This window comes from Phyllobacterium sp. OV277, assembly GCF_900104355.1.
Classification (GTDB): domain Bacteria; phylum Pseudomonadota; class Alphaproteobacteria; order Rhizobiales; family Rhizobiaceae; genus Phyllobacterium.
The window spans coordinates 1-112,556 of sequence record NZ_FNIY01000003.1 but is presented as its reverse complement, the minus strand read 5'-3'; the positions used below and the strand labels follow the sequence as shown (position 1 = coordinate 112,556).

The following is a 112,556-nucleotide window of genomic DNA, read 5'->3' as shown; positions in this document are numbered from 1 at the left end:
GGGCAGTTCATGGCCCGCGTCACTGTTGAAGATTGCGTTGACAAGGTCGAAAACCGGTTTGAACTGGTTTTGCTCGCCAGTCACCGCGCGCGCCTGATTTCGCAGGGTGCAGCGATCACCATCGATCGCGACAATGATAAGAACCCGGTTGTTGCGCTGCGTGAAATCGCCGACGAAACCTTGTCACCGGGCGATCTGAAGGAAGACCTCATCCACTCGCTGCAGAAGCATGTGGAAGTGGACGAACCGGAAGCCGTTGCCGTTGTTGCGCAGGTCACATCAGGTGACAGCGAAGGCGGCGAGATTATCGAAGCGGATGCAGACGACAATGTTTCCTTCGACAGCATGTCGGAAGAAGAATTGCTGGCCGGTATCGAGGGCTTGGTAGCTCCGGAAAAAAGCGACGATTATTAATCAAATGTCGCGCTTGAAGCGCGACCGATTGCCAGTTCAGGCTATCTTGATGCGTCGCAGTCTTTCTGCGGCGCATTATTTTTGCGTCTTGGTAACGCAATTACCATATATCGCTTGATAATTTAGAGTTTTGAGTTTGGAGGCTACCGTCCATGATGCGTCAGTATGAGCTTGTCGAGCGTGTTCAGCGTTACAAGCCTGACGTCAATGAGGCGCTGCTCAACAAAGCCTATGTTTATGCCATGCAGAAGCATGGGCATCAGAAGCGCGCATCGGGCGATCCTTATTTTTCCCATCCGCTCGAAGTTGCCGCAATCCTCACCGACATGCATCTGGATGAGGCAACGATTGCCATCGCATTGCTGCATGACACAATCGAGGACACGTCAGCGACGCGGCAGGAAATCGATACGCTGTTCGGCCCTGATATCGGCAAGCTGGTCGAAGGGCTGACCAAGCTGAAAAAGCTTGATCTTGTCTCCAAGAAAGCGGTTCAGGCGGAAAACCTGCGCAAACTGCTGCTGGCGATTTCTGACGATGTACGCGTATTGCTCGTCAAGCTTGCTGACCGCCTGCACAATATGCGCACACTGCATCATGTGCCGCCGGACAAGCGCCTGCGCATCTCGGAAGAAACCATGGATATCTATGCACCGCTTGCGGGCCGCATGGGTATGCAGGACATGCGCGAAGAGCTGGAACAGCTGGCTTTCCGCTATATCAATCCGGAAGCTTTCAATGCGGTGACCAATCGGCTCGCCGAGTTGATGGAAAAGAATCGCAGCACGCTGGCGCAGATCGAGGCCGATCTTTCCAGCCTGTTCGAAAAGCACGGCATCAAGGCCAGTGTCAAAAGCCGCCAGAAGAAGGCATGGTCAGTCTTCCGCAAGATGGAAAGCAAGGGGCTGTCCTTCGAACAGCTCTCGGACATTTTCGGCTTCCGCGTCGTCGTTGATACGGTTGGCGATTGCTACAATGCGCTTGGCATCATCCATACGACGTGGTCCATGGTTCCGGGGCGCTTCAAGGATTACATCTCGACGCCCAAGCAGAACGATTATCGGTCAATCCACACAACCATTGTCGGACCATCGCGCCAGCGTGTCGAACTGCAGATCCGCACGCGCGAGATGAATGATATTGCCGAATATGGTGTGGCTGCCCATTCGATCTACAAGGATCGCGGCAGCGCGCAGAATCCGCATGTGATTTCGACTGAGACCAATGCCTATGCCTGGCTGCGGCAGACCATCGAGGCGCTGGCGGAAGGCGACAACCCGGAAGAATTTCTCGAACATACCAAGCTCGAACTGTTTCAGGATCAGGTTTTTTGTTTCACGCCGAAGGGACGTCTTATCGCTTTGCCGCGTGGTGCCACGCCAATTGATTTTGCCTATGCGGTGCACACCAACATCGGCGACAGCTGCGTTGGCGCCAAGGTCAATGGCCGCATCATGCCGCTGATGACCGAGCTGCATAATGGCGATGAAGTGGAAATTATCCGTTCCAAGGCGCAGACGCCGCCAGCCGCATGGGAATCCGTCGTCGTTACGGGCAAGGCGCGGGCTGCTATCAGGCGTGCAACGCGCATTGCCGTGCGCAAGCAATATTCCGGCCTTGGCACACAGATTCTTGAACGGGCGTTTGAACGGGCGGGCAAGGTCTATTCGCGCGATGAGTTGAAGAAGGGTCTGCCGCGTCTGGCACGCAAGGAAATCGATGATGTTCTGGCGGCTGTTGGTCGCGGTGAATTGCCATCCTCCGATGTCATGAAGGCGGTTTATCCTGAATATCAGGATTCAAAGCCCAAGCCGACACCAACCGAGCGCGAGGAAGGCTGGGTCAATTTCCGCAATACATCCGGCATGATTTTCAAGATACCGGAAGGCAGCGAAGGCACGACAGGCTGGGAGCCGGGCGGCCCGCACGCTCTGCCGATCCGTGGTGCCAGCCCTGATATGCCCGTGCATTTCTCGCCTGAGGGTGCGGTGCCCGGCGACCGCATTGTCGGTATTCTGCAGCCGGGCTCGGGCATGACGATCTACCCGATCCAGTCATCGGCCCTCATGGCCTATGATGATCAGCCGGAGCGCTGGATCGATGTGCGCTGGGATATTGACGAGAGCAGACGTGACCGGTTTCCGGCGCGGATCAATATTTCGGCGATCAATGCACCGGGATCACTGGCGGAGATCGCCGAGATCATTGCGGCGAACGAAACCAATATTCATAATCTCTCCATGGTCCGCACGGCGCCTGACTTTACGCAGATGATCGTCGATCTGGAGGTCTGGGATCTGAAACATCTCAACCGGATCCTGTCGAAACTCAAGGAAAGCAAATGCGTCAGCGATGCGCAACGCGTGAACGGATAGAGGGTACATATGAACACGGATGAAGTTCTTCAGGTATTTCGCGAAGCAGGGGCAGTGCTCGAAGGGCATTTTATCCTGACATCGGGCTTGCGCAGCCCGACATTCCTGCAAAAGGCCCGCGTGTTCATGCATGCTGACAAGACCGAGCGTGTCTGCCGGGCTCTTGCCGACAAGATCAGGGATGCTGGTCTTGGCCAGATCGATTATGTGGTTGGGCCGGCGATTGGCGGCATTATTCCGGCTTACGAGACATCACGCCACCTCGGCGTTCCTGCCATCTGGGTTGAACGGGAGAATGGTGTGTTCCGGCTGCGCCGCTTCGAGATCGCCAAGGGTGCCCGCGTTGTGATTGTCGAAGATATTGTCTCGACGGGCTTGTCGATCCGCGAGACCGTGACCACCTTGCAGGAACTGGGGGTCGATGTTCTTGCCGCTGCCTGCATCATCGATCGCTCTGCCGGAAAAACAAATGTCGGCGTGCCGCTGATCGCACTGGCGGAATATGAAGTACCGGCCTATCCTGCGGATCAATTACCACCCGAGCTTGCCGCAATTCCGCCCGTTAAGCCCGGTAGTCGTAATATCTGATTAACCATAAGAAGACAGCGCCTGAGACAGTTGCACACTCGCTGGCTCCGGCACCGAGGAACCTGAATACCAATGCTTTTCAAACGGCGTATCAAACCGGGCTTCCGTGAACGGATGCGTATTGCGCTGTGGCCACGCCGCTCCGTCGGCCGCTCCCTGCGCTATTTTGGCAAGCGCGTGCTGCGGCTGCGGGCGACGCCCCACGCCATTGCGGCAGGTCTTGCAGCGGGTATTTTTTCCTCGTTCATTCCCATTCTTGGCGTGCATATTGCTGTGGCGCTGGCCATTGCCTGGATCATTGGCGGCAATATAGCCGCCGCTATTCTCGGCACGACGCTCGGTAATCCACTTTTTCTGCCCGTCATCTGGGGCGCGACGCTGGAAGTTGGGCGTTTTATCCTGAGTGGCGGTCCGAGTGACGAACCTTTCCCGCATCATCTTGGCCATATGCTGCGGCATCTGGATTTCGTTGAGTTGTGGGGACCAATTGTCAAACCCATGCTGATTGGCGCAGTTCCCTTGGGATTGATTGCCGCACTCATTGTCTATTTCCCGACCCGCTGGATCGTTGCGAGCTTTCAGAATCGCCGAAAAGCCGGGTTTCGCATGGAAAAGGTCGCTGAACCGTCATGATCATCGGGATCGGCAGTGACCTGATCGATATACGGCGCATTGAAAAGACATTGGAACGGCATGGCGAGCGTTTCATCAACCGGGTGTACACATCCGTCGAGCAGGCCAAATCCGAGCGGCGCAAACAGCGTGCGGCATCCTATGCCAAGCGCTTTGCCGCCAAGGAAGCCTGCGCCAAGGCGCTTGGTACAGGTCTTTCCCACGGTGTTTTCTGGCGTGATATGGGTGTTGTGAACCTGCCGAGCGGCGCGCCGACCATGCGTCTCACCAATGGTGCGGCCAAGCGCCTTGATGCGATTCTCCCCCCTGGCCATACGGCAAAAATCCATGTGACCATCACCGATGATTTTCCACTTGCACAAGCATTCGTGATTATTGAAGCGTTGAAAATCGAACAATAGCCGTATTCAAACGTCATTGAGCTTGACCAAGCGGCATTGCCCCCTGCCAATTCAGCGGTTAAGAGGGGGCACGTTACAAATTTGGAGATATGACGAGCGTGAGCGACAAATCTGTTGTGAAAAAATCTGGTGGTCTCGGCGAGACGATCAGCGTTATCGTGCAGGCTCTGCTGCTCGCTCTGGTTATCCGGACTGTGCTGATTCAGCCGTTCAACATTCCGTCCGGCTCAATGCGCCCGACTTTGCTTGAGGGCGATTATCTCTTCGTCTCGAAATTCTCCTATGGCTTTTCGAAATATTCAATTCCGCTGTCGCCCAACCTGTTTTCGGGCCGCATCTGGGGCAGCGAACCGCTGCGCGGCGATGTGGCCGTTTTCCGCACGCCTGCTGATACGTCGATTGACTACATCAAGCGCGTGATCGGCTTGCCCGGCGATAAGGTGCAGGTGCGTGAGGGCGTTGTTTATATCAATGGCGTTGCGGTACCGCGTGTCAAAGTTGGCCAGATCAACAATCCTGATGTGACTGAAAAGCCTTTTCCGATTGATGTTTATCGCGAAACACTGCCAAACGGCGTCACCTATGATACGCTTGATCTGATCCCGAACGGTCTTGGCGACAATACCCGGGAGTTCACTGTTCCGGCGGGTCAGTTTTTCATGATGGGCGACAACCGGGACAATTCCGCCGATAGCCGTTTTGAACTGGGAACCGTGCCGCTGGAGAATTTCATCGGTCGTGCCAACATCATTTTCTTCTCCATTGCTGACAAGGCAAGCCCGCTGGAAATCTGGCGCTGGCCGACGGAAATGCGCTTCGACCGATTGCTGCGCAGCGTGAATGGAACCTCCTTCACCCCGAAGAGCCAATGAGCCGCCTATGAACCTGTCCGCAGACGCCGTTCGCAGGCTGGAGGAGCAGACGAGCCACACATTTCGCGATCTTAGCCGCCTTGAGCGGGCGCTGACCCATGCCAGCGCCCGCCAATCGGTTGGATCGGATTATGAGCGGCTCGAATTTCTGGGTGATCGCGTCCTTGGGCTGGTCATTGCAGAAATGCTGTTTCGCGCCTATCCGACGGCCAGCGAAGGTGAGCTTTCGCTTCGTTTGAACTCGCTCGTCAACGCCGATACATGCGCTGATGTGGCTGATGAAATCGGCCTGCATGAGTTTATCCGCACCGGCTCCGATGTGAAGGGACTGGCTGACAAAAGGCTGAAAAGCCTGCGTGCCGATGTGGTGGAATCGCTGATTGCAACGATTTATCTGGACGGCGGGCTGGAAGCGGCGCAACCTTTCATCCAGCGTTACTGGGATGCCCGCTCGCGCGAGATCAATTCGGCGCAGCGTGATCCCAAGACAGAACTACAGGAATGGGCGCATCAGCAGGATGGTGCCCAGCCTTTATACAGCGTGGTCGAGCGCACCGGGCCTGACCATGACCCACAATTTACGGTAAAGGTAGAGGTGAAGGGCTTTGCGCCTGCCACCGGCATGGGACGCTCCAAGCGTATTGCCGAGCAGGAAGCCGCTGTTGCCTTGCTTTACCGGGAAGGCGTCCGTCAGAAGACGCAGGAAGAGGGACAAAAATGACCGATCAGGAACTAACACCGGAGGCGACACAGCCAGAAGGCCCGACACGTTCGGGCTTTATTGCTTTGATTGGCGCCCCCAATGCCGGCAAGTCGACGCTGGTCAATCAGCTGGTCGGCAGCAAGGTTTCGATCGTCACCCACAAGGTGCAGACAACGCGGGCGCTGGTGCGCGGCATTGTCATTCACGACCGCACCCAGATGGTGCTGGTCGACACGCCCGGTATCTTCAAACCAAAACGCCGTCTCGACCGCGCCATGGTGACAACCGCCTGGGGCGGTGCCAAGGATGCGGATATTGTTCTGGTGCTGATCGATGTGGAACAGGGCATCGATGAAGAAGCGGAAGCTATTCTGAGCAGCCTGCATGAGAAGAAGCGCAAGGTCATCCTCGTTCTCAACAAGGTCGACCGTATCGAAGCACCGAAACTTCTCGAACTGGCTCAAAAGGCCAATGAGAAGATCAACTTCGACAAGACATTCATGATTTCGGCGCTCAAAGGCTATGGCTGCAAGGATTTGCTGAAATATCTGGCCGACAATCTGCCAGAAGGCCCATGGTATTACCCGGAAGACCAGATTTCCGACATGCCAATGCGCATGCTGGCGGCGGAAATCACCCGCGAGAAGCTTTTCCTGCGTCTGCATAACGAACTGCCCTATTCATCGACCATCGAGACTGAAAGCTGGGAAGAAAAGCCGGATGGCTCTGTCCGCATCCAGCAGGTGATCTATGTCGAGCGTGACAGCCAGAAGAAGATTGTGCTCGGCCATGAAGGTCAGGCGATCAAGTCCATCGGTCAGGCGGCCCGCAAGGAACTGATGGAAATCCTCGAACAGAAGGTTCACCTGTTCCTGTTCGTCAAGGTTCGTGACAATTGGGGCAATGACCCGGAACGTTACCGCGAAATGGGCCTTGAATTCCCACACAGTTAGCGCGAGTCTCGCCTGATGGAATGGCGAGACGAGGGAATCATACTCGGAACGAGGCGGCACGGGGAAACCAGTGCGATCCTCGAACTGATGACGCGCGAGCATGGCCGCCATATGGGGTTGGTGCGCGGCGGACGTTCGCGCCGTATGCAACCGCTGCTGCAGGCGGGAAACCGGGTGGATGTGATCTGGCGTGCGCGTATCGACGAACATCTCGGCATGATGCAGATCGAACCGGTCTCCTTTGCCGCCGCACGGTTGATCGAGCAGCCCGTTGGTCTTTATGCGCTGCAACTGGCCGCCGCTCATTTGAGACTGTTGCCGGAGCGCGATCCGCATCAGGGCCTTTTTGAAACACTCGCCATTATCCTTGAGCATTGCGACGATCCGCTGATCTCGGGCGAGCTTCTCCTGCGCTTTGAGGTGATGATGCTGGAGGAGCTGGGCTTTGGCCTTGATCTGAAACGCTGTGCGTCGACGGGAAGCGCCGAAAACCTCGCCTATGTATCGCCCAAATCGGGCCGCGCCGTTTCGCGCGATGCGGGCGCACCATGGGCCGACAAGCTTCTGGTGATGCCACCTTTCATGGTCAGTTCAAAGGTGCGGGTCGCATCGCTGACGGAGCTTGTCGATGCGTTTCGCCTGACGAGTTTCTTCTTTACCCGGCACGTCTGGGAGCCAAGGGCGCTGAAAGCGCCGGAGTCGCGTGACGGGTTTCTGACCGCTGTTTCAAGATCGATATCAAGGGCGGCAGGGCAGGGTCCGGCGGCCGAGGAAAGGTCCGTGCTTCCATGAGTTCAGAGACTATCGCATTTCCCGGCGGCATTGGTACGCTGCCACTTGCCGATCTGGCCAAACGCAGCGGCCTCGACATCCTGCAGGCCATGCTGCGAGGCGAATATCCCGCACCGCCCATCGCCCAAACGCTGACCTTTAATCTGCATGAGGTGGAGCTGAACCGGGTCGTTTTCAAAGGCATCCCGGCGCGCGAACATCTCAATCCAATGGGCGGCATTCACGGCGGCTGGATTGCAACCTTGATGGATTCGGCGCTCGCCTGCTGTGTCATGACCACGCTGAAGCCGGGCGAGGCCTATACGACCGTCGAATTCAAGGTGAACCTCGTGCGCCCTGTGTCTCCCGATACCGGCCCGGTATTCTGCGAGGGCAAGCTCGTGCATCGCGGGCGGACGCTGGCAACATCGGAAGCCTTCCTGCGTGACGCAAATGGCAAGCTGCTGGCCCACGGCACCGAAACCTGCGCAATCTTCCCGCTTGAAAGTTTTATGCGCGGCGGTTGAATCAGCCGACGAGATACAATTCAGATTGTTGATTGTCCCGGTACAGTGACTTATTTGAGGCACGTTGTATGGGCCTATGAGAGCGAGTTCGAGAATGACAATTTCCAATGACGACGATCTGATCAAGCTGCAGGAAATTGGAAGAATTGTTGCCGATATCTTGGCGGCTATGGGTGCGGCACTGGAACCGGGAATGACCACAGCCGAGCTTGATGGGCTTGGACGGGAGCTTCTTGATGCAGCCGGGGCGCGATCTGCGCCGGAACTCACCTATGGATTTCCGGGAGCCACATGTATCAGCGTTAACGAAGAAATTGCTCATGGCATTCCAGGCTCGCGCCGCATCGCTGCTGGCGATCTTGTGAACATTGACGTATCCGCTGAGAAGAATGGTTTTTTTGCCGACACCGGAGCGTCGTTTGCCGTGCCGCCTGTTTCGCGTGTTGTGGAACGCCTTTGCCGTGACGGCCGTCGTGCTATGTGGACCGGCTTGCGGCAGGTCGGTGCAAACAAGCCAATCGCAGGTATTGGCAATGCAATTGGTACATTTGCCCGCAAGAATGGCTATACACTCGTGCGCAATTTGGCTAGCCACGGTGTCGGCCATTCTCTGCACGAAGAGCCGACTGAAATTTCGACGTGGCCCGATCATTCCGAACGCCGGTTCATGAACGAGGGATTGGTATTTACCGTCGAACCCTTTCTGTCATTGGGTGCAGAATTTGCAGAAGGTGGCGACGACGCATGGACATTGTACAGTGAACCGCGCGCCTTGACTGTCCAGTATGAGCATACGGTGGTTGCAACCCGTAACGGACCTTTGGTTGTCACATTGCCGGCCGGGGCCCACTGACACCATTGCTGAAACGCCTTAACCGGTTAAAGTGCGGCAGGAACCTCTTCTGCGGACAGTCTTTTGTGCAAACCGGCCTTGACCTTTTCATAAGACCGCTGACGCAATACGTGGACGGCATCGCTATCCGGCGATGCGCGGGGGGATGAGATCAGTACATTCACAATAGCGACCGAATTCTGACGCGTAGCTAAAAGACGCTAAGTGCGAGAAGGGAAATCCCAACCTTAGGCGACAGCTACGATTACATGTGCCTGAATCTTGGCGGCAACCTCGCCGCTGCCATGTCTATCGGCAATCACGGACGCGACGTAGTCGGTTGCAGTTTCCAATTTCCCGGCGTCTCTGGCCTCGATTTCGTTGCGAAGAACAGTTCCCTGACAATAGGCAATGGCGGGAAGGCGCGGCGAGGATGCACGGCTTTGTTCGGCTCTCGTGTCGATCACCACGCGGGAGAAACCTGAGTCCTCCAGCTCGCTACGGATCAATGCCGTATCGTGGTAGCCGTGCGGCGTGCGTGCCAGAAAGCGTGGCGGATCGTTCGGAAACATCTTTGCGAGAGCATTCGTCACATCGTCCGCAAATACGTTCTCCTCGATACGATCCCATACGTTGAACAAAAAATGTCCTCCGGGCTTCAAGACCCGCTTTGCTTCCCGGTAACCAGATGAGCGGTCAGGAAAGAACATCGCGCCAAACTGGCAACAAACGAGATCGAAGGTTGCGTTTTCAAATGGTAGCGCCAGAGCATCCGCTTGGCGCCATATGATCCGGCTGTCGCGAGGTTGTCGCGATGCGGCGTAGTCGATCATCGGCTGGTTGAGGTCGGTTGCGACATAGCTTGCGCCCGATGATAGTCTTGGCGCTAATGCGCGTGTGACAACCCCGCTGCCCACAGCGATTTCCAAAACGGCACTTGGCGACAGGGACGCCGCTCTTTGTGCAATATCCGCCGCATACGGCTCGAAAATCAACGGCACCATGTAGCGGTCGTAACTTTCCGGAATTGAACCGGCGAACACCTTGTCAGTTTCCAACATCGCCTATTGCCGGGCTCCGTTCGATAGCTCGTAAGACTAGCACATAATTGGCTGCATGGGGATCATTCGCGAGCGATCCGATACAACAGACTCGCATCAATCCGCCTTTGGTCGCGCGTTTGCGGGTCCGCGCCCTAACCCGCCCATGAAACGGCAATTTGCTCAAAATTGCTGCGCACAAGTGTGAATTCCCGTCAAATAATGTGAAAACCCGCTGGTTTTTCCCGCATATCCTGTCAAACATTGGCGCGACGCAGACATAAGCGTTGGGGGAATGCGCGGTCCAATGTGGCTGCTGGGAGGTTGGAATGGATGGTTTTCTGGCGGGCCTGAAGGCTGCCGTCGATACAATGGGACCAACGGTCCTTTTGCCGATTGTGATTTTTATCATTGCTGTGGTACTCGGTGCCAAGGTGGGGCGCGCGTTCCGTGCGGCTGTTACCATCGGCGTGGCATTTATCGGTATCAATCTTGTGCTTGGGCTGATGCTCACATCGATTGGCGATGTGGCCAAGGCGATTGTGACCAATACCGGCATTCAGCGCGATATTGTTGATGTAGGCTGGCCATCGGCTGCCGCCATTGCCTTTGGATCATCGGTCGGTCTCTGGGTCATCCCGATTGGCATCGCCGTCAACATCGTCCTGCTTCTGACGCGCCTGACGCGTACGCTTAATGTCGATGTGTGGAATTTCTGGCACTTTGCCTTCATCGGTTCGCTCGCCGTCGCGGCCACGGACAGTCTCGTTTACGGCCTGATTGTTGCGGCGCTGATGGTGGCGCTGTGCCTGCTGTTTGCCGATTGGTCGGCCAAGGCGGTACAGCAATTCTACGGCATCCCCGGCATTTCCGTGCCGCATCTGGCGTCGGCGCAAATCCTGCCGATTGCCATTGTGCTGAACTGGATCATCGACCGCATTCCCGGCATCAACAAGATCGAAATCAACACCGAGACCTTTGAAAAGCGTTTCGGTGTGTTTGGCGAGCCGGTCATTCTTGGCTTGATCATCGGTCTCGTGCTGGGTGTCATCGCCTATTATAACGCCGGGGATTTCGGTGTGGTTCTGAGCAAGGTCCTGCAAACAGGCATGACACTGGCGGCGGTGATGCTGCTGCTGCCGCGCATGGTCAAGATTTTGATGGAGGGACTGCTGCCGGTTTCCGATGCGGCACAGGCGTTCGTCAAGAAGCGGACAGGCGACCGCGAGTTGCTGGTGGGTCTCGATTCGGCAATCCTGATTGGCCATCCCGCCGCGATTTCCTCATCGCTGATCCTCGTGCCCATCGCGATCATCCTGTCGATCATCCTGCCGGGTAATCGCATCATTCTTTTTGCCGATCTAGCGGTTATTCCTTTCATCGTTGCCATGACAGCGCCCTTGTTGAAGGGAAATGTCTTCCGCATGGTCATTGTCGGCACGTTTACGCTGGCTGTCGGCTTCTACGTTGCCAATGCGCTGGCGCCGCTGTTTACCAGCGCTGCCCAATCATCCGGCTTCAAGATGCCTGCCAATGCGGTGCAGATTACCAGTGTGGTTGATGGGTTCCTGTGGGTTTCCTACGCGGTGATTGCTGCAATCCGCAGCCTTGGCGCGGCAGGTCTCGGGCTTATCGCCATCATTATTGCCGGTGCATTCTGGGCTTATCATCGAAATACCGCCGCGTGGGAACGGGCGGCGGGTGCCGATGAAAACGCAGACAAGACAGCCTGAAATACGCATACTGGAGTGAATTGAATGGCGAAAGCCTTGATGAACTATCTCGATCCGGGGGCAATTATCCTTGGGGTCGAGGCCGGAAATGATCAGGAGATTATCCGGATACTTTCCGACCGTTTGCACAGTCTGGGCTATGTGAAACCAAGCTTTGCCGAGGCGGTGCTTGCCCGCGAGGCGGAGCTGCCGACAGGCTTGCCGCTGGGTTCAGACAACAATGTGGCCATTCCGCATACGGACCCCGAACATGTGCTGAAACCGGGCCTCGCCATGGCGACATTGTGCAAGCCGGTGGCTTTTTCCAACATGGAAGATCCGGATGAAAAGCTGCAGGTCAGTGTGGTTTTTCTCATGGCGCTCAGTGATAAGGACCAACAGATCGAAATGCTGCAGGAGATCGCCATGACCATACAGTCTGCCGATACGATCACCGCCTTGATGCAATCCAACACGGTAGAGGATGTAGCCCGGCTGCTGGCTTAGGCTATTCGGGATGAAGAGGGACCAATGACCAAACAAAAGACTGTACTTTTCGCCTGTGGAACCGGTATCGCCACATCAACCGTCGTCGCCCATGCGGTGGCAGATGCATTGAAGGAACGCGGCATCAGTTTCAACGCGCGGCAATGCAAGGTGGCCGAGGTGGCCGGGCAGATCGATGATGTTGATCTTGTTGTCTCTACGGCGCAATTGCCGAAGGACCTTGGCAAACCGGTTATCACGACGCTCGCGTTTTTGACCGGTATCGGCAAGGCCGAGGCGCTCGACAAGATCGAGGCTGTTTTACGCGGTTGATATTTCTATCGCCGGAACTGAAATTTCCGCCGCTTGCTTCGTCAGGCGGCGGTTTCTGTTGATAGCCATAGATCGGCGCCAGACAGGACCCATTCTCGCCGCAGTGCTCCAGCAATTGGTCTGAACATACTGATCCGAAAGAGTTCCCATGCGTATTGCGACGACCCTGTTTCTGTCTTTGACCATGACCTGCGCTGCCAATGCGGCCGATCTCATCAGTTTCTGGGATAAGCCGCAGCATGGCGGCAACAGTTTCAACCGGCTGCCACCTGATCAGGCCTATTTCGATGCGCTGAAAGATTATGGCGCAAGCTGGGTGCGGCTGTCCTACGACAAGTGGAAACCGGCCAAGCGCGATTTTCTGATTGGCGATGCCGATCATTATGAAGGCATTCCGGCCTCCGATCTCGCCACGCTCAAAGCCACGCTGGATCGGGCTGACAAGGCTGGTCTCAAAGTGGTCATCACGCCGCTGTCGCTTCCGGCCATGCGCTGGGCCCAGAACAACAATGGCAAGTTTGATGACCGGCTTTGGCAGGACAAGGCAAAGTGGCAGGAGGCCGCGCAGTTCTGGCACGACCTTGCCGCTGCCTTGAAGGATCACCCCGGTATTGCCGCCTATAATCTGATCAACGAACCCGCACCGGAAAAGATGGGCGGCGTTGCCGAACATGCCTCAGCCGCGGATATGCAAGCCTGGTATGACAAGCAAAAGGGCGGCTCCCGCGATCTGATTGCCTTCTACAACATGGTGATTGCCGAGATCAGGAAGATCGATCCGGTAACGCCCATCATGGCCGACGCCGGATGGTATGCGGCAGCCGATGCGTTCAGCTATTGGCCGAAACCGCTTGATGACCAGAAAGTCATCTACAGTTTTCACATGTATGAACCCTATGAAGCGACCAGTGCTCCCAATATCAAGCGCAAGAAGCCCTATGCCTATCCCGGCGAGGTGCCCTATGCCGGATCGAAGGTTATGTGGAACGCGCAGAAAGTCACCGAATATCTTGCCAAGCCTGTGGATTGGGCGAAAGCTCATGGCGTGCCGCTGAACCGTATGGTGGCGGGTGAATATGGCTGTATGCGCCAGCTTCCCGGCTGCAAGCCCTATCTGGATGACGTGCTGACTGCGCTCGACAGCAACAAGCTGCACTGGGCTTTTTACAGTTTTCGCGAGGATAGCTGGGACGGCATGGACTACGAGCTTGGTTCGGAAAAAGTCAATTGGAAATACTGGGACGCTATCGACGCCAATGAGCCTGATCCGGTGAAGCGCAAGGCAACGCCGGAATTCGAGCCCATCCGCAAGCGTCTCCAGCCCTGAAGACTATTCGGCCGGTTGCAGGGCAGGGCGATCCGCCTGCCGCTCTTCAATCGGCCAATGCACGATAGCGGCTAAAATGCCAAGCACAACGCTCAGCCACCAGACGGGGTTATAGCTGCCCAAATGGTCGTAGAGATAACCGCCAAGCCAGACGCCGAGGAATGAACCGACCTGATGTGAGAAGAATACGATGCCGCCAAGCATGGCGAGGTAGCGCGTGCCGAACATGATCGCAACAAGGGCATTTGTCGGCGGTACCGTTGAAAGCCACATCAGTCCCATGACAATTGCGAAAACGACCACCGACGCGCCAGTTTGTGGCAGCAGCAGGAATGCTGCAACCAGCACCGAACGGCCAATGTAGAGATAAGCAAGAAATTTTGGCTTGGAATAACGCTGGCTGATGACACCGGAGGCCAGCGATCCGATCACATTGAAAAAGCCGATAAGCGCCAGCGCCAGCACCGCATACTTGGCATCAATACCGATATCATTGAGATAAGCCGGGAAATGCGCGGTGATGAAGGCAAGCTGAAAGCCGCAAACGAAAAAGCCCGTTGTCAGCAACACATAGCTTCTGTGTCCCAGTGCCTCGCGCAAGGCTTCACCCATGGACTGTTTATATTGCGCTTCACTGATCCGGCCACTGGAGGAGTTGCCCCGGAGTGGAATGGCGAGAAGCGGCACGATTGCCATGGCTATACCGAGATAAACCAGTGCATCCGACCAGCCATAATGCTCGATCAATTCAAGGCTGACAGGCGAAAACACGAACATTCCGGCAGAACCCGCTGCTGTGCCGATGCCGAAAACGAAAGTGCGTTTTTCTGCCGAGACATTGCGCGCAAACGCGGACAGGATTGTTCCGAACGACCCGGAGGCAATACCAAGACCGACAAGCAGGCCGCCCCCGATATAGAGCATTCCGGGCGTGGTCGACCATGCCATCAGCACAAGACCAGATGCATAGAGAATCGCCGACATCAGCAAAACGCGCCATGTGCCGTATTTGTCAGCGATGGCGCCAAAGAATGGCTGGCCGATACCCCAGAAGAGGTTTTGCAAGGCAATAGCCATGCTGAAGGTGGTGCGGTCCCAGCCCTTGTCCTGCAGAAGCGGCAACTGGAAAAGGCCCATGGCTGAACGCGGGCCAAAGGTCATGACGGCAATGAGCGAACCGGCGATGATGATCAGCCAGGGAATACCAGATGGCTTCTCGGTGCTCGATTGAATCGCGGCCATGATCTCTCCCCCTTATATGCGCAAGAGGATTACCCTATTTAAGGTCGCAATCAATTGAATAGATGTGAACTGGCACTTCAGCGTATTTGATGAATAGTGCGCTTTCCGCAAGCCTGCCAATGCAGAAATGAAGGATTTACCTTATGCGATTTCTATTACCACTTCTGGCCCTGGGCACTGTCACCTTAGCCGGATGTGCCAATTCGGGCCGTGTCAGTCCTTTGGTTTTTTGCGACAGGCCGTCAGATTTTGATGCGAAAGTTTTTGACAATTGCTCTCCGCGTCTGGGCGGCGACAGCCCGGCCAAACGTGACAGGCAAGCCCGCGATTATTATCGCCACCGGGGCGGTTACAACGGCGCGTAACCGTGTGAAATCAATCAAGGAAATAGTCCTGAGCCAGAAAGTGTGATCAAGCTTCGAGCTTTATGTGACAGGAAAAATTGCGCGCCGGAATGTTTTCGGCCCGGCCACCGCCAAGGCAATCTTTAGCCGATTGTTGAAAATATGCCTCTTGAAGCCATCGGAATATTGGCCTATGTATTGCCCGACGGCCTTGCCGTTTTTCTTTTGATCTGAAATATGCTCATATTGAGTATAAATGATCGGCAGCAGGCAACCGGAGGAGGTTGCCTTAGGAGGAAATGACGATGACCAGCATTGCTCGCAACCCGAACGGCCGTATCTCAGGCCCATCCGCAGCGGAACGTTTTGGCGTTCTCAAAATGCCTGATCTGTCTTTCACCCCTGATGTGGCTGAAGAAACCGAACACCTCTATCAGCGTGTTGCCCATCATATTCCCCGGATCGAATGGCCTGTCTATGCGCCCTATGTGGCTGCGATCAACCGGGTGAAGAAGCAGCGCAATGCCGTCATACTTGCGCATAATTACCAGACGCCGGAGATATTTCACTGCGTGGCCGATATTGTTGGCGACTCGCTGCAATTGGCCCGCGAAGCAACGCGCGTCGACGCTGAGATTATCGTTCAGTGTGGTGTGCACTTCATGGCGGAAACGTCAAAGCTGCTCAATCCGCAGAAAACCGTGCTCATTCCAGATATGCGGGCAGGTTGCTCGCTGGCTGAATCCATTACGGGTGCTGATGTGCGCCTGCTGCGGGAAACCTATCCCGGTGTGCCGATTGTCACCTACGTCAACACGTCAGCGGAAGTGAAGGCGGAAAGCGATATATGCTGCACATCGGCCAATGCGGTTCAGGTGGTCGAGAGCTTTGGCGTCGACCGTGTCCTGTGCATTCCCGATGAGTTCCTGGCCCAGAACGTTGCGGCGCAGACCGACGTCAAAATCCTGACCTGGAAGGGCCATTGCGAAGTTCATGAGCGTTTCACCGCCGAGGAGCTTCTCGCCTATCGCGCGGCTGATCCCGATATCCAGATCATCGCGCATCCGGAATGCCCGCCAGAGGTCGTTGCCATTGCCGATTATACCGGCTCGACCAGCGGCATGATCAACTATGTGAAAGACCGGCGTCCGGCAAAAGTGCTTCTCGTCACCGAATGCTCGATGGCGTCGAACATCGAGTCTGAGGTGCCTGATGTGAAGTTCATCAAGCCGTGCAACCTGTGCCCGCACATGAAGCGCATCACGTTGCCGAACATCCTTGAGAGCCTGCTCTATATGCGCGAGGAGATTCACGTTGATCCGCTGGTTGGAGAACGCGCCCGCCTTGCCGTGGAGCGCATGGTGAACCTGAAGAATTAGAGCAAATTTTATCTGGCCTTCAACCCAACTGCCCGGCTGGGCAACAGGGGGTAATATCCGATGAGTGCACTATTTTCCGATGCTTCAACACAGGTTGAACCTGTCATCATCATTGGCGGCGGCTTGGCTGGCCTCTTCTGCGCGTTGAAACTGGCGCCGCGTCCCGTCACTATTCTGGCGGCAGCACCGATAGGTCGGGGGGCTTCATCCGCCTGGGCACAGGCAGGCATTGCCGCTGCTGTCTCCGAAGGTGATACGATCGAAAAACACGTTGCCGATACGGTTGCGGCGGGTGATGGCATTGTTGACGAGAACATTGCCCGGTTGATGGCAACGGAAGCCGCAGCCCGCGTGCATGATCTGCTCGGTTATGGCGTGCCGTTTGATCGTGATCTGCAGGGGAAGCTTCAGGTATCACGCGAAGCTGCCCATTCCGAAAGCCGAATTGTCCGCGTGCGCGGCGATATGGCCGGTCGTGCCATCATGCAGGCGCTGGTGCACACCGTCGAAAACACCCCGTCTATCCGCGTGATGGAAGGCTATGTGGTTGAAGACATCACCACGGAAAAGGGCGCTGTGACGGGTGTGATTGCCCGTGCCGATGCGGGACGGGGCGAGAAAGTGCAGCTTGCTTCCCACTCTGTGGTGATTGCTACCGGTGGTATCGGCCATCTCTATGCGGTCACCACCAATCCATCCGAGGCGCGCGGCGAGGGTATTGGCATGGCGGCCCGCGCTGGAGCCATGATGGCGGATATGGAATTCGTGCAGTTTCATCCGACGGCACTCGATGTACACAAGGACCCGGCACCACTGGCAACCGAAGCCCTGCGCGGCCATGGGGCAACGCTGATCAACCGCGACGGCGAGCGTTTCATGCTGAAAATTGATCCCGAAGGCGAGCTTGCCCCGCGCGATGTGGTGGCGCGCGGTATCTATGCCGAGGTAATGGCAGGGCGAGGCGCCTGGCTCGATTGCACCACGGCTGTCGGTGCGACTTTCCCCGATGAATTCCCGACTGTTTATCGCTATTGCCGCGATGCGGGCATTGACCCGGTCACGCAGCCTATTCCCGTCGTTCCCGCCGCACATTACTTCATGGGTGGTATTCTGACCGACGCAGAAGGGCGCACCTCGATTGATGGCCTGTGGGCCTGCGGTGAATGCACATCAACCGGTGCCCATGGTGCAAACCGGCTTGCATCCAATTCGCTGCTGGAAGCGGTGGTGTTCTCCGCCCGTATCGCCGCCAGAATCGGCAAGGATGGCGCGAAACCAGTCGATAATTGGGCTGCTGGTTCCGTCGACCGGGATGATCTGCAATCGGAAGGTGACACTCCGGCCATGGCGACGCTGCGCAAGACCATGAGTGCCAGTTTCGGCGTTATCCGCAATCGCGAGGACATGGTTGCCGGATTGAAAGCCATTCTGACATTGGAAAAGAACAATCGCGACCCGGCCTTCCGCAATGTGCTTGCCACCGCCAAGCTGGTGGCCGTCAGTGCGTTGCGGCGTGAGGAAAGTCGTGGCGGCCATTTCCGCACCGATTTCCCGAAAAAGCGTGGAGAATGGCAGCATCGCACGTTCCTGAACCTCGATGACGCGCGGGCCTATGTCGGCGACATGATGGAACTTAGCCCTACGGCGTAGCCGGAAAACGAAATAATGAGCGTTGTCGGAAGGAAGATGACATGAATGTTTCCCCGCAAACCACTGTCGCGCAGAAGGCTTTTCCGCCTTCATTGCCGGGCTTGCTCGTTGATGATGCCGTGCGTGGCGCTTTGCTTGAAGATTTTGGCCGGGCAGGGGATCTGACCACCAATGCCACGCTGCCGGAAGAGGCGACGGCAAGAGCGGTTCTGTCGAGCCGCGAGGCCGGTACGATCTGCGGAATGGAATTTGCCCGCAAGGCGTTCACATTGGTCAATTCCGAGGTGGTGTTTACCCCTCTGGTCAAGGATGGCGCTCGGGTCAAACCGGGAGACAGGATCGCCGTCATCGAAGGCAATGCCCGCGCCATCCTGTCCGCGGAACGGGTAGCGCTCAACTTCCTGATGCATTTGAGCGGTATTTCCACCTATACCGCGAAGTTTGCCGATCTGATCGCCCATACGAATGCCAGGGTCTGCGATACGCGCAAGACCATCCCCGGTATGCGCGGCTTCGCCAAATATGCGGTGAAGTGCGGCGGTGGTATCAACCACCGGTTCGGTCTCGATGATGCGATCCTGATCAAGGACAATCATATCGCTGTTGCGGGCGGCGTGACCAAGGCCATTCTGGCGGCGCGCACTTATGCGGGAATTCTCGTCAAGATCGAGGTTGAAGTGGATGGTCTTGACCAGTTCGATGAGGCACTGTCTGTCAATGCCGATGTGATTCTGCTTGATAATATGGGGCCGGAACTGCTTGAAAAGGCTGTAAAAATCAATGCCGGACGTGCGAAACTTGAAGCCTCTGGCAATATTGCACTTGATACGATCAAGGCCGTTGCTGAAACCGGCGTCGATTACATCTCTACCTCGAAAATCACCATGGCAGCGCCAACGCTGGATATCGGACTGGATATAGAACTGAAATGAAAGTCATCGCCACCATCGCCGAACTGCGAACTGCCCTGAAAGCTGAACGGCTGAAGGGCAAGAGTATCGGTCTTGTGCCGACCATGGGTTATCTGCACATCGGGCATATGACGCTGGTGCGCCATTCGCGCGCCGCTTGCGATATCACTGTTGTATCGATCTTCGTCAATCCGACGCAGTTCGGGCCCAATGAGGATCTGTCGAGCTATCCCAGAGACATGGCGGGAGACCTCGCCAAGCTGAAGGCTGAGGGTGTCGATTACGTCTTTACACCAGAGGTGGCAGAAGTTTACCGGGCTGGTGCCAATACGATTGTCGAAAACCCGGTTCTTTCACGCATTCTGATCGGCAAGATACGGCCCGGGCACTTTCGTGGTGTCAGTACGGTGGTGACAAAGCTGTTCAATATCGTGCAGCCTGATCATGCGTTCTTCGGCGAGAAGGACTATCAGCAATTGACGATCATCCGCCGTATGGTTGCTGATCTCGACATGCCGATTGTGATTACCGGGGTGGCAACCGTGCGCGAGGAAGACGGCGTCGCCTGCTCGTCGCGCAATGCCATGCTGACGAAGGAAGATCGCAGGGCAGCGGTGATCCTGCCGCGATCGCTGGAACTTGCCGATGAGATGGTTGTAAGGGGCCAGCGCTCCGTTGCAGCCATTCGCAATGCCGTTCGCTCGCTGCTGGAGAGCGAGAAGCAGGGCGAGGTCGAAGCTGTTGATATTCGCGATGCCCAGACACTTGATCCAGTATCAGGTAAATTCAGGCAGCCCGTGGTCATTCTGCTCACGGTACGCTTTGGCAAGGTGCGGCTGATCGATCAGCGCGTTATCGGATAGAAGTGCGGGGGACGCAATGAGCCAGGAAATCATCATTCGCCGGGTTACTGCCCCTGAGATACGCGCGCGCAAGGGCGCAGAACCCATCGTTGCACTGACATCCTACCATGCCAATACGGCGCGGATTGTTGATAATCACGCGGATATTCTGCTCGTCGGCGATAGTCTCGGCATGGTGCTCTATGCCATGGATTCCACCCTTGGCGTATCGCTCGACATGATGATCATCCATGGCCGGGCGGTGGTACGCGGGTCCAAACGCGGCATGGTCGTCGTGGACATGCCTTTCGGCAGCTATGAGGAAAGCCCGGCGGTGGCGTTTCGCAATGCATCAAGGGTGATGCAGGAAACCGGCTGCGGCGCGGTGAAGATCGAAGGCGGCGTGCGCATGGCCGAGACGATCCGGTTTCTTGCCGAACGCGGCATTCCCGTCATGGCGCATATCGGCCTGACCCCGCAATCCGTCAACACGCTCGGCGGTTTCAAGACGCAGGGGCGCGATACGGCGCTCTGGCCATTGATCAAGGCGGACGCGAAAGCTGTCAGCGATGCGGGGGCATTTTCCGTGGTGCTGGAAGGCATTGTTGAGCCGCTGGCTGCCGAAATCTCGCGGGAAATCCCCATTCCAACCATTGGCATTGGCGGATCACGCGAGTGCGACGGCCAGATCCTCGTTTTGGAGGATATGCTGGGCTACAATCCAAAACCGCCCAAATTCGTCAAAGTATATGGTGCAGTCGGCGCCGGTATCGACGCCGCAGTGAAAGCCTATGCCGATGATGTTCGCACACGGACATTCCCCGGCGATGAGCACGTTTACGTGCTGAAATAGGCTTTAGAGCCTTCCGGCTTAAATAGGAGCCGAGTGAATTCAGCTCAACTCCATCGGGCTTCGGCTTCGCCGATGGGTTAAGATCAGTCTTGCCAATCCCTCGACCTTGAACCAAATTCGCTTCCACAGAACGCCTCTATTTAAACCGGAAAGGTTCTAGGCCGCGCGGATCGTTGGGATTTTGCTGACATCCACTTCCCGCTCCACATGCCAAGCATCATAGGCCGCCTGCATGCGAAGCCACACAGCTGCCCCATCACCGAAAGCCTTGCCAAGCCGTGCAGCAATGGCGGGCGAAACGGGTTTACGCTCCCCGATAATGTCATAAAAGTGCTGTCGGGATATACCGAGAAGCTTGGCAATCTCCGCCTTGGTTTTCCCCGTCGCCGGAATAATGTCATCAAGAAGCGCACCCGGATGTGACGGACAACGAAGTTGAATTGTCGTAGCTTTAATCATGCTCGTCGACATCTCGGACATGCGCTTAAACACCTCTGTTGCTGACAAGTCTGCCAATAGCGAGAAGGCCAGTCAATTCGACATTGGTCGTATATGCCGGATCTATTTCTTCTTGTTCGTATCGGCGCCCTGCCAATAGTCCATTGTCGCTGATTTGTCGTAGCCTTCACCTGTCAGCCGTACGCTGACGCGGCCGGTTTCCGGATAGACGATCACATCATGCGGGTTCTTTTCGCCGATAATGAGGAAGCGGCAGAGTGCATCGCTGTGATTGTAGAAGGAATGCCCGGCCTTCTGGCCTGCCGGGAAGCAGACATAATCGCCGGTTTTTACGAGATAGGTTTTCTCACCAAGCTTGAGCGTCATTTCGCCCGCGAGGATCAGCGCCTGCTCTTCCTCAAGCATGTGGTAGTGGTTGAGGGTGGACTCCATGCCCGGCGCCAGCTCTTCCATGGCAACGCCCACATGGCTCGCACCACCAAACCCCGATAGATAGCGGGAGCGTGAGCCGTAGCGCGTGTTCTCCGACCAGTTTTCCCATGGCACGTTTTCTACGGAAAACGGCTCAAAAATGCCTTCAGCGTTCACGGATGTGGGTTTTGGCTTGTCAGTCATTCTATCTCCTATCCCCGTCCGCCGACGCGCAGGCCGGCGACACTACGCTCTTCCAGCACATTGTGCCTGAAACGGTAAAGCGCGGCGGGTCTGCCGCGTGCCTGTGTCTGTTCAGCGCCTGTTGGTTCAACCAGTTCGGTACCTTCCACCAGACGGCGGAAATTCTGCTTGTGCAGGTGACGGCCGGATATGGCTTCGACGGTTTCCTGCAAGGCGGTGAGTGTGAATGTTGGTGGCATCAGCTCGAAAACCACCGGGCGATATTTCAGCTTGGCGCGCAGCCGTGAAATCGCTGTCGCCAGGATGCGCCGGTGGTCGAAACTCATGGGCAGGCCGAGATTGCCCGATAGTGCAGGCGGGTCAGCGCGCCCGTCGCGCACGGCCTCCCCAACAAGACCTGCCTCGTAGAGCAACTCGTAACGCTCCAGCACCCGCTCTTCATCCCAGACAATGCCTTCATCGCCAAAGGCCAGCCTGATACGGCTCATGCGTGCGTGGGAATTGCCCTGTACGGCCCATCGGCAAAGCGCTGGACGAATCGTGTCATCAATCATGGTGGGCTTGCCGCCGCGCCAGTCTTCCCATGGCAGGAACGAATACCAGCTGCGCCAGCGCGCACCGGATTTGCGCAAGGCATCCCGGTTTTCGTCGGTGATCCGGGTCAGCGCCAGATAGCCGACAGAAACGATATGCAGGTCGCGATCCTCAGCGGTTTTGTGCCTGCCGCGGTCGCCGAATGTGTAGAGCTGTTCGACATAGCCAAGCCGCAAGGGTGTCTGCTCGGCAACCCATTCGCGCAAGCCGGTCTCGAATGTGCGGTGAGCCAGAGGGTTAAATGGACCAAACGGCAATTCATCCCGCTGGGCATCATCGCTGGCCGGTGTCGTCAGGATAAGCGGATCATTGTCGGCGACTGCAGCAATGGCAGCACTCAGATTGATCTCGACAGCATTGGGCGCAGCTGTTGTCATCGCGGCTGGATCACCACAACCGGTAAGCTAAATGGCGTGCCCTCAAAAGCTTCTTCGCCCCGGCCAATCGCCTTGATAGCATCGACCATACGCCCCTTGCGGCCAAGAATATCATCGGCAAGTGCAATCAACCGGCTGTTGGGCGTGGCTGACGGCGCATTCCTGCGCAGGGTTTGCGCCAACAGCGTTTCATCAAGCTCAGGGTTGAGCGCCAGTGCGGTAATATAGGCGCCAGCCGTGGAGCGCGATATGCCGGCATAGCAGTGGACGAGCAGTGGCGTCTGGCGATCCCATTTTTGGCCAAATGCAATGAGGCTATGCACATGATCAATGCCGGGCGGGGTCATACCATCTGCCGGTTCGACAATATCGTTGAACCCGAGAAACAGATGCCGCCCTTCGGCAATTTCAACCGGTCGCTCAACCGGCGTGCCCATATTGATCAGCGTCACCATATCGCGCGCACCGGAACGCGTCGCCGTTTCGGCGAGGCGGGAAAGGGGAGTGACGATGATATGCGGCATGGCCTTTACCTTCTGCTGGCGCGTTGTGATTCCAATACAGCAAAACGCTGCAAAAAGGCATTCTGCGCATTCTGGGTTGCCATGGCGGTCAAGTCGAGACCCTGCGGGTCGATTCCGCGTGGACGGCCAAAGAAAAGCACAGCTTCCGTCTCGGCAAAACCCGCAAGCCTGGTAGCCTCGAAATAGGCGGCTATGGCATCCGCCCGCTTGATCAGGCCGCGCAGGTTTTGCGTGACCGCAGGCGGCAGGGCAAAGCGCAGATGGATGGCCTGCTGCAAACGCAGCTCCACGCTCTTGTAGTCGCCGCCCACCACAGCCTTGAAGGGTGAAATCATGTCACCGATCACATATTCAGGCGCATCATGCAGAAGGGCTGCAAGGTGGTGCTCGACCGTAGCATCCGGGACGATCATCCCGAAAATCTGCTCAACCAGCAGAGAATGCTGCGCCACCGAATAGGCATGATCACCGACGGTCTGGCCATTCCAGCGGGCAACACGCGCAAGCCCTTGTGCAATGTCTTCGATTTCAATGTCGAGCGGCGAGGGATCAAGCAGGTCCAACCTTCGGCCTGACAACATCCGCTGCCATGCCCGCATGTCGTTTCTTGATGCTTTTGGTGTTGCCGCTTTGGGCATGGATTCCCCCGGTCTGATTTGTGCGTGGTAGGTGGCTGGTGGTGCATGGTTCTGTGGTTCGTGGTTCGATAAGCTCACCATGAGGGCCCTTCGACAGGCTCAGGATGAGGGGAGCTTTATTCTGCAATCTTTGCGATTATCGTTGCATCCCCACTCTCCCTCATGGTGAGCTTGTCGAACCACGAACCACGAACCACGCTCATGCAACCCACAGCAACGCACCATAGATTCTGAGCTTAAGCCTCCTGGGTCGTCACCGGAAATGTAAAACGGTGTTCGGGCGGAATGGCAAGCGTCAGCGTTGTGTCTCCTGACAGGATCGGCGTACCGGCATCCGCAGCATCTTTCACCCGGTCAATGCGCACGAGCGCCAGCCCGGCATTGCCAACCACGCTGCCAAGTGTGCCGATATCGCGCCCGTTGGCGGTGATCGCGGTGCCTGTTTCGGGCAGATTGGCATTTCCCGATGCGATCAGGATGCGCCGGCGTGCCGTGCCGCGATGCTGCATGCGCGACACCACTTCCTGCCCGATGAAACAGCCCTTCTTGAAGGAAACGCCCGATATCTGGTCCAGATTCACATCATGCGGGAAAGCATCGCCAAGGGCATAGTCGAAGGGTGCTTCCGCCACGCCGTGCGCGATGCGCAGCGCCATCCATTGTGTCTCATCGGCGGTGGGTGCGGCCTCGGTGCCATAGTGGCGGCGGACATTCAGGGCATCGGGAAAGCGGCGGTCATGCACGCTTGAATCATTTTCTGAAGCGCCTGACTCATTTCCCCATGAAACCCGGATAACCGATTCAGGCCGTACGGTAATTTGCACTTTGGCGCGCAATTTATAGAGGGTCAGCCGCTTGGTTAAATCGCTGACAGAGGTTTCCAGCGTGTCGAGTAATAAACCGTCCGCTGTGCGGGCGACAAGAAACTCAAACAGGATTTTCCCCTGAGGGCTAAGCAGCGCGCCGGGTTTCAGATCACCCTTGTCGAGGTCATCGAGATCGGTTGTAATCAGGTTCTGCAGAAACTTTTCTGCATCGTCCCCGGTAACATCAAGAACCACTCTTCCGCTTAAGTTTGCCGATGGCATCGCTTCACCCTTGCCTTTCCTGTCACCGTTACGTAAGCCGCAAGTGAAGGGTTCGCAAGGCAGGAATGGAAAGCAAATGGCTCAGACGTTCGATACGATTTTCAGAAGCGGAATGGTTGTCAATCAGGATGGTGTGGCCTTGCGCGATATCGGCATCACCAATGGCCGAATAGCTGCCATCGGCAATCTCGGCGGTGCTTCCGCCGGAGAGATCATTGATGCGACGGGCCTGCATATTCTGCCGGGTGTGGTCGACAGTCAGGTGCATTTCCGCGAGCCCGGTCTTGAGCATAAGGAAGATCTGGAAAGCGGCTCGCGCTCGGCGGTTCTTGGCGGCGTCACTGCTGTCTTTGAAATGCCCAATACCAAGCCACTGACCACATCGGCTGATACACTTGAGGATAAGGTGCGGCGCGGCCATCACCGCATGCATTGCGATTTTGCCTTCTGGGTTGGTGGCACGCGCGACAATGCCAAAGATGTGGCCGAACTTGAACGTCTGCCCGGCGCTGCCGGTATCAAGGTGTTCATGGGTTCATCCACCGGCGACCTTCTGGTTGAGGATGATAAAGGCGTTGCCTCGATCCTGCGCAACACGCGCCGCCGCGCTGCCTTCCATTCGGAAGACGAATTCCGCCTGCGCGAGCGCGAAAGTTTCCGCATTGCCAATGATCCATCATCGCATCCGGTCTGGCGCGATGAAATCGCCGCGCTTCAATGCACGCAGCGGCTTGTCCGCATCGCCCGGGAAACCGGCGCCCGCATCCACGTCCTGCATATTTCCACGGCAGAAGAAATTGATTTTCTGGCTGATCATAGGGATGTGGCAAGCTGTGAAGCCACGCCGCACCACTTGACCATGGATGCCAGCCAGTACGCGACGCTTGGAACGCTGTTGCAGATGAACCCGCCAGTGCGCGATGCCAGACATCGTGACGGCATCTGGAAGGGCATCGGGCAGGGGATCGTCGATGTGCTCGGCTCCGACCACGCGCCGCACACGCTGGAAGAAAAATCAAAGCCCTATCCGGCATCACCCTCAGGGATGACCGGCGTGCAGACGCTGGTGCCGATCATGCTTGACCACGTCAATGCCGGGCGCCTGTCCATCGAGCGCTTTGTCGATCTGAGCTCCCATGGCCCCAACCGCCTGTTCGGCATGGCGCGCAAGGGTCGCATCGCCGTTGGCTATGATGCAGACCTGACCATCGTCGACATGAAGCGGCGCGAGACCATCACCAATGCACAGGTCGGCTCAAAGGCGGGCTGGACGCCCTATGACGGCAAGACTGTCACGGGCTGGCCTGTTGGTACGATCGTTCGCGGCATCAAGGTAATGTGGGACGGCGAAATCGTTACGCCATCGCAAGGTGAGCCAATCCTGTTCGGCGAAGCATTGGGTCAGGGCAGATAAATCTGCGCTTTCATGAAGGTGACCGCCTGACCTGTGATCAGCACGCGGTCACCTTTCAATTCGCACAACAAATGTCCGCCGCGGCTGGAGCGCTGGAAGGCTGACAGCTTTGTCTTGCCGAGTTTCTCCGCCCAGTAAGGCACCAGTGTTGCGTGGGTGGAGCCGGTGACAGGATCTTCGGGAATCCCGGCGAAGGGCGCAAAGTAGCGCGAAACAAAATCATGTTCGTCGCCTTTGGCCGTCACAACAAGCCCTTGCCCTTGCAGTTTCACGATTTCCGCTAGGTCAGGGATAAAGTCGATGACGGCTTGCTCATTGGCCAACTCGACAAACATATTCTCGAAATTGCGAAACGCCTCAATTGGTCCACTACCAAAACTGGCTCTGAGCGGGGCAGGAATATCTGTCACTGTTTCAGGCGGAAAACTTGGAAAATCAAGCTGATAACCGGTATCTTTGGGGTCAACCCGCAGCGTTCCAACGCGCGTTTCGAATACAAGCTGGCCTTTCGTACCAAGTTCATGCACGAGAACATGCGATGTTGCCAGCGTAGCATGGCCGCAGAACTCCACCTCATGCACAGGTGTGAACCAGCGCAGGTCAAATCCTCCGCCATTGGGCCGCACAAACGCCGTTTCAGCCAGATTATTCTCGCTGGCAATGTTTCGCATGGTTGCTACAGGCAGCCAGTCCTCCAGCACCAGCACGGCGGCCGGATTGCCCCGGAAAAGCTCTGAGGTAAAGGCATCGACCTGATACATCGTCAGTTCTGGCATGGGGATTCCGTTCTGTGGAAGGTGTCATGATACGCGGGCAATGATGTCTTGGTATTTGAACAAAGTATCATAGACGTTCCCTATCGCCTGTGCTTTCCTGTGATGGTGACAAGTTTTTCCCTGATGATGAACACCATGGACATTATGGCCGATGGACAAGCGGTGGTTCTTGCTGCCATGGCTCATCATACGAGGAAAACTAGCAGCGCGTTGTCATTGCGCGCGGTAAATTTGTTCAATCGTGAGACAGGAAAATCATAAATGCTGAATCGCCGGGATGCTTTGCTTGGGGCTGTTGTGGCGCTAACCGGGAGTGGATTGGCCATATCCGCAATGGCCGCTGGCGAGGCAATACCTGAACCAGTAGGCAGCGTCGACGTTGCCACGCTCATGCAAACGGGCCCACTCGAAGATATGGTCATGGGCAAGGCCGAAGCTCCCGTGACCATCATCGAATATGCCTCGATGGGATGTTCACATTGTGCCGATTTTACAGCGCACACTCTGCCAGCGATCAAGGCGAAATACATAAATACCGGCAAGGCAAAGTTGATCTTCCGGGAACTGCCGCTGGAGTCACGCTCAACCGCCATCTTCATGCTGGCGCGCTGCGTGACCAAGGAGCGCTATTATCCCTTTATCGAGACGCTGTTTGGTCATCAGGAACAATGGCTTCAGATCGCCGACATAAAGAGCTATCTGCTGCAGACATCAAAACTGGCGGGTCTCACAGAGGAGCAATTCACCGCCTGTCTGGCCAATCAGGACCTTCTGAACAAGGTGAATGCCGGGCGGGAGCGTGGGCTCAAAGAATTTGGCATCACCGGCACGCCGACATTCTTCATCAATGGCAAAAAATATGTCGGCGCTCTCTCGCTTGCCCAGATGTCGGCAATTATTGAAAACGAATTGGCGTCACCCCGGTAATACATCGCCGTTACCGACTTGTATCCTTGGGGGCAATGAACAGGTGAGACGTCGGGGCCGGGGATGATCAGGCCCGGTAGGTCAAACCGTATAGGTATGATTACCAATTGGCGTCTTGCCGATGGGCAAATAAGTTGAGCGCATTACTCATGGGCATAGCGTCCATCAAATGCGTCAAGGTAGATCATTCATGGTAAAATCAATACCAATTCTGGCGCTGGCCATATCCGTGCTTTCCGCATCGGCTTTGGCAGCGGACAGCACTCCCGCAGTCAAGGAAGAAGTCATATCCGCCTTCGAAACGATTACGGTGCAAGCGGATGGTCGTTTCGTCAGTGAATGGGAAACAAAACGCCGCCTGCTTGATGCGAGCGGACGGGACAAGCTGGCGACAAAGACGTTTCGCTTTAATGATCAACTCTCAACTCTCGATGTGATAGAGGCTGAGACGATCAAGGCCGACGGGCGGCACGTACAGGTGCAGCCGGATCAAATTCGATTGCAGGAAGATCCGGCCGCCACGGGCATGCCATTCTTCAGCACAAGCAAGCAGAAATCCATTATTTTCCCCGACATCGAAGTTGGCGACACCATTCATTATCGTGTTCGCAAAACACAAACAGAATCGGATTTTCCTGGAAACTTTGCCTATTCCGATTCTTTCAATCCCGATGAACGCGTGCTGGCTTACAAACTCGTGCTCAAAGCACCGCAATCCCTGAATTTACGCAGTGACGTGAATGCGATGAAAGAGGTGCGCGAGACCGATGCGAATGGCGACAAGCTGTGGAGTTGGACTTTTGCACAGCCTGATGTTCGTGCGTTTGACGACGGTAAGACGGATGTTTTTATCAACAGTCCGCATGTGACAGTCACCACATTTGCAAATTGGGAGGCCATTGCCCACGCTTATCAGGCCCGGGCCAACGACAAGGTTGCGGTAACGCCGGATATTCAAACGCTGGCAGACAATTTGACGAGGGGAGTTTCAGACCAACGGGAGCAAACCCGCATACTCTATGATTGGGTGCGGGGTAACGTTCGTTACGTCGCATTGTATCTGGCTCAGGGCGGGTATGTTCCTCATGTGGCCGGCGATATTCTGCGAAACAGATATGGAGACTGCAAGGATCATGTTGTTCTGCTGGAGGCTCTTCTTAAGGCCAAGGGCATCGATAGTCATGGTGTTTTGATCGCGTCAGGAAAGTTGTACAAACTGACGCCGGAAGCGATCCCTGACTATTTCGACCATATTATCAATTATGTACCGGCGCTTGATCTTTATCTCGATTCAACGGCGCAATATCTGCCATTTGGTGGGCAGGCCTATTGGCTGGCCGGCAAATCTGTCCTGCACGTTGATGCGTCAACCGGAACCAGAACAACGCCAGCAATGACGGCGACGGATAATAAAATGTCGACGTCTTTGACTGTATCCATTGGGTTGGATGGATCAATCAACGGCAAGGTGAACGAAATATCGCATGGCAGTATTGCATTTGACCGTCGTTCCGCTGTCGCGAGTGTGGACCCCCTCCGGCGTTCCGACGCGATAAAGCAGTTGCTCGCGCGCAATGGTTTGAACGGAAAGGGTGAGTTTACGGCCGGTGACCCTTCCAGTGATGATATCGGCTATCCAATCGATATCGGTTTCTCTGCAGAACAGACAGGACTTGATCTTGCCAATCCCGAAGCTTTGCCGATCGAGATGCCTATGGCGCTCGGATATTCGATTGCCGACATGACGAGTTTTGCCAATGATCTTGCTGAGCCGCATTATGGCACTGCTTGTGCTGCAAGCGACCTCACGGAGACCTATGACATTACGCTTCCCAAAGAGGTCGCTATCCAGTTTCTTCCAAAAGACCTGTCCGTTGACGATGGCCCTATTCAATATCGCTCCACATACAAGAAAGACGGTCAGAATATCAGGGTCAACCGCCACTACATTATGTCTATCGATAAGGGCTATTGCACTCCTGACGAAGTCGAGCACATGAAAAAGGCGGCGATCATCATGCGTCAGGATCTGCAGCGAAAAGTGATGCTTGCTCCTTTAAGCAATTGAACTGTGGCACTTGCGCGAGATTTCGTGATTGGTCTTCCGATCATGGAGTCTCGCCGTTCACGTCGGTATCCGCGTGTGTCTCAATTGACAAAAGCTACGTGCCCAAGCTTTTCCGGATTGCGGACGATGTAGATTGCCTTGATCTTTCCATCCTCGATTTCAAGCGCCGTGGTTTGCAGCAGACCGTCGGCCTCACGCGTGACATAGCCGGGTAGGCCATCGATCAAACCGCGATGCACAATCGGCGGTTGATGATATTCCTCCCGGCGGGAAACACCGGCGAAGAAGCGTGAAACCTTGTCCAGCGTGTAAACGGGGTTGATCGCCGAGGGACGAATGCCGCCGCCATCGGTGTAGAGCGTCACGTCATCGGCAAGCAGCGCCTGCAGGGTTTGCGTGTCGCCGCTGCGTGAGGCGTTGAAAAAGGCTGAAGCAATGTCCTTACCGTGCTCGTCCGAGACTGGAAAGCGTGGCTTTGCCGTCTGCACATGGGTGCGGGCGCGGCTGGCAAGCTGGCGGCAGGTCGCAGGATCACGGCCAATGGCTTCCGAAACCTGATTGAAATCCTGACCGAAAACATCGTGCAGTAGAAAGGCGGCGCGTTCCAGCGGCGAGAGGCGTTCCAGTGCCATCATCAGGGTGAGGGTGACGTCGCTGTCAGCCTCTTCTTCGCTTGGATCGAAAATGGGTTCCGGCAGCCAGCTCCCCACATAGGTTTCCCTGCGGACACGCGCGGATTTCAGATGATCGAGACAAAGCCGCGATATGGTGCGCACAAGGAAAGCCTCCTCGCTGCGCACCTGCGACCGGTCGGCCTGGTACCAGCGAATGAAACCTTCCTGCACAATATCCTCCGCCTCCGCGACTGACCCGAGCATGCGATAGGCAATGCGGATCAGCCGAGGGCGCAGCCGATTAAACGTTTCCGTAGCGTCAGGCTGGGACACGGGATTTGTCTACCGGGTGGACAGAGCGGAACCCGACAGAGATCCGGTTCCATGCGTTGATGGTCACGATCAGCATGGTAAGCTTGACAATCTCCTCCTCGGTGAACTGCGGCTTGAGAGCCTCAAAGTCACTATCAGGTGCATTGGTCTGGGCGACAAGCGTCAAGGCTTCGGTCCAGCCGAGAGCAGCGCGCTCGCGGTCACTATAAAGCGGCGATTCCCGCCAGGCATCAAGCAGGAACAGGCGCTGGGTGGTCTCGCCGTTTTTGATTGCATCCTTGGAATGCATGTCGATGCAGAAGGCGCAATGGTTGATCTGGGAAGCCCGCATCTTGACGAGTTCAATCAGGCTGTGTTCCAGCCCGCTCTTCACAACTGTTTCTTCCATGGCAAGCATCGGCTTCATGACGGGGTAGTTATAAGGGTTCAATCGGGCTTTCATCATCAGTCTCCTTGTTTGGCATTCAGTTGCCTGCACACAAGACGAGATAGGAAAGCCCGATGTGACATCGTCCCTGAAAATTTTTGAATTCTTTTTCAGCCAAGCGGAAAGGCCTGCGGCACGAGGATGCGCCGCGCAATTTTTCGCGCCGTGTCATCGTCTTTGACAAAGGCAAAGGAAACGCCAAAAGCATTGCCGAATGCCTGTGCCGCCAGCTTGATCGGTTTGGATATAGGGCCGCCATTCTCGATGACGATGGCTCCTGCACACCAGCGTTTGAGCTGGTCGCGGAACCGCTTGAGAACCTGCGCGCGTTGCTTGCGCTGTTCATGCGGTTCTTCCTGATGATGTTCAGGCGAATGATCGGCAATCATGACGAAACGCTCGCCGCGGGCAAACAGCGCCTTGATCTGCGCTTCAGGACTTTCGGTGCTGTCCTGATCGGCACGCATATAGACGAGCGGAAATTCCTTGAGATCAATGAGCATGACGGTCTCCATGATGGAAAAACGGGCGGCAGTCCGCCCGTATGGATCAGAGATCCAGGTGTGGATCAGAGATGGGTGACGACGAGTTCGCTAAGCTGCGGGTTGCGAATGGACATGAATTCGAACACCCCCAGCGCCTGCAGAGCGGGCAGGGCTTCGATGATGTCTTTTTCCGCTATAGCGCGATCTTCCTGTGAAGCGTTGGGATTGAGCCAGAGTCTGGCATTGGCGAGAAATGCACCGACGGTGCCTTTGCGCACGGGTACATCATTGAAGTGAAGCAGATTGATATCATCGGGTAGAATGTCCTGGGCACGCATGCTGGTCTCCTTCTTGGGTGTGGTCAGATCAAACTATCCAAAGGCGATTGGCGCTGCTATCGTATCAGTGCCATTCAATACGGTGTTGAGGCCAAAATGAGTTATTTCATCACGCCCGATCGTGCCGGGTCATCCCAAGGGCCGATCATCATCGCAGGCAAGCAGGAGGAAGACCTTCCGCGTCTGGTTGGTTTTCATAGCCATGCACGCGGGCAATTGCTTGGTGCCAGCACCGGCTTGCTGACGGTTGGAACGGAGCGGGGACAATGGGTCGTGCCCGCCATTCATGCAGTGTGGATACCGCCGCATCATGAGCACTCGCTGCGTTCGCACGGGCCTTATTTTGGCTGGAGTGTCTATGTGGCGGAGCCTGAATGTGCCGCGCTGCCCGCATTTCCCTGCACATTACGCAGTTCCGGGCTTCTGCGTGAGGCAGTCAATCGGGCGGCAAGCTGGAAGGGCGAAGAACTCAATCCGGTAGAGGAGCGCATTGCCCGGGTCATACTCGACGAGATTGCCAGCCTGCCGCAGGAGAATCTCGGACTGCCATTGCCTCAGGATTTAAGGCTTCTGCGCATTGCGCAAGCCTTCGCAGATAATCTGCTTGATGAGCGAAAGGCGGAGGAATGGGCCGACTGGGCTGGTATCCCCGCCCGCACAATGACGCGAAAATTCGTTGTCGAGACGGGATTTACGTTTACGGAGTGGCGTCAGCGCGCGCGATTGATGCGGGCATTGGAACTGCTGGCGGCCGGAGAGGCGGTCACAACAATTGCACTGGATGTCGGGTACAACAATATAAGCGCGTTTATTGCTATGTTCCGCCGCGTGTTCGGCGTCACCCCCACGCGCTATTTTGAGAAGAGCATTCTCTAGTCGCCATTGACGAAGAAGCGCCAGCGTCCCTTCGGGGTAATGCCCAAGCGGTAGAACACATAGGTGCCGAACTGCTTCATCTCGTCATAATCGCCAGCGGTGACGATCTGGAAGAGTTCCACGCGCTGTTTGGCGTCGAGCTTGTCGAGTGGATAGGCGAAGAAATAAGGCCATACGTAAAGCTCATCGGGCGTGCCTGCGTCGAGATGCACATAGCCTGAATTCAGAATATCGACCGCAATGGCAAGGATTTCCTGACCATCCGTGTCGCCAGCAAGGCTTTTCAGATAGGCAATCGGATCGCCGTCCACATCAGCGAGTGAAAGCTGGGTAACGTCATCGCCCGAGCCGATCAGCGGGCGCAAAGCTTCCAGCGAGCCGGATTTGGCGGCCGTAAGGATCAACTCGCGCATCTTCTGCACGGGGAAGGGCAGCTTGGTGACGTCATATTCCACATGCGGAGGCGCGGAGCCCTCGGGCACATTTGGCAGCGCCAAATTGTCCCGGGTTCCCGCTGCATCGCCTTCCTTGGCGGCAGGTGCCTCCGGCGCTTTTTTGTCAGGCGTTGCGGCTGGGGCTGCGGGCTTTTCCGGTGTTGTTGCGGGCTTGGTCTCGGAAGCGGGCGGAGGTGGCGCAGGCGGCGTTGCTCCGGCAGGCGCTTTTTCATCAGGCTTTGCCGGTGCGGTTTCGGCTGCCTTGGGCAGCTCTTCCTTCTTGATCTCGCTCAGTGCCAGCAGGACAGGTTTGTCAAAACCGGCTGCATAGGCAGGAACAGCGCAAGCGCAGAGAGTTGCAGCTAGAAAACCTGTTCTGGCTATCACAGAGACGGAAGCGAGCTTGTCGAGCATACAGGATCACCCCGAGTTAGAGCATTCGTGACAGGAATGCTCTGAATTATTGCAGAATGCGATTCGATGAGAACTCGCCTGCAGAAATACGTTCACGCAGCACCTCAAGCAAGGCCAATGCGGACACTTCCCCGTTATCACGGATCAATTCGGTCAATGCAGTCGCAAAAGCAGCTTCGGCCATAATCTCGGGCTCGATACCTTCAAGCGTGCCATCTGCCCAGACTTCATTCTGATATTCGATCGCAACCAGCTTTTTTTCTTCTGCAACCAGCTTATCAAGGTCTGCCGATGTCATGTTCATGATTATACCATCCTTGGCCGAAGCCAATTCTTACACTGCCGCTAAACAATACCATAAGTTTTGCTTAAAATGCGGTCCATTGGCTTCAACAGTTAAAGCCTGGTTAATTTCCATAGCCCGATATGATCTCCGAAGAAAGCCTTTCTCCCTCGGTCTGGTAGCGGTCAATCGCCGCAATCGCCTGGCTCGTACACGTCGTATAGGTCTCGGTAAAAGTCCGGTAGCCGCGGTTGAAGCTGGCAATGAGCCGCGCCTTCCGGGTCGGGTCCGGATTCTCCGCCGCCAGCAGCGAATCCATCCGGTCGCGCCATTGGCTGCTCTTCTCCCCGCACAGGTTGCGCAGTGAGTGAATCGAGCCCAGCACCTCAGCCAGACGGATCAGTTTTGTTTCATACAAGGGGTCAACCGCATAGGCGGGCACTGCGGTGGCGATTGCCAACAGAAATGCTGATATCAATGCTCTGCAGCGCACGTATTAACCCTATGGTGGTGGATTCCCCGCTGATGGTTGTGACTGGAAAGCAAGGCGTCTTCAAGGCGCAATAGGCGGCAACCCTCAACTTTTAAAGTTTCGGGTTAACGTCTCAGCCATTTCAAGCACGCTTGGCGTAACGTCAAAAGTCGCCATTTCCTCGAATTTCAACCAGTGGACGGCGGCGGCATCATCGGCAGCAACCGCTTCACCCACCGGATCGTGTGCCAGAAAGACCGCAAGGTGATAGGCTTTGGGTGCAGGAAATTCGGGCGTTGAATAGTCAAAGACGACAGTATCGAGATAGGAAACCTTGGTCGCGATTATGCCGGTTTCTTCGAACAGTTCCCGAATAGCCGCTGCGTCAGGTGCTTCTCCCTCCTCACGCCGTCCGCCGGGAAAGGCCAGCCAGCCCTTTGACGGTTCACGCCCGCGCTCAACCAGAAGGAACGCTTCGTTGCGGACGCAAACCGCCGAAACACCATCAACAGTCGGGGAAAGTGGAATCTGTGCCATGGGTTAGGGGTATGCCGGGAGAGGGATTTTGACAAGGGTGGTGGATGGTGGGGTGTGGTGCGTGGTTCGACAAGCTCACCATGAGGGAGAGTGAGGATGCAAAGCTAATCGCAAAGGTTGCATTGCAAAGGTTGCAGAACTTGACTCTCCACCTCCACCTGTTCCCGTCATCACCCCCACCTCTTCCCGTCATCCTCGGGTCAAGCCCGAGGATGACGGGAAGAGGTGGGGGGTGGGAGTCAAGTTCTGTAACTTTGCGACTAGCGTTGCATCCACCCTCTCCCTCATGGTGAGCTTGTCGAACCACGAACCACGAACCACACATCACACAGATTAATTGTAACCACCTTGACCCGGCATCGAAAAACCGGAAGATCACCATTCCAATTCAAATAGGCTTTTCATTGCATGTGTGGACGTTTTGCCCTCCTCGGAACCCCGGAAGAGATTGAAGCCCTGATGGGCACGATGGATGTGGAGGCATTTCCCGCCCGCTATAATATCGCGCCGACACAGCCGGTGCTGATGATTGTCTCAGGCGAAACACCGCCGCCCGGCAGCAACCGCCCGGATCGCCGGGCACTGTTGGTGCGCTGGGGGTTCATTCCGGGCTGGGTCAAGGACACCGCCAATTATCCGCTGATGATCAATGCCCGTTCGGAAACGGCCACTGACAAGGCGTCGTTTCGCGCCGCCATGCGCCATCGCCGCGCGCTGATCCCAGCCTCGGGCTTCTTTGAATGGCGCCGCGATGGCAACAAGAAATCGCAGGCCTTCTGGATCAGACCCAAACATGGCGGTGTCATCGCCTTCGCCGGGCTTTACGAGCCATGGGCCAATGCGGAAGGTTCGGAAATGGACACGGGCGCAATCCTGACCACCAGCGCCAACGAAACACTGCGCCCCATCCATGACCGTATGCCTGTTGTCATTGAGCCCAAGGATTTCAGCCGCTGGCTCGATTGCAAGACGCAGGAACCGCGCCATGTCGCGGATCTTATGAAACCTGCGCAGGCCGATTTCTTTGAGGCCATCCCCGTTTCCGATAGAGTGAACAAGGTTGCCAATATGGGGCCGGATATTCTGGAGCGGGTCGCCGAGGGGATGGCGGAAGTCAAAAAACCGGCGCGGCAAAAGCCGCCAGAGTCTGATGATCAGATGAAGCTCTTCTGATCCCCCTGTTTTAAGCTTTCTTCAATTTCAGGATTTTCCCAATGTTTTCCGCCGCTCTGTCCGGTTTCCTTCTTGGTGCCTCATTGATTATCGCCATTGGCGCGCAGAATGCCTTCATTCTGCGTCAGGGGCTTTTGCAACAGCATGTTTTCATTCTTAGCCTGATCTGCGCGCTATCCGATGCGCTGCTGATCACCGCTGGCGTTGTTGGCCTTGGCACGCTGATTGCCCAGTCACCCAAGCTGATCTCGTTTGTCACGCTGGGCGGTGCCGCGTTTCTGTTCTGGTATGCATCCGTGGCGTTTCGCCGTGCGCTCAAGCCCGAGGCCATGCAGGCGGCAAAGGCGGGCGAGGGGTCTTTGAAAACCGCGATAGCCACGGTTCTGGCGCTGACATTCCTCAACCCGCATGTTTATCTCGATACGGTGGTGCTGCTTGGTGGCCTGTCGGCGCGTTTCGAGGGGGTCAATCGCGCGGCCTATGGTGGCGGTGCTGCGGTTGCTTCGTTCGTGTGGTTCTTTGGTCTCGGCTATGGTGCGAGACTGTTGCAGCCGGTTTTTGCAAAGCCGGCCGCATGGCGCGTGCTTGACGTCCTGATCGGCCTTGTGATGGCCGGGATCGCCCTCAGTCTGTTAGTCCGTTTCCTGCACGGTTGAGTTAAGGTTCAACAGTGGCCGCTGGCGTGGCTTGGTTAAAACGGCTGCCTGAACGGCTGCCGGGCCAATCGCACGATATTGTGCTGCCAGATGATCGGCGAATACGGTGTCGCGGGCTTTGGCCGCTACGGAAGTGTTGGTCATGGGTCCGGTCCTGTGTCGCGGGGACAATTCCCCGGTGATCTCAGACGCAGGAATCCCGGTCAATTGGGCCGGAAAAAAGGCACTTTCCGGGAGGATTTTGGGCTTTCCGGTTAATTTGGATTAACCAATTCAAAACTGATAAATTTGTCACAGGTGACTACTGACAGCTTGCGCTTGACGTCGCGCTTCCGCTCAACCATAAATGCAATCATGAAAACGTCGTCCGTAACGATTATTACCTGTCGGATTATTATCAGCTAGCGCTTCGCTGGCCCCGGCCGTTTTCGTCTCAAAATTTGATCCAAAGATGTGAAACGCACCGGTCGCCAGACCAGCGTGATGATATGCGTATTCACCATTGAAACCTTAAATTTGAGATCAGAGACATGCCGCACAGATTGAGCCTTTACAATACGCTCACCCGCACGAAGGAAGACTTCGTGCCGATCGATCCGAAAAACGTGCGCATGTATGTCTGCGGCCCGACCGTCTATGACTACGCCCATATTGGCAATGCCCGTCCGGTCATCGTGTTCGATGTGCTGTTCCGGTTTTTGCGCCATGTCTATGGCGAGGCGCAAGTTACCTATGTGCGCAATATCACTGACGTTGATGACAAGATCAACGCGCGTGCCGCACGGGACTATCCTGATTTGCCCCTGAACGAAGCAATCCGGGTCGTCACCGACAAGACCAATGCGCAATTTCAGGCGGATGTGAAGGCGCTGGGCAATCTGGAGCCATCCGACCAGCCACGGGCGACGGATTACATCAAAGAGATGGTCGCGATGATTGACCGTCTGGTGGAGCGGGACGTTGCCTATGTTGCTGACGGTCACGTGCTGTTTTCGCCATCGGCGATGAATGCGCGCAAGGGGCCACGTTATGGCCTGCTTGCCCGTCGTTCATCCGATGACATGCTGGCCGGGGCCCGCGTCGATGTCGCATCCTACAAGCGCGACGAGATGGATTTCGTGCTGTGGAAGCCGTCCAAGGTTGATGAGCCGGGCTGGCCTTCGCCTGCGGGCATTGAAGGGCTGGGACGTCCCGGCTGGCATATCGAGTGCTCCGCCATGGCCATGGCCAAGCTGCTGGAACCATTCGGCGGCGGACTTTATTGCGATGATCCGATGAAGAACATCTTTGACATCCATGCGGGTGGCATTGATCTCGTCTTTCCACACCATGAGAACGAGATCGCCCAGTCATGCTGCGCGCTGGGGACCGAGCGCATGGCCAATATCTGGATGCACAATGGTTTTCTGCAGGTCGAAGGCCAGAAAATGGCCAAGAGCGCCGGTAATTTCTTCACGATCAACGAGCTTTTGGAAACAAAAGTCTTTGGTGACCGCAAATGGCCGGGTGAGGTGCTGCGCCTTGCCATGCTGATGACCAATTACCGCGAGCCGATTGATTTTACCGTCAACCGGCTGGAGGAAGCCGAGAACATTCTGGTCAAGGCACGCGAATATGTGGGCGATGCTCCTGTCGGGACGATTCCGGATGATGCGATCACCATCCTGTCGGATGATCTGGCGACACCCAGCCTGATCAACTGGCTGGCGTCCATCCGCAAATCCGGTTCGGTGAGCCCGGAAGATTATCATGCTGCCTTCGCGCTGCTCGGTGTTGATGTGGCGGGGCAGACGGCTGCCAATCTATCCGATGCTTTCAAGGCTGAACTTGACGCGAAGATCAGGGAACGTCTGGCTCTGCTTGGCGCAAAGAGCTTTGCCGAGGCTGACCGTATTCGTGATGAGCTGCTGGAAAAGGGCATTCAGCTCAAGGACGGCAAGAATCCTGAGACCGGAGAGCGCGTGACAAGCTGGGAAGTGAAAAGGTGAGTTTGGTGCAACACCCCCCTCTGTCCTGTCGGACATCTCCCCCACAAGGGGGGAGATCAGCCTTCAATACCGTCTTTGCACAATCTGAAACCGTTCCTGTTGTGCAAAGGCGTTCATGCCAATGTGATCTCCCCCTTGTGGGGGGTCCGAAGGACGGGCGAGACCCGTGGCTCGCCCTGGTAGTCCGACAGGACAGAGGGGGGTGAGCACCATGCCATCCCACACCCCCGTCTCGCCCGAAATCCGCGGTAACGCCAAGTCCATGCGCAAAGCATTGACGGATGCTGAACTGAAACTTTGGAATGCGGTCCGTGCGCACCGGCTGATGGGATTGGCCTTTAAAAGGCAAATGCCCATTGCGGGCTATATAGTCGACTTTGCCTGCCCCACACGTCGGTTGATCGTGGAGTTGGATGGCTCGCAACATGGTAACGACATCGATCTGAAATACGATCAGAACAGAACCCGCTGTCTGGAAGCGGATGGCTGGACCCTGCTGCGTTTCTGGAATGACGATGTTTTGCGGGATATTGACGGTGTATGTCAGCACATTATCAGCGCTGCATTGAGCGGGAACGAAAACCATGAGTCTTGATAACAAGCCCGTTTACACCGGCGGCTGTCAGTGTGGCGCTATTCGGTTTCGCATCGAAGGTGCGCTGACGGATACATCCATCTGTCATTGCCGGATGTGCCAAAAGGCGTTCGGCAATTTCTATGCGCCGCTGGTTTCGATTGGAACAGCGCACCTGCAATGGACACGCGGCGAGCCAAAGCGCTTTCGTTCGTCCAATCATGTTCAACGTGGTTTCTGCGAAAGCTGCGGCACGCCTTTGACCTATGAGGCACCCGATGGCGCGGCGCTTGCCATCGGTGCCTTCGATCACCCGGAAGAACTGGCACCGATCGTGCAATGGGGCATTGAGGACAAGCTGCCCTATGTCGATGATTTGCATCATCTGCCCGGCCATCGGTCTGATGCAGATCTGGAGTCAGCCGGGTTCCTGAAAACAATGATATCCAACCAGCATCCCGATTATGATACGGATGAATGGCCGCTGGGGGAGGCGGGCAAGTGAAAAAAGAACGCGTTTATCTCTTCGACACGACATTGCGTGATGGCCAGCAGACGCCGGGCATTGATTTTTCGGTTGAGGACAAGAAAGTCATTGCCGATCTGCTCGATGAATTTGGTCTTGATTATGTCGAAGGCGGCTATCCCGGCGCCAATCCCACCGACACGGCATTTTTTGCGGAAAAGCGCACCAAACGAGCAAAGTTTGCTGCTTTCGGCATGACCAAACGCGCCGGTGTTTCCGTCTCCAATGATCCGGGCCTTGCGGCGCTGATTGGCTCCTCGGCGGATGTTGTCTGCTTTGTCGGCAAAAGCTGGGACTATCACGTCCGCGTCGCGCTCGGCTGTACCAATGAGGAAAATCTGGAATCCATCGACGCTTCCGTGAAAGCAGCCGTTGCGGCAGGCAAGGAAGCCATTGTCGATTGCGAGCATTTTTTTGACGGCTACAAAGCCAACCCTGATTATGCCATGGCCTGCGCCAGAACCGCCTATGAGGCCGGGGCGCGCTGGGTGGTGCTGTGCGACACCAATGGCGGCACGCAGCCCAACGAGATCAGCGAAATCGTTCGTGCTGTAACCAAAGTCATACCGGGCGACCATCTCGGCATTCACGCGCATAATGATACGGAGCAGGCGGTTGCCAACTCGCTGGCGGCTGTGGATGCTGGCGTGCGCCATATTCAAGGCACGCTGAACGGCATCGGCGAGCGTTGCGGCAATGCCAATCTGATCACGATCATCCCGACACTGGCGCTCAAGCCCGCATGGTCGAGCCGTTTTGAGACTGGCATCAGTCCGGACAAGCTGAAGGACCTCACACGCCTGTCGCGCAGTTTTGACGAATTGCTCAACCGCGCTCCCAATGCGCAGGGGGCTTTTGTCGGCACCTCGGCTTTTGCGACCAAGGCTGGCATCCATGCCTCGGCGCTGATCAAGGAGCCCGCGACTTACGAACATGTGCCACCGGAAACAGTCGGCAACCGGCGCAAGGTCATGGTGTCGGATCAGGGTGGCAAGTCCAACTTCATCAACGAGCTGGAGCGGCGCGGCATATCGGTCGCCAAGAACGATCCGCGTCTTGATACGCTCATTTCTCTGGTCAAGGAGCATGAGGCGGAGGGCTATGCCTATGAGGGCGCCGATGCGAGCTTCGAGCTTCTCGCCCGTCGTACGCTCGGCACGGTGCCGGAGTTCTTCAAGGTCGAGTCCTTCCGCTGCATGGTCGAACGGCGCTTTGATGCCAATGGCAATATCAAGACTGTCTCGGAGGCCGTGGTCCGTGTCGAGGTGGATGGCGAGCACCGCATGTCCGTGGCTGAAGGCCACGGCCCGGTGAATGCGCTCGATCTTGCCCTGCGCAAGGACATGGGGCGCTACCAGAACGAGATCAATGATCTGGTGCTGGCAGACTTCAAGGTGCGTATCCTCAATGGGGGCACGGAAGCCATCACCCGCGTGCTGATCGAATCGACCGACTCCAGCAATGTGCGCTGGTGGACAGTGGGTGTTTCCGACAACATTATCGATGCTTCGTTTCAGGCACTTATGGACTCAGTGGTCTATAAATTGATGAAAAATCGCGATCTTGCGGGCAAAATCGCTGCGGAGTAGGCTGATTTCCCCGATTTTTCATTGAATATGGCTCAAAACATCAAGAGCCTTGATGCATTGATCAGCCGAATTCAATAGACGTTTTAGGGCTATGGTCGTAGATCAGCGCCCATGAGCGAACAGATCAATCAAAGCAGCCTTGGCGCTGGTGCAATGGTAACCGAAGCACAACCGGGAATGTCCGATGGCAGGAAGGGCTTTATCTTTGCGCTGTCTGCCTATCTGCTTTGGGGCATCCTGCCTTTTTATCTGAAGGCCGTCGATTACATGCCGACCCTTGAGGTTGTCTCGCACCGCATTGTCTGGTCGGTGCCGATTGCTGGCGTCGTTCTTTGGTGGCTTGGCCGCTTCGATGATCTGAAAACCGCGTTCAAGACACCGCGCATGCTGGCCATGGCGACCTTGACGGCAACGCTCATTACCATCAATTGGGGCACGTATGTCTGGGCCATCGGCGCGGGGCACGCGGTTGATACGGCGCTCGGCTATTACATCAATCCGCTGGTGAATGTCGTGCTCGGCAGTGTTTTCCTGTCGGAAAAGCTGACACGCCCGCAGATGGTTGCCATTGCTCTGGCGGCTGGCGCTGTCCTGTTACTGACGATTTCATCCGGTGGCTTGCCGTGGATCTCGCTGGTTCTGGCTTTCAGCTTTGGTTTTTACGGCTTCTTCCGCAAGACGCTGCCTATCGGGCCGACGCAGGGTTTCATGCTTGAAGTGCTGATCCTGTCCGTTCCGTCACTCGGCTTCATTTTCTGGACGATAGCACAGGGAACAAGCCATTTCGTCAATGGCAGCAGCCATGACATCGGCCTTTTGCTGTTTGCCGGTCCCGCCACGGCCATTCCGCTTATTCTTTATGCTTTTGGTGCTAAGCTTCTGCGCTACACCACCATCGGCCTGATGCAATATCTTGCGCCGACCATCGTGTTCCTCTGCGCCATCTTTGTGTTTGGCGAGCCATTCTCGCATGAACAATTCATTGCCTTCGCGATGATCTGGGCAGCGCTGGTGATCTACACCTGGTCCATGCTGCGTGAATCGCGCAAGGTGAAGGCGCTCGCCGTTTAATCAGCATCACCATGGGTGAGTGTTGTAGTGCGCGGTTCGTGGTTCGACAAGCTCACCATGAGGGAGGGTGTGGATGCAAAGCTAATCGCAAAGATTGCAGAACTTGACTCTCTCCCACCTTTCTCCGTCATCCTCGGGCTTGACCCGAGGACCCATAATTAAAAAGCTCCGAGCAACCAAGTTCGTTTGATCTCCTTAGCTGTGGGTCCTCGGGTCAAGCCCGAGGATGACGGAGGTGAGTGTGGAGGGTGGGGAGCCAAGTTCTGCAACCTTTGTGATTATCATTGCAGCCCACACGCTCCCTCATCCTGAGCTTGTCGAAGGGCGGATATCTGGTGGTGCAGCCTGCAAAGGCCTACCCAGCTTATCGCCCCGAGCCACCAATCTTGCGCACAAGCAGATAAACCATCCCTGAGATAACCAGCGCAAGCAGCGCGACGACCCAGAAGCCATGCGGGTTGTTGGCAAAGGGCAAGCCAAGTGTGTTCATGCCGAACAGGCCAGTTATAACCGTGCTTGGCAAGAGAACCGCCGTCATCACGGACAAGACGTAGAGAAACCGGTTGGACTGGTCAGTCAACTTGGCAAGAAGCTCGTCCTGCAACAGTCGCGCGCGTTGTTGCAGCTGTTCGCCTTCCGCATGCAGTGTCGCGGCGCGGATTGACAGTCCCTCAATCAGATCATCAAGATCTTCAGGCAGTGCACGCCGGTCCGCATGGTCAATATGGCGGAACAGGCTGGTGGCGGCGGTGAGATAGCGATGGAAGACCACAATCTGGCGGCGCACCGGTACCAGCCGCTCGCGCTCGCCCTGCCAGTTCTCGCCAACAATATGATCTTCGATGGAATCGAGCGTTTCCGAAAGTTTTGTGATTTCTGCTTTGAGCAGATCAAGAAAGCGCCGGAAGATGGCACTGAACAGCGCTATCGGCGAGGCGGGCTTGGTCTTGCCGCGATTGATGGACTGGCGCACATCATCAACGGATTGCAGCGGATGGCGGCGGCCACTGATGAAAAGGCTCTTGTTGAAGGCAAAGCGGAAATAACCAAGTTCGCGCGGATCGCCGTAGTGCTCATGCTGCAGATCAGGCAATTCCCCGAAGAGCCAGCCATCCTCATAGCTGATCTGGCATTGGTCGCCGGAGGACAGGAACGCCTCGCGCACGCTTTCCGGCAGAGCTTTGTCCGTTTCGAGGCTGCGGCGCGCCCGCGCGTCGGCTAATGCATAACTCTTCCAGGCCCACGCCCTGTCAGCCGTAGCGACTGGTTCAGCGAGCAGTGAACCTGCCGTGTCAAAACTGAAGGCAATGACAAAATCATCGTTGTTGAGACGCTTTGCGTCAGGTTGGGGATCTAAGCTCAATGTTTGAACCATGAAATCCCCATTCCTTCCAGCTACAGCCGTTCGATGATTGCTTCGTCGCCGTCCCGGTCACCCTTTGCTGCCGCATCAAGGATAGCCGGAACAATGTCTTCCGGGCGTTCTACCACAAGCGGATTGACCAAATGTGACGTATGGACAAAACCTTCGGCCTTCATGTGATCGATGAGTGCCAGCATCGGATTCCAGAAACCGTTAATGTTGGCAAAAACCATCGGCTTGCGATGCCGTCCAAGCTGCGCCCAGGTCATGACCTCGACAATCTCTTCCACCGTGCCGATGCCGCCGGGCAGGGTGACGAAAGCATCAGAGCGCTCAAACATCCTGTGTTTGCGCTCATGCATATCCTCGGTGATGATCAGCTCTGACAATTGGCCAAGCGCATGTTCGGTGGCCTCCTTGTTCATCAGGAACTTCGGAATGATCCCGGTGACCTTGCCGCCTGCGGACATGACGCCATCTGCCACGGCACCCATAATGCCTTTAGTGCCGCCGCCATAGACCAGTTCAAGCCCGTTTTCAGCGATGGACTTGCCCAGTATCTTGCCGCTCTGTTTGTAAATCGGATCACGGCCCGGAGAGGAGCCGCAGTAAACACAAATGGATCGAATCTTGCTCATTTGGAAATTGGTGCCTCCTGCCTTGCGAAACGTCAAGCTTCTGAAGATGCGACAAAAGTTTCGAATTGCCATTTTAGTCTAATAATCACAGGGAATAAGGCTGAATTTAAAGGGTTTTCTTGTAGCAGGGTGGAAAAGGCGCTAGACCAAAAACATCAAGAGGGTCGGGGAATAATGATCAAGAACAAGTTTGCACTGCTGGGATTTGGAGTTGTTGTCGCTTTGGGTCTGGTTGCCGCCTATCTGGGGTTTGTTCCGGGTAAGCCCACTCCCGGTGCGCCCGTTGTAACAGCGGATGGCACTGCGCCTGCGCCGGCTGCTCCAAAGCCAGCGGAAACGGCACAAAAGCCAGCAGAACAGCCGCAAATTGCTGCGCCTGCCCCGGCGACATCTGCCGATGCGACAACGCCCGCCGCCGGAACGGCACCAGCACCCGCGAATGCATCTCCCGCAAAGCCCGGTGTGCCCGCTTTTGACGTTCTGCGTGTTGATCCCAAAGGGACGATCGTTATTGCCGGTAAGGCAGCAAATGACGGCAAAGTCGATCTTCTGGCACGTGGGCAAGTGATCGGCAGCACCAAAGCCTCACCGTCAGGTGAATTCGTTATCGTTCTCGATGATCCGTTGAAGCCCGGCGATTATCAGCTTGTGCTGCGCTCAACGGCCCCGGATGGCAGTGCAATGACCTCGCTGGAGACGGCGATTGTATCCATTCCGGAAACCAAATCCGGGCAGGTTCTGGCGCTGGTCGAACAATCGGGCCAACCGAGCCGTATGATCACCAAGCCTGAGGTGCCCGCTCAGGCAGCTTTGAATGCGCCAGCCACAACGGCGGCACCCACCGGCGATAAGCCGGTCAAGCAGCCAACTGCCAAGGCCCGCATTGTCGTCGAAGCTGTTGAAATTGAAGGCAGCAAGCTCTTCATCGCTGGCATTGCCGATGCGGGTTCAACGGTCAAGGTCTATGCCAATGACGATCTCATTGGCTCGACCAAGACAGGTGCTGACGGGCATTTCCTTGTACAGACCACGCGCGATTTGCCAGTGGGTGACTATATCATCCGCGCCGATATGGTTGAAAAGGATGGGGTAACAGTGATTGCGCGGGCAGCCGTGCCGTTCAAGCGCGAGGCTGGTGAACGTGTATCGGCCATTGCGCCTGCACCAGCCACCGAAGCTCCGGCGCCGGCGCCGCAGGCTTCAACCGAGACAGCGCCAGCAGCCGGAGCCGAACAGGCGCAGAGCAATAACACCGGTGCGGCGCTCAAGAATGTTGACGGTTCCGTCATCATCCGGCGCGGCGACAATCTCTGGACGATATCCCGCCGTACCTACGGTGAGGGGACCCGCTACACGACGATCTATCTTGCCAACAAGGAGCAGATCCAGAACCCGGATGTGATTTTCCCCGGTCAGGTTTTTGCCCTGCCTGAAAAGGACAAGACGGCGCCGCAATAGAATTATCTGCTCGAGGAAGGTCGTCTTTGCGCAAAGGCGGCCTTTCTTTTGTCCTTGCATTAGAAAGTTATATCGTTTATCGCCGATGAACGATGAAATGCAGCAATCGATTTCAACAGGCAATGTCGGATGTGGAGACGGCGCGCACACTCACTGCGCTTGCCCATCCGGCCCGCTTGCGCATTATCAGGCAGCTTGCCGGGATGAATACCTCCTGCTGCAAGGATATTGTCGCCACGCTTGATCTGGCGCAGTCGACCGTATCGCAACATCTGAAAATACTGGTTGATGCCGGGCTGGTGAATTACCGGCAATCAGGTCAGAGTTCCCATTACAGCATCAATCCGGACGCGTTTGCCGATGTCGCCGCCCTTGTCAGCGATATGGCCAATCTTTGCTGTCCACCCGATATCATTGTGCCGGCAGCGCGGGTAAACGCTGCGGCCATCAAGGAATAGCCGTGGCTGAAAAAACTGTCTCTTCCGAGTCTGGCAAAACACTCCAGACCATTCGCAACCTTTGGGACTATATGTGGCCCGATGAGCGCCCCGACCTGAAAATGCGGGTTGTCTGGGCCTCGTTCTACCTGCTGATTTCCAAGATCGTGCTCATTCTGGTGCCCTACTTCTTCAAATGGGCGACCAATGCTTTGAACGGCAAGTTCGTGGCATCGGATCTGGTGCCGCTCATTCTGGTTGGCCCGCTCATGCTGGTTGCTGCCTACAACGCGGCGCGGATCATTCAGGCTGGCTTGAACCAGTTGCGCGATGCATTGTTTGCCAGCGTCGGGCAATATGCGGTGCGAAAACTTGCCTATAAGACCTTCGTCCACATGCACAATCTGTCCCTGCGCTTCCATGTTGAGCGGCGCACGGGCGGCCTGTCGCGCATTATCGAACGTGGCACCAAGGGCATTGAAACCATCGTCCGTTTCACCATCCTCAACACGGCACCGACGATTATCGAGTTTTTGATGACCGCCGTGATTTTCGCCTTCGCCTATGGCCTGTCCTATCTGGCCGTGGTTGTGGCAACGGTCTGGCTCTATACGTGGTTTACGATCCGCGCCAGCGACTGGCGCATCAACATCCGCCGCGACATGAACGACTCCGATACGGATGCCAATACCAAGGCAATTGACTCGCTGCTGAACTTCGAGACGGTCAAATATTTCGGTAATGAGCAGATGGAGGCAAGCCGCTTCGATGCAGCCATGGCGCGCTATGAAATCTCGGCAACCCGCATCTGGACATCGCTTGGCTGGCTGAATTTTGGTCAGTCAGTTATTTTCGGTATCGGCATGGCTGTCATGATGATCATGTCAGGCAGGGAGGTTCTGGCTGGCACGCAGACTCTTGGCGATTTCGTTTTCATCAACGCCATGCTGATGCAGCTATCGATCCCGCTCAACTTCATCGGCTTCATCTACCGCGAAGTCCGGCAGGGCCTGACCGATATTGAGCAGATGTTCGACCTTCTCGATGTCGAACAGGAAGTCACTGACAAGCCTAATGCCAAGCCGCTGGTGATCGAGCGGGGTGCGGTGCGCTTTGACAATGTAATGTTCGCCTATGATCCAAAGCGTCCAATCCTCAAGGGAGTGAGCTTCGAGGTTCCGGCTGGTAAAACCGTTGCTATTGTCGGCCCATCCGGCGCTGGCAAATCGACATTGTCGCGTTTGCTTTACCGCTTCTACGATATTCAGGGCGGATCGATCAGCATTGACGGTCAGGATATCCGTGATGTGACGCAGGAAAGCCTGCGTGCGGTGATTGGCATGGTGCCGCAGGACACAGTCCTGTTCAACGACACAATCGCCTATAACGTCCGCTATGGCCGCATCACCGCGACCGAAGAGGAAGTGCGCAATGCGGCGGATCTTGCCCAGATCGGCAGTTTTATCAAAAGCCTGCCCGAGGGCTATGACGCCATGGTCGGCGAGCGCGGGCTGAAACTCTCGGGCGGCGAGAAGCAGCGGGTTGCCATTGCCCGCACCATTCTCAAAGCACCGCCCATCCTGATCCTCGATGAGGCGACCTCGGCGCTCGACAGTGCCACGGAACATGAAATTCAGGCGGCGCTTGATCTTGTCAGCCGTGACCGCACGACGCTTGTCATCGCCCATCGGCTCTCAACCATTATCGGCGCTGATGAAATCATTGTGCTCAAGGACGGCGTGATTGCCGAGCGGGGAAGGCATACGGCACTTCTGGCAGAGAATGGCCTCTACGCATCCATGTGGAACCGCCAGCGCGAGGCAAGCGAGGCCGAAGAGCGTCTGCGCAAAGTGCGCGAGGAGGACGATCTTGGCGTCGTCGTGCGCGGCAAGCCAGCTTTGGATGTCGCCGTCGAACCTTAAAACGTCGCGCCAAGCAAAACCCGGCCAATGAATAATTCTGCTGATGAATTGTCCCGGCCGGGTTGAAAGGTTTGCTCCCGCTGCCAATCTCCGATAAGTAACGCGCAATTCCGGTGGCGTATATATGCTGCCGGGCGAGTATTTGGCGCTGTCAGGAACAAACCAATGAGCCTTGTCGATTCCATCCGCAACACGCTGGTACCCATCCACCGGGAGGGTTATCCGTTCATCGCCGGTTTTGCCGGGGTGACCGTGGTTCTCGGCTATTTCTGGGAGCCCCTGTTCTGGATCGGCCTCATCCTCACGGCCTGGTGCATCTATTTCTATCGCGATCCGCAGCGCGTGACACCCACGGACGATAAACTGGTGATCAGCCCCGCTGATGGTCTCGTTTCTGCCGTTGGCCCCGCTGTTCCACCGCGTGAGCTTAATCTTGGCGACCGGGAAATGACCCGCATTTCCGTGTTCATGAATGTGTTTTCGTGCCATATCAACCGCGCGCCGGTGCGCGGCCGCATCACGACCATCGTCCACAAGCCGGGCAAATTCCTCAATGCCGAACTCGATAAGGCCTCTGCCGAAAACGAGCGCAACGGCCTTGTGATCGACAGCCCCAACGGTCAGGTCGCGGTTGTGCAGATTGCAGGTCTCGTTGCCCGCCGCATCGTCTGCTGGGCCGATGAAAACAATTCCATTTCGATTGGCGAACGCTTTGGCCTGATCCGTTTTGGCTCACGCGTTGATGTCTATCTGCCTGAAGGTTTTGCCCCGCGCGTTGCCGTCGGCCAGACGGCGGTTGGCGGCGAGAGCGTGCTTGCGGAATTCGGCGGCGAGCCCAGCGCTCCGCTGGTCCGCATCAGCTGAGGCGCGCGGCATGAGCGAACCTGATACCGATCCGCTGTTTGACGATAAGCCTGAGGTGAAGGAGCCGACAGGCTCGCGCATTCCCATGCGCTATCTCATTCCCAACGTGATCACGGTTCTCGCCATCTGTGCCGGTCTTACCGGTATCCGGCTGGCCTTTGAGAACCGGTTTGAGCTGGCAGTTTCGATGGTGCTGCTCGCCGCTTTCCTCGATGGCATTGACGGGCGCATTGCCCGCATGATGAAGGGCTCGACCAAGTTTGGCGCGCAGATGGATTCGCTTGCCGATATTGTCAATTTCGGTGTCGCACCGGCGCTGGTTCTCTATGCCTATATGCTGGATCAGGCCCGGTCCTTCGGCTGGATCGCGGCGCTGCTTTATTGTATTGCCTGCTGCCTGCGCCTTGCCCGTTTTAACGTGATGCTTGACGTGGTCGGCAAGCCGCTGTGGCAGAACAATTTTTTCACCGGCGTTCCGGCCCCCGCGGGCGCGATGCTGGTGATGCTGCCTGTCTATCTCGGCTTTTTGGGGCTCGCGCCTACGCGCCCGCTGGCCTTTGCCGGTGCAGCCTATACGGTGGGTGTGGCCATCCTGATGATCAGTCGCCTGCCTGTTTTCAGCGGCAAATCTGCCGGAACAAAGCTGCGCTCTGACTGGGTCATGCCGAGCTTTCTGGCCATCGTTGTCTATGTGGCTTTCCTGATGAGCTATACGTGGGAAACACTGACGCTGACGACTATCGGCTTCTTCCTCACCCTGCCATTCAGCGCCCGGGCGTGGAAACGCCACGAGGCTGCCGATGCGGCGGCTTTGGCTGTTTCAGAGACGCCAGCAGCTTCCTGAGAGTGAACTGCAAGATTCTTGGTTGGTTATTCGTGATTCGTGGTTTGCCCTTCGACAAGCTCATGAAGCTCACCATGAGGAGCTTACCTCCCCCGTCATCCTCGGGCTTGACCCGAGGACCCACAATCTTAAAGCGCGGCACCCATGGGTCCTCGGGTCAAGCCCGAGGATGACGAGGAGAGGTTTGCGCCTCATGGTGAGCTTGCCGAACCATGCACCACGCAGCTGAGGCTTTGCAGCCTCACAGACCACCTCCCTATTTGCTTGGTTCCTTACCATTCAAATGCGTCTGGAAAAACGCCAGGACATCCGTATTGAACTGTTTGTGGAAGGCTGTGCGGTCAAAGCCCGGCGCATCGGTGCAGAGTTCTCCGTCGCCAGAGTCTGCAACGAGTTTGGCAAAGGCTTCGGAGCAGGGTGGCAGGAATGAGAAATGGCCGGAGTTTGCTACGGGGTGATAGTCCGGCTTGACCGGCAGGCGTTCGGCGACAGCGGCTGCATCGGCAGGGGATAGACCGTCGCCGCCATATGCTGAACCCCAGAGTTGTACGGGCACGGTCACGCGGCCTAAACTCTCCGGGGTGAACAAGCTGCCGCCCGCCGGATCGGCAATGACAGCGGCACGGATGCGCGGATCGGCGGTCAGGGGTGCAATGGCACCGGCGCGGATTTGTTCGCAGAAACGGTTTCCGGGATAAACAGGGCAGTTGTCGAGCAGTTTCTTCCAGTCGGGATTGCCGCCGATCATGCCAAGCCCGGTAAAGCCGCCTCGGGAAAAACCGAAGAAACCAATATGGGCCATATCAATCCTAGAATGATCCGGCCATGATGCCAGCAGAAAGTCCAGCATGCGCGTCATATCAACGGGGCGTTGGGTCATCGAGGCAATATCACCAGGATCGCGTGTTTTGGAGCGGCCGCCGTCTCTTGGATGATTAATGGCAGCGACGACAAAACCCGCATCGGCAAGCTTCTCCGCGAGGGTGTGAAAATTGCCGTACCAACCCCCAACGCCATGTGAGATGACAATGAGTGGGAGTTTTTCACCTGTCAGGGGACAGTCTTTCACGACAGTTGAATAATCAAAGCCGATATCCACCGGTGCGGGTTTGCCGGTACAGGGGTACCAGACCGCCGCATCCAGTGCAGGACCACGGCTATCGTTTGGCACGTCAATGAACTGCAGTCCTGCTGCGGCGGTGAGAAGGTTTAGCATGATGCGCTCCTGATGGTTGGCGTTGAAGCCAGAGGAGGGCCTTTTCACTGTTATCTCGACCTTGATCACAATTCAGGTCGTCCGGGATCGCGTTTCAGGACATAGTGCGGGCAGTCAACTCATGCCGGACATCTTCATGCTGTTTGTTCCATTGCCCTTTGTGGTTGCTGTCCTGCTCGTCGTTCTCCTGATCCAGATGATCAGGCGCAATGATGGCAGCGGTACAAATCCATTCTTTCTGGCTTTGATTTCGGTCTATGCCTTGCAATCGATCGTAATCGGTGTCCGCTGGGGTTATAATGTGCTGGAGATATTGCCGCTTCAGGCGGTTCTTGCGGTCATCATTGCAACGCTCGCATGGCTGAGCTTTGAAGGCCTGCGCACCGAACGCCCTCCAATACAGCGTCCGCTTCTTCTGTTGCACATCTTGCCGGCACTGCTGATCATTGGCCTGATCGCTTTCTGGCCCGCGCCGATATCTCTGACGATCATTGTCATTTTTGCAGGCTATGGAATTGCGCTTTGCCGTCTGGCATGGCGCGGACCCGATGCGCTGGGCTCGTCCCGATTGGATGGCGTTATCAACGCTTACAGGGCGTTGCAGATCACTGCCTTTGCCATCGCCAGTTCTGCAATCATCGATGTTGTCATCAGATGGGATTTTGCCGAGTCAGGCGGCACGCATTCAGGCCGCATCGTTGCTATTGGCAATGTATTAGCCATGCTGGTTCTGGGTGCGGCGGCGACGGTTGCCGGGACCAGCCGCCCGGAGGAGCGCGCTGATACTACGTCGGAAGAGGGCGCTTTGCCGGTAGCTACAAGCGGTGAGGATACGGATATTGCCACTTCGCTCGATAGCCTGATGCAGTCGCGTGAACTCTACCGCGATGTTGACCTCAATCTGAACCGTCTTGCCCGCAAGATGGGCCTTTCGGCCCGGCAGGTTTCCACTGCCGTCAACCGGGTCAAGACGATGAGCGTCTCGCAATATGTGAATGACTTCAGGGTGAGGGAAGCCTGCCGTCTGCTGGCTGATACGGAATTGTCGGTCACCAACATCATGTTTGATGCCGGGTTTCAGACCAAATCCAACTTCAACCGTGAGTTTCTGCGCGTTACCGGTATGAGCCCGAAGGCATGGAGATCCAATGCTCTGGCCAAAAATAATTCAGGTGGTACGGTTATCCGCCTCGCCGGGTGATTGCAGTTTGCTGGGGCGTAAGTTTGTCGCTGCATTTCCCGCTGTGCCCCTTCGACAAGCTCGGGATGAGGGAGAGTGTGGATGCAAGATAATCGCCGAACGTGCAGAACTTGACTCCTCATACCCCACCCATCTCCGTCATCCTCGGGCTTGACCCGAGGACCCACGGCTAAGGAGAGCAGATCAATCCGTATGTTCAGCGCCTTTAAGTTGTGGGTCCTCGGGTCAAGCCCGAGGATGACGGAGATGGGAGGATTGCGGGGAGCTAAATTCTGCACTCATGACGATTATCTTGCAGCCAACAATGCCCTTAATCCCGAGCTTGTCGAACCACACACCTCATCCTGAGCTCATCGAACCACACACCACACCCCTCACAACCACCCCTTAACTCGGGTTATTGTAGCCCAGCAGCTTACCGGCACGCACATCATACAGCTTGCCCGTATCATCAATCTTCGGATCGAGAATGAGGGCGATTTTGGCGGCAACTTCGGCTGGTGTTGGCAAGGTTTCAGGATCTTCGCCCGGAACGGCTTGAGCGCGCATGGCGGTGCGGGTTGCGCCGGGGTTGACCGAGTTGACGCGCAGCTTGGTCTGGCGGGCTTCATCGGCCCAGCTGCGGCCCATCACCTCAACAGCGGCCTTGGAAGCCGCATAGGGCCCCCAGTAGGCGCGGGCGGAATGCGCAGCGCCCGATGACAGCAAAAGCGCGCGACCCGCGTCAGAGAGCTTCAGCAGCGGGTCTGTGGTGCGGATCAGGCGCCAGACACTGGAAACATTGATATTCATCAGCTTGTCGAAGACTTTTGCTTCCACATGGCCAATCGGTGAAATCGTGCCGAGAACACCCGCATTGGCGACCAGAATGTCGAGTTTGCCCCAGCGCTCATAGATAGATCCGCCAAGCCGGTCGATGGCTGGCATATCGGTCAGATCAAGCGGAACAAGTGTCGCCGAGCCGCCAGCGGCGGTGATTTCGTCATCGAGTTCTTCAAGCCCGCCCACCGTGCGGGCAACGGCGATCACATGCGCACCGCGCGCTGCAAGTTCTTTGGAAAGGAAATAGCCAATGCCGCGGGACGCGCCGGTTACAAGCGCAAGCTTGCCGTCCAGCCGAAAACTGCCGTCAGAAATCATGAATGGAAACTCAACCGTTAGCCGTTATTTGCGAGAAGCGCGAACTGGCGCACATTGCTGATACCATCCCGGTCAACAAGCCGGGTTGGATAATCGCCAGTGAAGTAATGATCGGTGAACAACGGCGAACTTGCATCGCGCGGCGCTCCGCTGACTGCCCGGTAAAGCCCGTCAATCGACAGGAACTCAAGCGAATCCGCACCAATATATTTGCACATGGAGGCGAGCGTCGCGTGCTGATTTGCCAGCAGCTTGTCCGCATCCGGGGTATCGATGCCGTAAAAGTCAGGATGATAGATCATCGGGCTGGCAACGCGGATATGCACTTCGCGTGCACCCGCATCGCGGATCATCTGGACGATCTTGACCGAAGTGGTGCCGCGCACGATGGAATCATCCACCAGCACAACACGCTTGCCTTCAATAACAGCACGGTTGGCCGAATGCTTCAGCTTGACGCCGAACGCCCGGATCGACTGGGTTGGTTCGATAAAGGTACGGCCGACATAATGGTTGCGGATAATGCCGAGTTCGAACGGAATGCCGCTCGCCTGCGCAAACCCGATTGCAGCAGGGGTACCGCCATCGGGAACCGGAACCACCACGTCGGCTTCCAGCGGTGCTTCCTTGGCGAGATTAACGCCCATATTCTTGCGCGCCGTATAGACATTGCGACCGCCAACAACGGAGTCGGGACGGGCGAAATAGACATATTCGAACAGGCACATACGCTCGGGCTTCGGATTTTGCGGCTTGAAGGCCTCGATGCTGATCGAACCGTCAGCCTGAATTTCGCAGACAACCACTTCGCCGTTTTCAATATCGCGGACAAACTTCGCGCCGATAATATCGAGTGCGCAGGTTTCGGAGGCAAAGATTGGCTTGCCATCAAGATCACCCATGACGAGCGGACGGATGCCAATGGGGTCACGCGCAGCAATCAGCTTGGTGCGGGTGAGGGCGAGCATCGCGTAGCCGCCTTCCATCTGACGGATCGCATCGATGAAGCGGTCTGACGATGTGGTGCTGCGCGAGCGGGCGATGAGGTGCAGGACAACTTCCGTATCGGAATTGGACTGGCAGATAGCGCCATCGGCGATGAGCTTGCGCCGCATCGTCAGACCGTTGGTGAAATTGCCATTATGGGCAATGGCAATGCCGCCGATTTCCAGTTCGGCAAACAGCGGCTGGACATTGCGAAGCGCAGGATCGCCGGTTGTGGAATAACGCACATGGCCGATGGCCCGATCACCCGGCAATTGAGCCAGTGTCGCAGGATTGGTGTAATGGTCGCCGACGAGGCCCATACGGCGTTCCGAGCAGAACTGCTTGCCATCATAGGAGACGATACCTGCCGCTTCCTGTCCGCGATGCTGCAGGGCATGCAGCCCCAGCGCCGTCAGCGTTGCGGCATCCGGATGCCCCAAAATGCCAAACACACCGCACTCTTCATGCAGTGTGTCGTCGTCAAGGGACATGAGAGGGGTCTCATCACGAAAAATGTCGGTCATTACCGCAAGCCTTTCGCCGCAGATTCAACTGTAAGATCTGTCATTCCATTATGCCACACTATGTGGGGTATTACCACGCAAACGCCAAGTTAACCCATTGTCGCACCCAAAAAGCTGTTAAGGCTTGGGTGTTGTACCCTCAGGCGGGATATCTTCCTTGGGTTCCGGCGCTGTTGTTGCGTCCGGAGCCGTCATTGATCCGGGCTTCAAACGCTTCAGAGTTGCTTCCGGGTCCTCAGGCAGCAGGCTCATCAGCTTTGCGCCAAGTGAGTCGATCATTGGCTTGGATTTTGCCTGTGAAACCCATGCGGGCTGGTTCTCAGTTACGAGCCAATTGAAAAACAGCATCGCGACAACCACAAGGAGAACACCGCGGGCGGCGCCGAAGAGGAAACCGAGTGTGCGATCCAGTGCGCCGATACGGCTGTCGATGATGAAATCGGCAATCTTCATGGTGATAACCGAGACAATAATCAGCGTAACGATGAAGACGATACCGGCCGCTGCAATCTGGGCAATGGTTTCATTGCTGATATAGGGCGCAAGGAAAGGCACGACGGGCTTGTAGAAGAGATAGGCCGCTGCCGCTGCCGCTGCCCATGAGACGACCGACAGCACTTCGCGCGAAAAGCCGCGCACCATGGCCAGTATCGCCGAAACGAGAGTGATGCCCAAAAGAATTCCGTCAAGCAACGTAATAGGCATTTACATGTATCCCCAATCCAATTCCAACTTATACAGCCTTCGGATAATGGCGGTATCAGGTCAGTCGTCGCGTTTCCCTTTACCGGGTCCCGACGCCGCAATCCGGGCCACAAGGTCCGGCAGCGAGGCCGTCTCGGTCAGATGGGCGTTGCGTCCTTTCGGCACGTCGTTGCTTCCCTTGGGAAGAACTGCCTGCTTGAACCCAAGCTTCTCTGCTTCCTTCAGCCGCTGCACCGCATGCGCCACTGGGCGAACGGCGCCAGACAAGCTGACTTCGCCGAAATAGACGCAATCGGCCGGAAGGGCAATACCAGCAATGGATGAAACCAGTGCAGATGCAACCGCAAGATCGGCTGCGGGCTCAGAAATCCGGTATCCGCCGGCTACATTGAGGTAAACATCGTGCTGGCCGAAGCGCACGCCGCAATGGGCCTCGAGCACCGCCAGAATCATGGAAAGGCGGTTGCCGTCCCAGCCAACGACCGCACGGCGTGGCGTACCGAGCGTGGAGGGTGCGACCAGTGCCTGAATTTCAACGAGTATCGGGCGTGTGCCTTCCATCCCGGCAAAAACCGCGGCTCCCGGCGATTTGTCATTGCGTTCGCCGAGAAAAAGCTCGGAAGGATTGGCAACTTCGCGCAAACCGCGATCCGACATTTCAAACACGCCGATCTCATCAGTCGGGCCGAAACGGTTCTTGACCGTGCGCAGGATGCGATAGTGATGACCGCCTTCGCCTTCGAAATAAAGCACCGCATCGACCATGTGCTCGACCACGCGCGGTCCGGCAATCTGGCCATCCTTGGTGACATGGCCAACCAGTACCACGGCGGCACCGGTCTGTTTGGCAAAACGGATCATCGCCTGCGCACCGGCCCGCACCTGCGTGACCGTACCGGGGGCCGAATCGGCAGCGTCGGTCCATAGCGTCTGGATCGAATCGATGATGATCAGATCAGGGCGTTTGGAATCGGAAATGGTGGCGAGAATATCCTCGACATTGGTTTCGGCAGCCAAGAGTACATCCGTGTCAGCGGCATGCAGGCGCTGCGCCCGCAGCCGAATCTGCGCCACGGCCTCTTCACCCGAGACATAAATGACCTTGTGGCCCTGCCGCGCCAATGCGGCAGCAGCCTGGGTGAGCAGGGTAGACTTGCCGATACCGGGATCACCGCCCACCAGAATGGCCGAGCCGCGTACGAAACCACCGCCGGTCACCCGGTCAAGCTCGCTGATGCCGGATTGGATGCGCGGTGCATCCTCGATCTCGCCTGAAAGAGAGGTGAGGGCGACTGCACGGCCCTTGCGGCCCGACAATTTGCCGGGTCCGCTGCCGATACCACCCGCAGTGCCTTCCTCAACGAGCGTATTCCACTCGCCGCAGGCATCGCACTTACCGGCCCAGCGCGTGTGCACGGCTCCACAGTTCTGACAGATGAATTGAATTCTTGCCTTGGCCATCAATCGCCTTTTCCGGAGTAGAGGTAGCGACGATGATAACGGTTTCCAAGCCCGGTCAATAATTCAAAACCGATGGAGCCTGCAGCCCGCGCGGCTTCATCAAGCAGAATATTATGGCCGAAAAGCTCGATGTAATCACCGGGTTTGACCGCAGATTCAGGCAGGTCTGTGATGTCGAAGGATGTCATGTCCATCGTCACGCGGCCGATAACAGGCACTTTGTGACCGGCAACAAAACCTTCACCGCCCTTGCGCACAGCAATGCGCAGCGGTGTGCCGCTGCCCGAGGCCGAGCGCAGATAGCCATCCGCATAGCCGGTCGAACAAATGGCAATGCGCGTGTCGCGCTCAAGCAGCGCCGTTGCACCATAACCTGACGTCTCGCCTTTGAGGCCGGTGCGGATTTGCACAACCCGCGCTTCGACTGTCACAACAGGGCGCATCGGATTGGACTCACCCGCAAGCGGTTCGCCGCCATACATGGCAATGCCGGGACGGCTCAAATCGGAACCAATGCCAACCGGGTGGAAAATGCCTGACGAGTTGGACACGCTTGATTCAATGCCTGCAAAAGCAGTGCGAAGCTGTTGAAATGACTCAATCTGCCGCTGGGTGAGAAGGTGTCCCGGCTCATCGGCGGTTGCCAGATGGGTCATGACCAGAACAGGCATGTCTTTGGCTTGCGTGGCAAAATCAATTGCTTCTGCAACAGTCAGCCCCAGCCGGTTCATGCCGGTATCCACATGCAGTGCGTAGGGCAGGTTCAATCCGCTGCTGGCATTGGCATTGACCCAGAGGTCGATTTCGTAGTGCGAGCCCAGCACAGGAATGAGCCCAGACGTTTCAAAGAATGGACGTGCCTCGGCAAACAGGCCATTGAGAACAAAAACCCGCGCTTCCGGTGCAATCGCCTTGACCCGCAACCCTTCCTCGACAAGCGCCACAAAGAAAGTGCGGCACCCGGCATCCCACAAGACGGGCACGACATACTCAATGCCAAGCCCATAGGCGTTGGCCTTGACGACAGCGCTTGCCTTCGCCGGCTTGGATTTTTCGGAGAGAAGCTTCCAGTTCGCGGCAAGTGCATCAAGGTCGATCGTAAGCCGCCCGCCCGCAAGACGGGGGTCAGCGCCTGTGGTGGTGATGTGAGGCTGCATGTTGGTCAAGTGAATGAGGTCCGGACTGGTTAAACTGGTCAAAATGGTATGAGGCTTTGCATTTGGATACTAGGTGGAAGGTTTTGGTTGCATGTGGTGGTGCGCGATTGGTGGTTCGTGGTTCGACAAGCTCACCATGAGGGAGAGGGGTGATGAAAGGGAGTCAAGTTCTGCAACCTTTGTGCTCGGCAATTTTTTGATCTGCAACGCCGACGATTATCGTTGCATCCTCACTCTCCCTCATGGTGAGCTTGTCGAACCACGAACCACGAACCACCCCTCAACTCTACTCAAACCGCTCCGGCAAGTGTGATTCTTCTGCAAGATCCGTGAAGCGGGTGAATTCCGCCTGGAAGGCCAGTTTTACCGTGCCTGTCGGACCGTGACGCTGCTTGGCAATGATAACTTCCGCCTTGCCAATGGCTTCCTTCAGATCAGCCTGCCACTTGAAATGCTCTTCGGTGCCTTCCTTCGGCTCCTTGTTCTTGATGTAGTATTCGTCGCGATAAACGAAGATCACCACGTCGGCGTCCTGCTCGATCGATCCTGATTCACGCAAGTCGGAGAGCTGCGGGCGCTTGTCTTCGCGGCTTTCCACCTGACGGGAGAGCTGTGACAGCGCGATGATCGGCGTATTGAGTTCCTTGCCGAGCGCTTTCAGACCGGTGGTGATTTCGGTGATTTCCTGCACGCGATTTTCAGAGGCTTTCTTGGATGAACCCTGCATCAGCTGAATATAGTCGATGACCAGAACGTCGAGGCCGCGTTGACGCTTGAGGCGCCGGGCACGGGCGGCGAGCTGCGCAATGGAAATACCACCCGTCTGATCGATATAGAGCGGTACTTTCTGCATATGCTGCGAGCAGGCGACCAGCTTTTCGAACTCGGCCTCGTTAATTTCACCGCGCCGGATTTTCGATGAACTGATTTCCGACTGCTCGGAAATAATACGGGTTGCCAGCTGCTCCGACGACATTTCGAGGGAGAAGAAGCCGACAACACCGCCATTCTTGGCCTTGATCGTGCCATCAGCCAACTGCTCGGACTCGTAAGCCGCAGCGATGTTGAAGGCGATGTTGGTGGCAAGCGAGGTCTTGCCCATACCGGGACGGCCTGCAAGGACGATCAAATCCGATGGCTGCAAGCCACCCATACGATTGTCGAGCGCATGGATGCCTGTGGATACGCCGGAAAGATGGCCATCGCGCATGAAGGCGGCATTGGCCATATCGACGGCGGTTTTCACCGCATCGGTAAAGGTCTGGAAGCCGCCATCATAGCGGCCTGTTTCTGCCAGTTCGAACAGCCGGCGTTCAGCGTCCTCGATCTGGCCCTGCGGCATCACATCAACGGGCGCGTCATAGGCGATATTGACCATGTCCTCGCCAATGGTGATCAGCGCGCGGCGGGTAGCAAGATCATAGATGGCGCGGCCGTAATCTTCGGCGTTAATGACCGTAACCGCTTCCGTGACGAGGCGGACGAGATATTGCATCACCGTCATTTCGCCGACTTTTTCGTCCGTTGGTAGGAAGGTTTTCAGCGTGACGGGGTTCGCCATCTTGCCCATGCGGATCATGTCCGAGGACACATCGAAAATCTTGCGATGCAGCGGCTCGTAAAAATGCACGGCCTTCAGGAAGTCGGAAACACGGTAAAACGCATCATTGTTGATGAGAATGGCACCCAGCAGCGCTTGCTCGGCTTCGATATTGTTGGGTGCTTCGCGGTAGAGCTTGTCTCCACTGTCGCGTACCTCAAGGAATTTGCGTGCTGCCTCAGCCATGTTAATTTTCGCCCCGATTCCAATACCTGTTCCGCAGTAAGCAGTTAAAAATGGCGTGTAAAGCTGCTCTGGACAACCAATGACGGTCCGAATGAAACGGTACCATGATTCCCGCTATTAACAGCCTTGGGGGATAAAACTTTTATTCCTTGGTCTGGTACTATTGACACATCAGCACTTCCGTCGGCGATGATATGGAGCACCTCCTTCTTCGGTATCAAAAAGCACGTTCTCACCGTCATCGTTAAGCATCACTCTCTCCGTCATCCGTGCGCTTCTCTCTTCGTCATCCTCGGGCTTGACCCGAGGACCCATTGCTGAGCAGCGCCATGATTGCGGAAAAGTCCCCTCTGCCGTGGGTCCTCGGGTCAAGCCCGAGGATGACGGACTGGGAGTGGGGGCAGCCGCATCGGAGGCTTGAAGGTTAATGTAATTGGCCCGCCGCGATCATCACGATCATGGCGGGCCAATTTTATTCAAGTGCGGCGAACGTTAACGTCCGGCAACCGATTCCCGGTTGTCGACCTGCGTATTGGCGCAGCTGCGCTCGCTTTCCAGCCGCTTGAGACGTTTTTCTTCTTTCTCGATATAGCTGCGCGTTAGTGGCACAGCTTCCTGCCGGTGCGCCAGCTGTATCTGGAACACCATCAGGTTCTGCCAGCGGAATGCTGATTCTGATGCGGCGAGATAGAATTCCCACATGCGGCAGAAGCGTTCATCATAGATCGCCTTTGCCTTGTCGCGGTTGGCCATGAAGCGTTCACGCCAGATGCGCAACGTATCGGCATAGTGCAGACGCAGAATTTCGATGTCGGTAATAACAAGGCCAGCCTTTTCAATATGCGGAAGCACTTCTGAAAGGGCAGGGATATAACCTCCCGGAAAAATGTACTTCTGGATAAAGGCATTGGTATAGGACGGACCATCGGAACGGCCAATCGAATGGAGAAGGAAAACGCCATCCTTCTTCAAAAGCCGGGCCGTATGCTGAAAGTATTCGGCAAAATGCCCGACGCCGACATGTTCGAACATGCCGACCGAAACAATCCGGTCAAAACTGTCATCAATGGTGCGGTAATCGCGCAGGTCAAAGCGGGCCTGTGCCGATAAGCCCTCGTCAACTGCCCGTTTGTTGGCGATGCCATGCTGTTCATGCGACAGGGTAACACCCTCCACATTGGCATCGAGGTGGCGGGCGAGGTAGAGACCCAGACCGCCCCAGCCGCAGCCGATATCGAGCGTCTTGTGCCCTTTTTCAACCAGCAGCTTGGCGGCAATATGCCGTTTCTTCGCCATCTGGGCTTCTTCGAGCGTTGCATCGGGGTGCTCGAAATAGGCGCAGGAATACTGCATGTCCGTATCGAGAAACAGCCGGTACAGGTCTTCAGACAGGTCGTAATGCCTGTGTACATTGCTTGATGAACGGGCAAGCGTGTTCATCTGGTGCAGGCGGCGGGTGGCACGGCGAATGCCCTCCAACGCCAGCATCCATGGCTCGCGCGCAACCGTTGCCCCGGTATTTTCGAAGATGATCTTCAGGACGTCATAGATATCGCCGTCGAGAACATCGAGTTCGCCGTTCATATAGGCTTCGGCGAAATGCAGGGACGGATCAAAGGCAATCCGCCGTTCGGCTGCAGCCGTATTGATGCGGAAATGGATCGGTTCTCCGGTTCCATCACCAAAGGTGCGGTTTTGGCCGGAGGAGTCAGTGATAACAAGTGTACCAGTGTGAACAAGCCGCGAGAGAGCGGCCTTAAGGATGGCATTCATGAACAATCTCCATCATTGACGATAGAGCTCGGCCATTATGAGGCTCGGGAGCGAGCCAAGGTCGGGCGTGGGTAGGATGAATAAATTTACCTGTTTTTTTGATTCTGAAAAGCAAAAAAACACCCGACATCTCTGCCGGGTGTTTTATGGTAAAGCAAATACCACTCCTCAGAGCAGTTTATGCTTTAAAATCAGGCGTTTTCTTCGCCTTCTTCGTCTTCATCGAAGAATTCGTCAGAAAGCGGTGCTTCTTCAATGCCGTAGATGGCTTCGGCAGAGGTGAGGTCTTCACCCTTTACCTGACGCTCGGCTTCATCGGCAGTACGAGCAATGTTGATCGTAACAGTTGCTTCGACTTCCGCATGCAGAGCCAGAACGATCTTGTGCAGGCCAATCGTCTTGATTGGTGTGTTCAGTTCAACCTGGTTGCGGTTGATCGAGAAACCTTCTGCAGTGATCAGGTCAGCAATGTCGCGAGTCGTTACTGAACCGTAGAGCTGACCGGTTTCACCGGCGGAGCGAACAGCAACGAATGTCTTGCCGTTGAGCTTGTCAGCGATTGTCTGAGCTTCGGTCTTGCGCTCAAGGTTGCGTGCTTCGAGCTGGGCGCGCTGGCCTTCGAACTTCTTCTTGTTGGCTTCGTTGGCACGAAGAGCCTTGCCCTGCGGCAGAAGGAAGTTACGGGCAAAGCCGTCCTTTACCTTGACTGTTTCACCCATCTGGCCGAGGCGGCTGATGCGTTCGAGAAGAATGACTTCCATTTGAGTTTTCCTTTCAAGTTCAATTGGTCGTTAATTGTCGTTATTGGGTGGTGTTTTAATTTCAGCCTTCGAAACCGGCGCGTTGCGCGATGTGTCAAACAGACCGGCCAGAAGGAAGACGATGAGCGTAAAGCTGAAGATAAATGCGCAGGCATAGGCAAACCACAGGGCGAACGGCCGCCACGTCGCGCCGCGTGAGCGGGCATGCAGCATGGCAAAGCCTGCCATCGAGAACCCGGCTCCAACAGCGCCAGCAATGGTACTTCCCACATATCCGGGCGCGCCCGGCAGGAAAGCCATCGCGCAGGCAATGGCAAAAATTACCAGTGCAGGGCGAGGCAACCGCAGTGCGCGGGGCCAATCATCCCGGGGGCGTTGCAGTTTGCCGGCAGCAGCAGTGATACGCAGGGCCACGTAAAGGTTGGCGACGATAGACATCACAAACGCTGCGGAAGCGATAATGGGCATCAGACGCAGCATAATCCGTACAAGCAACTGACCGACTTCCGGATTTGCGGCCAATTGGGGATTGGTTTCGTTCATCTGTTTGGTCACGGCCTGTACGAGCGCAGTCATCTGTGCTTCGCCGATCATTGCACCGATAATGATCACACCGACAGCTACGACCAGGCAGAGGCGCAACAATGTGTCGGCCAGGGGATACCAGACAAAGACGTCTTTGGGGCCGCCGATTTCAGCTGCCGGTCGTGCCAAACCAATGAAATATGCGCCTGTAGCGGCTGGAACAGCCATCAAGAGTATGTCGGCCACTGCATCCAGAGACGGCGAAATGACAGAAACTGCGATTGTCATCGTGGCCGCGGCGATGAAGCCGGTTACCGTGCCCCAGCCGAGCGCTGCAATGAAAATCGGTAGCGGGGTAAACAGGACGAGGAGAAAGCCAATAATCGACTGATTGGCAAGGCCGATCGAGAGCAGCGCAGCCGCAAGGCCCGCCAACACTCCAACGCCAATATCTGTTCCAGTCAGTTTCATTTCGCTCGCTGTCCTGCTTTGCGCATAACCCCAAAAATCTTCTTTGATTTTTGGATAAGGATTATACGCCATTCATGCAGTTAGAGGTGGTTTTTAAACCGATTCCTCAACTTGGGTTTTTTGGTTTGCCTGACCGCGCCCATCGCGGAAGGCTTATATTTTGCCCGAAGGCTGAAGGCGGCGGGATGAAATCCTGCCGCCTTCGGTAGTCTTACTTCACAACGTAAGGCAGCAGGCCGAGGAAACGGGCACGCTTGATCGCCTGGGCGAGTTCGCGCTGCTTCTTCTGGCTGACAGCTGTAATACGGGAAGGAACGATCTTGCCACGCTCGGAAATGTAGCGCGACAGGAGCTTGACGTCCTTGTAGTCGATCTTCGGCGCATTGGCACCCGAGAACGGGCAGGTCTTGCGGCGGCGATGGAACGGACGACGGGTCGGGATCTGATTGATATCAACCATTATTCTGCTCCTTCACCGGCTTCGTTGTCACGCGGGCGGCGTGGACGGCGCGGACGATCGTCATCACGGCCACCGAACTTGTCGTCGCGTTCGCGGCGATCGTCACGGCGTGCAAGCATGGCCGACTGGCCTTCTTCGTGCTCTTCAACGCGAACGGTCATGAAGCGCAGAACGTCTTCATTGATGCGCTGCTGGCGCTCAACTTCTGCAACGGCTGCTGCCGGAGCATCGATGTTGAGAAGCGAGTAATACGCCTTGCGGTTCTTGTTGATGCGATATGTCAGGGCGCGGAGGCCCCAGCTTTCAATACGCCCGACTTTGCCGCCATTGGCCTCGATGATACCCTTGTACTGTTCTACAAGCGCATCGACCTGCTGCTGCGAAATGTCCTGTCGAGCAAGGAACACATGTTCATAAAGAGCCATTGTCTTTGCCTTTCTTCGTTAATATTGCCCGGAATCAACGGTAAACCTCTGCGAATCTCTCTGCCGGAAACCGGCGAAGAAAGGACGCTGATGGAGACGATCGAGAGCGGAGACACGGGAGGCTGAAGCTTTTACGCTTCCACGGATAAAATCCGGCCCTCCGTTCAGCCCCCAGCTGACGCCGAGCAATGAACGGGCGGCTTATACGGGCAAATCTGAAAAGAAGCAACCCGCATGGACCGTTTTATATTGCAACGCAAAAGATGGGGTGGTGGTGGCATTGTAGTGGTTCGTGGTTCGACAAGCTCACCATGAGGGAGAAGGGTGGATGCAACGCTTATCGCATAGGTTGCAGAATAAAGCTCCCTTTCATCATCCCTCTCCCTCATGGTGAGCTTGTCGAACCACGAACCACAAATCTGCAGCCACCTCACTGCAATCCTCCATCGATAATGTGCATGAAAGCTTGACTCTGGGCTTGCTGATAGGCACATCGCGCGGCACATTATCGAAAATAAAGCAGAAATCTGGAGGCGCCCCGCATGTCCATAGCATTTACCTTCCCGGGTCAGGGCAGTCAGACGGTTGGTATGGGCAAGGCTTTGGCCGACAATTTCGCCGAAGCCAAGGCTGTTTTCGACGAGGTGGATGATGCGCTGGGGGAAAAGCTCTCTTCTATTATTTGGGACGGACCGGAAGAAACCCTGACACTGACCGCCAATGCGCAGCCCGCCCTCATGGCTGTTTCCATTGCAGTTATCCGGGTTCTGGAAGCGCGCGGCATTTCGATCAAGGACAAAGTGGCCTATGTGGCTGGCCATTCGCTCGGTGAATATTCGGCGCTGTGTGCTGCCGGGACATTCTCGCTGGCCGATACGGCGCGGCTTTTGCGCATTCGCGGCAATGCCATGCAGCAGGCGGTTCCCGCAGGAGCGGGCGCCATGGCTGCTATCATCGGTCTTGAACATGATGTGGTGCAGGCTGTCTGTGCGGATGCTTCTCTGGAAGGTCCGGTGCAGATAGCCAATGATAATGGCGGTGGCCAGATTGTTATTTCGGGCTCAAAAGCTCCTGTTGAGGCGGCCGCAGCACTTGCGACCGAAAAAGGTGCCAAGCGCGCCATCATGCTGCCAGTCTCCGCACCCTTCCATTCTACCCTGATGGCGCCAGCCGCTGAAGCCATGCGCGCGGCGCTGGCCAGTGTATCCAAGCAGAACCCGATTGTTCCACTGATTGCCAATGTGCGGGCAACCCCGGTCACATCGGCTGATGAGATCGCAGCTTTGCTGGTCGAGCAGGTGACGGGTCAGGTCCGCTGGCGCGAAACGGTCGAGTGGTTTGGTGCCAATGGCGTAACGACGCTCTACGAGATTGGCGCTGGCAAAGTGCTGACCGGCCTTGCGCGCCGTATTAATAAAGACATATCAGGTGTCGCGGTTGGCACGCCTGACGATATTGAAGCGGCTGTTGCCGCGCTGAACGTTTGAACGGAAGGGATTGAGCAATGTTTGACCTGACAGGCCGCAAGGCTCTCATAACAGGTGCCAGCGGTGGTATTGGCGAATCCATTGCCCGCGCGCTGCATGCGCAGGGTGCGATTGTTGGCCTGCATGGCACGCGCGTTGAAAAACTTGAGGCGCTGGCAAGCGAGCTTGGCGACCGGGTCAAGATTTTCCCGGCAAACCTGTCGAACCGCGACGAAGTGAAGGCGCTGGGCGAAAAGGCGGAGAGCGAACTGGAAGGTGTTGAAATTCTCGTCAACAATGCCGGTATCACCAAGGATGGGCTGTTTGTCCGCATGGCCGATGCTGACTGGGATAGCGTGCTTGAGGTTAATCTGACCGCCGTGTTCCGCCTGACGCGCGAATTGACCCACCCGATGATGCGCCGCCGTTATGGCCGTATCATCAACATCACCTCTGTTGTTGGTGTAACGGGTAATCCTGGCCAGACGAATTATGTGGCATCGAAGGCCGGTCTGATCGGCTTTTCGAAGTCGCTCGCACAGGAAATTGCCAGCCGCAATGTCACGGTCAACTGCGTTGCACCGGGTTTCATCGAATCGGCGATGACCGACAAGCTGAACGACAAGCAGAAAGAAACCATTATGTCCGCCATTCCCATGCGCCGCATGGGGACGGGCGCGGAAGTGGCGTCGTCTGTAATCTACCTTGCCAGCAACGAAGCATCCTACGTCACCGGCCAGACGATCCACGTCAATGGCGGCATGGCAATGATCTGATAAAGTGCACCCGGACAATACAATTCAGCCGGGTGTAAAGGGTGCAATCACATTTATGAGATTGAGGCCGTCAATAAAGCGTGATAAGTCGCGCACCAAGTCAGGACATCAAATCGATTTGATGCCCTTTCCTTTCCGCAAGGAATAAGCCGCGAGGATGTGCGTTTTAGCTGTTAAACAGGGCTGAAGTGCCATCTTATTGCTTGATTAGAGTCATCCGTGCCGCTAACCAAGGCATAGGGAAAAACAAACAGGTTGAGGTTTCCACATGAGTGATACTGCAGAACGCGTCAAGAAAATCGTTATTGAACATCTGGGCGTTGATGCCGAGAAAGTCACCGATGGTGCGAGCTTCATCGACGATCTGGGCGCAGACAGCCTTGATACTGTCGAGCTCGTGATGGCTTTCGAAGAAGAATTCGGCGTTGAAATTCCTGATGATGCTGCCGAGACGATTCTGACAGTCGGCGATGCCGTCAAGTTCATCGACAAAGCATCTGCCTGATTTTCATTCGGCCTGGCAGCGCAGGAATCATGACAGGAGGCGAGAAGCCCCTGTCGGGACCTGCGCGGGGCCGTTGGAAAAGATCATGCTGAATATGACATTGAAGGATCGGCCATGAGGCGCGTTGTCATAACCGGCCTTGGGCTGGTTTCTCCTCTTGCATCCGGTGTTGAGCTTACTTGGTCCCGCCTTTTGGCTGGTAAGAGTGCTGCCCGACTGGTGACAGAGTTTGAAGTTGAAGATTTGCCTTGCAAAATTGCCTGCCGGATACCGGTTGGTGATGGCACCGATGGTACATTCAATCCTGATGATTGGATGGAGCCAAAGGAACAGCGCAAGGTTGATCCCTTTATCATTTACGCCATGGGTGCTGCCGATCAGGCGCTTGCCGATGCCAAGTGGGCACCGGAAAGCGACGAGGATCAGATTCGCACCGGTGTGCTGATCGGTTCGGGTATTGGTGGCCTCGAAGGCATTGTCGAAGCGGGTTATACGCTGCGTGACAAAGGCCCCCGGCGCATTTCGCCTTTCTTTATTCCCGGTCGTCTGATCAATCTGGCTTCTGGCCAGGTATCCATCAAGCATAAGTTGCGCGGCCCGAACCATTCGGTTGTCACAGCTTGCTCGACCGGAGCGCACGCCATTGGTGATGCATCGCGTCTGATCGCCTTTGGTGATGCTGACGTTATGGTTGCCGGTGGTACGGAATCGCCCGTCAGCCGTATTTCGCTGGCCGGTTTTGCCGCTTGCAAGGCGCTGTCCACTGCACGCAATGATGATCCGACTGCGGCTTCACGCCCTTACGATGATGACCGTGATGGTTTCGTCATGGGTGAGGGTGCCGGTATTGTCGTGCTTGAAGAGCTGGAACATGCTTTGGCACGCGGCGCAAAGATTTATGCCGAAGTCATCGGCTATGGTCTTTCCGGCGACGCTTATCACATCACGGCTCCGTCCGAGAGCGGTGAGGGTGCGCAGCGCTCCATGGAAATGGCTCTGAAGCGGGCGGGCATCACGCCCGATCAGATCGATTACATCAACTCTCATGGTACATCGACCATGGCTGATACGATTGAGCTTGGTGCTGTTGAGCGCGTTCTGGGCGATGCTGCTCCAAAAGTCTCGATGTCGTCCACCAAGTCATCCATTGGCCACCTTCTCGGTGCTGCCGGTTCGACCGAAGCCATTTTCTGTGCGCTTGCCATTCGTGACAATGTCGCCCCGGCTACGCTCAATCTGGACAAACCATCGGTGGAAACCAAAATTGATCTGGTGCCGCACAAGGTACGGCATCGTAAGATTGATGTGGCGCTTTCCAACTCCTTTGGATTTGGTGGTACCAACGCTTCGCTCGTTTTGCGGCGTTTTCAACAGTGATTGCAGCAATGGCGGAAGCGTTTTCGCGCTTTCGCCATAATCACAATCAAATTTACCGGCATTCTTGCCGGAAAAACTTGCTCGAGGTGTTTGCGTGAGCTCAGATCAGCAGTCTGAAGAGACGAACGGTTCGCCCGCCGCCAACGCGCCGGAGCGTAAACCGATTGTTCCGCAGTCGGCATCTGAAGCCTTGCGGCCTGAGCCGGGGACACCCCCGCCAGCACCCGTGCGCCGGTCGCGCCGTGCCCGCAGCCAGATCGTTGTCTTTGCCAATTTCATGCTGTCGCTGGTTGTGCTGGTGGTTCTTGCCGCCGCTGCCGCCGTTTATTTCGGCAAGGTTTCGTTCAACGAGCCCGGTCCGACAGATGTTACGACGGATTATGTCGTCAAGAATGGCACCGGGATTGTTGAAATTGCCGATGGTCTGGAGCGTCGCGGCATCATCACCGATGCGCGTGTTTTCAAATATGGCGTTCAGGCCTATGGCTATCAGCGCGATATGAAGGCGGGTGAGTACGAGATCAAGGCGCACGCCTCAATGCGCGATATCATGGATTTGTTGCGCAGCGGCAAGTCGGTCCTGCATTCGCTGACTGTTCCGGAAGGGCTTACCGTCGATCAGATTCTGCAACGCGTGAGCGAGGATGATGTGCTGACCGGCGCGTTGCCAGCGGTTGTGCCTGACGAAGGTTCGCTGTTTGCCAATACTCAGCGCTTCTCCCGCGGCACAACGCGTGAGGAAATCGTCAAGAAGATGCAGGCTGACCAGAAGAAGCTGGTTGACGAGATTTGGGCGCGCCGCGATCCGAGCGTTCCGCTCAAGACCATTGAAGAATTTGTCACGCTTGCCTCGATCGTCGAGAAAGAAACAGGGAAGGCCGATGAGCGCCCGCGCGTTGCTGCCGTGTTCATCAACCGTTTGAACAAGCGCATGCGCCTTCAGTCTGATCCTACGATCATTTATGGCCTGTTTGGCGGCAAGGGCAAACCATCTGACCGCCCAATCCTGAAATCCGATCTGGAAAAGCCGACACCGTACAACACCTATACGATCAACGGACTGCCACCGGGGCCGATTGCCAATCCCGGCCGCGATGCGCTGGAAGCCGTTGCGCATCCCTCGCAGACCAAGGATCTTTATTTTGTCGCCGATGGCACTGGCGGTCACGTATTTGCCGAAACGCTTGATGACCACAATGACAATGTGAAGCGCTGGCGCACGGTGGAGAAGAATCGCATTGACGAGGCAGCCAAGGCGGCAACCGGCGACAAGAATGCCGATCCGTCTGACGCCGGGGATGACAGCGAGCCAACACAACAATAATTCTGCAAGGGCCTGATTGCGATCAGGCCTTCGTTCTTGGGGGGAATAATGTCATTGCAAAGCATGACGGGTTTTGCCCGTCACCTCCGGAACGATGCCGGGGTGCAGATTTCATGGGAAATCAAATCGGTCAATGGCAAGGGCCTTGATGTCAGGTTTCGCCTGCCCACTGGCTTTGAAGCTGTGGAGCAAAAGGCGCGAGCATTGTTTGGCCAGCGTTTCAAGCGCGGCAATTTTCAGGCTGCATTGACTGTGACCCGCAATGCGGGTGATGCGAAGGCGCTCATCAACGAGCCTTTGCTGAAGGAACTGGCACGGATTGCCGCACAGCTGCGCGAGGACTTCAAACTGGCTCCTTCAACACCGGAGGGCCTGATGGCTCTGCGCGGCGTTCTGGAGGCGCCACAGGACGTGTTATCGCCGGAAGATCAGGCTGAGGTTGAGGAAGCCGTTCTGGCTGTTCTTGACGAAACGCTTTTGCAGCTCGAACACAATCGCCAGATTGAAGGCAAGGCACTCGGCGACATATTGAGCGCACAGGTCGATGCGGTGGAGCTGCTCACCCAGCAGGCGCGGCGTGATCCAAGCCGTACGCTCGATGCAGTTCGCGCGCGGCTTGCTGCGCAGGTGGCGCTGCTGCTGGATGCGTCTCCGGCACTTGATGAAGCCCGCCTGCATATGGAAGCGGCATTTCTGGCGACAAAGGCCGATATTCAGGAAGAACTTGATCGCCTTGATATGCATGTGGCCGCCGCGCGCACGCTTCTGCGCGATGGAAATGGGGTCGGGCGTAAGCTGGATTTTCTGACACAGGAATTTAACCGCGAGGCAAATACACTCTGCTCCAAGGCCAATGCGGCCTCGATCACGTCGATTGGACTTGACCTGAAGGCGGTTGTGGATCAATTGCGCGAGCAAATACAGAATCTGGAGTAATCATGCTCAACGCATCCAACAGCATCAAACGACGTGGCCTCATGCTGGTGCTGTCCTCGCCATCGGGCGCAGGAAAGTCGACGATCGCCCGACTGTTGCTCAATGATAAAGAGAAGCTCGAACTGGCATTGTCGGTTAGCGTGACCACGCGTCCGCGCCGCGCCAGCGAGATTGAAGGCGTCCACTATCATTTCATTTCCGTGCGCGAGTTCGAGCGCCTGCGCGACAGCGATGAACTGATTGAATGGGCTGAGGTGCATGGCAATTTCTATGGCACACCCCGGGAAGCCGCGGAAAATGCCCTTGCCGATGGCCAGGACATGCTTTTTGACATTGATTGGCAGGGCGCGCTGCAATTACAGGAAAAAATGAAGGGCGACGTCGTCAGCATCTTCATTCTGCCGCCGTCGATGACTGCTCTGAAGCACCGCTTGCATCGCCGCGCCGAAGACACGGAGGAAGTGATCGATGTGCGCCTGCGCAATGCACGCAACGAGATCGAGCGTTGGCGATCCTACGACTATGTTATCGTCAACGAGGATCTCGACCGCGCCTATCATCAGGTCCAGTCAATCGTGACTGCCGAACGCCTGCGCCGCGACCGTTGCCCCGGCCTGTTTGATTTCGTCAGCACCCTGCTGGATGAAAAGATCGACTAGAGCGCGTTGGCGTGACGCTGAACGCCACCCCTACACACTTGCTGTCGTATCCATCCGTGTTTCTTTTTCATCGTCAGCTGACACAAATGGGGTGAAGACACCGATCACGACACATCCAATGAGCACAATCATGCTCAATACTATTACCGTTGACATGTCTCCGGACTGTGTTGCGAGAATGTACCCGCCAAGCGTAGCGGCCAAAGGAACTGGCACGTAGCTGATCGTTCTGGTGATTGCGACCACGCGGCTTAGATATTGAGTTGGCACCACGCGTTGCCGTTCTGTGAACATCGTGACAACGATAACGGCTTCAGCGGCCATGGTGATAGACCGCGCGCCGACAACACCCCAAAAATCGAGGCGTTCCGCCAGCAGAAGGGGTGCCGTTCCGATCGCTGACACGAACACGCATGCCAGCATGAGCCGCCCCGGATGAACGCGCTGCATCAATTTCGGCGCTATCAGAGACCCAATGATTGCGCCAATGGCGGAGAGACCCAAGGCAAGACCTGCCAGCTCCGGACTAAGTCCGATGTCCTGTGTGAGAAAATAAATGATATTTCCAAGGATAAGGTGGGAAGAGAAATTGACCAGAATGAACAGGAATGTGCCCCACTTGATGATCGGGTAGTGCATGGCAGTTTTTAGACCCTGACCCAGGCCATGAAGTACTGAGGAAACCGATAGTGTCAGAGTGCCGTCACCAACAGGGTTTTGGGCGCGAATGATCAAGATGAGTGCCATGGAAAGAAAAAACGATGCGGCATTCAACCAAAGCACGTTGTATGCACCCAGTAAGGCCACGAGCGAGCCCCCAATTGCTGGCGCCACAAGGTTGAGAACACTATCACTTGTCGTGATCAATGAGTTTGCACGTGAAAGATGTTGCGCGGGCACGGTGCTGGGCAGAAATCCCTGAAAGGCCGGGTGAGAAATACTTGATATGGCGCCCAGAACTGCCAGCCCCGGCATGAGCCAATAGGCGTTTGCTCCGGGGAGGGACAGATAAAGACAGATCGCAAGGGCAATACATCCCGAGATAAAATCCGCAATCCATAACAGGCGTTTACGGTCTACTGCATCGGCCAGCACGCCGCCGAAAGGCATGACAATGATGAATGGCGCAAAGGTTGCTGCATAGGAAAGCGACATCAAAAAGGGCGATTGGGTCAGATCATAGACCACAAGAGGTATCGCGAGGCGATAAGCCCAATCACCGACGATTGAGATCGTATACGCTGCCCATAGAGCACGAAAATCGCGTCCGGGGATCATCTAACCGTCGGCTGCGCGGCACTGCGCGTAAAGCATGGAATGGCTATTTTCAGCTCCTGACAAAGTACGCTCACCATGAAGCGCCAGCACATCAGTGCACGCCACGGTTTCGCGGACAATTCGTAGGACTACTGACCGTTGGGGTGAGTTGGTTCTATCTGGCCGATATTTGCTTTACTTGAGCCACCGCTCAAAGTGCGTTGGCGAGGGCCACAAACTCTTCAATTGATAGCGTTTCCGCGCGGCGGGTGCCGTCTATGCCTGCCTTGGCCAGCAGCGTTTCGCCGCCAAGCGGCTTGATGCTCTGGCGCAACATCTTGCGGCGCTGGCCGAAAGCCGCCTGTGTTACTCGGCCAAGTATCGTCGCGTCGCATGGGAGCGGTGCTGCGCGCGGAACGAGATGGACCACCGATGATGTCACCTTTGGTGGCGGTGTAAAGGCCTGCGGCGGCACGTCGAAAGTGATCTTTGCCTCCGTGCGCCAGCCCGCCAGCACGCCGAGGCGGCCATAGGGATCGGAAGTCGGTTTTGCTACGATACGCTCGGCCACTTCACGCTGGAACATCAGCGTCAGCGAGGCATAGAAGGGCGGCCATGGCTCGCTGAGCAGCCAGCCGATCAGCAGTTGCGTGCCGATATTATAGGGCAGATTGGCAATGATTTTGACTTTCTCGCCGCCCGCCAGCGCCCTGAAGTCCGTCTCCATTGCATCACCAGAGATGACCCTGAGACGACCCGGGTAATGATCGGCGATCTCCTGCAGGGCCGACAGGCAGCGCTCGTCACGTTCAATAGCGATGACATTGGCACCCTGAGCCAGTAAGGCGCGTGTCAGGCCGCCCGGGCCGGGTCCAACCTCAATGACGGTCTGTCCCTGCAGATCACCCGCCTGCCGCGCAACTTTGGCGGTCAGGTTGAGATCAAGCAGAAAATTCTGGCCAAGCGATTTCTTCGCCATCAGTTCATGGCGGTCAATCACATCACGCAGAGGAGGGAGGTCGTCAATACTCATGCGATAGTGCGATTCTGGCTGGAGCGACGGGAGGCAAGTTCATCGGCAAGACGCAAGGCTGCAATCAGGCTGTCCGGCTTGGCCTTGCCAGACCCTGCAATGTCAAAGGCGGTGCCGTGATCCGGCGAAGTGCGCACAAAGGGCAGACCCAGCGTCACATTTACACTGTCATCAAATCCGAGTGTCTTGGCCGGAATGAGGGCTTGATCATGATACATGCAAACAGCGGCATCATAGGTGGCGCGCGCAGCGGCGTGGAACATGGTGTCCGCTGGAAGAGGGCCACGAGCGTCTATACCTTCACTTCGAAGGATTTCGACGGCGGGACGCACAATTTCCTCATCTTCCAAACCCATTGAGCCGCCTTCACCCGCATGCGGGTTAAGACCCGCAACCGCAAGGCGCGGTTTGGCAATGCCAAACTGGTTTCTGAGCGCCTCAGCGGTAATGCGGGAAATAGCGAGAATCTTGGCAGTATCAAGCACTTCAGGAACGCGGCTAAGCGCAATGTGAATGGTTACGGGTACAGCGCGCAGCAATGGCCCCGCCAGCATCATGACGGGCGTTACCTCGTGGCCGAGATGCTCACCGGCCAGATGCGCCAGAAACTCCGTATGGCCGGGAAAGCGAAAACCGGCCTCATAGAGCGGCTTCTTGGCGATGGGACAGGTAACAACGGCGCTCGCCTGACCGGACAGGGTGTATTCAACAGCCCGTTCAATGGCTTCGATTGTTCCGGCGGCATTGTCTGCCAATGGCGTGCCGGGGCGGTCGATTTGCGGATTTCGCAATGGAACAACCGGCAGCGCGCGATCGAAAACGTGGCGGGCATTGTCCGGTGTGGTGATTTCGATGGGGCATTCTAGGCCCAATCGCACCGCGCGCGCAGCAATGAGCTTCGCGTCGCCAAGCAGAAAAAAGGCAGGCAGGTGGGCTGATCTGCGCAAAGTCCAGGCTGTAAGCGCGATATCAGGCCCTATGCCGGACGGATCACCAGAACTGACAGCAAGGACGTTGTTCATGAAAGGGCAATACCATCATCGATTGACGATGGATGCCTTTTTCCGGAGATCGTCGAGATACTGCTTGTTGACGGCATCTGCCGTGGCATCAGGCTTCTGGTTGGCTGCTGCCGCTTCCTGCGAGAAGACCAGACGCGCAACGCGGTCGTCGGAAATCTGGCGGGTTGCGCAGACACCGAGGAACTCCACGCCCTTGTCAGTATCCTGCGTCACGGTGGCATGGCCAACGGATGTAGCTGTCACCTGCTTTGACCATTCCGGCGGCAGTTCCTGCTCGACGAAACGGCCAAGGTCACGCACTGTGACATCAAGTGTACCCTTGGCGATATCGCGTGTTGAATCACACCCGCTGAACTTTGCGCGCAGGGCATTGGCCTCATTGCGCCGCTTTGCCAGATTACCGCGATCAGCGGCAGGCACGACAAAAATCACCTGCTGTAATGTGTATTCGGTCGATACAGGCTTCTTGCCGCCATCTTTCAACATGCGCTGTACGGCATCCTGTTCGGAAACGCGGCTACCACCCTGCGTGCGGCCGCGGGTGCCAAGGGCACGGCCCCAGCCCATCTGCATGCGGATATATTCTTTGAAGTGATCAGCCGTAACGCCCGATTTGTCGAGGACACCATTGAGCTGGGCGAGCGTCATCTTGTTGTTGGTGGCAAAGCGTTCAAAAGCCTGGTTCACGTCCGTATCTGAAATAACGATGTTCAGCCGCCGCATTTCCTGGCGCTTGAGCATGTCGTCGGTCAGTTCTTCACGCGCCATCTGCACGAGGTTGCCCTTCTTGCGCTGCAGCTTCAAAAAGGCCGCGCGACGGGCAATGTCATAATCGGTAATTGGTGATCCATTGACAATGACCTTGACGTCACTTGCCTGCGCAGGCAGCGAAAACCCTGCCGTCAGACCAGAACCCAAAGCGGTCACTATCGCCGCCGCAAGAATGTGCTTCCTCACCATCATCTTCCACGTTATCCGATCATTTATGAATCTCTTTTGGCCATTTTGACAAAAATGATCAGCAAAATCCATTCCTGTGAGTTTATTTCTGTTCCCTAGTGCAATTTTACTAAGGCAAAAGCATGACTGGCCGCAAGTGCGGCCAGTTGAAAAGAAATGATTAAATACCGCCAATATTCACCGGCTTGCCAAATTCCCACAGGGTGCGGAACGAAATGTTGAAGCCGAACGTCGTTGTCTTGTCGCCTGCCGCGCCAGTGCTGTCGATTGGCCGCTGCTCGGTATAGGACATCTGGTAGGTAAAGCACTCGTCATCATAGGCCAACGCCGCTACCTGCTTCACGAGTGTATCGTGAACGATATCATAGGTGCCGGAACCCAGAACGCGCCAGTTTGGTGTGATTTTGAGGGAACCACCAAGCGTGACTTCCTGTCTGTCCGTCGGAAAACCGTAAGTTGGCTGAGCATCGATAAACGCATATTTGGCAAAAAGCGTGCCGTGTGTGCCCGCTGCAGTGGCTGCAACTTCAGCACGGCGCATTTCAAACGTATCCTTGTCGAAACGCCCGCCTGTCGTCAGATTATAGGCACCGTAATTGGCACCGATCATGGCAACATAGTCGGAGCGCGCCGATTCAAGTCCGGACTCCGCACCTGCATTGACAAAATCAGATGTCGCAAAGGAGTTCAACCCGCCAAGCTGGAATGATTGACCGGCAATACCATTGAGTGACAGGCCATTGTTGAATGTGCCGGAATAACGAATGCCGAGATTGGCACGCGTACCGCCTTCAACCCGGTCGTAACCGGAGAATTTGTCTCGCTCAAACAGGCTTGAAGCGTCAAAGACAAAGCTCTGCGCATCCTCGTTCGGCATCTGACCCGCATAGGGTTCATTGTTGCGAACAAAAATCTGGGCTGTTGGCTCAAGAACATGGGTCGAATTGGCTGCCGTAAACAGGATTGGATATTTGGCTTCAAGTCCGGCCGTTGCCAAGCCGCGGAAGGCCTGATCACGATTAACGCCAGCTGAATCCGAATCCACATACATGCCATCACCGCGCAACGCGAGGATGGGTGTCAGAACAAGGCCGCTATCCGTAATAAACGTACGCTTCCACTCAACTTCGCCAGTGATGCGGCCGTCATTGCCCTTGATGCCAGAGAGATACCCGGTGCGCGGCAGACCTGTGTATCCCGCCGTAGCATCCAGCTTGTCACGGCTGAGTGCCTGCACGTTGAGGTTAAAATTCAACTCGCCGCCCGCAAGAGGCTGTGTCGGGATATAGGCATAATCGAGACTTGGCAGAACCCAGGGCTGCTTGGGTTCGGATGAGGAGGGATTGGAGTCGCTCCAACCTTCCTGAATATGGAATTTATACAGACGCAGATCGAAATAATTGCGGTCATGCAATCCGGTCAGATAAATCTGGTCGGTCTTGTTATAATCCGCATAGTTCTCGAGACCATAACGATAGGCGAAAGCCTTGTCGGACTGCACCATAACGTCCCAGCCGAATGACCAGCGTGGATTAATCTGGAAATGGCCCTTCGATCCAACCATACCGCGACCGGTATTGTTGTAATCTTCCTGATCGTTAATCGAATTGAATTCGTGCGGTTTGTTCTGGCTGATTCCAGCAAGATTGATGCTGTATTCACCATTGGCCAAACGATGGCGCCATTCCGCTTCAGCAAGGAAACCCTGCTTTGTATAACCGGTGCCGGTCAGCGTCAGGTCGTAATTAGGGGCAAGCGCCCAGAAGTAGGGAACACTGACACCGTAGCCGAGATCCGTCTCATATTTGTAGCTCGGCATCAGGAAGCCGCTTTTGCGCTTCACTGTCGGGTCGGCAATTTCGAAGGCTGGCATGAATGCCAGGGGCATACCGAACAGCTCAAACCGACCGCGCTCGAAGCGGATGGTCTTCTTCTTGCCGTTCCAGATGATTTTCTGGGCACGCACCTGCCAAAGCGGAGCTTTGCCGGGTTTATCACGGCAGGGTTCGCACGCGGTATAAATGCCATTGTTGAACTTTGTAATCTCGCCGCCAACACGCTCGGCGCTTTCAGCGGCAAAGCGCGTATTATCGGCTGATTCAACCCGCAACGTGTTGATGAAGCCTTCCTTGAAGTCATCGGTCACATCGAGATTTTCCGCATAGATGCGGTTGCCGTCTTTTTCGACAATCTCGACCTTGCCCATGGCCTTCAGGCGACCGGTCTTCTGATCATAGGTGACCTGCCGGGCAACCAGCCGGTTGCCGTCATAATCGATCTGTACACCACCGACGGCCGAAATCGTCTTGGCGTTGATGTCATACACAAGCTCATCCGATTCCAGCAGCATTTGCGCGTTTGGATTCGTCTTGAAATTACCTGCTAGGGCATCATTGGTCTGGGCCACGGCTGGGAACGAAATCCCGCCTGCAAGGCATAGCACGGCCGTCCCGCACATAAGCCGTGCGAGCCACGTCGGCAACACCGAGCGCGTTACATTCAATCCCACTCTAACCATCCTCCTTGTGCAGTAGAAAGGAGACCCCAAAAAAAGTCGCAATCAGGACTGGAGTCCAAGCGGCAACAAAAGGCGGGACAAATCCCGCATTTCCGAATGCCTTGACCACGACTGTGACGACATAAAGCACGAAGCCCGCAAGGACGCCACCCAGAATCATTGTCCCGGATTGTCCAAAGCGCACAAATTTTAGCGAAACTGTCGCAGCGATTAGGGTCATCGCCATTAAAAGTGCAGGCAAAGCCAGCAAAGACTGGAAATGCATGTCAAAAGCATTGGCTGGATAGCCAAAAGAACGAGCTGCGGCAATTTTGTTACGCAGCTCAAAAAAAGGAATCGTCTCAGGCCGCGCGAGGCTTTCTTCAACAAATTCAGGGCGAAGATGGGTTGGAATCTGCACATCGCCCGGTGAAACAGGGGTCTCACCAAGCACAAATTTCGTCACATCGGTTAGCTGCCAGTAACCTTCTTGAAGGTCGGCAGTTTTGGCATCGAGTCGCTCGATAATGTCCTTGTTTTTGTCCAGACGGACAAAAGTTGCATCGACAAGTCGCAGGCCACGATTGACGATACTCTTGGCACCAATGATCGTCTCGCCTTCATCGGTCTTCTGGCGAAGCCAGGGCACACGATCGTCGGTCGTATCGTTGGTTTTTCCGCTCCGCCAGTTCGCTTGCACCGCTTCGCTTTTCTCAAAGCCGTAGGCGGCGAGGGGATTGACCACGAGCACTGCCAGAAGGCCAAACAGAAATGCTCCGGTGCAGGCAGGCAGCAGAAACTGCCAGGCCGACACGCCGACCGAACGGGCCACAACGAGTTCATATTTCCGGTTAAGGGAAATCAACGTGGTCATCGCCGAGAACAGGGCAATGAACGGGAACACCTGCTGCATGATGTAAGGAATACGCATCAGCGACAGGCCGAAAGCCTGAATCGATGAATATTGCGGCAGGGCGGCAAGCTTGCTCGACAGTTCCGTGAAATCCAGAATCAGGGCGAGCGCAAAGCTTCCCAGAAGGAAATAGCAGGTGATCGTCACGTAGCGGAGAAAGAAATAACGCCCGAGTGTCCAGCCTATCATTCTTCATTCGCTCCGCGATTGGAGCGGGGATTTAGCAGCTTTGTCCTGACACCCGCAAGCGCTGCCTGTGGTGTAACAGGTCCGTTCTTGAAGAGATTGCTCAGGAACGCCGGGACACCGATCTGACGGTTTGTCGCCAGTGCATAGATTGCCAGCAATGAAACCACAATCGGGAAGGCAAAGAGGAATGGAATAACGTCCTCGTTCTTTTCCGCCGTCTGGCCGCTGGAATAGCTGATCCAGAACACGATGAGACTCAAGGTGATCGCCGTGAAAGAAGCCGAAATGCGGGCTTCCCGGTGCGAGCGTGAGTCAGCCGCCGCCGCCAGTGAAATCAAAGCGAAGACGATAGGATACATCCAGTCGGTCAGCCGCTTGGCCAGTTCTGCCGTATAGCGCAAAGGTTTCTGTTGATAAACAGGATCGTTCGGGTCCGGGTTCATCAGATAATCCAGCGGCCTGTCCTTGGCGAAAATCGTTGGATCTTTATCGTCATTCGGCAAAAACTCAGCCAGATCAAGCGCATAGGTATTGAACTTGATAATGGAGACATTGCCGGTCTTTACATCGCGGCGGTCGATCTCGCCGTCTTTCATCACCAGCAGGCTCTGGTCACCCTTGTCAACGACAAGACCATCCTTGGAATAATACAGCAGATCAGTCACCGGATCGCGCGAATCGGAGACGAACAGACCTTTGATCGAGCCGTTTGAATCGCGGCTTTCAATCTGTAGATAGAGATTTTCGTCCAGCCGCTGAAACGATCCCTGCTGCACGACAAGATTGATGACGTCGGAGCGGGCATCGGCAATCATCTGCCGCATGCTCATCTGCGAATAGGGAGCAATGTAGTTGGCAATGATAAAGGAAAGGGCTGCAACGACAATCGCGAAGAGGATAACCGGACGAATGACCGTGGAACGCGGTGCGCCCGAGGCATTGATGACAACGAGTTCCGAATCCTGGTTCATCGTTGAAAGCGTCTGCGTCACGGCGATAACCAGCGCGAACGGCATGACAACGGGAAATGCTGACGGAAGAAGGTTGGAACTGAACTTGAGGATATAGAAGAAGCTCTGGCCGCTGGTGGTCAGAAAGTTGATGCGACCGAGCACCTGAACAATCCATGTAATACCGACTGCCGACAGCAGGACAGCCAGGAACATGACGACAATGCGTCGTAAGATATATATCTCGATCAGGCGCATGTCATGTTTCGCAAAAGAGTTCCGCCACCTTGTTTGTCGACTTGCCGTTCACGAATGACCGACCATTTCATCTATGCCATACAACTTATGGCATTATTTTGCCGCACTATGGGACGAACCCGGTATATGTTCAATCTAGTCAGGCTTGGCTAAAAATAGGCGAAGAAAGCTGGTTAACAAGGTGTTAGCGCGCGATCCTTATCGTCACCCACTTCATTCATCAACTGTGATGAATAAGGAAGTCACAATTTGTTCAATCTGGAGATATCATGTCCAAACGACCATCCATCAGTTTTGCAAAGTTTGCTGCCGTTGAAAACGGAACCGCAGTTTTGCTTCTGGCCAGCGAAGGTAAGGTAGCTGGCGAAGCCGAATCTGTCGTCGGGCAGGCGTTGCTGTCGCGTATCATTGATGTCTCGGATTTCAAGGGAAAACTTGCCGCAAGCCTGAGCACGCTTGCGCCTGCGGGGACTGAACTGGACCGTCTGGTGCTGGTTGGAACGGGTGATCCGGCCGAGTTGAAAGCCGATGACTGGCTGAAACTGGGCGGTTCCGCATTCGCAAAGATCGGCAAGGCCAAACATGTTTCGGTGGTTCTTGCTTTGCCTGAGGCAGAGGTCTCGGGCGAAAATGCCGCAGACTTTGCGCTCGGTATTCTGCTGCGCGCCTACAGCTTCGATAAATATAAAACCAAGAAGGGCAAAAGCGACGATGAGGGGAAGGAAGAGAAATCTTCCGCCAAGATCACCATTCTTGTGGCCGACCCTCATGCCGCAAAGAAAGCCTTTGCCAATGCCGAAGCCGTGGCCGAGGGCGTTAACCTTGCACGCGATCTCGTCAATGAACCCGCCAACATTCTGGGGCCGGTCGAATTTGCTGAACGAATCGAGGAACTCAAAAAACTCGATGTGAAGGTCGAAATCCTTGATCCGAAGGACATGAAGAAGCTTGGCATGGGCTCGCTTCTTGGCGTTGCGCAGGGTTCAGTCCGTCCGGCGCGCCTCGCAATCATGGAATGGCAGGGTGGCAAGGGCAAGGAAGCGCCGATCGCTTTCGTCGGCAAGGGCGTCACATTCGATTCCGGCGGTGTCTCGATCAAACCGGCCGCCGGCATGGAAGAGATGAAGGGGGACATGGGCGGCGCAGCTGCCGTGACAGGTCTTCTGCATACACTCGCCACCCGTAAAGCCAAGGTGAATGTGGTCGGTATTGTCGGCCTTGTGGAAAACATGGTGGACGGCAATGCGCAGCGTCCCGGTGATATCGTCACGTCCATGTCCGGCCAGACCATCGAAGTGCTCAACACCGATGCGGAGGGCCGTCTGGTGCTGGCAGATGCGCTCTACTATTGCAATGAGCGGTTCCAGCCGAAATTCATGGTCAATCTTGCCACGTTGACCGGTGCCATCATGGTTGCACTTGGTGTGTCACGCGCCGGGCTTTTCTCCAATGATGACACGCTCGCAGCGCAATTGTTCGATGCAGGGCAGGCAACGGGCGAGAAATTGTGGCGTATGCCGCTCGGTCCTGATTATGACAAGCTGATCGATACGAAAAATGCCGATATGAAGAACATCGGCACCCGTTTTGGTGGCGCCATCATTGCAGCACAGTTCCTCAAGCGCTTTGTCGGTGATACGGCCTGGGCACATCTGGATATTGCGGGCACCGCCATGGGCGCTCCAGCAACGGAATACAGCCAGTCCTGGGCCTCCGGCTTTGGCGTGCGCCTTTTGGACCGATTGGTGCACGATAATTTCGAAGGCTGATAAAGCCAGAAAGTGATAATGCGGTTCGTGGTTCGTGGTTCGACATAACAACCATGAGGGAGAGGGGTGATGCAATGCTAATCGCCGAGGGCGCAGAGTTTAGCTCCCTGCAATCCTCCATTCTCTGTCATCCTCGGGCTTGACCCGAGGACCCACAACTTAGAGGCGCTGAGCATACGGATTCATCTGATCTCCTTGGCCGTGGGTCCTCGGGTCAAGCCCGAGGATGACAGAGATTGGTGGGGTATGAGGAGTCAAGTTCTGCGCCCTCGGCGATTAGCATTGCATCACCCCTCTCCCTCATGGTTGTTATGTCGAACCACGAACCACGAACCACGCACCACGAACCATTCAACCAAACCGAGTGACGAATATCCAATCAGATGAGTAAAAATGACTGAAATCCTGTTCTACCATCTGACTGAATCGACACTGGAAAATGCGCTTCCGGGGTTGGTCGAACGCTCGCTCAGCCGCCAATGGAAGGTCGTTATCCAGACCGGGTCGCAGGAGCGGCGTGACAGTCTGGACAATCATCTGTGGACCTGGTCCGACGCATCGTTTCTTGCCCATGCCACGGATCAGGAGCCGCATCCGCAGGAGCAGCCTGTCATATTGACGACCGGTGAGGGCAATCCGAATGGGGCGACAGTGCGCTTTCTGGTGGATGGTGCCGCGCCCAGCAATGTTGAAGCCTATGAACGGCTTGTCCTGATGTTTGACGGGCACGATCAGATGCAGCTTGAACAGGCGCGCGCACAGTGGAAGCTTTTGAAGGCAGAAGGGCATATGTTGACCTATTGGCAGCAGAATGCCGAGGGCCGCTGGGAAAAGAAGGCCTGACATGCGCAAGCTGCTGCTGTTGCTTTTGATTGCTGGCATCGGGCTTGGCATCGGTTATCCCTGGTACATCTATAATTTTTCCGGTGCCGAGATAGGGTCATGGCGGGTGTTTGACCGACCCGGCCCCTACAAGCCAATCACCGTAGCATTGAAGGATAGCGACGGACCTGTCCGTGTTTTTGTGGATATGCAGCCGCTGCGCAATTTCATTCCGGCTGAAGGACGCAGCACATTGACTTCTGTCGTCACCCGCGATGGCAAGGACGTGCTGGTCAAAACGCTGTCCTATGTCAACGCCCAGACAGCCAACCGGGGATCGCCACAGGGGCCGCGTGTCTATCGCGACAGGGCGGGGGATATCGATCCGGTTGTCTCAGGTGACTATACATTCAAGATAGGGCCCGGTGATGTGGATGGTCTTGAAGTGGCGCAGGTTGATCTGGTTCTGCGAAAGGGTGCGGCTACGGTTGACCGGTGGGTTATCCCTGCTGGTCTGACGATGATTGCCGTCGCCCTCTTTGGCCTGATCCGGCTGGGACGCCGCAAAGCACAGCCCACCAACGCACCCGCTGCGCCAAAATGGGGACGGTGATGACCCATCAGCTCAATGGCTGTCCGACTTTACTGACGCCGCGCCTGCGCTTGCGGCAGTTTGAAAGCCGGGATGAGAAGGGCCTGCATGCCTGTCTGGGTGATGAAAAGCTGACGCAATACTGGGATTTTTCCGCCTGCGAGACAATCGAGGAAACGCGGCGCTGGCTGCGTGTGCTGGCCAAGACCACATCACCCTATGAAACGATGGCATGGGCGGTAGCAGACAGAACAACGGACCAGTGCATCGGCATGGTCAATTATCATCATCGCGAAGCGCGTAATCACCGGCTTGAAATCGGCTATATCCTGCGAACCGAATGGCAGGGCCGCGGCCTGATGGGGGAAGCGGTGCAGGCGCTCGTTAATCACTGCTCGGAAAATCTCAAAATACACCGTATTTCGGCGATCATTCATCCTGACAATGCCGCCTCCATCAAGCTCGTGGAGCGTTTGGGTTTTGAGTGCGAGGGCGGGCCGATGCGTGATTACTGGCGTGTCGGCACCACCTATATGAGCCCGATGCTTTACAGCCTCATCGTCAGCTGACGATTATCCACTTGCGTCCCGGTAATCCGATAGGCGCAGCGCCGCGCACCTTTCAATATGTGCTCGAACCGCTTGATTTCCACGTCAGGGCCAAGCGCGGCCTGAAACACATCCAGCTCTGACCGGCAGAGCTTTTGGCACGCTTTGGCGGCGACACAGATAGGGCAGTGGTTTTCGACGAGAATCAATGCTCCTGATTCATCGCGGTTTATCTCCGCCATATAGCCTTCGGCAGAGCGTATTTCCGCCAGCCGTTCCACGCGCTGCTCCATGGAATCTATGTTGGACAACTCGTTGCGGTAGTGATTGAGCGTGGTGGCTTCACGATGGGAAATAAGCTTGTCGAGACCAGCATCGCCGAAAACAGCGGATACCGAAGCCAGAATGTCGGCTGTCAGGGCGGCATGATTGTCGGGAAACTGCCGGTTGCCATCATCGGTCAAATGCCAGAAGCGTTTGGGCCGACCGACAGTCTCGCGGCTGTCTTCAAAGTCAACAAGGCCGTCCTCCTGTAGCCGCCCCAGCATCTGACGAACAGCAACGGACGTGATGCCAAGGCGGTCTGCCAGCGATGCGGCGGTCTGCGCGCCAGCCACCTTCAGGGAATAGAGCATGCGATTTGTGGTACGATCCTGCATCTTCTGACGATAACAAGAATATTTTTAAAAAGCTATTGCTTGTTTTATTAAGGGTAATATAAAAACATAAAACTTATTTAATTGAGGTGACGCCATGCAAGAGTCGACAGATCAAACCAGTGATGCGCGCTGGTCCGAGCTGATAAGCCCGCAATATTCGGCCGCAACAACAACGCTTTGCCTCGGCGTAGCGTTGTTTGCGTTCAATGGCTTTCTGGTTTCCACGTCCTTGCCGACAGCCGTACGGGAGATCGGCGGTTTGGCGCTCATCTCCTGGGCATTTACCCTCTATCTCGTCTTGTCCATCGTCGGTGGTGCCAGCGGTGCGCTATTGAAAGGCAAATTAGGGCCACGCCGGGCGCTGGTTGGTGCTGCACTGATGTTTCTGGTCGGAACACTGATCGCCGCTTTTGCCTCGTCCATGACGGAAGTGCTTGTTGGCCGGGCGCTGCAGGGGCTGGGCGAGGGCGTGATTGCCGCCATCTGTTATGCCCTTATTCCTGAACTTTTCCCGTCGCGTCTTGTGGCGAAAGTCTTTGGCGCGGAAGCTGTCGTGTGGGCCATTGCCGCCTTTGGCGGCCCGCTGGTCGCCGGTATTCTCACGGAAACCGTATCGTGGCGCGCTGCTTTCCTCGTCAACGTTCCCATGGCTTTGATCTTCATTACGCTGGTTTTCCGTATCGTCCCGCGCTCCAGCGCTGAGACCGGGAGTTTGTCCGTACCATTCCTGCGGCTCGCAGCCATTGGAGGCGGCATCATGCTGGTGGCGCTCGCAGGCATCATGCAGACTTTGACGATGGAAGTGCTGTTCGTCGCCGGTGCCGCTGCGGTCCTTGCCGCCGTTGTGATTGTGGACCGCCGCAGCCGCACGCCGCTGTTTCCATCGGATGCCTTCGCGCTTACATCCACCGTCGGTATCGGCCTTTGGGTCGTGTTGCTTATGCCCATCGCGCAGGCTTCCACGTCGGTTTATCTTGTCATGACCTTGCAGAATTTGTGGGGTTATGGCCCAACCATGGCCGGCGCATTCAGTGCAAGTTTTGCCGTCGCATGGAGCACAATCGCCATTTTGGTTGCCAATATTCAGGACTCGCGCCGCCGCTCATGGTTGATCCGCCTTGGGCCAACACTTTTGGTCACAGGGCTCGCCGTTCTCGTTCTCGGCTTCTCCGCCGATCTGCCGCTGGTGGTTCTGGCCGGTCAGATGAGCATCGGTGCCGGATTTGGTGTCAGCTGGGGCTTTTTAAGCCAGAGTGTCATGGAAGCGGCGCGTGATGGCGAGCGCGACCGGGCATCGGCACTGCTGCCGACATTGCAGTCCGCCGGTTATGCCATCGGCGCAGCTGTCGCCGGTCTGGTGGCCAATGCCGCCAATTATCCGCAGGCAACCAGCCCTGATGCCTTGCGCGATGCAACAATGACCATCTTTGCGGTCTCAACCATGATTGGTCTTGCTGCCCTGATCGCCGGTTTTGCCTTGCCATTCCGCAAGAAAACGGTGTTTGCAGCCGACTGCCTCAATTCTTAGAAAACCTGCCTCTATGGGGGCTGGCACCGTTCGGGAATTCACATCTGCTGAATTCCCGGAAAATCCAGGAGAGGGGAGGATTTCGACCTGCAAATCCCCTCTCTTGTGATTTTGTGAGCTAGCAATGATCGCTGCAAAACCTGCCACGCGTGGTTCGTGGTTCGACAAGCTCACCATGAGGGAGAGTGTGGATGGAACGCTAATCGCAAAGCTTGCAGAATATAGCTCTCTGCAACCCACCTATCTCCGTCATCCTATGGCTCCCATCTCTCCGTCATCCTCGGGCTTCCATCTCTCCGTCATCCTCGGGCTTGACCCGAGGACCCATAATTCAAAATTGTTGAATATACGGATTCATCTGATCTTCTTAACCGTGGGTCCTCGGGTCAAGCCCGAGGATGACGGAGATGGGTGGATTGCAGGGAGCTATATTCTGCAACTACAACATCACCAAATCAGAGATCAGCCATCGCCGCTTCATATTCGGTTGAAAGCGTCAGCCATTCCTCTTCCGCCCGGGCCAGCGAGGATTTGGCGTAACCGATTTCCTTGCCGATCTGTGTCGCCCTTGCGGGTTCGCGGCTGTAGATAACCGGGTCGGCCAACTGGTCCTGCAAGGTCTCGACCTTCTTCTGGAAACGCTGCACCATGGCATCGGCTTCCTGAATCTTCTTTTGCAACGGTTTTAGGGCTTCGCGCTTTTGTGCGGCGAGCTTGCGTTGGTCGGATTTGCTGAGCTTTTGTCCCTCATCGACTGATATCTTGCTGTTGCCGGAGCGTTCGGCCTTGGCGTCGGCCAGAACCAGCGAGCGATAGGCATCAAGATCACCATCGTAAGGTGCAACTGCCCCGTCACGCACCAGCCAGAGCCGGTCCATGGTGGCTTCGATCAAATGACGATCGTGGGCAATCAGGATGACAGCCCCGTCAAAATCATTCAGCGCATGCATCAGGGCTTCGCGGCTGTCGATATCCAGATGGTTGGTCGGCTCATCGAGGATGAGCAGATTTGGACCCTGAAAGGTTGAAAGCCCCATCAAAAGCCGGGCCTTTTCACCGCCGGAAAGGTCTTTGGCGGCAGTGTTCATCTTCACCGTCGCAAGACCCATCTGCGAAACGCGGGCGCGCACCTTGGATTCCGGCGCATCGGGCATCAGCTTGCGCACATGCTCGATTGCGTTGTCATCAGGCACCAGATCATCCAGCTGGTGCTGGGCGAAGAAGGAAATCTTCAGGTTCGGCGCCACGGTGATCTTGCCGGTTTGCAGGCCCAGACGTCCGCTGATCAGCTTGGCGAGGGTCGATTTACCATTGCCGTTCGACCCCAGCAGCGCAATGCGGTCATCCGCATCAATGCGCAGATTGAGGTGTTTCAGCACGGGCTTGCCGGGCGCGTAGCCGACTTCGCCGCTTTCAATCGCGATGATCGGCGATGCCACAACCTTTTCCGGCTCCGGAAAATGGAACGGCGCCACATGGTCTTCGATAACAGATGAGATCGGCTTCAGCTTCTGCAAGGCTTTCAGGCGCGACTGGGCCTGCTTGGCCTTGGATGCCTTGGCGCGGAACCGCTCAACGAAGGCTTCCATGTGCTTGCGGTGCGCTTCCTGCTTGGTGCGCTGCTTCTGCTGTAGTTCCAGCGCTTCGCTGCGCAGGCGTTCAAACTGGTCGTAATTGCCCTGCCACAGCGTCAGCTTTGTCTGATCCAGATGGATGATCGAGTTGACGGCTGAATTGAGAAGATCGCGATCATGGCTGATCAGGATGACCGTGTGCGGATAACGGCGCACATAATCTTCCAGCCACAGCGTGCCTTCCAGATCGAGATAGTTGGTTGGTTCGTCGAGAAGCAGCAGGTCAGGTTCGGCAAAGAGTACCGCGGCAAGAGCCACGCGCATGCGCCAACCGCCGGAGAACGACGAGGCAGGGCGTTTTTGCGCTTCGCTGTCAAAACCCAAGCCCGACAGGATCGCCCCGGCACGCGCTTCGGCCGAATGCGCATCGATGTCAACGAGGCGAATATGGATTTCGGCGATGCGGTTCGGATCAGTCGCCGTCTCGGCTTCTGCCAATAGAGCGGTACGCTCCAGATCGGCGGCCAGCACGATCTCGATCAGGGAATCTTCGGTTCCCGGCGCTTCCTGCGCCACCTGACCGATGCGGATATTCTTCGGCAGGAAGAAATCGCCGGTTTCCGCCGGCATTTCGCCAGTAATGACCTTGAACAGCGTTGATTTGCCCGCACCATTGCGCCCGACCAAACCCGCCTTCGTGCCCGATGGCAGGTTAAGGTTGGCGTGATCGATCAGCAGGCGTCCGGCCATACGCACGGATATATCGTTGAGAATAAGCATGGCCGCGCTTTTGCACGGGAAATGCGTTTTTCGCAAGCCGTGCTAGGGGGAGATATGTGCCGATTGAGCGAGAAAGTGGAGTTGAGAGATATTTGTGGGTGATTTGCCTGCCTGTTGTGGGTCCTCGGGTCAAGCCCGAGGATGACGGAGAGGAGGCGTGTGGTACGATAATCTCGCCATGCAGAAGTGGTTTGATTGTGCAAGAGCGTACACTCGTTAGCATTTCACTCCGTCATCCTAACGTGCCATCCACGGTTATCTTATAGTCCCTGCCTCTCGTCATCCTCGGGTTTAACCCGAGGACCCACGACAATACCGGCACGATAGCATTTCAGGCATATGCCCGGCCTTCTTCACTCCTTTGAAAATGCATCAGATCAAGGGATGGGGCAGAGGTTCCCAGTGCAGTCAGGATCGTATGCGCCTGTCCGCGATGGTGCGTCTGGTGGTTGAAGAGATGTGCCAGAGCCGGTGCAATGCGTTGGCTGAACGTGCGCATGTCACTGATCGTCGTATAGGTGAACCGGCCGGCAATATTTTCGCTGCTCAGCCCGTTGACCCAGTTGATAAGGCGGGCATCCTCCTTGACGCGCGCTGCCTGCAATTCATCACGCTTCTCGAACAAAATGGTATCGAGTGCCTTGGGTGCGTCACCTTCGCCGGTAAAGCGATAGAGCCAAACGCGATCAGTCACGAGGAGATGGTTGAGCGTTCCGTGCAGCGATTTGAATAATGCCCCCATATCGCGCCGGTAATCCTCGTCATCAAGTGCTGCCGCGGCGGCATAAAGCCGTTCATTTGCCCAGCGGTTATAGGCCGCTAGCATGCGAAAATGCTGTTCCATCAAATTGACTTTCCGCCGAAATGAGTCAGTCTTATTGCCATAATATCCAAACAAGGGCGGCTTTCCATGGGAATCATTCTGCACGAACTCGTTGGTACCGATTTGAACAGGCCATTTAGCCCGCATTGCTGGAAAACGGTGATGTCGCTGGCGCATAAGGGCCTGCCATTCAACCGCAACCGCGTATCCTTCAAGGGCATTCCGGAACTGGAAGGCGCGTTTTCGCCGAAAGTTCCTATCCTCCGCGATGGTGACAAGCGGGTGGCAGATTCTTTTGAGATAGCACTCTATCTGGAAGACAATTATCCGGACCGGCCATCGCTATTCAAAGGTGAGGGCGGCCGGGCCATGGCCCGCTTTGTCGAGGGCTGGTCGCAGATGACCGTTCATCCCTATCTGAACGTAGTCATATTGATGCCGGTGCATGATATTCTCGATGAGCCAAACAAGGCCTATTTCCGTGACAGCCGCGAGAAAATCTTTGGCCGCCCGTTGGAGGACGTGGCCGCCGAGCGTGATGCCAAGCACGACGCCTTTACCAGAAGCCTCGAACCCATGCGCAAGATGCTGTTGTCGCAGCCGTTCATCGGCGGTGAGGGACCTTTGTTTAGTGATTATATCGTGTTTGGTGCGTTCCAGTGGGTGCGGGTGCTGACACCGTTCAAACTGCTGGATGAAAAAGATCCGGTTTATGCCTGGTTCGAACGCTGCCTCGATTTGCATGGCGGTATTGCCCGCGAGATCAGCGCTGCTGAGTAGTTAAGTTGCATGAACGGGGTTCGTGGTTCGACAAGCTCACCATGAGGCCCTTCGACAAGCTCAGGATGAGGGGAGCTCCATTCTGCAACGTTGGAGATTATCGTTGCATCCACCTCTCTCCCTCATGGTGAGCTTGTCGAACCACGAACCACACACCCCCAATCGCAGTATGGCAGCTGTTAAATGGTTGCAGCCCCTTGGCAAAGGAGTTGCCTGCGGCTATAGAGCCGCCATCCAATTCCCCTAACGACAAGGTTTTATTCCATGGCGATTGAACGCACTTTCTCGATGATCAAGCCCGACGCGACCCGTCGCAACCTTACCGGTGCCATCACACAGAAGCTGGAAGAGGCTGGTCTTCGTGTTGTTGCTTCCAAGCGCGTCTGGATGAGCCGCCGCGAAGCTGAAGGCTTCTACGCTGTTCACAAGGATCGTCCCTTCTTCGGCGAACTCGTTGAATTCATGTCCTCCGCACCGACCATCGTGCAGGTTCTGGAAGGTGAAAACGCCATTGCTCGCAACCGCGAAGTCATGGGCGCCACCAACCCAGCCAATGCTGACGAAGGCACGATCCGCAAGACATTCGCTTTGTCGATCGGCGAAAACTCCGTTCACGGTTCCGATGCGCCTGAAACAGCAGCAGAAGAAATCGCTTACTGGTTCTCCGGTACAGAAGTCGTCGGCTGATTGCTTCGAGATTGATAAAAGAAAGCCGGGATTTGTCCCGGCTTTTTTGTTTGTGCGGGATGGGATCAGTTCTGCCGTGCCAAGCGGGCGATGGTTTTGCCCGCTGTGCCGCGCAGGGTCAGCTTGCCATCGACCACCAGAAAGGAGCGGGTCTGCTCCAGCACGGCAAAGAATTTGTTCTCCTGATTCATCAGGGCGGGCGGGCAAAGTTTTCGCGTTGCCGCGGCTGGGGTGAATGTCAGTTTAAGCCCCCGGAATGTGGCCTTGCTCATGAAGCGGTTGCAGCCGCCGGAACCGCTGACATTGTTGTCATGGTCTATCATCAACGTCGTCTGGGCAAAGTCGATCACCCCGCCGCCATCAAGGTCTTCAGCCAGCCAGCTCACATCGGTAATAACTGGCACGCGCTGCTCGCTTCGGGCTTTGAACGACAGACCGAACAGCGCGATTACGCCGATAAAGCCGATAATGAGCGACAGGATGGCAAGTCGGCGCATTTACTTGGCCTCGTGCCAGCGCTCGAGCGCCGCCGCATCGGTGGATTTGGCCTCGACCCAGCTGCTCTCGGCACCGCTGACGAGATGCTCCTTCTTCCAGAAGGGCGCGGCGTTCTTCAGGTAATCCATCAGGAAAGAGGCGGCATCGAAAGCCGCCCGACGATGGGCGGAAGCCGCCACAACTAGCACGATGTTTTCACCCGGCCTGATCATGCCATAGCGATGAATGACCGTAAGCCCCGTCAGCGGCCAGCGCCCGAGCGCTTCATCGGCAATTTTGCTGATTTCATTGGCAGCCATGCCGGGATAGTGCTCGATTTCGAGCGCAGTGAGCGTACCCGCTTCGTCGCGGCATAACCCGCTGAAGGTCACGACGGCGCCGATATCATGGCGTCCTGACGTCAGATGGGCAATTTCTGCAGCCGTATCAAAATTTTCGCTCTGGATTTTGACGAGCGGCTTGATTGCGCCGGTCATGGCTCAGCCACCGGTCATGGGCGGAAACAGGGCAATCTCCTGCGCGCCGTTGATGGGCGTCTTGTGATCGACATGCTCCTGATTGATGGCAACGCGGATGACGTCCTGATATTCCAGCGCCTGCTCATATTCTTCGCCGCGGGTTTTGAGATGGCTTAACAAGTCATGCACGGTCACGACAGAGGCGGGGAGTTCGATGTCTTCCTCGCCCTTGCCGATCCGCTCGCGCACCCATGCGAAATAAACCAGTTTGGTCATGGCTTAGTCTACCACATGTTTCAGACCGGCGCGGAAATAGTCCCAGCCGGTATAAAGCGTAACGAGAGCGGCAACCCAGAGCAGGGCAATGCCGAACTGCGTTGTATAGGGCAGGATCTTGTCACCCGCAGGTCCCGCCAGAAGAATGGCAACGGCAAACATCTGGATTGTCGTCTTCCATTTTGCCAACTGGCTGACGGGTACGCTGACTTTCAGCTCTGCCAGATATTCGCGTAGGCCGGAGACAAGAATTTCGCGGCAAAGGATGATGATGGCAGCCCACAGCGTCCAGCCCGCAATGGTTCCGTCAGCGGCAAGCAGCAGCAGGCAGGCCGAGACCAGCAGCTTGTCAGCGATGGGATCAAGCATGCGGCCGATAGTCGATGTCTGTTTCCAGATACGGGCGAGATAGCCATCAAAGAAATCGGTGATACTGGCAATGGCGAAAATCACCAATGCGCCCCAGCGGGCCGCATCGCTCGATTGCAGACTGCCTTCGAGGAAGAAACAGAGCACGACCAGCGGCACCGCAAGAATGCGCCCGTAGGTCAACAGGTTCGGCAATGAGTAAGCGTTGTTCTTGGGCATATTTCCAACCAATCAAATCAGTGCCGATCAAACGGGCTTGTCCGTCAAACGTCAAGCTCATCGTCGCGGAGTCGGGCGCAATTATGTCCCGTTTTCAATGTGTAAGCGAACTATGAACGAAAATGATCGCGAATAGTAATGGCCATTGCTTCCGATATCCCGTCCACCTTCATCAAATCTTCGACAGCAGCCTGTGATATCGCCTTTGCTGTACCAAATTGATGAAGCAGCGCACGTTTTCGTGAAGGGCCGATGCCGGCGATTTCATCCAGCGGATTCTTGATCATTTCCTTCTTGCGCTTGGCCCGGTGTGTGCCGATGGCAAAGCGGTGCGCCTCGTCGCGCAGGCGTTGCAGGAAGTAGAGAACAGGATCGCGCGGTGGCAGGGTGAAGGATTGCTTGCCCTCCATGAAAAAGCGTTCGCGTCCGGCATCACGGTCCACACCCTTGGCCACGCCAATGGCCGTTACCTTGTCGGTAAGCCCCATCTGCTGAAGAATACCGCGCACGGCGCTCATCTGACCCTGACCACCGTCGATCAGGATAATATCCGGCCAAGCGGGGAAGGCGTCGGAATCATCATCGAATTCGTCAATCTCGATATCAGCCGTATCGGGCATATCCTTATTCTCGGGCGTGCCGTGTTCTTTGACCAGACGGCTGAACCGGCGCTCGATCACTTCCTTCATCATGCCGAAATCGTCGCCGGGGGTGATATCGGTCGAGCGGATGTTGAACTTGCGATACTGGTTTTTCACAAAGCCTTCCGGCCCCGCGACGATCATGCCGCCAATGGCGTTGGTGCCCATGATGTGGGAGTTATCGTAGACCTCGATGCGGCGCGGTGTTTTCTCCAGCCCGAACGTTTCGGCCACACCTTTGAGCAGGCGCGATTGCGACGACGTTTCGGCAAGTTGGCGGCCCAGTGCTTCACGCGCATTGCTCAGCGCATGTTCCACAAGGTCCTTCTTCTCGCCGCGCTGGGGCACGGTGATCGTCACTTTCCGATCCGACTTTGCGGTCAGTGCCACGCCGAGCAGTTCCTGATCTTCGACCGTTTCCGAAAGCATGATCAGTGAAGGGCAGGGCTTGTCATCATAGAACTGTGCCAGAAACGCCCCCAGAACCTCGGCACTGGAGAGTGACGAGTCTGCCTTGGGATAGTAAGCACGGTTGCCCCAGTTCTGGCCGGTTCTGAAAAAGAACACCTGAATGCAGGTCACACCGCCATCCTGAAAAATGGCGAACACATCGGCTTCTTCCACCGATTGCGGATTGATGCCGGAATGCGACTGGACATGGGAAAGGGATGACAGGCGGTCGCGGTAAACGGCAGCCCGTTCAAAATCCAGCGCAGCCGAGGCTTCGCGCATGGCATCGGAAAGATGGGTTTTTACCGCCTGACTCTTGCCTGACAGAAAAGCCTTGGTCTCGCTCACCAGTTCATCATATTCAGCTTCGCTGATTTCATTGGTGCATGGGCCGGAGCAGCGCTTGATCTGATAGAGCAGGCAGGGACGTGTGCGGTTCTCGTAAAAAGAATCGGTGCAGGTTCGCAGCAGAAATGCCCGCTGCAAGGCATTGATTGTGCGCCCGACAGCACCCGCCGAGGCGAATGGACCAAAATAGTCACCCTTCGAGGATCGGGCACCGCGATGCTTGAAAATACCCGGTGCAAGCCGTCGATCCGTCTGTTTCGGCGCAGTCAGCAGGATATAGGGGAATGATTTGTCATCCCGCATCAGAACATTAAAGCGTGGACGTAAGCGCTTGATGAGATTCGCTTCCAGAAGCAGTGCTTCTGTCTCGGTGCGGGTGACGACGAATTCCATTTTCATGGTTTCGCGGATCATGCGGGCAATGCGGTTATTATGACCCTGACCGCGCGCATAGTTCGAAACGCGCTTCTTCAGGTTGCGGGCCTTGCCCACATAGAGCACGTCGCCAGCCTGACTGAACATGCGATAAACACCGGGTTTGTTCGGCAGCCGTTTGACCAGTTCGCCAATAACATCGGCACCGCTGGTTCCGTCGCTTTCAACGCTGGAATCCCATTCGATGGCGTTGATCAGCGCCGCAACATCGCGGATCGGCTCACTGTTCTCAGCAGCAAGCGGGCCTTCATCATCCAGCATCACGCCCATATCCTCCTCGTTCCCTTCGGGGGAAAGCGGTGGTGCCGGATCGATGATTGGATGATTGGGTGCTTTGTTCATTCTGCCATTCCTGTGACATCCGGCGTCTCCCACGCCAGATGCTGCCCGCCATCCAATGCAATCATTTGCCCGGTTACGGAGCGAGTCTGCCAGAGATAGCGGATCGTATTGCCAAATTCTGACAGATCGGGCCCGTGTTTCAACAGCAGGCCGTCAACTTGTTGTTCAAAATCGATTCTCTCCTGACGTTCTCCCTGCATTGTTGGCCCCGGACCAATGGCATTGACGCGGATATGTGGAGCAAGTGCCTGCGCCATGGTCTGGGTTGCCGTCCACAACGCAGCCTTTGACAGGGTATAGGAGATGAATTTGGGTGTAAGCTTCCACACGCGCTGGTCGATAATATTGACAATGAGGCCGCTTTCCCCGTGCGGAAGCGCCGCCTGCATGGCATCCGCCAGCAGGACGGGCGCTTTCACATGGACAGCAAAATGCCTGTCCCAGCGTTTATCATCGAAATCGCCAAAACCGTCTTCCTGAAAGATCGAGGCATTGTTGACGAGGATTTCAACAGGACCAAGCGCATCCTCAGCGCTGCCAATCAAACCGCGCACCGATGCACTGTCCGTCAGGTCTGCCTGAACCACGGCTGCGGTTCCACCTGCCGCCTGAACCGTTTCCAGCAGCGCCTGACCTTCTTCAAGTGAACGATTGCAATGAATAGCCACGGCAAAACCATTGGCGGCCAGATTTTCTACAATCGCCTTGCCAACACGTTTTGCCCCACCCGTTACAAGGACAACGGTCTTATCTGTCTGCAAGTGGCTCTCCTGATACTGCGATTCACCCTTGAATATAGGGAGGATATAGCGAAAGCGCGAGGGTTTGGCTGCGGCTGCAATGACAAATGAAATATCAAAGTCATTCGTATCAGTCGCGGCATTTTTCCTCTTTCAAAGCACGTATAACGCTGGGAGGTGCGTAGTCGCTTCAAGAGTAATGAAGAGTTTAAGTAACCATTAAGTATACTATATTGAAAACGCCGATTTTCAGACTTTGCGATAAATTTTACGCAAATATTTCGCAAATTCTATTTTGTTGGGTTATTTTTATCCATTTGAAATCATTCGTAAATTCGACATGTTGCATAATAAACACATCGCATTTCTGCCATTTTCTCGACAGTTTCTTTTCACAGTCCGGAGCAAGTGCCGCCACAATGCGGAGCGAATGTCCATCTCGTTCAGCGGACGCAAGTTTTGGTTTTCCCCACCAAGTGCCCGCTCCGTGTAAAAGAGTTCAAATAAGGAGATTGCTATGCGCACTCTTAAGACAATGATCCTCGCTTCGGCGGCTGTGCTGACGCTCTCCGCCCCAGTTCTGGCTGCTGACATTATTACTGAACAGGCTCCTGCGCCTGAAGCTGCATACCAGGCGCCTCAGGCCGATTGGTCCGGCGCTTATATCGGTGCCTATGGCGGCTATGGCTGGAACAAGAACAAGACCAGCGCCGGCAAACTTGATGCCGATGGCTTCAAGGGCGGTGCTTACGGCGGTTACAACCTCCAGAACGGCCAGTTCGTCTACGGTGCTGAAGGTGACATCGGCTATTCCGGTGCCAAGGAAAGCAACTTCGGCTACAGAGCAAAGCAGGGCGTTGAAGGTTCTGTCCGTGCCCGTGCCGGTATCGCTCTTGATCCGGTCCTGCTCTACGGTACAGGCGGTGTTGCGATTATGGACAGCAAGCTCTCCGGTCCTCTGGGCAGCGAAAGCAAGACTCACATCGGCTGGACAGCCGGTGCCGGTGCAGAAGCCAAGATCACCCAGAACATCGTCGGCCGCGTTGAATATCGCTACTCCGATTATGGCAAGAAGGACTACGATCTCGGTGGCATCGATAGTGTCTCGAACAAGATCACCACGAACGAAGTTCGCGTTGGTGTCGGTTACAAGTTCTAATCAGAATTTGATCCAGAAAAGAGCCGGACAGGAAACTGTCCGGCTTTTTTATTGCGTTGGATTCATTTCGGTAGAAGTGCGGCAAGCTCCGGGTGAAGTTCTTCAAAGCGTTTCTGCCAGCGCTTGAGCTTTGAACGGCCCTTTTCCCATTTGCCTTCAAAGCGCAATGTTGCATAGGCAAGGGCAGCAGCCAGCGCGATATGACCGCCATTGAGCTTTTTGCTCAGACGCGGCGGCGCTGCGTTCAGATAATCGAGCACACGAATCGCCTTCGCCCACTGCCAGTCGAGCCACGGCTGATGGATTTTCTCTTCCGGATGAAAACGGCGTTCATAGACATGGGCGAGCAGAACATCGCACAGACCATCCGCAATGGATTCCAGCTGCTCCGCCTCAAGCCGCTTTTCCGCATTGCGCGGAAAAATCTTGTTACCGGAAATGCGGTTGAAATACTGGGTGATGACGCGGCTGTCATAAAGCGATCTGCCATCATCAAGAATGAGCGTTGGAATCTTGCCCAGCGGATTGGCACTGATCAAATCGGCGGGCGCGGCATTCGTGTCTACAAGAATACTCTCAACCGGTATGCCTGCATAATGCGCGGCCATGCGCACCTTGGTGCTATAGGGCGAGGCGGGGGAATAAAGAACTTTCGTCACAATGACGCTCCAGAGTTGGCGATTCGATGATTGACGGTAAACCTGTGTTGGTTTTTAGCAAAGCGTTCAGAGCGGTGTGGTTCTTTGCATGAACATGGTTCGTGGTTCGACAAGCTCACCATGAGGGAGAGGGGTTGGTTGCAGGAGCCAAGTTCTCCAACGTGGCAGAATATAACTCCCTTTCATCACCCATCTCGCTCATGGTGAGCTTGTCGAACCACGAACCACGAACCACCGTGCACACACTCAACGCAATCTACTGTCCCGGCATATCCACGGATCGTTTGCGGCAGGCTGAGCGTTCCACCTCCGGGCAACCCCTGAACTGCAGATCCTTGGTCAGGCAGACACGCACCTCGCGCAGGTAATCTCTATCGCATGTGATCGAAACGGCATCGTTGCTCATACCGGAATTGGCAGCAATGAACGCCTGTTCCACCACCTGCGGATTAACAGGCGCCCGCTGGGTCGGCTGACTATAGGCGGAGGGGATGGAAACCCGTGATACCGCCTGCCGTATGACTGAAAAATAATCCTGCTGGCTCAATCCTGTACAGCTGCCGTGCTTGCGCCACTCATAGGTGACAAGACCTGCCGATGGCATGATGTCCGAGAGTTGCTTTGCCCGGCTGAACGGCACATCGCGCTCGGATGTGTCGCAATCCTGCGGATAACCCTGTTCATATTGCGGCCAAAGCCCGTGTACGACAAAACCGTAGGGGCGGTTGGTCGAACATTGCTGCCGGTTGGCGTTTGACCCTTCCGAAGCGCAATAGCTTGGTGACCAGGAAAGCGCGAGAACATAGAAATCAAAACCATTGCCTATGGGCACGGATGCCGCTGGCGATGATGGTGTTTGGCGCTTGCTTGTCGTGATCGCCTCGGGTGTTTGCTGGTTAACAGCATTTTCCCGGGGCTGTTGTTCGCGCAGATACGTCAACACGGACAGGCCAAGAAGGGCCGCGAACAGGGCGTAGCGGGCCAGCCTGCCGATCTGCATCAGTGATCACGGCTCATTTCAGGCTGCGGCAGCTGCCATTATAGACATTCCAGCGGTCGAAACCGGCAACGCAGAACTCGACATTGTTGCCGATGGACGCAAAGCCCATGCCTTCTTCAACCACATACCAGACCGGACGCTGGTTGCCATCGGAGAGATGTGCGGTGGCCTGGCAATAATAGCGCGAGACAGCCGACATTTCCGGATCACGGCTTGGCTCATAGCGCTGCTGATGGACTTCGCTGAAATCCTGAATGGCTACCTGCTGCAGGCCGGGCACATGATGCACCTGATAGGAGAAGCGGCTGGCGATACGGTTGAGAACGCCTGAGCGGCCGCATGTATCATCATAGGTCTGGCTGGGTGCGCGTTCGAGATAATCGGCTGATAACGCCGGAACGACGGATGAAATTGCCAGAGCAGCGCCCAGAGCGGTGCTGAAAGCTGTGGCGAGAAGGGTGGAAACGCGTGCCATAGGGGTCACTCTCCATAGGGTATACAAGGTATTAATGTGAGACCAATGTCGAACAGCCGATGCCTGCGGTCAAGCACCAACTTGCTCGCCGCGGACCCAATCGAGGGTGAAACCTGCATTCTGTCCGTCACTGAGGACTTTCGACAACGCAGGTAAAACAGTTCTAAGCTCGTCGTCCAGTGTGAAAGGCGGGTTGACGATGATCATTCCCGTGCCGTCCAGCCGTGGTTCGGGCGAGGCCGCACGAATCATCAGTTCCGCGCGCAGGATTTTCGGAATGCCGGTGTCGTGCAGGGCTGAGACAAAACGCTTCACCTCCATGCGGTCCTTGACCGGGTACCAGAAAGCATAGGTGCCGCCGGCAAAACGCCGATGGGCTTTAACGAGGCCCTCAACCAGACGGTCAAATTCGCCGCCCACTTCAAAAGGCGGATCAACAAGGATGAGGCCGCGCTTTTCCTTCGGCGGCAGATGCGCGCCAAGCGCCAGCCAGCCATCAAGCTCCGTGACGCGTACCTGCACATCGCCCTCGAACAGGGCGGCAAGGGTTTGCGCATCATCAGGATGCAATTCCAGCGCGGAAAGACGGTCCTGCTTGCGCAACAGGTGCCGCACGAGCAGCGGCGATCCGGGGTAATGGCGAATTGTGCCGTCGGCATTCTCGGCGCGGACAATATCGAGATAGGGCTTGATCAGATCGGCGACCGCTGCATCAAGCTTCGTGTCAAGCAGGCGGCCGATGCCGCTTTGCCATTCACCTGTTTTGCCCGCTTCCGTTCCTTTGAGATCGTAACGCCCGATACCCGCATGGGTGTCAATGACACGAAAAGCATGGTCTTTGCGCTGCATATACAGCACAATCCGCGTCAGGATAATGTGTTTGACAACATCGGCGAAATTGCCGGCATGATAGGCGTGGCGGTAGTTCATGGCTCAGCTTCTGTCATGATGTTGGTGCTATCGCAAGCAACTCGGTTATGCTGATGATCCAAAATGATTCCCACTGCAAGGCCTTTCCATGACAAAGCTTCTCGCTATTTCCGGTAGCCTGCGTGCCGTTTCCATGAACACGAGTGTTCTGGAGGCCTGCATGAAACTGGCACCTGCTGATGTGAGCATCACTCTGTACAAGGGTTTGGCAGGTTTGCCGCCCTTCAATCCCGATCTTGACGGTGATAGTCCGCCTAAAAAGATAGTAGCGCTGCGAAAACAGGTCGGCGCTGCCGATGGCTTGATCATTTCCTGCCCGGAATATGCCCATGGCATTCCCGGTAGTTTCAAGAACATGCTGGACTGGCTGGTTTCATGTGTTGAGTTCCCGGAAAAGCCGGTTCTTCTGATCAATACGTCGCCGCAGTCGGAGCGCATCACGCCGCTACTCATGGAAGTTCTGATGACGATGTCTGCCCGCGTGGTCATCAATGCATCGCTCACCTTACCGCTCAAGGGCAAGAAACTCGATGCCGACGGCATAGCCAAAAGCAAAGAATTCGGCGGCCAATTGCGCGACAGCCTTGCCGGTTTTGTGGACGCAATCAACGCCGTTTAGAACGACTGATGTTAAACATCAGATTATCCAATTTGCCATCTGACCCAGATGTGTCATTGAGCGGATGGAACACGCAAATAGCTGGCGTGTCGGGGTTTGATCATGTCCGGAACTGTTGTTCTCGTCGTCCTGTTTGCTGCATTTCTGCATGCAAGCTGGAATGCTGTTGTCAAATCCGAAGGCGATAAGTTCCTCAACACGGTGGTTGTAGTCACCTCGGCCGGAGTGATCGCTTTGATCTGCCTGCCGTTCCTGCCCGCTCCAGCGCCGGAGAGCTGGCCATTTCTGGCTGGTTCCGCAGTCGTGCAACTGGTTTATCTCGCACTGGTTGCCGCCGCCTATCGCAGTGGAGACATGAGCCAGGCCTATCCGATCATGCGCGGTACTGCACCGCTGTTTGTGGCCATTGCCAGCGGGCCACTGGTCGGCGAGTTTCTTTCCGCGCAAAAATGGTCCGGCATTGCCCTGATTTGCTGCGGCGTGCTGGTACTTGCCTTGGAGGCACGCAGGCGAGCAGGGGCCAATCGCGCCACAACGGTCTTTGCCCTGATTAACGCTTTGGTCATCGCCACCTATACGTTGATTGATGGCATTGGCGTTCGTCATTCAGGCGCACCGGCGGCCTATACGATGTGGGTTTTCACGCTCAATGCCGTTCCGCTGTTCCTCTGGACCATTGTCACCCGCAAGGGCGAGCTTTGGCCGCATTTTATCAAGCGCACCCGGCTGGCAACCGTGGGCGGTGTGGGTACGCTAGGCTCTTACGGGCTTGCGCTGTGGGCGATGACCATGGCGCCGGTTGCTGCCGTCGCCGCGCTGCGCGAGACGTCGATCCTGTTCGCCGTGGCCATTTCCGCCTTCGTTCTCAAGGAGAATATCGGTGCGAAACGCCTCATCGCCGTGGCTCTGATTGCCGCTGGCGCCGCCGTGATGCGTCTCGCCTGACAGCTATTCTGGCCGCATGTCGAAATAGGGCGTCGCCTCTTTGATCGCGCGGGCAAAGGAAGGCCTGTGCATAAGCCGGTTCAGATAGCCGGTTAAATTTGGATATCCCTCACCAATCGGCACGTCAAAATTGGCATAGAAAAGTGCTGGTGAGGCGGCGCAATCGGCCATGGTGTAGTCATTGCCAATGGCCCATGTCTTGCCCGCCAGATGCTTTTCCAGAATATCATAGGCGGTCCGCAGTTTTTGCCTGGCATATTCAACGCCGAGGGTGTCATTCTGGCCCTCGGGGCGAAAATTGTCGGTTACAATCTTCTGCATCGGGACCTGCACATGCAGATCGAAAAAGCGATCATAAAACCGGGTTTCGAATGCGAGTTCCTGATCCGACGGCAGAAGCTTTACTTTGCCGGGGAAGTGCTGTTCCAGATATTCGATGATCAGGCTGGATTCCGGAATGGTCTTGCCTTTCGCTTCATCGCGTAGAACCGGAAACTGCCTGACGGGCCAGATCCTGGCAAAGTCGGCGCTTTCCTTTTCGTCCATGAAGTTGACAACGCTTGGCTCAAACGGTGTGTCGTTCTCGTAAAGTGCGGTCAGCACCTTCATGCAAAAGGATGACAATGGGTGAAAATACAGTTTGAGTGACATGTCGGACCTCCCATCCAGCGTCGAATATAAATACTAAAGTAATTGCTTAACTATCAATTCAACAGCCGCCCGTCAAGCGCTGTCGCGACATTTCGCGCGTCCTGACAGGGACAAGAAGGACAATGCAGGCCATTTCAGCGGCGTTCAAACTGCGCTATGCATAAGGCATGAACAAAGCTGTCATCCTTCGCACCGGCCATTCAGCCTGTCCTCACGATTGCCCGTCCACCTGCGCGCTGGATGTCGAAGTGCTCGATTCAGGCCAGATCGGGCGTGTGCGCGGCGCCAAGGAAAACACCTATACTGCGGGTGTCATCTGCGCCAAGGTTGCCCGCTATGCTGAGCGTATCCATCACGCTGACCGTCTGTTGAAGCCATTGGTCCGTGGCGGCTCCAAGGGCGAGGGCATCTGGAAAGAGGCAAGCTGGGATGCGGCGCTTGATCTGGTCGCCGAGCGTTTCCTGAAAGCCGAAGCCGAATACGGCTCGCAAAGCATCTGGCCCTATATTTATGCGGGGACAATGGGATTGGTGCAGCGCGACTCCATGCATCGCCTGCGCCATGCAAAAAAGTATTCCAATCAGTTCGACAGTTTTTGCACCAATATGGCGTGGACCGGCTTTTTCGCTGGGACTGGCAAGCTTGGCGGTGTCGATCCACGCGAAATGGCCAAATCTGATTGCGTGGTTATCTGGGGCACCAATGCAGCGGCGACGCAGGTCAATGTGATGACCCATGCAGTGCGCGCCCGCAAGGATCGCGGTGCCAAGATCGTCGCCATCGATATCTATGAGAACGCCACCGTGCGTCAGGCCGATCTCGGGCTGGTTCTGAAGCCGGGAACAGATGGAGCGCTGGCCTGTGCGGTCATGCATGTGCTGTTCCGTGATGGTCTTGCCGACTGGGACTATCTCAGTCGCGATACGGACGATCCCAAAGGACTGGAAGCGCATCTTCGCGATCGCACGCCTGAATGGGCTGCTGCTCTGACCGGGCTTTCGGTTGCGGAAATCGAAGAGTTCGCCCGCCTTGTTGGTACGACGAAGAAGACATTCTTCCGCCTTGGCTATGGCTTTACCCGCCAGCGCAACGGCGCAGTCAATATGCATGCAGCACTATCGATTGCGGCAGTAACTGGCGCGTGGCAGCACGAAGGCGGCGGCGCATTTCACTCCAATTCAGGCATTTTCCGCATGGACAAGCGGGAAATCGAGGGGCAGGCATTCAAGGACACTTCTGTTCGCCATATCGATCAGTCGAAAATCGGTCTTGCTTTGACGGGCGATAAGGACACGCTCTATGGCGGCCCGCCCGTTATGGCGATGCTGATCCAGAACACCAATCCGGCCAATGTCGCGCCGCAGCAGCGTCTGATCAAGCAGGGCATGGCCCGCGAAGATCTGTTTATGGTCGTGCACGAACAGTTCATGACCGATACGGCAAAGATGGGGGATGTGGTTCTCCCTGCCACCATGTTTATGGAACATGACGATATTTATCGCGGCGGCGGCCAGCAGCACATTGTGCTCGGCCCCAAGCTCATCGATGGCCCGGGCGAAACCCGCCCCAACCTCTATGTCATCAACGAACTGGCCAAACGCCTTGGCGTTGGCGATCTGCCGGGCTTTGATCTTGATGCCAAGACGCTGATCGACAACATGATGGCCGCCAGCAATCTGCCCGGCTACGACGTGCTGAAAGAAATGCGCTGGCTCGACGTTCAGCCTGACTACGAGACTGCCCATTACGAAAAGGGTTTCAATTGGCCCGACGGGAAGTTCCGCTTCAAGCCTGATTGGACCGGCAGTCCATCGCCAAACCGTCCGCCACAATCCATGGGCACACAGGGACCATTCGAAACCCTGCCGCAATTCCCCGATTATTGGGAAGCCATCGAGGTCGCGGATGCAAAGCATCCATTCCGCTTGGGCACTTCACCTGCCCACAATTTCCTCAATTCGACATTCGCCGAAACACCGACATCGGTGCTGAAAGAAGGCCGTCCGGAACTGCTGATCCATCCTGATGATGCCGCCACGCTTGGCGTCGAGGAAGGCGCTCGTGTGGAAGTGGGCAATGAACGCGGTGAGGTGGTGGTTCACGCCCGCCTGCATACGGGCCTCAAGCGCGGTGTCGTGATCTCCGAGGGCCTGTTCCGCAACTCCGCGTTCGAGCGCGGCGAGGGGATCAATGTGCTCACCGGCTCCGACGCATCAGCGCCCTATGGCGGTTCTGCCTTCCATGACAGCAAGGTTTGGGTGCGCCCCGCAGTGAATTGATTTTATTGATATATTTTATATTTTTCTAAAATTGCAATTTTGAGTATCTATACATTTTGACAACTGTGGTTTACACTTTCTATGAGATTAATTGAGAAGACGGACACTTTTTTAAGCTGGATTGATGGCTTGAGAGACCAAAGAGCCAGAGCCAGAATTGCGATGCGACTTGATCGCTTGATCGACAGCAATCCCGGTGACATCAAACTTGTCGGCGACGGCGTCAGTGAACTTCGAATTGATTATGGTCCCGGTTACCGCGTCTATTTCATCGAGCGAAACGACGTCTTGATTATCCTGTTGTGTGGGGGAGACAAGAGCACTCAGGATCGCGATATCAGAAAGGCAAAGACAATGGCTGCTGCTTTAAGGAAAGTAAGATCATGATAAAGTTGAGCCCATACGATACTGCCCAGCATCTCGATTCCGAAGAAATGATCGAAGAGTATCTGTTGGCAACGTGCGAAGATGGTACTCCTTCGGAAATAGCCCGCGCTTTGGGTAACATTGCGCGCGCACGCGGTATTGCCGAGCTTGCCAAGAAAACCGGCCTTACCCGTCAAGCGCTATACAAAGCTCTGAGTGGTGAAGGTAATCCCGGATTGGCGACGATTACTAAGGTGGCTGACGCATTGGGGCTCAAGCTGTCTTTGGTGCCTGTGGCGACCAAAAAGCAGGACGCTGCTTGAGCTCAATCAGTCACTGAAAACCGTGCGCCCATCTTTCATAGCAGCCTTGCCTGAAGCGACAAGTGCAAGGGCACGGGCATAGGTCTCATGCTCAACGGATAGCACCCGCAATGCGAGGCTATCGGCTGTATCGCCATTGAGCACCGGTATGGCGGTCTGGGCGATGATCGGGCCTTCATCCATGCCTGCCGTGACAAAGTGCACCGTGCAGCCGTGAACGCGAACGCCCGCTTCCAGTGCCTGCTCATGGGTGTGCAGACCCTTGAACAATGGCAGCAGCGAAGGATGGATATTGATCATCCGGCCTTCCCATGCCTGAACGAATTCCGCTGACATCAGCCGCATGTAACCGGCAAGGCAGACGATTTCCGCACCTGCCGCGTGCAGCGCTTCGGAGACAGCCGCTTCATGTGCCTGTTTTGTCGGATAGTCGCGATGGGGGATAGCATGGGCGGCAATGCCGTGTGCTCTGGCTGTGTCCAGACCGCCGGCATCCGCTTTGTTGGCGATGACGGCCACAATCTCAGCCGGATAGTCCGCTGCCTTGGCCGCTTCAATCAAAGCCGTCATGTTGGAGCCGCGACCCGAAATCAGAACCGCGACACGCTTCTTTGGGGTTTTGTTGCTCACAGCGCCAGATTGCCCTGATAGACGACGCCAGTGTCAGCGCGGGCAACCATGGTGCCAAGCCGCACCGCGTCTTCGCCCTGAGCCTTCAGCGCTGCCAGCACGGCGTCGGCGTGTTCAGGTGCAACGACGGCGATCATGCCGATGCCGCAGTTGAAGGTGCGCAGCATCTCGTCGCGTTCGACACCGCCGACCTTGGCCAGCCATGAAAACACCGGCGGCACCTTGATGGCCGAGAGGTTGATGCTGGCTGTCAGGTCTTTGGGCAGCACCCGCGGGATATTATCAGGAAAGCCACCGCCGGTAATGTGAGCTAGCGCTTTGATCGCGCCGGTTTCGCGGATTGCCGCCAGCAACTGCTTCACATAGATGCGGGTGGGGGTGAGCAATGCTTGCCCGAGTGTTGTGCCGGGTTTGAAGGGCGCATCCGCATCCCAGCCAAGGCCTGATAGTTCAACAATACGGCGAACCAGTGAAAAGCCGTTGGAATGAACGCCTGAAGAGGCGAGACCGAGAATGACATCACCCTCTGCAATATCACCCGATGGCAACAACTGGTTGCGTTCGGCTGCACCGACAGCAAAGCCGGCAAGATCATAATCGCCATCCCGGTACATGCCGGGCATCTCTGCGGTTTCGCCGCCGATCAATGCGCATCCGGCTTGCAGGCAGCCTTCGGCAATGCCGGTGACGATGGCAGCGCCCTGATCCGGATCAAGCTTGCCGGTGGCAAAATAATCAAGGAAGAACAGCGGTTCGGCACCCTGAACCACCAGATCGTTGACGCACATGGCAACGAGATCGATACCAACCGTGTCATGCACGCCCGCATCGATGGCGATTTTGAGCTTTGTGCCGACGCCATCATTGGCAGCCACGAGGACCGGATCGGTAAAACCCGCTGCTTTCAGATCGAACAGACCGCCAAAGCCGCCAATCTCGCCATCAGCGCCGGGACGGCGCGTCGAGCGCACGATCGGCTTGATCTTTTCGACAAGCAGATTGCCAGCATCGATATCGACGCCTGCCTGCGCATAGGTGAGGCCATTTTTGATCGTCATTGTCAGCTCCGGATTATTGCTGGCGAAATGGCACGACTCCGCCGCCGCTGCAAGCTCTGAGTGCCTCATGCCGGATGAAAACACCAGATATCGACAGTTTGGCAGCATGAAAGGGGTTGAGCAATGCCGGGTGCCTGTCCATTTATGTTGTAATTTGCGGTTGAGCATAAAGAGCGGTGGTGTGTGAGCGTGGTTGGTGGTGCGTGGTTCGACAAGCTCACCATGAGGGAGAGTGGTGGTTACAACGACAAGCCCCACTCTCCGTCATCCTCGGGCTTGATCCGAGGATGACGGAGATGGACGGGTGTTAGGGAGTTAAGTTCTGCAACGTTGGTGATTAGCGTTGCATCCACACTCTCCCTCATGGTGAGCTTGTCGAACCACGAACCACGAACCAGACCGATAAACACAAGAAAATGCGAGGAAGCCGATAGCGTGACAATTCCCAATTACATCACCATCTTCCGCTTCATTCTTGTGCCTTTCATCGTCATGGCGTTGCTTTCCGGTTATGTCGCCACGGCGCTGATCGGTTTTGTCGTGGCGGGTGTGTCCGATGGTGTGGATGGCTATATTGCCCGCCGCTACAACCAGCGCACGGAACTTGGTGCCTATCTTGATCCCATCGCCGATAAATTGCTGCTGGTGACGCTGTTCGTCGTTCTCGGGTTCCTGAATGAATTGCCGGTCTGGCTGGTTGTCATCGTTGTTTCGCGCGATATCCTCATTATAGGGGCCGTGCTGCTCTCGACGGTGATGGCCAATCCGGTGGAAATGCGCCCGCTTCTTGTCTCCAAGGCAAATACGGCCCTGCAGATCATATTGGTGGCCTTCACGCTGGCAGATATGACATTCGAATTTTCGTTCGGCGCAGGCCGGATGATTCTGGTATGGGTGGTTGCACTCTTGACCGCAGCGTCCTCCACTGCCTATCTCGTGGCATGGATAAAACACATGGCAGGCTATGAGCAAATCCGTAAGTAAGACCAAGACGATCACACCGGCCGAGCAGGACATCCACGTCGATGTGCAGGTGAACACGCTCGCTGGCAGCGTGCGCCGTCAGGCGGTTTTCTGGACCGGCGCTGTCGTGTTCCTGGCTCTTTTTCTCTACATCTTCTCGTCCATTCTGCTGCCCTTTGTGGCCGGACTTGTTCTCGCCTACTTCCTTGATCCTGTTGCCGACCGGCTGGAACGCCTGGGCATGTCGCGCCTTGTCGCAACAATCGTGATCCTGATCCTGTTTGTGGTGACCTTCGCGCTGCTGCTGATGATCTTGGTGCCGATCCTTGCCTCGCAGATGACTGATTTCATCGCCCGTCTGCCAAGCTATGTGGCGCGCTTGCAGGAATTGATCGCCAACCGCGATTCGCAATGGCTGAAGGATTTTATCGGCGTTGATGCTTCCGTCATCCGCAACAGTCTCGATTCGCTGTTGCAGCAGGGCGCGGGCTTCCTTTCCACTCTGCTCCAGTCGATCTGGAGTTCGGGCAAGACGCTGATCGACGTTGCAGCGCTCTTCGTCGTAACCCCGGTTGTGGCTTTCTACATGCTGCTCGACTGGGACCGCATGGTGCAGAGCATCGACAACCTCACACCGCGCGATCATGTCCAGACCGTGCGCGATATCGCCAATGACATGAACAAGGCCATTGCCGGCTTCGTGCGCGGGCAGGGCACGGTGTGCCTGCTTCTCGGTATGATCTATGCCGTGGGCCTCACCATAGTTGGTCTGAATTTCGGACTGCTGATCGGCCTTTTCGCCGGTCTTATCAGCTTCATTCCCTATGTCGGTTCGCTGGTTGGACTGGTGCTGGCCATTGGCGTGGCGCTGGTGCAGTTCTGGCCTGATTATTTTTATGTGGGCGCGGTTGCTGTCGTGTTCTTCATCGGCCAGTTCTTTGAAGGCAACATTCTCCAGCCGAAACTCGTTGGCTCCTCGGTCGGGTTGCATCCGGTCTGGTTGATGTTTGCGCTGTTTGCCTTCGGTTCACTTCTGGGCTTTACCGGGATGCTGATTGCCGTGCCAACAGCTGCGGCCATGGGTGTTCTCGTGCGCTTTATCATCAGTCGCTACCGGCAATCCCCGCTCTACACAGGCGATCCCCGCAAAATCGAACAATCCAAAGAAATCCGGTGACATCAGGGCGGCATTGACTGTATTTCACTGGCTATGACCGATACACCGCGACAACTGCCGCTCGATCTTGGCCATGAGCCGGGATATTCGCGCGACGATCTGATCGTCACCGCCTCCAACATGGCGGCGGTGGATATTGTTGATCGCTGGCCGGAGTGGATTTCCCCGGTCGTTATTCTGGCCGGACCGACGGGATCCGGCAAAACCCATCTTGCCGCCGTCTGGAAGGCCGATTCGGATGCCACAGTCATTGACGCGGCGCATATCGGCGACGCATCGGGCAAAAGCGGACCATTTCTCATCGATAACATCGGCGATGGCCCAATTGACGAGGCTGGTCTGTTCCATCTCATCAATACGGTGCGCCAGAGTGGCTCAAGCTTGCTCATGACCTCGCGCCGCTGGCCCGCCAACTGGCCGGTAAAACTGCCTGATCTGGCCTCACGCCTGAAGGCGGCAACCACGGTGGAGATCGGTGAGCCGGACGATATGCTGCTATCAGGGGTGCTCTACAAGCTCTTTGCCGACCGGCAGATCGCCGTTGACCCCAATGTCATCAGCTTCCTCGTCAGCCATATTGAGCGTTCGCTTTCCACAGCCAGCCGCATTGTCGATAAGCTTGATCGCGCCGCGCTGGAGAAAAAATCGAAAATCACTCGCGCGCTGGCTGCCAGTGTTGTGACTGCTATTGATGAAGGGCAGGCGACATTCGATCTATAGAGGAGAGGAGATATAAGCCGGCAGTCGCGGCGGAGTATGAAAACTCGGGCCTGAGTCGCAACAATGTTTACAATTTGGTGTGCGATTTCAAGGCAAAGGGCAAATCAGCAGGATTTTGCATGCGGCTTTTCGGCCCTATTTCACGCCTGCACAGCAATTATGCGATTTTCATAAGTTTTCCTATTTCTGGCTATTGCTTTCCCGGTTCCGACTCTCTATTGCACACAACGTTCAAGTTGGAACGGAGCGTAGCGCAGCCTGGTAGCGCATCTGGTTTGGGACCAGAGGGTCGCAGGTTCGAATCCTGCCGCTCCGACCACTTTGACTAATGATGCTGCTGGTACTGAACCGAAGCCTGTACTATATCGGGATTTCAGACAAAGGGATTTTTTCTGATGGCAGCACGTATTTACAGCCCTGCAAAAACAGCAATGCAATCAGGCAAGGCCAAAACCGATGGCTGGATGCTTGAATTCGAGCCGGAACAGCCACGCAAGGTTGAGCCGCTGATGGGCTACACGTCATCGGGCGATATGAAGAGCCAGATTCGCCTGTCGTTCGAGACGAAGGAAGAGGCAATCGCTTACGCACAGAAAAACGGCATTGCCTATTCTGTGCAGGAGCCGAAGGAAACCAGACGGCGTGTGGTTTCCTATTCGGAAAACTTCCGCTTTGATCGCAAGCAGCCCTGGACTCACTGACTGTTTGCATTTTGTTCGGATTTCCCGGCGATACTGTGATCGCCGGTTCAAAAGCTGGTCCCGTAGCTCAGCTGGATAGAGCACCGGCCTTCTAAGCCGACGGTCGCTGGTTCGAATCCAGCCGGGATCGCCATCATTTCAAATATTTAGCGGTCAGTTTGATTGAAAGTTTAGACTCATCTGAAAAGGGAGTTTAGACTTTTGACGCTTATTTGTTCCGATCCCTTATCCGCCGACGACCAATTATTACGCGCTTCATCGGCCTGCCTGACACTCTCCAGATCAACTGGCTGATACGTTTTATGGATCGCGTTTGCGCTCGATATGCTGTTCGCCAACCCTGTGCGTGTCTCAGCCGATAGCGTTGAGACAATCTTCCTTGCAGAATTCGATATGGCATTCGACGACACTCGTGCTGCCCGCATCCATCGCAAAGAGGAAGAGGCAAATGAAAAGTCAAACTTAGCCAAGCGCTTTCCAGTAGGATTGGACGTATTCGTCACGGATTCCGGCAATCCATTCGCTTCGTTTTGAAGGAATTGTGGAGGAAGTGACAAATGCCGGGCGCATCATTGCGTTGATCGAACTTTTTGGCAGAATGACTCCTGTAGAGTTTGAGCAATCACAGCTCATGGCAGTGTCTGCTTGACTTGGCTACGAGCATCCAAAACAAAGATTATGCGGCACGCAGCGGGACGATATTGGTTTGGTTTGCATCAACAGGTTCGGCGCGCGGTGGTCTGGTTTTCGACCCTGCCACCCAATGCGGACTGCCGCCGGAATCCATGGTCACGCGCAGAAAGACGTGGGTTCGGCAATCGGCCCACAGCTCGCTTGGCAGCTTCAGTGAACCGTTGGTCCATCG

Annotated in this window: 117 protein-coding genes, 2 tRNA genes and 2 pseudogenes; 65 read left to right on the top strand and 56 right to left on the bottom strand. The window is 55.9% G+C overall.

The features are described from left to right. Positions 1-9 precede the first annotated feature (9 nt). The 11 genes from rpoZ (at position 10) to map (ending at position 9,090) form a co-directional block, all read left to right on the top strand. A complete protein-coding gene (rpoZ, locus tag BLU05_RS12300; protein ID WP_091880436.1) occupies positions 10-414 on the top strand; it encodes a DNA-directed RNA polymerase subunit omega in 405 nt (134 codons plus the stop codon). Between the two features lie 152 nt (positions 415-566). Then, positions 567-2,789 (top strand): RelA/SpoT family protein, encoded by a 2,223-nt coding sequence (locus tag BLU05_RS12295; protein WP_091880435.1) that lies wholly within the window; start codon positions 567-569, stop codon positions 2,787-2,789. Between the two features lie 9 nt (positions 2,790-2,798). Beyond that, on the top strand, positions 2,799-3,377 hold the full coding sequence (gene pyrE / locus BLU05_RS12290; protein ID WP_091880433.1) for an orotate phosphoribosyltransferase: 579 nt from the start codon (positions 2,799-2,801) through the stop codon (positions 3,375-3,377). A 72-nt stretch (positions 3,378-3,449) separates the two neighbouring features. Continuing rightward, the gene (locus tag BLU05_RS12285) at positions 3,450-4,010 is read left to right on the top strand and encodes a DUF2062 domain-containing protein (RefSeq protein WP_091880432.1); all 561 of its coding nucleotides are present in this window, start codon (positions 3,450-3,452) and stop codon (positions 4,008-4,010) included. After that, positions 4,007-4,411 carry a holo-ACP synthase gene (acpS, locus tag BLU05_RS12280; RefSeq protein WP_091880430.1) on the top strand — a complete coding sequence of 135 codons (405 nt, stop codon included), beginning with the start codon at positions 4,007-4,009 and terminating at the stop codon, positions 4,409-4,411. The genes BLU05_RS12285 and acpS overlap by 4 nt, the downstream gene beginning before the upstream one ends. Positions 4,412-4,500: 89 nt before the next feature. Continuing rightward, on the top strand, positions 4,501-5,283 hold the full coding sequence (gene lepB / locus BLU05_RS12275) for a signal peptidase I (protein WP_091880429.1): 783 nt from the start codon (positions 4,501-4,503) through the stop codon (positions 5,281-5,283). A gap of 7 nt (positions 5,284-5,290) precedes the next feature. Then, a complete protein-coding gene (gene rnc / locus BLU05_RS12270; RefSeq protein ID WP_091880427.1) occupies positions 5,291-6,004 on the top strand; it encodes a ribonuclease III in 714 nt (237 codons plus the stop codon). Continuing rightward, positions 6,001-6,939: a GTPase Era gene (era, locus tag BLU05_RS12265; RefSeq protein ID WP_091880426.1), complete on the top strand. Its 939-nt coding sequence runs from the start codon at positions 6,001-6,003 to the stop codon at positions 6,937-6,939. The genes rnc and era overlap by 4 nt, the downstream gene beginning before the upstream one ends. Before the next feature lie 15 nt (positions 6,940-6,954). Further along, positions 6,955-7,731, top strand: a complete 777-nt coding sequence (recO, locus tag BLU05_RS12260; RefSeq protein WP_091880424.1) for a DNA repair protein RecO — start codon at positions 6,955-6,957, stop codon at positions 7,729-7,731. Next, a complete protein-coding gene (locus BLU05_RS12255) occupies positions 7,728-8,237 on the top strand; it encodes a PaaI family thioesterase (RefSeq protein ID WP_091880423.1) in 510 nt (169 codons plus the stop codon). Before recO ends, BLU05_RS12255 begins: the two co-directional genes overlap by 4 nt. A gap of 94 nt (positions 8,238-8,331) precedes the next feature. Next, positions 8,332-9,090 carry a type I methionyl aminopeptidase gene (map, locus tag BLU05_RS12250; protein ID WP_091880421.1) on the top strand — a complete coding sequence of 253 codons (759 nt, stop codon included), beginning with the start codon at positions 8,332-8,334 and terminating at the stop codon, positions 9,088-9,090. A gap of 227 nt (positions 9,091-9,317) precedes the next feature. Here map and BLU05_RS12245 read toward each other — a convergent pair whose 3' ends face one another. Continuing rightward, complete coding sequence (locus BLU05_RS12245) at positions 9,318-10,130, bottom strand: class I SAM-dependent methyltransferase (RefSeq protein ID WP_091880420.1); 813 nt, start codon at positions 10,128-10,130, stop codon at positions 9,318-9,320. A gap of 308 nt (positions 10,131-10,438) precedes the next feature. Here BLU05_RS12245 and BLU05_RS12240 point away from each other — a divergent pair, with 308 nt between their 5' ends. The 4 genes from BLU05_RS12240 to BLU05_RS12225 all read left to right on the top strand — a co-directional run bounded on the left by BLU05_RS12240 (position 10,439) and on the right by BLU05_RS12225 (position 13,967). Further along, entirely contained in the window at positions 10,439-11,842 is a 1,404-nt protein-coding gene (locus BLU05_RS12240) for a PTS galactitol transporter subunit IIC (protein WP_091880418.1), read from the top strand. 24 nt (positions 11,843-11,866) lie between these two features. After that, entirely contained in the window at positions 11,867-12,328 is a 462-nt protein-coding gene (locus BLU05_RS12235; RefSeq protein ID WP_091880417.1) for a PTS sugar transporter subunit IIA, read from the top strand. A 24-nt stretch (positions 12,329-12,352) separates the two neighbouring features. After that, positions 12,353-12,640 (top strand): PTS sugar transporter subunit IIB, encoded by a 288-nt coding sequence (locus tag BLU05_RS12230; protein ID WP_091880415.1) that lies wholly within the window; start codon positions 12,353-12,355, stop codon positions 12,638-12,640. 148 nt (positions 12,641-12,788) lie between these two features. After that, on the top strand, positions 12,789-13,967 hold the full coding sequence (locus tag BLU05_RS12225; RefSeq protein WP_091880414.1) for a glycoside hydrolase family 5 protein: 1,179 nt from the start codon (positions 12,789-12,791) through the stop codon (positions 13,965-13,967). A 3-nt stretch (positions 13,968-13,970) separates the two neighbouring features. Here the strand turns inward: BLU05_RS12225 and BLU05_RS12220 are convergent, their stop codons facing one another. Beyond that, entirely contained in the window at positions 13,971-15,209 is a 1,239-nt protein-coding gene (locus BLU05_RS12220; RefSeq protein ID WP_091880412.1) for an MFS transporter, read from the bottom strand. A gap of 264 nt (positions 15,210-15,473) precedes the next feature. Between BLU05_RS12220 and BLU05_RS26190 the strand changes: the two genes are divergently transcribed. From BLU05_RS26190 to panB, 6 genes are all read left to right on the top strand, one after another. Next, the gene (locus BLU05_RS26190) at positions 15,474-15,620 is read left to right on the top strand and encodes a hypothetical protein (RefSeq protein WP_175540588.1); all 147 of its coding nucleotides are present in this window, start codon (positions 15,474-15,476) and stop codon (positions 15,618-15,620) included. 232 nt (positions 15,621-15,852) lie between these two features. After that, positions 15,853-16,932: a quinolinate synthase NadA gene (gene nadA / locus BLU05_RS12215; protein WP_091880411.1), complete on the top strand. Its 1,080-nt coding sequence runs from the start codon at positions 15,853-15,855 to the stop codon at positions 16,930-16,932. 60 nt (positions 16,933-16,992) lie between these two features. Next, positions 16,993-18,582, top strand: a complete 1,590-nt coding sequence (locus BLU05_RS12210) for an L-aspartate oxidase (protein ID WP_091880410.1) — start codon at positions 16,993-16,995, stop codon at positions 18,580-18,582. 41 nt (positions 18,583-18,623) lie between these two features. Beyond that, positions 18,624-19,514 (top strand): carboxylating nicotinate-nucleotide diphosphorylase, encoded by an 891-nt coding sequence (nadC, locus tag BLU05_RS12205; RefSeq protein WP_091880409.1) that lies wholly within the window; start codon positions 18,624-18,626, stop codon positions 19,512-19,514. Next, positions 19,511-20,356, top strand: coding sequence for a pantoate--beta-alanine ligase (gene panC, locus BLU05_RS12200; RefSeq protein ID WP_091880408.1), 846 nt, complete (start codon positions 19,511-19,513; stop codon positions 20,354-20,356). Before nadC ends, panC begins: the two co-directional genes overlap by 4 nt. A gap of 16 nt (positions 20,357-20,372) precedes the next feature. Beyond that, positions 20,373-21,188 (top strand): 3-methyl-2-oxobutanoate hydroxymethyltransferase, encoded by an 816-nt coding sequence (gene panB, locus BLU05_RS12195; protein ID WP_091880407.1) that lies wholly within the window; start codon positions 20,373-20,375, stop codon positions 21,186-21,188. Positions 21,189-21,344: 156 nt separating this feature from the next. Here panB and BLU05_RS12190 read toward each other — a convergent pair whose 3' ends face one another. From BLU05_RS12190 to BLU05_RS12165, 6 genes are all read right to left on the bottom strand, one after another. Further along, positions 21,345-21,668: a HigA family addiction module antitoxin gene (locus BLU05_RS12190; RefSeq protein ID WP_244518327.1), complete on the bottom strand. Its 324-nt coding sequence runs from the start codon at positions 21,666-21,668 to the stop codon at positions 21,345-21,347. Positions 21,669-21,749: 81 nt separating this feature from the next. Next, a complete protein-coding gene (locus BLU05_RS12185) occupies positions 21,750-22,262 on the bottom strand; it encodes a cupin domain-containing protein (RefSeq protein WP_091880405.1) in 513 nt (170 codons plus the stop codon). A gap of 8 nt (positions 22,263-22,270) precedes the next feature. After that, entirely contained in the window at positions 22,271-23,233 is a 963-nt protein-coding gene (locus BLU05_RS12180; protein ID WP_091880404.1) for an NUDIX hydrolase, read from the bottom strand. Continuing rightward, positions 23,230-23,757 carry a tyrosine phosphatase family protein gene (locus tag BLU05_RS12175; protein WP_091880402.1) on the bottom strand — a complete coding sequence of 176 codons (528 nt, stop codon included), beginning with the start codon at positions 23,755-23,757 and terminating at the stop codon, positions 23,230-23,232. Before BLU05_RS12175 ends, BLU05_RS12180 begins: the two co-directional genes overlap by 4 nt. A gap of 5 nt (positions 23,758-23,762) precedes the next feature. After that, positions 23,763-24,395 (bottom strand): YfbR-like 5'-deoxynucleotidase, encoded by a 633-nt coding sequence (locus BLU05_RS12170; protein WP_244518326.1) that lies wholly within the window; start codon positions 24,393-24,395, stop codon positions 23,763-23,765. A 236-nt stretch (positions 24,396-24,631) separates the two neighbouring features. Next, a complete protein-coding gene (locus tag BLU05_RS12165; RefSeq protein WP_091880399.1) occupies positions 24,632-25,483 on the bottom strand; it encodes a CAF17-like 4Fe-4S cluster assembly/insertion protein YgfZ in 852 nt (283 codons plus the stop codon). Positions 25,484-25,559: 76 nt separating this feature from the next. Here BLU05_RS12165 and BLU05_RS12160 point away from each other — a divergent pair, with 76 nt between their 5' ends. Then, on the top strand, positions 25,560-26,897 hold the full coding sequence (locus BLU05_RS12160) for a dihydroorotase (protein WP_091880398.1): 1,338 nt from the start codon (positions 25,560-25,562) through the stop codon (positions 26,895-26,897). Here BLU05_RS12160 and BLU05_RS12155 read toward each other — a convergent pair. Then, complete coding sequence (locus BLU05_RS12155) at positions 26,885-27,673, bottom strand: PhzF family phenazine biosynthesis protein (RefSeq protein WP_175540587.1); 789 nt, start codon at positions 27,671-27,673, stop codon at positions 26,885-26,887. The genes BLU05_RS12160 and BLU05_RS12155 overlap by 13 nt on opposite strands. A gap of 261 nt (positions 27,674-27,934) precedes the next feature. Here BLU05_RS12155 and BLU05_RS12145 point away from each other — a divergent pair, with 261 nt between their 5' ends. Together BLU05_RS12145 and BLU05_RS12140 are read left to right on the top strand one after the other, a co-directional pair. Further along, positions 27,935-28,600, top strand: a complete 666-nt coding sequence (locus BLU05_RS12145) for a DsbA family protein (protein WP_091880395.1) — start codon at positions 27,935-27,937, stop codon at positions 28,598-28,600. A gap of 190 nt (positions 28,601-28,790) precedes the next feature. Then, positions 28,791-30,668: a DUF3857 domain-containing transglutaminase family protein gene (locus BLU05_RS12140; protein ID WP_175540586.1), complete on the top strand. Its 1,878-nt coding sequence runs from the start codon at positions 28,791-28,793 to the stop codon at positions 30,666-30,668. Positions 30,669-30,748: 80 nt separating this feature from the next. On the opposite strand, the gene BLU05_RS12135 is transcribed toward BLU05_RS12140, so the two are convergent. The 4 genes from BLU05_RS12135 to BLU05_RS12120 form a co-directional block, all read right to left on the bottom strand. Continuing rightward, complete coding sequence (locus BLU05_RS12135; RefSeq protein ID WP_091880392.1) at positions 30,749-31,615, bottom strand: sigma-70 family RNA polymerase sigma factor; 867 nt, start codon at positions 31,613-31,615, stop codon at positions 30,749-30,751. After that, positions 31,602-32,057, bottom strand: coding sequence for a carboxymuconolactone decarboxylase family protein (locus BLU05_RS12130; RefSeq protein WP_091880391.1), 456 nt, complete (start codon positions 32,055-32,057; stop codon positions 31,602-31,604). Before BLU05_RS12130 ends, BLU05_RS12135 begins: the two co-directional genes overlap by 14 nt. Positions 32,058-32,152: 95 nt before the next feature. Further along, positions 32,153-32,545: a hypothetical protein gene (locus tag BLU05_RS12125; RefSeq protein WP_091880389.1), complete on the bottom strand. Its 393-nt coding sequence runs from the start codon at positions 32,543-32,545 to the stop codon at positions 32,153-32,155. A gap of 65 nt (positions 32,546-32,610) precedes the next feature. Continuing rightward, positions 32,611-32,865 (bottom strand): hypothetical protein, encoded by a 255-nt coding sequence (locus tag BLU05_RS12120; protein ID WP_091880388.1) that lies wholly within the window; start codon positions 32,863-32,865, stop codon positions 32,611-32,613. Between the two features lie 96 nt (positions 32,866-32,961). On the opposite strand from BLU05_RS12120, the gene BLU05_RS12115 reads away from it, so the two are divergent. After that, on the top strand, positions 32,962-33,741 hold the full coding sequence (locus tag BLU05_RS12115; RefSeq protein WP_091880386.1) for an AraC family transcriptional regulator: 780 nt from the start codon (positions 32,962-32,964) through the stop codon (positions 33,739-33,741). Here BLU05_RS12115 and BLU05_RS12110 read toward each other — a convergent pair. The 4 genes from BLU05_RS12110 to BLU05_RS12095 all read right to left on the bottom strand — a co-directional run bounded on the left by BLU05_RS12110 (position 33,738) and on the right by BLU05_RS12095 (position 35,881). Then, entirely contained in the window at positions 33,738-34,589 is an 852-nt protein-coding gene (locus BLU05_RS12110) for a hypothetical protein (RefSeq protein WP_091880385.1), read from the bottom strand. The genes BLU05_RS12115 and BLU05_RS12110 overlap by 4 nt on opposite strands. A gap of 46 nt (positions 34,590-34,635) precedes the next feature. After that, a complete protein-coding gene (locus tag BLU05_RS12105; protein WP_091881120.1) occupies positions 34,636-34,893 on the bottom strand; it encodes a hypothetical protein in 258 nt (85 codons plus the stop codon). Between the two features lie 103 nt (positions 34,894-34,996). Beyond that, entirely contained in the window at positions 34,997-35,332 is a 336-nt protein-coding gene (locus BLU05_RS12100; protein WP_234528013.1) for a TIGR02301 family protein, read from the bottom strand. A 117-nt stretch (positions 35,333-35,449) separates the two neighbouring features. Further along, on the bottom strand, positions 35,450-35,881 hold the full coding sequence (locus BLU05_RS12095; protein WP_091880381.1) for an NUDIX hydrolase: 432 nt from the start codon (positions 35,879-35,881) through the stop codon (positions 35,450-35,452). Positions 35,882-36,289: 408 nt separating this feature from the next. Between BLU05_RS12095 and BLU05_RS12090 the strand changes: the two genes are divergently transcribed. Together BLU05_RS12090 and BLU05_RS12085 are read left to right on the top strand one after the other, a co-directional pair. Further along, positions 36,290-37,054 (top strand): SOS response-associated peptidase, encoded by a 765-nt coding sequence (locus BLU05_RS12090; protein WP_091880380.1) that lies wholly within the window; start codon positions 36,290-36,292, stop codon positions 37,052-37,054. 41 nt (positions 37,055-37,095) lie between these two features. Then, positions 37,096-37,710: a LysE/ArgO family amino acid transporter gene (locus BLU05_RS12085; protein WP_091880378.1), complete on the top strand. Its 615-nt coding sequence runs from the start codon at positions 37,096-37,098 to the stop codon at positions 37,708-37,710. Here the strand turns inward: BLU05_RS12085 and BLU05_RS26185 are convergent. Beyond that, a complete protein-coding gene (locus BLU05_RS26185; RefSeq protein WP_175540585.1) occupies positions 37,687-37,854 on the bottom strand; it encodes a hypothetical protein in 168 nt (55 codons plus the stop codon). The two genes, BLU05_RS12085 and BLU05_RS26185, sit on opposite strands and share 24 nt — an antisense overlap. A 386-nt stretch (positions 37,855-38,240) precedes the next feature. On the opposite strand from BLU05_RS26185, the gene cysS reads away from it, so the two are divergent. The 5 genes from cysS to rarD all read left to right on the top strand — a co-directional run bounded on the left by cysS (position 38,241) and on the right by rarD (position 43,458). Then, on the top strand, positions 38,241-39,698 hold the full coding sequence (gene cysS, locus BLU05_RS12080) for a cysteine--tRNA ligase (RefSeq protein ID WP_091880377.1): 1,458 nt from the start codon (positions 38,241-38,243) through the stop codon (positions 39,696-39,698). Between the two features lie 211 nt (positions 39,699-39,909). Beyond that, complete coding sequence (locus tag BLU05_RS12075; RefSeq protein WP_091880376.1) at positions 39,910-40,293, top strand: endonuclease domain-containing protein; 384 nt, start codon at positions 39,910-39,912, stop codon at positions 40,291-40,293. Then, the gene (locus BLU05_RS12070) at positions 40,283-40,777 is read left to right on the top strand and encodes a GFA family protein (RefSeq protein WP_091880374.1); all 495 of its coding nucleotides are present in this window, start codon (positions 40,283-40,285) and stop codon (positions 40,775-40,777) included. The genes BLU05_RS12075 and BLU05_RS12070 overlap by 11 nt, the downstream gene beginning before the upstream one ends. After that, positions 40,774-42,387 carry a citramalate synthase gene (gene cimA, locus BLU05_RS12065; RefSeq protein ID WP_091880372.1) on the top strand — a complete coding sequence of 538 codons (1,614 nt, stop codon included), beginning with the start codon at positions 40,774-40,776 and terminating at the stop codon, positions 42,385-42,387. The genes BLU05_RS12070 and cimA overlap by 4 nt, the downstream gene beginning before the upstream one ends. Before the next feature lie 153 nt (positions 42,388-42,540). Further along, positions 42,541-43,458, top strand: coding sequence for an EamA family transporter RarD (gene rarD, locus BLU05_RS12060; RefSeq protein WP_175540612.1), 918 nt, complete (start codon positions 42,541-42,543; stop codon positions 43,456-43,458). Between the two features lie 364 nt (positions 43,459-43,822). On the opposite strand, the gene BLU05_RS12055 is transcribed toward rarD, so the two are convergent. After that, the gene (locus tag BLU05_RS12055; RefSeq protein WP_091880369.1) at positions 43,823-44,833 is read right to left on the bottom strand and encodes a CorA family divalent cation transporter; all 1,011 of its coding nucleotides are present in this window, start codon (positions 44,831-44,833) and stop codon (positions 43,823-43,825) included. Between the two features lie 20 nt (positions 44,834-44,853). After that, positions 44,854-45,459 carry an LOG family protein gene (locus BLU05_RS12050; protein WP_091880368.1) on the bottom strand — a complete coding sequence of 202 codons (606 nt, stop codon included), beginning with the start codon at positions 45,457-45,459 and terminating at the stop codon, positions 44,854-44,856. 174 nt (positions 45,460-45,633) lie between these two features. Between BLU05_RS12050 and BLU05_RS26560 the strand changes: the two genes are divergently transcribed. From BLU05_RS26560 to pssA, 5 genes and pseudogenes are all read left to right on the top strand, one after another. Beyond that, on the top strand, positions 45,634-46,917 hold the full coding sequence (locus tag BLU05_RS26560) for a LysM peptidoglycan-binding domain-containing protein (RefSeq protein WP_091880366.1): 1,284 nt from the start codon (positions 45,634-45,636) through the stop codon (positions 46,915-46,917). 122 nt (positions 46,918-47,039) lie between these two features. Further along, entirely contained in the window at positions 47,040-47,375 is a 336-nt protein-coding gene (locus BLU05_RS12040) for an ArsR/SmtB family transcription factor (protein WP_244518325.1), read from the top strand. Between the two features lie 71 nt (positions 47,376-47,446). Further along, a complete protein-coding gene (locus tag BLU05_RS12035; RefSeq protein WP_244518352.1) occupies positions 47,447-49,276 on the top strand; it encodes an ABCB family ABC transporter ATP-binding protein/permease in 1,830 nt (609 codons plus the stop codon). 120 nt (positions 49,277-49,396) lie between these two features. Next, entirely contained in the window at positions 49,397-50,140 is a 744-nt protein-coding gene (locus tag BLU05_RS12030) for a phosphatidylserine decarboxylase (RefSeq protein WP_280139036.1), read from the top strand. 73 nt (positions 50,141-50,213) lie between these two features. Beyond that, positions 50,214-50,984: pseudogene (gene pssA, locus BLU05_RS12025) on the top strand (CDP-diacylglycerol--serine O-phosphatidyltransferase); the annotation flags it as partial. Between the two features lie 256 nt (positions 50,985-51,240). On the opposite strand, the gene BLU05_RS12020 reads toward pssA, so the two are convergent. After that, positions 51,241-52,200 (bottom strand): alpha/beta hydrolase family protein, encoded by a 960-nt coding sequence (locus BLU05_RS12020; protein WP_091880359.1) that lies wholly within the window; start codon positions 52,198-52,200, stop codon positions 51,241-51,243. Between the two features lie 121 nt (positions 52,201-52,321). On the opposite strand from BLU05_RS12020, the gene BLU05_RS12015 reads away from it, so the two are divergent. Next, a complete protein-coding gene (locus tag BLU05_RS12015; protein ID WP_244518324.1) occupies positions 52,322-53,401 on the top strand; it encodes a helix-turn-helix domain-containing protein in 1,080 nt (359 codons plus the stop codon). A 387-nt stretch (positions 53,402-53,788) separates the two neighbouring features. Here BLU05_RS12015 and BLU05_RS12010 read toward each other — a convergent pair whose 3' ends face one another. The 11 genes from BLU05_RS12010 to rpsF all read right to left on the bottom strand — a co-directional run bounded on the left by BLU05_RS12010 (position 53,789) and on the right by rpsF (position 65,576). Next, the gene (locus BLU05_RS12010; RefSeq protein ID WP_091880358.1) at positions 53,789-54,541 is read right to left on the bottom strand and encodes an SDR family NAD(P)-dependent oxidoreductase; all 753 of its coding nucleotides are present in this window, start codon (positions 54,539-54,541) and stop codon (positions 53,789-53,791) included. A 17-nt stretch (positions 54,542-54,558) separates the two neighbouring features. Further along, positions 54,559-56,019: an amidophosphoribosyltransferase gene (purF, locus tag BLU05_RS12005; protein WP_091881116.1), complete on the bottom strand. Its 1,461-nt coding sequence runs from the start codon at positions 56,017-56,019 to the stop codon at positions 54,559-54,561. A gap of 150 nt (positions 56,020-56,169) precedes the next feature. Then, the gene (locus BLU05_RS12000) at positions 56,170-56,757 is read right to left on the bottom strand and encodes a CvpA family protein (RefSeq protein ID WP_091880356.1); all 588 of its coding nucleotides are present in this window, start codon (positions 56,755-56,757) and stop codon (positions 56,170-56,172) included. 60 nt (positions 56,758-56,817) lie between these two features. After that, a complete protein-coding gene (gene radA, locus BLU05_RS11995; RefSeq protein WP_091880355.1) occupies positions 56,818-58,218 on the bottom strand; it encodes a DNA repair protein RadA in 1,401 nt (466 codons plus the stop codon). Further along, positions 58,218-59,375, bottom strand: a complete 1,158-nt coding sequence (alr, locus tag BLU05_RS11990) for an alanine racemase (protein ID WP_091881114.1) — start codon at positions 59,373-59,375, stop codon at positions 58,218-58,220. Before alr ends, radA begins: the two co-directional genes overlap by 1 nt. Before the next feature lie 286 nt (positions 59,376-59,661). Then, on the bottom strand, positions 59,662-61,161 hold the full coding sequence (locus BLU05_RS11985; protein ID WP_091880353.1) for a replicative DNA helicase: 1,500 nt from the start codon (positions 61,159-61,161) through the stop codon (positions 59,662-59,664). A 492-nt stretch (positions 61,162-61,653) separates the two neighbouring features. Further along, positions 61,654-62,934 carry an SAM-dependent methyltransferase gene (locus BLU05_RS11980; protein WP_091880352.1) on the bottom strand — a complete coding sequence of 427 codons (1,281 nt, stop codon included), beginning with the start codon at positions 62,932-62,934 and terminating at the stop codon, positions 61,654-61,656. 191 nt (positions 62,935-63,125) lie between these two features. Next, positions 63,126-63,695, bottom strand: coding sequence for a 50S ribosomal protein L9 (gene rplI, locus BLU05_RS11975; RefSeq protein WP_091880351.1), 570 nt, complete (start codon positions 63,693-63,695; stop codon positions 63,126-63,128). Between the two features lie 30 nt (positions 63,696-63,725). Next, positions 63,726-64,691 (bottom strand): DUF2232 domain-containing protein, encoded by a 966-nt coding sequence (locus tag BLU05_RS11970; protein ID WP_091881112.1) that lies wholly within the window; start codon positions 64,689-64,691, stop codon positions 63,726-63,728. A 211-nt stretch (positions 64,692-64,902) separates the two neighbouring features. Next, the gene (gene rpsR / locus BLU05_RS11965) at positions 64,903-65,151 is read right to left on the bottom strand and encodes a 30S ribosomal protein S18 (RefSeq protein ID WP_008128538.1); all 249 of its coding nucleotides are present in this window, start codon (positions 65,149-65,151) and stop codon (positions 64,903-64,905) included. Then, positions 65,151-65,576, bottom strand: coding sequence for a 30S ribosomal protein S6 (rpsF, locus tag BLU05_RS11960; protein ID WP_091880349.1), 426 nt, complete (start codon positions 65,574-65,576; stop codon positions 65,151-65,153). The genes rpsR and rpsF overlap by 1 nt, the downstream gene beginning before the upstream one ends. Positions 65,577-66,118: 542 nt before the next feature. On the opposite strand from rpsF, the gene fabD reads away from it, so the two are divergent. From fabD to gmk, 7 genes are all read left to right on the top strand, one after another. Further along, complete coding sequence (gene fabD, locus BLU05_RS11955; RefSeq protein ID WP_091880348.1) at positions 66,119-67,063, top strand: ACP S-malonyltransferase; 945 nt, start codon at positions 66,119-66,121, stop codon at positions 67,061-67,063. A 17-nt stretch (positions 67,064-67,080) separates the two neighbouring features. Then, positions 67,081-67,818 carry a 3-oxoacyl-[acyl-carrier-protein] reductase gene (gene fabG / locus BLU05_RS11950; RefSeq protein WP_091880346.1) on the top strand — a complete coding sequence of 246 codons (738 nt, stop codon included), beginning with the start codon at positions 67,081-67,083 and terminating at the stop codon, positions 67,816-67,818. A gap of 268 nt (positions 67,819-68,086) precedes the next feature. Beyond that, positions 68,087-68,323: an acyl carrier protein gene (locus tag BLU05_RS11945; protein ID WP_091880344.1), complete on the top strand. Its 237-nt coding sequence runs from the start codon at positions 68,087-68,089 to the stop codon at positions 68,321-68,323. A gap of 114 nt (positions 68,324-68,437) precedes the next feature. Continuing rightward, positions 68,438-69,700, top strand: coding sequence for a beta-ketoacyl-ACP synthase II (gene fabF / locus BLU05_RS11940; RefSeq protein ID WP_091880343.1), 1,263 nt, complete (start codon positions 68,438-68,440; stop codon positions 69,698-69,700). 94 nt (positions 69,701-69,794) lie between these two features. Then, complete coding sequence (gene mltG / locus BLU05_RS11935; RefSeq protein ID WP_091880342.1) at positions 69,795-71,024, top strand: endolytic transglycosylase MltG; 1,230 nt, start codon at positions 69,795-69,797, stop codon at positions 71,022-71,024. A gap of 48 nt (positions 71,025-71,072) precedes the next feature. After that, positions 71,073-71,960 (top strand): YicC/YloC family endoribonuclease, encoded by an 888-nt coding sequence (locus tag BLU05_RS11930; protein WP_091880340.1) that lies wholly within the window; start codon positions 71,073-71,075, stop codon positions 71,958-71,960. Positions 71,961-71,962: 2 nt separating this feature from the next. Further along, complete coding sequence (gene gmk, locus BLU05_RS11925; RefSeq protein ID WP_091880339.1) at positions 71,963-72,619, top strand: guanylate kinase; 657 nt, start codon at positions 71,963-71,965, stop codon at positions 72,617-72,619. Positions 72,620-72,649: 30 nt separating this feature from the next. On the opposite strand, the gene BLU05_RS11920 is transcribed toward gmk, so the two are convergent. From BLU05_RS11920 to lptF, 7 genes are all read right to left on the bottom strand, one after another. Further along, positions 72,650-73,897, bottom strand: a complete 1,248-nt coding sequence (locus BLU05_RS11920; protein ID WP_091880337.1) for an MFS transporter — start codon at positions 73,895-73,897, stop codon at positions 72,650-72,652. Between the two features lie 190 nt (positions 73,898-74,087). Next, positions 74,088-74,909, bottom strand: coding sequence for a 16S rRNA (adenine(1518)-N(6)/adenine(1519)-N(6))-dimethyltransferase RsmA (gene rsmA / locus BLU05_RS11915; protein ID WP_091880336.1), 822 nt, complete (start codon positions 74,907-74,909; stop codon positions 74,088-74,090). Further along, on the bottom strand, positions 74,906-75,931 hold the full coding sequence (gene pdxA / locus BLU05_RS11910) for a 4-hydroxythreonine-4-phosphate dehydrogenase PdxA (protein ID WP_091880334.1): 1,026 nt from the start codon (positions 75,929-75,931) through the stop codon (positions 74,906-74,908). Before pdxA ends, rsmA begins: the two co-directional genes overlap by 4 nt. Before the next feature lie 15 nt (positions 75,932-75,946). Then, positions 75,947-76,894, bottom strand: a complete 948-nt coding sequence (locus BLU05_RS11905) for a SurA N-terminal domain-containing protein (protein WP_091880333.1) — start codon at positions 76,892-76,894, stop codon at positions 75,947-75,949. Between the two features lie 157 nt (positions 76,895-77,051). Beyond that, positions 77,052-79,400, bottom strand: a complete 2,349-nt coding sequence (locus BLU05_RS11900) for an LPS-assembly protein LptD (RefSeq protein ID WP_175540583.1) — start codon at positions 79,398-79,400, stop codon at positions 77,052-77,054. Position 79,401: 1 nt separating this feature from the next. Next, entirely contained in the window at positions 79,402-80,490 is a 1,089-nt protein-coding gene (gene lptG / locus BLU05_RS11895) for an LPS export ABC transporter permease LptG (protein WP_091880330.1), read from the bottom strand. Further along, positions 80,487-81,698 (bottom strand): LPS export ABC transporter permease LptF, encoded by a 1,212-nt coding sequence (gene lptF / locus BLU05_RS11890; RefSeq protein ID WP_091880328.1) that lies wholly within the window; start codon positions 81,696-81,698, stop codon positions 80,487-80,489. The genes lptG and lptF overlap by 4 nt, the downstream gene beginning before the upstream one ends. Positions 81,699-81,967: 269 nt before the next feature. Here lptF and BLU05_RS11885 point away from each other — a divergent pair, with 269 nt between their 5' ends. The 4 genes from BLU05_RS11885 (at position 81,968) to BLU05_RS11870 (ending at position 85,450) form a co-directional block, all read left to right on the top strand. Then, complete coding sequence (locus BLU05_RS11885; protein ID WP_091880326.1) at positions 81,968-83,467, top strand: leucyl aminopeptidase; 1,500 nt, start codon at positions 81,968-81,970, stop codon at positions 83,465-83,467. Between the two features lie 393 nt (positions 83,468-83,860). Next, the gene (locus BLU05_RS11880) at positions 83,861-84,310 is read left to right on the top strand and encodes a DNA polymerase III subunit chi (RefSeq protein WP_091880325.1); all 450 of its coding nucleotides are present in this window, start codon (positions 83,861-83,863) and stop codon (positions 84,308-84,310) included. A gap of 1 nt (position 84,311) precedes the next feature. After that, positions 84,312-84,902, top strand: coding sequence for a hypothetical protein (locus BLU05_RS11875; RefSeq protein WP_091880323.1), 591 nt, complete (start codon positions 84,312-84,314; stop codon positions 84,900-84,902). Next, positions 84,902-85,450: a GNAT family N-acetyltransferase gene (locus BLU05_RS11870; RefSeq protein WP_175540582.1), complete on the top strand. Its 549-nt coding sequence runs from the start codon at positions 84,902-84,904 to the stop codon at positions 85,448-85,450. The genes BLU05_RS11875 and BLU05_RS11870 overlap by 1 nt, the downstream gene beginning before the upstream one ends. Here the strand turns inward: BLU05_RS11870 and BLU05_RS11865 are convergent. After that, positions 85,429-86,064: a helix-turn-helix transcriptional regulator gene (locus tag BLU05_RS11865; RefSeq protein WP_244518322.1), complete on the bottom strand. Its 636-nt coding sequence runs from the start codon at positions 86,062-86,064 to the stop codon at positions 85,429-85,431. The genes BLU05_RS11870 and BLU05_RS11865 overlap by 22 nt on opposite strands. Before the next feature lie 118 nt (positions 86,065-86,182). Between BLU05_RS11865 and BLU05_RS11860 the strand changes: the two genes are divergently transcribed. Further along, on the top strand, positions 86,183-87,616 hold the full coding sequence (locus BLU05_RS11860) for an MFS transporter (protein ID WP_091880319.1): 1,434 nt from the start codon (positions 86,183-86,185) through the stop codon (positions 87,614-87,616). A 455-nt stretch (positions 87,617-88,071) separates the two neighbouring features. Here BLU05_RS11860 and BLU05_RS11855 read toward each other — a convergent pair whose 3' ends face one another. Both BLU05_RS11855 and BLU05_RS11850 read right to left on the bottom strand, forming a co-directional pair. Beyond that, positions 88,072-89,970: an ABC-F family ATP-binding cassette domain-containing protein gene (locus BLU05_RS11855; protein ID WP_091880317.1), complete on the bottom strand. Its 1,899-nt coding sequence runs from the start codon at positions 89,968-89,970 to the stop codon at positions 88,072-88,074. A gap of 331 nt (positions 89,971-90,301) precedes the next feature. Beyond that, complete coding sequence (locus BLU05_RS11850; protein WP_091880316.1) at positions 90,302-90,814, bottom strand: DinB family protein; 513 nt, start codon at positions 90,812-90,814, stop codon at positions 90,302-90,304. A 66-nt stretch (positions 90,815-90,880) separates the two neighbouring features. On the opposite strand from BLU05_RS11850, the gene BLU05_RS11845 reads away from it, so the two are divergent. Further along, positions 90,881-91,573: a glutathione S-transferase family protein gene (locus BLU05_RS11845; RefSeq protein ID WP_091880314.1), complete on the top strand. Its 693-nt coding sequence runs from the start codon at positions 90,881-90,883 to the stop codon at positions 91,571-91,573. Between the two features lie 264 nt (positions 91,574-91,837). Then, complete coding sequence (gene ndk, locus BLU05_RS11840; protein ID WP_091880313.1) at positions 91,838-92,260, top strand: nucleoside-diphosphate kinase; 423 nt, start codon at positions 91,838-91,840, stop codon at positions 92,258-92,260. Between the two features lie 65 nt (positions 92,261-92,325). Here ndk and BLU05_RS11835 read toward each other — a convergent pair whose 3' ends face one another. The 6 genes from BLU05_RS11835 to BLU05_RS11810 all read right to left on the bottom strand — a co-directional run bounded on the left by BLU05_RS11835 (position 92,326) and on the right by BLU05_RS11810 (position 97,057). Next, the gene (locus BLU05_RS11835) at positions 92,326-92,757 is read right to left on the bottom strand and encodes an META domain-containing protein (protein ID WP_091880311.1); all 432 of its coding nucleotides are present in this window, start codon (positions 92,755-92,757) and stop codon (positions 92,326-92,328) included. After that, positions 92,758-93,234: a molybdenum cofactor biosynthesis protein MoaE gene (locus BLU05_RS11830; RefSeq protein ID WP_091880310.1), complete on the bottom strand. Its 477-nt coding sequence runs from the start codon at positions 93,232-93,234 to the stop codon at positions 92,758-92,760. A 3-nt stretch (positions 93,235-93,237) separates the two neighbouring features. Continuing rightward, positions 93,238-93,492, bottom strand: coding sequence for a molybdopterin converting factor subunit 1 (gene moaD, locus BLU05_RS11825; RefSeq protein ID WP_091880308.1), 255 nt, complete (start codon positions 93,490-93,492; stop codon positions 93,238-93,240). Positions 93,493-93,495: 3 nt separating this feature from the next. Beyond that, the gene (pgsA, locus tag BLU05_RS11820; RefSeq protein ID WP_091880307.1) at positions 93,496-94,080 is read right to left on the bottom strand and encodes a CDP-diacylglycerol--glycerol-3-phosphate 3-phosphatidyltransferase; all 585 of its coding nucleotides are present in this window, start codon (positions 94,078-94,080) and stop codon (positions 93,496-93,498) included. Between the two features lie 110 nt (positions 94,081-94,190). Further along, complete coding sequence (gene uvrC / locus BLU05_RS11815) at positions 94,191-96,224, bottom strand: excinuclease ABC subunit UvrC (protein ID WP_244518350.1); 2,034 nt, start codon at positions 96,222-96,224, stop codon at positions 94,191-94,193. 68 nt (positions 96,225-96,292) lie between these two features. Beyond that, positions 96,293-97,057, bottom strand: a complete 765-nt coding sequence (locus BLU05_RS11810; RefSeq protein WP_091880304.1) for an SDR family oxidoreductase — start codon at positions 97,055-97,057, stop codon at positions 96,293-96,295. Between the two features lie 496 nt (positions 97,058-97,553). Here BLU05_RS11810 and BLU05_RS11805 point away from each other — a divergent pair, with 496 nt between their 5' ends. After that, complete coding sequence (locus tag BLU05_RS11805; RefSeq protein ID WP_091880302.1) at positions 97,554-98,195, top strand: outer membrane protein; 642 nt, start codon at positions 97,554-97,556, stop codon at positions 98,193-98,195. Positions 98,196-98,257: 62 nt separating this feature from the next. On the opposite strand, the gene BLU05_RS11800 is transcribed toward BLU05_RS11805, so the two are convergent. The 4 genes from BLU05_RS11800 to BLU05_RS11785 all read right to left on the bottom strand — a co-directional run bounded on the left by BLU05_RS11800 (position 98,258) and on the right by BLU05_RS11785 (position 101,259). Then, positions 98,258-98,854, bottom strand: a complete 597-nt coding sequence (locus BLU05_RS11800) for a glutathione S-transferase (protein ID WP_091880301.1) — start codon at positions 98,852-98,854, stop codon at positions 98,258-98,260. Positions 98,855-99,110: 256 nt separating this feature from the next. Continuing rightward, positions 99,111-99,854, bottom strand: coding sequence for a ribonuclease T2 family protein (locus BLU05_RS11795; protein WP_091880299.1), 744 nt, complete (start codon positions 99,852-99,854; stop codon positions 99,111-99,113). A 13-nt stretch (positions 99,855-99,867) separates the two neighbouring features. Next, positions 99,868-100,329 (bottom strand): hypothetical protein, encoded by a 462-nt coding sequence (locus BLU05_RS11790; protein WP_091880298.1) that lies wholly within the window; start codon positions 100,327-100,329, stop codon positions 99,868-99,870. A 69-nt stretch (positions 100,330-100,398) separates the two neighbouring features. Further along, positions 100,399-101,259 (bottom strand): 23S rRNA (adenine(2030)-N(6))-methyltransferase RlmJ, encoded by an 861-nt coding sequence (locus tag BLU05_RS11785; RefSeq protein WP_091880296.1) that lies wholly within the window; start codon positions 101,257-101,259, stop codon positions 100,399-100,401. A gap of 88 nt (positions 101,260-101,347) precedes the next feature. Between BLU05_RS11785 and BLU05_RS11780 the strand changes: the two genes are divergently transcribed. Both BLU05_RS11780 and BLU05_RS11775 read left to right on the top strand, forming a co-directional pair. After that, positions 101,348-101,878 (top strand): NADPH-dependent FMN reductase, encoded by a 531-nt coding sequence (locus tag BLU05_RS11780; protein ID WP_091880295.1) that lies wholly within the window; start codon positions 101,348-101,350, stop codon positions 101,876-101,878. A gap of 102 nt (positions 101,879-101,980) precedes the next feature. After that, on the top strand, positions 101,981-102,823 hold the full coding sequence (locus BLU05_RS11775; protein ID WP_091880294.1) for an EamA family transporter: 843 nt from the start codon (positions 101,981-101,983) through the stop codon (positions 102,821-102,823). A 3-nt stretch (positions 102,824-102,826) separates the two neighbouring features. Here BLU05_RS11775 and BLU05_RS11770 read toward each other — a convergent pair whose 3' ends face one another. Then, positions 102,827-103,474, bottom strand: coding sequence for a glutathione S-transferase family protein (locus BLU05_RS11770; protein ID WP_091880292.1), 648 nt, complete (start codon positions 103,472-103,474; stop codon positions 102,827-102,829). Between the two features lie 167 nt (positions 103,475-103,641). Between BLU05_RS11770 and BLU05_RS11765 the strand changes: the two genes are divergently transcribed. The 3 genes from BLU05_RS11765 (at position 103,642) to BLU05_RS11755 (ending at position 106,442) form a co-directional block, all read left to right on the top strand. Continuing rightward, entirely contained in the window at positions 103,642-105,753 is a 2,112-nt protein-coding gene (locus BLU05_RS11765; RefSeq protein ID WP_091880291.1) for a molybdopterin oxidoreductase family protein, read from the top strand. 81 nt (positions 105,754-105,834) lie between these two features. Beyond that, positions 105,835-106,140, top strand: coding sequence for a type II toxin-antitoxin system RelE/ParE family toxin (locus BLU05_RS11760; protein ID WP_091880289.1), 306 nt, complete (start codon positions 105,835-105,837; stop codon positions 106,138-106,140). Then, positions 106,137-106,442 (top strand): addiction module antidote protein, encoded by a 306-nt coding sequence (locus BLU05_RS11755; RefSeq protein ID WP_091880288.1) that lies wholly within the window; start codon positions 106,137-106,139, stop codon positions 106,440-106,442. The genes BLU05_RS11760 and BLU05_RS11755 overlap by 4 nt, the downstream gene beginning before the upstream one ends. A 6-nt stretch (positions 106,443-106,448) precedes the next feature. On the opposite strand, the gene purN is transcribed toward BLU05_RS11755, so the two are convergent. Both purN and purM read right to left on the bottom strand, forming a co-directional pair. Next, positions 106,449-107,072 (bottom strand): phosphoribosylglycinamide formyltransferase, encoded by a 624-nt coding sequence (gene purN, locus BLU05_RS11750; RefSeq protein ID WP_091880286.1) that lies wholly within the window; start codon positions 107,070-107,072, stop codon positions 106,449-106,451. Next, positions 107,069-108,136 carry a phosphoribosylformylglycinamidine cyclo-ligase gene (gene purM / locus BLU05_RS11745; protein ID WP_091881111.1) on the bottom strand — a complete coding sequence of 356 codons (1,068 nt, stop codon included), beginning with the start codon at positions 108,134-108,136 and terminating at the stop codon, positions 107,069-107,071. Before purM ends, purN begins: the two co-directional genes overlap by 4 nt. A 429-nt stretch (positions 108,137-108,565) precedes the next feature. Between purM and BLU05_RS11740 the strand changes: the two genes are divergently transcribed. The 7 genes from BLU05_RS11740 (at position 108,566) to BLU05_RS11710 (ending at position 112,225) form a co-directional block, all read left to right on the top strand. Beyond that, the gene (locus tag BLU05_RS11740) at positions 108,566-109,114 is read left to right on the top strand and encodes a CDP-alcohol phosphatidyltransferase family protein (protein ID WP_091880285.1); all 549 of its coding nucleotides are present in this window, start codon (positions 108,566-108,568) and stop codon (positions 109,112-109,114) included. Between the two features lie 43 nt (positions 109,115-109,157). Next, positions 109,158-110,270, top strand: coding sequence for an AI-2E family transporter (locus BLU05_RS11735; RefSeq protein ID WP_091881109.1), 1,113 nt, complete (start codon positions 109,158-109,160; stop codon positions 110,268-110,270). Positions 110,271-110,291: 21 nt separating this feature from the next. Beyond that, complete coding sequence (gene hdaA / locus BLU05_RS11730) at positions 110,292-110,990, top strand: DnaA regulatory inactivator HdaA (protein WP_175540611.1); 699 nt, start codon at positions 110,292-110,294, stop codon at positions 110,988-110,990. A gap of 242 nt (positions 110,991-111,232) precedes the next feature. Next, positions 111,233-111,309: transfer RNA gene (locus BLU05_RS11725), tRNA-Pro, on the top strand. Between the two features lie 76 nt (positions 111,310-111,385). Beyond that, entirely contained in the window at positions 111,386-111,691 is a 306-nt protein-coding gene (locus tag BLU05_RS11720) for an ETC complex I subunit (RefSeq protein ID WP_091880282.1), read from the top strand. 56 nt (positions 111,692-111,747) lie between these two features. Further along, positions 111,748-111,824, top strand: a tRNA-Arg gene (locus BLU05_RS11715). A 191-nt stretch (positions 111,825-112,015) separates the two neighbouring features. Beyond that, entirely contained in the window at positions 112,016-112,225 is a 210-nt protein-coding gene (locus tag BLU05_RS11710; RefSeq protein WP_091880280.1) for a hypothetical protein, read from the top strand. A 142-nt stretch (positions 112,226-112,367) separates the two neighbouring features. On the opposite strand, the pseudogene BLU05_RS26375 reads toward BLU05_RS11710, so the two are convergent. Continuing rightward, positions 112,368-112,556 (bottom strand): annotated as a pseudogene (locus BLU05_RS26375) (hypothetical protein); the annotation flags it as partial.

Coding starts and splice junctions, on each gene's coding strand:
- BLU05_RS11760 (WP_091880289.1), top strand. CDS start 105,835: ATGAGATTAATTGAGAAGACGGACACTTTTTTAAGCTGGATTGATGGC.
- rpsF (WP_091880349.1), bottom strand. CDS start 65,576: ATGGCTCTTTATGAACATGTGTTCCTTGCTCGACAGGACATTTCGCAG.
- BLU05_RS12210 (WP_091880410.1), top strand. CDS start 16,993: ATGAGTGCACTATTTTCCGATGCTTCAACACAGGTTGAACCTGTCATC.
- pyrE (WP_091880433.1), top strand. CDS start 2,799: ATGAACACGGATGAAGTTCTTCAGGTATTTCGCGAAGCAGGGGCAGTG.
- BLU05_RS12050 (WP_091880368.1), bottom strand. CDS start 45,459: ATGAGCAAGATTCGATCCATTTGTGTTTACTGCGGCTCCTCTCCGGGC.
- BLU05_RS11845 (WP_091880314.1), top strand. CDS start 90,881: ATGGGAATCATTCTGCACGAACTCGTTGGTACCGATTTGAACAGGCCA.
- BLU05_RS12225 (WP_091880414.1), top strand. CDS start 12,789: ATGCGTATTGCGACGACCCTGTTTCTGTCTTTGACCATGACCTGCGCT.
- BLU05_RS12175 (WP_091880402.1), bottom strand. CDS start 23,757: ATGCCGCATATCATCGTCACTCCCCTTTCCCGCCTCGCCGAAACGGCG.
- BLU05_RS11885 (WP_091880326.1), top strand. CDS start 81,968: ATGTCCAAACGACCATCCATCAGTTTTGCAAAGTTTGCTGCCGTTGAA.
- BLU05_RS11790 (WP_091880298.1), bottom strand. CDS start 100,329: ATGGCACGCGTTTCCACCCTTCTCGCCACAGCTTTCAGCACCGCTCTG.
- BLU05_RS12125 (WP_091880389.1), bottom strand. CDS start 32,545: ATGCTCATTGATCTCAAGGAATTTCCGCTCGTCTATATGCGTGCCGAT.
- BLU05_RS11850 (WP_091880316.1), bottom strand. CDS start 90,814: ATGGAACAGCATTTTCGCATGCTAGCGGCCTATAACCGCTGGGCAAAT.
- BLU05_RS11805 (WP_091880302.1), top strand. CDS start 97,554: ATGCGCACTCTTAAGACAATGATCCTCGCTTCGGCGGCTGTGCTGACG.
- lptF (WP_091880328.1), bottom strand. CDS start 81,698: ATGCGCCTGATCGAGATATATATCTTACGACGCATTGTCGTCATGTTC.
- BLU05_RS11785 (WP_091880296.1), bottom strand. CDS start 101,259: ATGAACTACCGCCACGCCTATCATGCCGGCAATTTCGCCGATGTTGTC.
- acpS (WP_091880430.1), top strand. CDS start 4,007: ATGATCATCGGGATCGGCAGTGACCTGATCGATATACGGCGCATTGAA.
- BLU05_RS12090 (WP_091880380.1), top strand. CDS start 36,290: ATGTGTGGACGTTTTGCCCTCCTCGGAACCCCGGAAGAGATTGAAGCC.
- BLU05_RS11765 (WP_091880291.1), top strand. CDS start 103,642: ATGAACAAAGCTGTCATCCTTCGCACCGGCCATTCAGCCTGTCCTCAC.
- panB (WP_091880407.1), top strand. CDS start 20,373: ATGAGCCAGGAAATCATCATTCGCCGGGTTACTGCCCCTGAGATACGC.
- BLU05_RS12145 (WP_091880395.1), top strand. CDS start 27,935: ATGCTGAATCGCCGGGATGCTTTGCTTGGGGCTGTTGTGGCGCTAACC.
- BLU05_RS11710 (WP_091880280.1), top strand. CDS start 112,016: ATGCTGTTCGCCAACCCTGTGCGTGTCTCAGCCGATAGCGTTGAGACA.
- BLU05_RS11880 (WP_091880325.1), top strand. CDS start 83,861: ATGACTGAAATCCTGTTCTACCATCTGACTGAATCGACACTGGAAAAT.
- BLU05_RS11945 (WP_091880344.1), top strand. CDS start 68,087: ATGAGTGATACTGCAGAACGCGTCAAGAAAATCGTTATTGAACATCTG.
- lepB (WP_091880429.1), top strand. CDS start 4,501: ATGACGAGCGTGAGCGACAAATCTGTTGTGAAAAAATCTGGTGGTCTC.
- pdxA (WP_091880334.1), bottom strand. CDS start 75,931: ATGAACAACGTCCTTGCTGTCAGTTCTGGTGATCCGTCCGGCATAGGG.
- BLU05_RS12285 (WP_091880432.1), top strand. CDS start 3,450: ATGCTTTTCAAACGGCGTATCAAACCGGGCTTCCGTGAACGGATGCGT.
- BLU05_RS12110 (WP_091880385.1), bottom strand. CDS start 34,589: ATGCTCGACAAGCTCGCTTCCGTCTCTGTGATAGCCAGAACAGGTTTT.
- BLU05_RS11920 (WP_091880337.1), bottom strand. CDS start 73,897: ATGATCCCCGGACGCGATTTTCGTGCTCTATGGGCAGCGTATACGATC.
- rplI (WP_091880351.1), bottom strand. CDS start 63,695: ATGGAAGTCATTCTTCTCGAACGCATCAGCCGCCTCGGCCAGATGGGT.
- BLU05_RS12220 (WP_091880412.1), bottom strand. CDS start 15,209: ATGGCCGCGATTCAATCGAGCACCGAGAAGCCATCTGGTATTCCCTGG.
- BLU05_RS11980 (WP_091880352.1), bottom strand. CDS start 62,934: ATGAATGCCATCCTTAAGGCCGCTCTCTCGCGGCTTGTTCACACTGGT.
- BLU05_RS11985 (WP_091880353.1), bottom strand. CDS start 61,161: ATGGCTGAGGCAGCACGCAAATTCCTTGAGGTACGCGACAGTGGAGAC.
- purF (WP_091881116.1), bottom strand. CDS start 56,019: ATGTCCCTTGACGACGACACACTGCATGAAGAGTGCGGTGTGTTTGGC.
- rsmA (WP_091880336.1), bottom strand. CDS start 74,909: ATGAGTATTGACGACCTCCCTCCTCTGCGTGATGTGATTGACCGCCAT.
- BLU05_RS12015 (WP_244518324.1), top strand. CDS start 52,322: ATGCCGGACATCTTCATGCTGTTTGTTCCATTGCCCTTTGTGGTTGCT.
- ndk (WP_091880313.1), top strand. CDS start 91,838: ATGGCGATTGAACGCACTTTCTCGATGATCAAGCCCGACGCGACCCGT.
- BLU05_RS26185 (WP_175540585.1), bottom strand. CDS start 37,854: ATGACCAACACTTCCGTAGCGGCCAAAGCCCGCGACACCGTATTCGCC.
- BLU05_RS12070 (WP_091880374.1), top strand. CDS start 40,283: ATGAGTCTTGATAACAAGCCCGTTTACACCGGCGGCTGTCAGTGTGGC.
- BLU05_RS12115 (WP_091880386.1), top strand. CDS start 32,962: ATGAGTTATTTCATCACGCCCGATCGTGCCGGGTCATCCCAAGGGCCG.
- fabG (WP_091880346.1), top strand. CDS start 67,081: ATGTTTGACCTGACAGGCCGCAAGGCTCTCATAACAGGTGCCAGCGGT.
- BLU05_RS12075 (WP_091880376.1), top strand. CDS start 39,910: ATGCCATCCCACACCCCCGTCTCGCCCGAAATCCGCGGTAACGCCAAG.
- BLU05_RS11905 (WP_091880333.1), bottom strand. CDS start 76,894: ATGATGGTGAGGAAGCACATTCTTGCGGCGGCGATAGTGACCGCTTTG.
- BLU05_RS11930 (WP_091880340.1), top strand. CDS start 71,073: ATGTCATTGCAAAGCATGACGGGTTTTGCCCGTCACCTCCGGAACGAT.
- rpsR (WP_008128538.1), bottom strand. CDS start 65,151: ATGGTTGATATCAATCAGATCCCGACCCGTCGTCCGTTCCATCGCCGC.
- rpoZ (WP_091880436.1), top strand. CDS start 10: ATGGCCCGCGTCACTGTTGAAGATTGCGTTGACAAGGTCGAAAACCGG.
- BLU05_RS12020 (WP_091880359.1), bottom strand. CDS start 52,200: ATGCTAAACCTTCTCACCGCCGCAGCAGGACTGCAGTTCATTGACGTG.
- BLU05_RS11770 (WP_091880292.1), bottom strand. CDS start 103,474: ATGTCACTCAAACTGTATTTTCACCCATTGTCATCCTTTTGCATGAAG.
- rnc (WP_091880427.1), top strand. CDS start 5,291: ATGAACCTGTCCGCAGACGCCGTTCGCAGGCTGGAGGAGCAGACGAGC.
- alr (WP_091881114.1), bottom strand. CDS start 59,375: ATGCAGCCTCACATCACCACCACAGGCGCTGACCCCCGTCTTGCGGGC.
- BLU05_RS12180 (WP_091880404.1), bottom strand. CDS start 23,233: ATGACAACAGCTGCGCCCAATGCTGTCGAGATCAATCTGAGTGCTGCC.
- BLU05_RS12230 (WP_091880415.1), top strand. CDS start 12,353: ATGACCAAACAAAAGACTGTACTTTTCGCCTGTGGAACCGGTATCGCC.
- map (WP_091880421.1), top strand. CDS start 8,332: ATGACAATTTCCAATGACGACGATCTGATCAAGCTGCAGGAAATTGGA.
- BLU05_RS12235 (WP_091880417.1), top strand. CDS start 11,867: ATGGCGAAAGCCTTGATGAACTATCTCGATCCGGGGGCAATTATCCTT.
- BLU05_RS12165 (WP_091880399.1), bottom strand. CDS start 25,483: ATGCCATCGGCAAACTTAAGCGGAAGAGTGGTTCTTGATGTTACCGGG.
- cysS (WP_091880377.1), top strand. CDS start 38,241: ATGCCGCACAGATTGAGCCTTTACAATACGCTCACCCGCACGAAGGAA.
- BLU05_RS12185 (WP_091880405.1), bottom strand. CDS start 22,262: ATGACTGACAAGCCAAAACCCACATCCGTGAACGCTGAAGGCATTTTT.
- BLU05_RS11795 (WP_091880299.1), bottom strand. CDS start 99,854: ATGCAGATCGGCAGGCTGGCCCGCTACGCCCTGTTCGCGGCCCTTCTT.
- BLU05_RS26560 (WP_091880366.1), top strand. CDS start 45,634: ATGATCAAGAACAAGTTTGCACTGCTGGGATTTGGAGTTGTTGTCGCT.
- BLU05_RS11780 (WP_091880295.1), top strand. CDS start 101,348: ATGACAAAGCTTCTCGCTATTTCCGGTAGCCTGCGTGCCGTTTCCATG.
- BLU05_RS12170 (WP_244518326.1), bottom strand. CDS start 24,395: ATGCCCAAAGCGGCAACACCAAAAGCATCAAGAAACGACATGCGGGCA.
- BLU05_RS11720 (WP_091880282.1), top strand. CDS start 111,386: ATGGCAGCACGTATTTACAGCCCTGCAAAAACAGCAATGCAATCAGGC.
- BLU05_RS12000 (WP_091880356.1), bottom strand. CDS start 56,757: ATGCCTATTACGTTGCTTGACGGAATTCTTTTGGGCATCACTCTCGTT.
- lptG (WP_091880330.1), bottom strand. CDS start 80,490: ATGATAGGCTGGACACTCGGGCGTTATTTCTTTCTCCGCTACGTGACG.
- uvrC (WP_244518350.1), bottom strand. CDS start 96,224: ATGGGCGTGATGCTGGATGATGAAGGCCCGCTTGCTGCTGAGAACAGT.
- BLU05_RS12245 (WP_091880420.1), bottom strand. CDS start 10,130: ATGTTGGAAACTGACAAGGTGTTCGCCGGTTCAATTCCGGAAAGTTAC.
- BLU05_RS11855 (WP_091880317.1), bottom strand. CDS start 89,970: ATGCTTATTCTCAACGATATATCCGTGCGTATGGCCGGACGCCTGCTG.
- BLU05_RS12010 (WP_091880358.1), bottom strand. CDS start 54,541: ATGATTTCTGACGGCAGTTTTCGGCTGGACGGCAAGCTTGCGCTTGTA.
- BLU05_RS12255 (WP_091880423.1), top strand. CDS start 7,728: ATGAGTTCAGAGACTATCGCATTTCCCGGCGGCATTGGTACGCTGCCA.
- era (WP_091880426.1), top strand. CDS start 6,001: ATGACCGATCAGGAACTAACACCGGAGGCGACACAGCCAGAAGGCCCG.
- BLU05_RS12035 (WP_244518352.1), top strand. CDS start 47,447: ATGTGGCCCGATGAGCGCCCCGACCTGAAAATGCGGGTTGTCTGGGCC.
- BLU05_RS12295 (WP_091880435.1), top strand. CDS start 567: ATGATGCGTCAGTATGAGCTTGTCGAGCGTGTTCAGCGTTACAAGCCT.
- BLU05_RS11830 (WP_091880310.1), bottom strand. CDS start 93,234: ATGACCGGCGCAATCAAGCCGCTCGTCAAAATCCAGAGCGAAAATTTT.
- nadA (WP_091880411.1), top strand. CDS start 15,853: ATGACGATGACCAGCATTGCTCGCAACCCGAACGGCCGTATCTCAGGC.
- BLU05_RS11835 (WP_091880311.1), bottom strand. CDS start 92,757: ATGCGCCGACTTGCCATCCTGTCGCTCATTATCGGCTTTATCGGCGTA.
- BLU05_RS12130 (WP_091880391.1), bottom strand. CDS start 32,057: ATGAAAGCCCGATTGAACCCTTATAACTACCCCGTCATGAAGCCGATG.
- BLU05_RS11865 (WP_244518322.1), bottom strand. CDS start 86,064: ATGCTCTATTCCCTGAAGGTGGCTGGCGCGCAGACCGCCGCATCGCTG.
- fabD (WP_091880348.1), top strand. CDS start 66,119: ATGTCCATAGCATTTACCTTCCCGGGTCAGGGCAGTCAGACGGTTGGT.
- nadC (WP_091880409.1), top strand. CDS start 18,624: ATGAATGTTTCCCCGCAAACCACTGTCGCGCAGAAGGCTTTTCCGCCT.
- BLU05_RS11875 (WP_091880323.1), top strand. CDS start 84,312: ATGCGCAAGCTGCTGCTGTTGCTTTTGATTGCTGGCATCGGGCTTGGC.
- BLU05_RS11870 (WP_175540582.1), top strand. CDS start 84,902: ATGACCCATCAGCTCAATGGCTGTCCGACTTTACTGACGCCGCGCCTG.
- BLU05_RS12140 (WP_175540586.1), top strand. CDS start 28,791: ATGGTAAAATCAATACCAATTCTGGCGCTGGCCATATCCGTGCTTTCC.
- BLU05_RS12095 (WP_091880381.1), bottom strand. CDS start 35,881: ATGGCACAGATTCCACTTTCCCCGACTGTTGATGGTGTTTCGGCGGTT.
- BLU05_RS12240 (WP_091880418.1), top strand. CDS start 10,439: ATGGATGGTTTTCTGGCGGGCCTGAAGGCTGCCGTCGATACAATGGGA.
- BLU05_RS12085 (WP_091880378.1), top strand. CDS start 37,096: ATGTTTTCCGCCGCTCTGTCCGGTTTCCTTCTTGGTGCCTCATTGATT.
- BLU05_RS12120 (WP_091880388.1), bottom strand. CDS start 32,865: ATGCGTGCCCAGGACATTCTACCCGATGATATCAATCTGCTTCACTTC.
- BLU05_RS12040 (WP_244518325.1), top strand. CDS start 47,040: ATGTCGGATGTGGAGACGGCGCGCACACTCACTGCGCTTGCCCATCCG.
- radA (WP_091880355.1), bottom strand. CDS start 58,218: ATGGCCAAGGCAAGAATTCAATTCATCTGTCAGAACTGTGGAGCCGTG.
- BLU05_RS11755 (WP_091880288.1), top strand. CDS start 106,137: ATGATAAAGTTGAGCCCATACGATACTGCCCAGCATCTCGATTCCGAA.
- gmk (WP_091880339.1), top strand. CDS start 71,963: ATGCTCAACGCATCCAACAGCATCAAACGACGTGGCCTCATGCTGGTG.
- pgsA (WP_091880307.1), bottom strand. CDS start 94,080: ATGCCCAAGAACAACGCTTACTCATTGCCGAACCTGTTGACCTACGGG.
- BLU05_RS12105 (WP_091881120.1), bottom strand. CDS start 34,893: ATGAACATGACATCGGCAGACCTTGATAAGCTGGTTGCAGAAGAAAAA.
- BLU05_RS11970 (WP_091881112.1), bottom strand. CDS start 64,691: ATGAAACTGACTGGAACAGATATTGGCGTTGGAGTGTTGGCGGGCCTT.
- BLU05_RS12155 (WP_175540587.1), bottom strand. CDS start 27,673: ATGCCAGAACTGACGATGTATCAGGTCGATGCCTTTACCTCAGAGCTT.
- rarD (WP_175540612.1), top strand. CDS start 42,541: ATGGTAACCGAAGCACAACCGGGAATGTCCGATGGCAGGAAGGGCTTT.
- fabF (WP_091880343.1), top strand. CDS start 68,438: ATGAGGCGCGTTGTCATAACCGGCCTTGGGCTGGTTTCTCCTCTTGCA.
- BLU05_RS11775 (WP_091880294.1), top strand. CDS start 101,981: ATGTCCGGAACTGTTGTTCTCGTCGTCCTGTTTGCTGCATTTCTGCAT.
- recO (WP_091880424.1), top strand. CDS start 6,955: ATGGAATGGCGAGACGAGGGAATCATACTCGGAACGAGGCGGCACGGG.
- BLU05_RS12160 (WP_091880398.1), top strand. CDS start 25,560: ATGGCTCAGACGTTCGATACGATTTTCAGAAGCGGAATGGTTGTCAAT.
- moaD (WP_091880308.1), bottom strand. CDS start 93,492: ATGACCAAACTGGTTTATTTCGCATGGGTGCGCGAGCGGATCGGCAAG.
- panC (WP_091880408.1), top strand. CDS start 19,511: ATGAAAGTCATCGCCACCATCGCCGAACTGCGAACTGCCCTGAAAGCT.
- BLU05_RS12190 (WP_244518327.1), bottom strand. CDS start 21,668: ATGTCCGAGATGTCGACGAGCATGATTAAAGCTACGACAATTCAACTT.
- BLU05_RS12055 (WP_091880369.1), bottom strand. CDS start 44,833: ATGGTTCAAACATTGAGCTTAGATCCCCAACCTGACGCAAAGCGTCTC.
- BLU05_RS11860 (WP_091880319.1), top strand. CDS start 86,183: ATGCAAGAGTCGACAGATCAAACCAGTGATGCGCGCTGGTCCGAGCTG.